Origin of the sequence: Acidovorax sp. 59 (assembly GCF_002754175.1) — a bacterium.
Lineage (GTDB): Bacteria > Pseudomonadota > Gammaproteobacteria > Burkholderiales > Burkholderiaceae_C > Acidovorax > Acidovorax delafieldii.
Map to the genome: position 1 here is coordinate 4,430,772 of NZ_PEET01000001.1, position 110,608 is coordinate 4,541,379.

Annotated in this window: 105 protein-coding genes (2 of these 105 only partly in view); 53 read left to right on the forward strand and 52 right to left on the reverse strand. The window is 66.6% G+C overall.

The window, feature by feature from the left end; genetic code table 11:
* On the forward strand, positions 1–626 hold the 3' portion of the coding sequence (locus tag CLU87_RS20275; RefSeq protein WP_056742365.1) for a tripartite tricarboxylate transporter substrate binding protein. It extends 376 nt beyond the left edge of the window; the window shows 626 of its 1,002 coding nt (coding positions 377–1,002); its start codon lies off the left edge, out of view; its stop codon occupies positions 624–626.
* Between the two features lie 88 nt (positions 627–714).
* Here CLU87_RS20275 and CLU87_RS20280 read toward each other — a convergent pair whose 3' ends face one another.
* Positions 715–2,787: an acetoacetate--CoA ligase gene (locus CLU87_RS20280; protein WP_099731595.1), complete on the reverse strand. Its 2,073-nt coding sequence runs from the start codon at positions 2,785–2,787 to the stop codon at positions 715–717.
* 106 nt (positions 2,788–2,893) lie between these two features.
* Here CLU87_RS20280 and CLU87_RS20285 point away from each other — a divergent pair, with 106 nt between their 5' ends.
* From CLU87_RS20285 to ubiM, 5 genes are all read left to right on the forward strand, one after another.
* A complete protein-coding gene (locus CLU87_RS20285; RefSeq protein WP_099731596.1) occupies positions 2,894–3,505 on the forward strand; it encodes a TetR/AcrR family transcriptional regulator in 612 nt (203 codons plus the stop codon).
* 239 nt (positions 3,506–3,744) lie between these two features.
* The gene (locus CLU87_RS20290; RefSeq protein WP_099731597.1) at positions 3,745–4,641 is read left to right on the forward strand and encodes an alpha/beta fold hydrolase; all 897 of its coding nucleotides are present in this window, start codon (positions 3,745–3,747) and stop codon (positions 4,639–4,641) included.
* A 167-nt stretch (positions 4,642–4,808) separates the two neighbouring features.
* On the forward strand, positions 4,809–5,240 hold the full coding sequence (locus CLU87_RS20295) for a hypothetical protein (protein ID WP_056057054.1): 432 nt from the start codon (positions 4,809–4,811) through the stop codon (positions 5,238–5,240).
* A gap of 113 nt (positions 5,241–5,353) precedes the next feature.
* On the forward strand, positions 5,354–6,322 hold the full coding sequence (locus tag CLU87_RS20300; protein WP_099729449.1) for an IS1595 family transposase: 969 nt from the start codon (positions 5,354–5,356) through the stop codon (positions 6,320–6,322).
* 178 nt (positions 6,323–6,500) lie between these two features.
* Positions 6,501–7,787, forward strand: a complete 1,287-nt coding sequence (gene ubiM, locus CLU87_RS20305) for a 5-demethoxyubiquinol-8 5-hydroxylase UbiM (RefSeq protein ID WP_099731598.1) — start codon at positions 6,501–6,503, stop codon at positions 7,785–7,787.
* A gap of 100 nt (positions 7,788–7,887) precedes the next feature.
* On the opposite strand, the gene CLU87_RS20310 is transcribed toward ubiM, so the two are convergent.
* Both CLU87_RS20310 and CLU87_RS20315 read right to left on the reverse strand, forming a co-directional pair.
* Positions 7,888–8,802: a class I SAM-dependent methyltransferase gene (locus CLU87_RS20310; RefSeq protein ID WP_233193828.1), complete on the reverse strand. Its 915-nt coding sequence runs from the start codon at positions 8,800–8,802 to the stop codon at positions 7,888–7,890.
* Between the two features lie 197 nt (positions 8,803–8,999).
* Positions 9,000–9,746 (reverse strand): zf-TFIIB domain-containing protein, encoded by a 747-nt coding sequence (locus CLU87_RS20315; RefSeq protein WP_099731599.1) that lies wholly within the window; start codon positions 9,744–9,746, stop codon positions 9,000–9,002.
* A gap of 131 nt (positions 9,747–9,877) precedes the next feature.
* Between CLU87_RS20315 and CLU87_RS20320 the strand changes: the two genes are divergently transcribed.
* The 4 genes from CLU87_RS20320 (at position 9,878) to CLU87_RS20335 (ending at position 14,879) form a co-directional block, all read left to right on the forward strand.
* Positions 9,878–11,167: a solute carrier family 23 protein gene (locus CLU87_RS20320; protein WP_056742381.1), complete on the forward strand. Its 1,290-nt coding sequence runs from the start codon at positions 9,878–9,880 to the stop codon at positions 11,165–11,167.
* Between the two features lie 142 nt (positions 11,168–11,309).
* Positions 11,310–12,851, forward strand: a complete 1,542-nt coding sequence (locus CLU87_RS20325) for an acetyl-CoA hydrolase/transferase family protein (RefSeq protein WP_099731600.1) — start codon at positions 11,310–11,312, stop codon at positions 12,849–12,851.
* 202 nt (positions 12,852–13,053) lie between these two features.
* Positions 13,054–14,205 carry an ABC transporter substrate-binding protein gene (locus tag CLU87_RS20330; RefSeq protein ID WP_056057691.1) on the forward strand — a complete coding sequence of 384 codons (1,152 nt, stop codon included), beginning with the start codon at positions 13,054–13,056 and terminating at the stop codon, positions 14,203–14,205.
* Between the two features lie 251 nt (positions 14,206–14,456).
* Positions 14,457–14,879, forward strand: a complete 423-nt coding sequence (locus CLU87_RS20335; RefSeq protein ID WP_099732273.1) for a hotdog fold thioesterase — start codon at positions 14,457–14,459, stop codon at positions 14,877–14,879.
* Between the two features lie 170 nt (positions 14,880–15,049).
* Here CLU87_RS20335 and CLU87_RS20340 read toward each other — a convergent pair whose 3' ends face one another.
* Entirely contained in the window at positions 15,050–15,619 is a 570-nt protein-coding gene (locus tag CLU87_RS20340; RefSeq protein WP_099731601.1) for a cob(I)yrinic acid a,c-diamide adenosyltransferase, read from the reverse strand.
* A gap of 260 nt (positions 15,620–15,879) precedes the next feature.
* On the reverse strand, positions 15,880–16,320 hold the full coding sequence (locus CLU87_RS20345) for a hypothetical protein (RefSeq protein WP_056057040.1): 441 nt from the start codon (positions 16,318–16,320) through the stop codon (positions 15,880–15,882).
* A gap of 316 nt (positions 16,321–16,636) precedes the next feature.
* On the opposite strand from CLU87_RS20345, the gene CLU87_RS20350 reads away from it, so the two are divergent.
* Positions 16,637–17,005: an EF-hand domain-containing protein gene (locus tag CLU87_RS20350; protein WP_099732274.1), complete on the forward strand. Its 369-nt coding sequence runs from the start codon at positions 16,637–16,639 to the stop codon at positions 17,003–17,005.
* Between the two features lie 131 nt (positions 17,006–17,136).
* On the opposite strand, the gene CLU87_RS20355 is transcribed toward CLU87_RS20350, so the two are convergent.
* The 10 genes from CLU87_RS20355 to CLU87_RS20400 form a co-directional block, all read right to left on the reverse strand.
* Positions 17,137–17,940: an amino acid ABC transporter ATP-binding protein gene (locus CLU87_RS20355; RefSeq protein WP_056057037.1), complete on the reverse strand. Its 804-nt coding sequence runs from the start codon at positions 17,938–17,940 to the stop codon at positions 17,137–17,139.
* Positions 17,924–18,577 carry an amino acid ABC transporter permease gene (locus CLU87_RS20360; RefSeq protein WP_056057035.1) on the reverse strand — a complete coding sequence of 218 codons (654 nt, stop codon included), beginning with the start codon at positions 18,575–18,577 and terminating at the stop codon, positions 17,924–17,926. The genes CLU87_RS20355 and CLU87_RS20360 overlap by 17 nt, the downstream gene beginning before the upstream one ends.
* Positions 18,578–18,583: 6 nt before the next feature.
* Positions 18,584–19,258 (reverse strand): amino acid ABC transporter permease, encoded by a 675-nt coding sequence (locus tag CLU87_RS20365; RefSeq protein ID WP_099731602.1) that lies wholly within the window; start codon positions 19,256–19,258, stop codon positions 18,584–18,586.
* Positions 19,259–19,326: 68 nt separating this feature from the next.
* Positions 19,327–20,148 (reverse strand): transporter substrate-binding domain-containing protein, encoded by an 822-nt coding sequence (locus CLU87_RS20370; RefSeq protein WP_099731603.1) that lies wholly within the window; start codon positions 20,146–20,148, stop codon positions 19,327–19,329.
* Positions 20,145–20,939, reverse strand: a complete 795-nt coding sequence (locus tag CLU87_RS20375; protein ID WP_099731604.1) for a GntR family transcriptional regulator — start codon at positions 20,937–20,939, stop codon at positions 20,145–20,147. The genes CLU87_RS20370 and CLU87_RS20375 overlap by 4 nt, the downstream gene beginning before the upstream one ends.
* Before the next feature lie 254 nt (positions 20,940–21,193).
* Positions 21,194–21,658: a DUF2752 domain-containing protein gene (locus CLU87_RS20380; protein WP_099731605.1), complete on the reverse strand. Its 465-nt coding sequence runs from the start codon at positions 21,656–21,658 to the stop codon at positions 21,194–21,196.
* Complete coding sequence (locus tag CLU87_RS20385) at positions 21,630–22,202, reverse strand: hypothetical protein (RefSeq protein WP_099731606.1); 573 nt, start codon at positions 22,200–22,202, stop codon at positions 21,630–21,632. Before CLU87_RS20385 ends, CLU87_RS20380 begins: the two co-directional genes overlap by 29 nt.
* A 108-nt stretch (positions 22,203–22,310) precedes the next feature.
* On the reverse strand, positions 22,311–23,819 hold the full coding sequence (locus CLU87_RS20390) for a carboxylesterase/lipase family protein (protein ID WP_099731607.1): 1,509 nt from the start codon (positions 23,817–23,819) through the stop codon (positions 22,311–22,313).
* A complete protein-coding gene (locus CLU87_RS20395; protein WP_099731608.1) occupies positions 23,816–24,814 on the reverse strand; it encodes a tripartite tricarboxylate transporter substrate binding protein in 999 nt (332 codons plus the stop codon). The genes CLU87_RS20390 and CLU87_RS20395 overlap by 4 nt, the downstream gene beginning before the upstream one ends.
* Positions 24,815–24,910: 96 nt before the next feature.
* Positions 24,911–25,603, reverse strand: coding sequence for a TetR/AcrR family transcriptional regulator (locus CLU87_RS20400; RefSeq protein WP_099731609.1), 693 nt, complete (start codon positions 25,601–25,603; stop codon positions 24,911–24,913).
* Between the two features lie 170 nt (positions 25,604–25,773).
* On the opposite strand from CLU87_RS20400, the gene CLU87_RS20405 reads away from it, so the two are divergent.
* The 3 genes from CLU87_RS20405 to CLU87_RS20415 all read left to right on the forward strand — a co-directional run bounded on the left by CLU87_RS20405 (position 25,774) and on the right by CLU87_RS20415 (position 28,482).
* On the forward strand, positions 25,774–27,198 hold the full coding sequence (locus CLU87_RS20405; protein WP_099731610.1) for an FAD-binding oxidoreductase: 1,425 nt from the start codon (positions 25,774–25,776) through the stop codon (positions 27,196–27,198).
* A 119-nt stretch (positions 27,199–27,317) separates the two neighbouring features.
* Positions 27,318–28,109, forward strand: a complete 792-nt coding sequence (locus CLU87_RS20410; protein ID WP_099731611.1) for a hypothetical protein — start codon at positions 27,318–27,320, stop codon at positions 28,107–28,109.
* Between the two features lie 79 nt (positions 28,110–28,188).
* The gene (locus tag CLU87_RS20415) at positions 28,189–28,482 is read left to right on the forward strand and encodes a hypothetical protein (RefSeq protein WP_101390007.1); all 294 of its coding nucleotides are present in this window, start codon (positions 28,189–28,191) and stop codon (positions 28,480–28,482) included.
* Between the two features lie 142 nt (positions 28,483–28,624).
* Here CLU87_RS20415 and CLU87_RS20420 read toward each other — a convergent pair whose 3' ends face one another.
* Positions 28,625–28,981, reverse strand: a complete 357-nt coding sequence (locus CLU87_RS20420; protein ID WP_099731613.1) for an antibiotic biosynthesis monooxygenase — start codon at positions 28,979–28,981, stop codon at positions 28,625–28,627.
* Positions 28,978–29,322 (reverse strand): NIPSNAP family protein, encoded by a 345-nt coding sequence (locus CLU87_RS20425; RefSeq protein ID WP_099731614.1) that lies wholly within the window; start codon positions 29,320–29,322, stop codon positions 28,978–28,980. The genes CLU87_RS20420 and CLU87_RS20425 overlap by 4 nt, the downstream gene beginning before the upstream one ends.
* Before the next feature lie 79 nt (positions 29,323–29,401).
* On the opposite strand from CLU87_RS20425, the gene CLU87_RS20430 reads away from it, so the two are divergent.
* Positions 29,402–30,130, forward strand: coding sequence for a helix-turn-helix transcriptional regulator (locus CLU87_RS20430; protein ID WP_099731615.1), 729 nt, complete (start codon positions 29,402–29,404; stop codon positions 30,128–30,130).
* Positions 30,124–30,450 (forward strand): YnfA family protein, encoded by a 327-nt coding sequence (locus tag CLU87_RS20435; protein WP_199170854.1) that lies wholly within the window; start codon positions 30,124–30,126, stop codon positions 30,448–30,450. Before CLU87_RS20430 ends, CLU87_RS20435 begins: the two co-directional genes overlap by 7 nt.
* Positions 30,451–30,544: 94 nt before the next feature.
* On the opposite strand, the gene CLU87_RS20440 is transcribed toward CLU87_RS20435, so the two are convergent.
* A complete protein-coding gene (locus CLU87_RS20440) occupies positions 30,545–31,513 on the reverse strand; it encodes a LysR substrate-binding domain-containing protein (protein ID WP_099731616.1) in 969 nt (322 codons plus the stop codon).
* A gap of 94 nt (positions 31,514–31,607) precedes the next feature.
* Here CLU87_RS20440 and CLU87_RS20445 point away from each other — a divergent pair, with 94 nt between their 5' ends.
* Entirely contained in the window at positions 31,608–32,600 is a 993-nt protein-coding gene (locus tag CLU87_RS20445; protein ID WP_158236091.1) for a tripartite tricarboxylate transporter substrate binding protein, read from the forward strand.
* Between the two features lie 2 nt (positions 32,601–32,602).
* Complete coding sequence (locus CLU87_RS20450) at positions 32,603–33,610, forward strand: alpha/beta fold hydrolase (RefSeq protein WP_158237478.1); 1,008 nt, start codon at positions 32,603–32,605, stop codon at positions 33,608–33,610.
* A 342-nt stretch (positions 33,611–33,952) separates the two neighbouring features.
* On the opposite strand, the gene CLU87_RS20455 is transcribed toward CLU87_RS20450, so the two are convergent.
* Positions 33,953–35,428 (reverse strand): ABC transporter substrate-binding protein, encoded by a 1,476-nt coding sequence (locus CLU87_RS20455; protein ID WP_233193883.1) that lies wholly within the window; start codon positions 35,426–35,428, stop codon positions 33,953–33,955.
* A 261-nt stretch (positions 35,429–35,689) separates the two neighbouring features.
* On the opposite strand from CLU87_RS20455, the gene CLU87_RS20460 reads away from it, so the two are divergent.
* Positions 35,690–36,208 carry a hypothetical protein gene (locus CLU87_RS20460; protein WP_099731618.1) on the forward strand — a complete coding sequence of 173 codons (519 nt, stop codon included), beginning with the start codon at positions 35,690–35,692 and terminating at the stop codon, positions 36,206–36,208.
* Between the two features lie 29 nt (positions 36,209–36,237).
* Here the strand turns inward: CLU87_RS20460 and CLU87_RS20465 are convergent, their stop codons facing one another.
* On the reverse strand, positions 36,238–36,768 hold the full coding sequence (locus CLU87_RS20465; RefSeq protein ID WP_056057007.1) for a BON domain-containing protein: 531 nt from the start codon (positions 36,766–36,768) through the stop codon (positions 36,238–36,240).
* 316 nt (positions 36,769–37,084) lie between these two features.
* Between CLU87_RS20465 and CLU87_RS20470 the strand changes: the two genes are divergently transcribed.
* The 5 genes from CLU87_RS20470 (at position 37,085) to CLU87_RS20490 (ending at position 45,782) form a co-directional block, all read left to right on the forward strand.
* Positions 37,085–38,146: a ligase-associated DNA damage response exonuclease gene (locus tag CLU87_RS20470; protein WP_099731619.1), complete on the forward strand. Its 1,062-nt coding sequence runs from the start codon at positions 37,085–37,087 to the stop codon at positions 38,144–38,146.
* Entirely contained in the window at positions 38,143–39,840 is a 1,698-nt protein-coding gene (locus CLU87_RS20475) for an ATP-dependent DNA ligase (protein ID WP_099731620.1), read from the forward strand. Before CLU87_RS20470 ends, CLU87_RS20475 begins: the two co-directional genes overlap by 4 nt.
* The gene (locus tag CLU87_RS20480) at positions 39,837–42,560 is read left to right on the forward strand and encodes a ligase-associated DNA damage response DEXH box helicase (RefSeq protein WP_099731621.1); all 2,724 of its coding nucleotides are present in this window, start codon (positions 39,837–39,839) and stop codon (positions 42,558–42,560) included. The genes CLU87_RS20475 and CLU87_RS20480 overlap by 4 nt, the downstream gene beginning before the upstream one ends.
* A gap of 5 nt (positions 42,561–42,565) precedes the next feature.
* Positions 42,566–43,303, forward strand: coding sequence for a ligase-associated DNA damage response endonuclease PdeM (gene pdeM / locus CLU87_RS20485; RefSeq protein ID WP_099731622.1), 738 nt, complete (start codon positions 42,566–42,568; stop codon positions 43,301–43,303).
* 241 nt (positions 43,304–43,544) lie between these two features.
* A complete protein-coding gene (locus tag CLU87_RS20490) occupies positions 43,545–45,782 on the forward strand; it encodes an NADP-dependent isocitrate dehydrogenase (RefSeq protein WP_099731623.1) in 2,238 nt (745 codons plus the stop codon).
* A gap of 109 nt (positions 45,783–45,891) precedes the next feature.
* On the opposite strand, the gene CLU87_RS20495 is transcribed toward CLU87_RS20490, so the two are convergent.
* The 3 genes from CLU87_RS20495 to CLU87_RS20505 form a co-directional block, all read right to left on the reverse strand.
* A complete protein-coding gene (locus tag CLU87_RS20495; protein WP_099731624.1) occupies positions 45,892–47,283 on the reverse strand; it encodes a hypothetical protein in 1,392 nt (463 codons plus the stop codon).
* A 177-nt stretch (positions 47,284–47,460) separates the two neighbouring features.
* Entirely contained in the window at positions 47,461–47,973 is a 513-nt protein-coding gene (locus CLU87_RS20500; RefSeq protein WP_056742428.1) for a DUF1993 family protein, read from the reverse strand.
* A 144-nt stretch (positions 47,974–48,117) separates the two neighbouring features.
* Positions 48,118–49,395 carry an MFS transporter gene (locus tag CLU87_RS20505; protein ID WP_099732278.1) on the reverse strand — a complete coding sequence of 426 codons (1,278 nt, stop codon included), beginning with the start codon at positions 49,393–49,395 and terminating at the stop codon, positions 48,118–48,120.
* A 65-nt stretch (positions 49,396–49,460) separates the two neighbouring features.
* Here CLU87_RS20505 and CLU87_RS20510 point away from each other — a divergent pair, with 65 nt between their 5' ends.
* Together CLU87_RS20510 and CLU87_RS20515 are read left to right on the forward strand one after the other, a co-directional pair.
* Complete coding sequence (locus CLU87_RS20510) at positions 49,461–50,408, forward strand: helix-turn-helix domain-containing protein (protein ID WP_199170855.1); 948 nt, start codon at positions 49,461–49,463, stop codon at positions 50,406–50,408.
* A 239-nt stretch (positions 50,409–50,647) separates the two neighbouring features.
* Entirely contained in the window at positions 50,648–51,283 is a 636-nt protein-coding gene (locus CLU87_RS20515) for a flavin reductase family protein (protein ID WP_099731626.1), read from the forward strand.
* An 11-nt stretch (positions 51,284–51,294) separates the two neighbouring features.
* Here the strand turns inward: CLU87_RS20515 and CLU87_RS20520 are convergent, their stop codons facing one another.
* The 15 genes from CLU87_RS20520 to mnmG form a co-directional block, all read right to left on the reverse strand.
* Positions 51,295–52,380 (reverse strand): alpha/beta fold hydrolase, encoded by a 1,086-nt coding sequence (locus CLU87_RS20520; protein WP_099731627.1) that lies wholly within the window; start codon positions 52,378–52,380, stop codon positions 51,295–51,297.
* 6 nt (positions 52,381–52,386) lie between these two features.
* Entirely contained in the window at positions 52,387–53,349 is a 963-nt protein-coding gene (locus CLU87_RS20525; RefSeq protein WP_056056992.1) for a hypothetical protein, read from the reverse strand.
* A gap of 20 nt (positions 53,350–53,369) precedes the next feature.
* On the reverse strand, positions 53,370–53,987 hold the full coding sequence (gene lpoB, locus CLU87_RS20530) for a penicillin-binding protein activator LpoB (protein WP_099731628.1): 618 nt from the start codon (positions 53,985–53,987) through the stop codon (positions 53,370–53,372).
* A 42-nt stretch (positions 53,988–54,029) separates the two neighbouring features.
* On the reverse strand, positions 54,030–54,437 hold the full coding sequence (locus tag CLU87_RS20535; protein WP_056056988.1) for a YcfL family protein: 408 nt from the start codon (positions 54,435–54,437) through the stop codon (positions 54,030–54,032).
* A gap of 35 nt (positions 54,438–54,472) precedes the next feature.
* Positions 54,473–56,011 (reverse strand): COG3014 family protein, encoded by a 1,539-nt coding sequence (locus CLU87_RS20540; RefSeq protein ID WP_099731629.1) that lies wholly within the window; start codon positions 56,009–56,011, stop codon positions 54,473–54,475.
* A 337-nt stretch (positions 56,012–56,348) separates the two neighbouring features.
* Entirely contained in the window at positions 56,349–57,092 is a 744-nt protein-coding gene (locus CLU87_RS20545; RefSeq protein ID WP_056056984.1) for a class I SAM-dependent methyltransferase, read from the reverse strand.
* Between the two features lie 12 nt (positions 57,093–57,104).
* Positions 57,105–58,460 (reverse strand): hypothetical protein, encoded by a 1,356-nt coding sequence (locus tag CLU87_RS20550; RefSeq protein WP_099731630.1) that lies wholly within the window; start codon positions 58,458–58,460, stop codon positions 57,105–57,107.
* A gap of 237 nt (positions 58,461–58,697) precedes the next feature.
* Complete coding sequence (locus tag CLU87_RS20555) at positions 58,698–59,615, reverse strand: ParB/RepB/Spo0J family partition protein (RefSeq protein ID WP_099731631.1); 918 nt, start codon at positions 59,613–59,615, stop codon at positions 58,698–58,700.
* A 42-nt stretch (positions 59,616–59,657) separates the two neighbouring features.
* Positions 59,658–59,954 (reverse strand): cupin domain-containing protein, encoded by a 297-nt coding sequence (locus CLU87_RS20560; RefSeq protein ID WP_056056978.1) that lies wholly within the window; start codon positions 59,952–59,954, stop codon positions 59,658–59,660.
* 25 nt (positions 59,955–59,979) lie between these two features.
* The gene (locus tag CLU87_RS20565) at positions 59,980–60,249 is read right to left on the reverse strand and encodes a hypothetical protein (RefSeq protein WP_099731632.1); all 270 of its coding nucleotides are present in this window, start codon (positions 60,247–60,249) and stop codon (positions 59,980–59,982) included.
* On the reverse strand, positions 60,246–60,788 hold the full coding sequence (locus tag CLU87_RS20570) for an alpha/beta hydrolase (RefSeq protein ID WP_099731633.1): 543 nt from the start codon (positions 60,786–60,788) through the stop codon (positions 60,246–60,248). The genes CLU87_RS20565 and CLU87_RS20570 overlap by 4 nt, the downstream gene beginning before the upstream one ends.
* A gap of 34 nt (positions 60,789–60,822) precedes the next feature.
* Entirely contained in the window at positions 60,823–61,635 is an 813-nt protein-coding gene (locus CLU87_RS20575; protein ID WP_099731634.1) for a ParA family protein, read from the reverse strand.
* 24 nt (positions 61,636–61,659) lie between these two features.
* On the reverse strand, positions 61,660–62,274 hold the full coding sequence (locus CLU87_RS20580) for a LysE family transporter (RefSeq protein ID WP_056742455.1): 615 nt from the start codon (positions 62,272–62,274) through the stop codon (positions 61,660–61,662).
* A gap of 117 nt (positions 62,275–62,391) precedes the next feature.
* Positions 62,392–63,069 carry a 16S rRNA (guanine(527)-N(7))-methyltransferase RsmG gene (gene rsmG, locus CLU87_RS20585; protein WP_369804345.1) on the reverse strand — a complete coding sequence of 226 codons (678 nt, stop codon included), beginning with the start codon at positions 63,067–63,069 and terminating at the stop codon, positions 62,392–62,394.
* 2 nt (positions 63,070–63,071) lie between these two features.
* Positions 63,072–65,057, reverse strand: coding sequence for a tRNA uridine-5-carboxymethylaminomethyl(34) synthesis enzyme MnmG (gene mnmG, locus CLU87_RS20590; RefSeq protein WP_099731635.1), 1,986 nt, complete (start codon positions 65,055–65,057; stop codon positions 63,072–63,074).
* Positions 65,058–65,385: 328 nt separating this feature from the next.
* Here mnmG and CLU87_RS20595 point away from each other — a divergent pair, with 328 nt between their 5' ends.
* The 6 genes from CLU87_RS20595 (at position 65,386) to gstA (ending at position 69,746) form a co-directional block, all read left to right on the forward strand.
* Positions 65,386–65,982 carry an NADPH-dependent FMN reductase gene (locus CLU87_RS20595; protein WP_099732280.1) on the forward strand — a complete coding sequence of 199 codons (597 nt, stop codon included), beginning with the start codon at positions 65,386–65,388 and terminating at the stop codon, positions 65,980–65,982.
* 12 nt (positions 65,983–65,994) lie between these two features.
* A complete protein-coding gene (locus CLU87_RS20600; RefSeq protein WP_099731636.1) occupies positions 65,995–66,261 on the forward strand; it encodes a YkgJ family cysteine cluster protein in 267 nt (88 codons plus the stop codon).
* Positions 66,262–66,438: 177 nt separating this feature from the next.
* Positions 66,439–67,314: an RNA polymerase sigma-70 factor gene (locus CLU87_RS20605; RefSeq protein WP_099731637.1), complete on the forward strand. Its 876-nt coding sequence runs from the start codon at positions 66,439–66,441 to the stop codon at positions 67,312–67,314.
* Positions 67,315–67,543: 229 nt separating this feature from the next.
* Complete coding sequence (locus CLU87_RS20610; protein WP_099732281.1) at positions 67,544–67,999, forward strand: carboxymuconolactone decarboxylase family protein; 456 nt, start codon at positions 67,544–67,546, stop codon at positions 67,997–67,999.
* 248 nt (positions 68,000–68,247) lie between these two features.
* Positions 68,248–69,021 carry a class II aldolase/adducin family protein gene (locus CLU87_RS20615; RefSeq protein ID WP_099731638.1) on the forward strand — a complete coding sequence of 258 codons (774 nt, stop codon included), beginning with the start codon at positions 68,248–68,250 and terminating at the stop codon, positions 69,019–69,021.
* 116 nt (positions 69,022–69,137) lie between these two features.
* A complete protein-coding gene (gstA, locus tag CLU87_RS20620; RefSeq protein WP_056056950.1) occupies positions 69,138–69,746 on the forward strand; it encodes a glutathione transferase GstA in 609 nt (202 codons plus the stop codon).
* An 8-nt stretch (positions 69,747–69,754) separates the two neighbouring features.
* On the opposite strand, the gene CLU87_RS20625 is transcribed toward gstA, so the two are convergent.
* On the reverse strand, positions 69,755–70,981 hold the full coding sequence (locus CLU87_RS20625) for a YbfB/YjiJ family MFS transporter (RefSeq protein WP_099731639.1): 1,227 nt from the start codon (positions 70,979–70,981) through the stop codon (positions 69,755–69,757).
* A gap of 169 nt (positions 70,982–71,150) precedes the next feature.
* Between CLU87_RS20625 and CLU87_RS20630 the strand changes: the two genes are divergently transcribed.
* A complete protein-coding gene (locus tag CLU87_RS20630; protein ID WP_099731640.1) occupies positions 71,151–72,254 on the forward strand; it encodes an alkene reductase in 1,104 nt (367 codons plus the stop codon).
* 104 nt (positions 72,255–72,358) lie between these two features.
* Here CLU87_RS20630 and CLU87_RS20635 read toward each other — a convergent pair whose 3' ends face one another.
* The 3 genes from CLU87_RS20635 to CLU87_RS20645 all read right to left on the reverse strand — a co-directional run bounded on the left by CLU87_RS20635 (position 72,359) and on the right by CLU87_RS20645 (position 77,148).
* Positions 72,359–72,946 (reverse strand): hemerythrin domain-containing protein, encoded by a 588-nt coding sequence (locus CLU87_RS20635; protein ID WP_099731641.1) that lies wholly within the window; start codon positions 72,944–72,946, stop codon positions 72,359–72,361.
* Between the two features lie 154 nt (positions 72,947–73,100).
* Positions 73,101–74,768 carry a methyl-accepting chemotaxis protein gene (locus CLU87_RS20640; protein ID WP_099731642.1) on the reverse strand — a complete coding sequence of 556 codons (1,668 nt, stop codon included), beginning with the start codon at positions 74,766–74,768 and terminating at the stop codon, positions 73,101–73,103.
* Between the two features lie 118 nt (positions 74,769–74,886).
* Positions 74,887–77,148, reverse strand: a complete 2,262-nt coding sequence (locus CLU87_RS20645) for a cation-translocating P-type ATPase (protein ID WP_099731643.1) — start codon at positions 77,146–77,148, stop codon at positions 74,887–74,889.
* Positions 77,149–77,315: 167 nt separating this feature from the next.
* Between CLU87_RS20645 and CLU87_RS20650 the strand changes: the two genes are divergently transcribed.
* A complete protein-coding gene (locus tag CLU87_RS20650) occupies positions 77,316–77,522 on the forward strand; it encodes a heavy-metal-associated domain-containing protein (protein WP_056742486.1) in 207 nt (68 codons plus the stop codon).
* Positions 77,523–77,558: 36 nt separating this feature from the next.
* Positions 77,559–78,077 carry a Cu(I)-responsive transcriptional regulator gene (gene cueR, locus CLU87_RS20655; RefSeq protein ID WP_233193830.1) on the forward strand — a complete coding sequence of 173 codons (519 nt, stop codon included), beginning with the start codon at positions 77,559–77,561 and terminating at the stop codon, positions 78,075–78,077.
* Between the two features lie 64 nt (positions 78,078–78,141).
* Here the strand turns inward: cueR and CLU87_RS20660 are convergent, their stop codons facing one another.
* Positions 78,142–78,999, reverse strand: a complete 858-nt coding sequence (locus CLU87_RS20660; RefSeq protein WP_233193831.1) for a TetR/AcrR family transcriptional regulator — start codon at positions 78,997–78,999, stop codon at positions 78,142–78,144.
* Between the two features lie 155 nt (positions 79,000–79,154).
* On the opposite strand from CLU87_RS20660, the gene CLU87_RS20665 reads away from it, so the two are divergent.
* The 10 genes from CLU87_RS20665 to CLU87_RS20710 all read left to right on the forward strand — a co-directional run bounded on the left by CLU87_RS20665 (position 79,155) and on the right by CLU87_RS20710 (position 88,967).
* Positions 79,155–79,997: an ABC transporter ATP-binding protein gene (locus CLU87_RS20665; RefSeq protein WP_099731644.1), complete on the forward strand. Its 843-nt coding sequence runs from the start codon at positions 79,155–79,157 to the stop codon at positions 79,995–79,997.
* On the forward strand, positions 79,994–80,884 hold the full coding sequence (locus CLU87_RS20670; protein WP_056056932.1) for a branched-chain amino acid ABC transporter permease: 891 nt from the start codon (positions 79,994–79,996) through the stop codon (positions 80,882–80,884). The genes CLU87_RS20665 and CLU87_RS20670 overlap by 4 nt, the downstream gene beginning before the upstream one ends.
* Positions 80,884–81,921, forward strand: coding sequence for a branched-chain amino acid ABC transporter permease (locus CLU87_RS20675; RefSeq protein ID WP_015011893.1), 1,038 nt, complete (start codon positions 80,884–80,886; stop codon positions 81,919–81,921). Before CLU87_RS20670 ends, CLU87_RS20675 begins: the two co-directional genes overlap by 1 nt.
* A 17-nt stretch (positions 81,922–81,938) precedes the next feature.
* Positions 81,939–83,117: an ABC transporter substrate-binding protein gene (locus CLU87_RS20680; protein ID WP_099731645.1), complete on the forward strand. Its 1,179-nt coding sequence runs from the start codon at positions 81,939–81,941 to the stop codon at positions 83,115–83,117.
* 13 nt (positions 83,118–83,130) lie between these two features.
* Positions 83,131–83,949, forward strand: coding sequence for an ABC transporter ATP-binding protein (locus CLU87_RS20685; protein WP_099731646.1), 819 nt, complete (start codon positions 83,131–83,133; stop codon positions 83,947–83,949).
* Positions 83,946–85,748: a long-chain fatty acid--CoA ligase gene (locus CLU87_RS20690; protein ID WP_099731647.1), complete on the forward strand. Its 1,803-nt coding sequence runs from the start codon at positions 83,946–83,948 to the stop codon at positions 85,746–85,748. The genes CLU87_RS20685 and CLU87_RS20690 overlap by 4 nt, the downstream gene beginning before the upstream one ends.
* A gap of 86 nt (positions 85,749–85,834) precedes the next feature.
* Positions 85,835–86,668 (forward strand): enoyl-CoA hydratase/isomerase family protein, encoded by an 834-nt coding sequence (locus tag CLU87_RS20695; RefSeq protein ID WP_233193832.1) that lies wholly within the window; start codon positions 85,835–85,837, stop codon positions 86,666–86,668.
* An 86-nt stretch (positions 86,669–86,754) separates the two neighbouring features.
* Complete coding sequence (locus CLU87_RS20700) at positions 86,755–87,162, forward strand: hypothetical protein (protein ID WP_056056921.1); 408 nt, start codon at positions 86,755–86,757, stop codon at positions 87,160–87,162.
* 232 nt (positions 87,163–87,394) lie between these two features.
* A complete protein-coding gene (locus tag CLU87_RS20705) occupies positions 87,395–88,168 on the forward strand; it encodes a pirin family protein (RefSeq protein ID WP_099731648.1) in 774 nt (257 codons plus the stop codon).
* Positions 88,169–88,208: 40 nt separating this feature from the next.
* On the forward strand, positions 88,209–88,967 hold the full coding sequence (locus CLU87_RS20710; RefSeq protein WP_099731649.1) for a gamma-glutamylcyclotransferase: 759 nt from the start codon (positions 88,209–88,211) through the stop codon (positions 88,965–88,967).
* Positions 88,968–88,997: 30 nt separating this feature from the next.
* Here CLU87_RS20710 and CLU87_RS20715 read toward each other — a convergent pair whose 3' ends face one another.
* A complete protein-coding gene (locus CLU87_RS20715) occupies positions 88,998–90,068 on the reverse strand; it encodes a recombination-associated protein RdgC (protein WP_099731650.1) in 1,071 nt (356 codons plus the stop codon).
* Positions 90,069–90,402: 334 nt separating this feature from the next.
* On the opposite strand from CLU87_RS20715, the gene CLU87_RS20720 reads away from it, so the two are divergent.
* The gene (locus tag CLU87_RS20720; protein WP_056742512.1) at positions 90,403–90,975 is read left to right on the forward strand and encodes a Spy/CpxP family protein refolding chaperone; all 573 of its coding nucleotides are present in this window, start codon (positions 90,403–90,405) and stop codon (positions 90,973–90,975) included.
* 1,236 nt (positions 90,976–92,211) lie between these two features.
* Here the strand turns inward: CLU87_RS20720 and CLU87_RS20725 are convergent.
* The gene (locus CLU87_RS20725; RefSeq protein WP_099731651.1) at positions 92,212–97,104 is read right to left on the reverse strand and encodes an EAL domain-containing protein; all 4,893 of its coding nucleotides are present in this window, start codon (positions 97,102–97,104) and stop codon (positions 92,212–92,214) included.
* A 309-nt stretch (positions 97,105–97,413) separates the two neighbouring features.
* Here CLU87_RS20725 and CLU87_RS20730 point away from each other — a divergent pair, with 309 nt between their 5' ends.
* Complete coding sequence (locus CLU87_RS20730) at positions 97,414–97,869, forward strand: MerR family DNA-binding transcriptional regulator (protein WP_099731652.1); 456 nt, start codon at positions 97,414–97,416, stop codon at positions 97,867–97,869.
* Between the two features lie 131 nt (positions 97,870–98,000).
* Positions 98,001–98,402 (forward strand): PaaI family thioesterase, encoded by a 402-nt coding sequence (locus CLU87_RS20735; RefSeq protein ID WP_233193885.1) that lies wholly within the window; start codon positions 98,001–98,003, stop codon positions 98,400–98,402.
* A gap of 53 nt (positions 98,403–98,455) precedes the next feature.
* Here CLU87_RS20735 and CLU87_RS20740 read toward each other — a convergent pair whose 3' ends face one another.
* The 4 genes from CLU87_RS20740 to leuA form a co-directional block, all read right to left on the reverse strand.
* Positions 98,456–99,556: a 3-deoxy-7-phosphoheptulonate synthase gene (locus tag CLU87_RS20740; RefSeq protein WP_099731654.1), complete on the reverse strand. Its 1,101-nt coding sequence runs from the start codon at positions 99,554–99,556 to the stop codon at positions 98,456–98,458.
* Between the two features lie 141 nt (positions 99,557–99,697).
* Positions 99,698–100,204: a C40 family peptidase gene (locus tag CLU87_RS20745; RefSeq protein ID WP_056742526.1), complete on the reverse strand. Its 507-nt coding sequence runs from the start codon at positions 100,202–100,204 to the stop codon at positions 99,698–99,700.
* Between the two features lie 122 nt (positions 100,205–100,326).
* On the reverse strand, positions 100,327–100,830 hold the full coding sequence (locus tag CLU87_RS20750; RefSeq protein WP_099731655.1) for a GNAT family N-acetyltransferase: 504 nt from the start codon (positions 100,828–100,830) through the stop codon (positions 100,327–100,329).
* Positions 100,831–100,841: 11 nt separating this feature from the next.
* Positions 100,842–102,542 carry a 2-isopropylmalate synthase gene (gene leuA / locus CLU87_RS20755; protein ID WP_099731656.1) on the reverse strand — a complete coding sequence of 567 codons (1,701 nt, stop codon included), beginning with the start codon at positions 102,540–102,542 and terminating at the stop codon, positions 100,842–100,844.
* Between the two features lie 441 nt (positions 102,543–102,983).
* Between leuA and CLU87_RS20760 the strand changes: the two genes are divergently transcribed.
* Positions 102,984–103,349 (forward strand): YciI family protein, encoded by a 366-nt coding sequence (locus CLU87_RS20760; protein WP_056056900.1) that lies wholly within the window; start codon positions 102,984–102,986, stop codon positions 103,347–103,349.
* A 1-nt stretch (position 103,350) separates the two neighbouring features.
* Here the strand turns inward: CLU87_RS20760 and CLU87_RS20765 are convergent, their stop codons facing one another.
* The 3 genes from CLU87_RS20765 to CLU87_RS20775 are packed head-to-tail and all read right to left on the reverse strand — an operon-like array spanning position 103,351 to position 107,765.
* Positions 103,351–105,264: a bifunctional diguanylate cyclase/phosphodiesterase gene (locus CLU87_RS20765; RefSeq protein ID WP_056056898.1), complete on the reverse strand. Its 1,914-nt coding sequence runs from the start codon at positions 105,262–105,264 to the stop codon at positions 103,351–103,353.
* Positions 105,261–105,809 carry a YfiR family protein gene (locus CLU87_RS20770; protein WP_099731657.1) on the reverse strand — a complete coding sequence of 183 codons (549 nt, stop codon included), beginning with the start codon at positions 105,807–105,809 and terminating at the stop codon, positions 105,261–105,263. The genes CLU87_RS20765 and CLU87_RS20770 overlap by 4 nt, the downstream gene beginning before the upstream one ends.
* A 3-nt stretch (positions 105,810–105,812) precedes the next feature.
* Positions 105,813–107,765 carry a TonB-dependent siderophore receptor gene (locus tag CLU87_RS20775; RefSeq protein WP_233193833.1) on the reverse strand — a complete coding sequence of 651 codons (1,953 nt, stop codon included), beginning with the start codon at positions 107,763–107,765 and terminating at the stop codon, positions 105,813–105,815.
* 409 nt (positions 107,766–108,174) lie between these two features.
* Between CLU87_RS20775 and CLU87_RS20780 the strand changes: the two genes are divergently transcribed.
* From CLU87_RS20780 to CLU87_RS20795, 4 genes are all read left to right on the forward strand, one after another.
* Complete coding sequence (locus tag CLU87_RS20780) at positions 108,175–108,591, forward strand: YciI family protein (RefSeq protein WP_099731658.1); 417 nt, start codon at positions 108,175–108,177, stop codon at positions 108,589–108,591.
* Positions 108,592–108,617: 26 nt separating this feature from the next.
* The gene (locus CLU87_RS20785) at positions 108,618–109,154 is read left to right on the forward strand and encodes an SRPBCC family protein (protein WP_099732286.1); all 537 of its coding nucleotides are present in this window, start codon (positions 108,618–108,620) and stop codon (positions 109,152–109,154) included.
* Positions 109,155–109,229: 75 nt separating this feature from the next.
* Positions 109,230–109,637 (forward strand): VOC family protein, encoded by a 408-nt coding sequence (locus CLU87_RS20790; RefSeq protein WP_099731659.1) that lies wholly within the window; start codon positions 109,230–109,232, stop codon positions 109,635–109,637.
* Between the two features lie 46 nt (positions 109,638–109,683).
* Positions 109,684–110,608, forward strand: the 5' portion of a protein-coding gene (locus CLU87_RS20795; RefSeq protein WP_199170857.1) for an RNA polymerase sigma factor. The gene runs 368 nt beyond the window's last position; 925 of the gene's 1,293 nt are visible here — the first part of the coding sequence; its start codon is at positions 109,684–109,686; its stop codon lies beyond the right edge, outside the window.

Genomic DNA, 110,608 nt, shown 5'->3' on the forward strand with positions numbered 1-110,608 from the left:
TCTACCAGATCGCCATCGCGCCCCTGGTGCTGGTGGCCCACCCCAGCGTGCCGGTGGCCACGGGGCCTGAGCTGCTGAAATACATCGCCGCCAACAAAGGCAAGGTGGCCTATGGTTCGTACGGCACGGGTGCCTACCCGCACCTGGCCGGCGCGTACATGAGCCAGTCGCAGAACGCCGACATGAGCCATGTGGCCTACCGGGGCGAGGCGCCCATGGTGCAGGACCTGCTGGGTGGGCAGATCCAGATTGCTTTTGCGAGCGCACTGCAGGTCAAGGCACACATCGACGCCGGCAAGCTCAAGGCCATTGGCGTGAGCGGCGAGCGCCGCATGGGCACGCTGCCCAACGTGCCCACGCTTGGCGAACAGGGCCTGAACGACGAGGCCTACCGCGTGGCGGGCTGGCTGGCGTTTGGAGCCCCCGCAGGCACACCGCCCGCCATCCTGGAGCGCGTTGCGGCCGAGGTCCGCAAAGCCACCGAGCATCCCGATGTGGCCCAGCGCATCACAGCCATGGGCTTTGACGTGCAAAAAAGCTCACCGGCTTTGTTCACCACGGCCATGAACAAGGAGCGCCCGGTGTGGGAGCGGCTGATCAAGGCATCGGGGGCAAAGCTGGACTGACCCCCTGGGGCGCAGCCCGCCTCGGTGTCGCACTCAACCTTGTATCCAAACAAGGCGCTAGCGCTTATTGAATAAGCGCTAGCAGCTATTATTTTTGGAGCGCACTCGCCCGCTGCGCCGCAAACGCCACATACCAGTCCAGACACCCCGGGTTGGCCATCGCGTCCTTGTTGACCACCTTTTCGATGGGCTGGCCCAGCAGCAGTTTCTTGATGGGCAGCTCCTGCTTCTTGCCGCTCAGCGTGCGCGGCACCTCGGCCACGGCAAAGATGTCGTCGGGCACAAAACGCGGGCTTAAAGCGATGCGCACCGCGCCGTTGATGCGGGCGCGCAGGGCATCATCGAGCACGCTGCCGGGGCGCAGCACCACAAACAGCGGCATGTAGCTCTCGCGGCCCAGGTACTCCAGGTCCACCACCAGGCTGTCGAGCACTTCGGGCAACGATTCGACCGCGCTGTAGATCTCGCTCGTGCCCATGCGCAGGCCGTGGCGGTTGATGGTGGCGTCAGAGCGGCCATAGATCACGCAACCGCCGTTGGCGCCGATCTTGAGCCAGTCGCCATGTCGCCACACCGCGCCCATGCTCGCGGGGCCATCGCCACCGCCGGGCTGGCGGCCGTGGCCTGCGGGGTACATGTCGAAATAGCTCGACAGGTAGCGGCTGCCGTCCTTGTCGCCCCACAGAAACAAAGGCATCGACGGGATGGGCTGCGCGCAAACCAGCTCGCCCACCGCGTCCTGCACGGGGCGGCCCTCGGCGTCCCAGGACTCCACGGCCGCGCCCAGCATGCGGCATTGCATCTCGCCGGGCACCTGGGGCATCTCGCGGTTGCCGCCGATGAAGGCGCCGCAAAAGTCGGTGCCCCCGGATATGTTGTTCCACCAGATGTCGCGCGTGCCAATGGCCTCGAACTGCGCCGTGCCCCACTGCTGCACCTCGGGCGACAGCGGCGAGCCCGTGGTGCCCAGCGCGCGGACACGCGTGAGGTCGCCGTAGTCGGTGAGCGTGATGCCCGCCTTCATGCAGTTGGCAAAGAACGCCGCGCCCGCGCCGAAGAAGGTCACGCCCGTCTCGGCCGCAAAGCGCCACAGCACGCCCCAGTCCGGGTGCTCCTTGCTGCCGCCCGGGTTGCCGTCGTAGATCACGCAGGTGGTGCCTGACAGCAGGCCGCTGAGCTGCGCATTCCACATCACCCAGCCGGTGGAGCTGTACCAGTGGTAGCGCTCGCCAAAGCTGTTGACCTCGTAGCTGCAGCCGATGTCGTTGTGCAGCACCTTGAGCTGCAGCGCCACCAGCACCGTGCCGCCATGGCCGTGCACGATGGGCTTGGGCAGGCCGGTGGTGCCGCTGGAGTAGACGATCCACAGCGGGTGGTCAAACGGGAGCCACATCGGCTCGAAGGCAGCCGTTTCTGCATCGTTTTGGGCGGTAGCGCTAGTCCAGCTTGCCCAGCCTGCTATCGAAACAGAAGCATCCAGATTGCCCAGCAGCACCGCGTGCTGCACGCTGGACAGGGCCTCGCGCAGCTCGGCCAGCACGGGGCGGCGGTCGTGGTCGCGGCCGCCATAGCTCACGCCGTCCACGCCGATCAGCACCTTGGGCTCGATCTGGCGGAAGCGGTCGAGCACCGCATGCGTGCCCATGTCCGGCGCGCAGATGCTCCACACGCCGCCGATGCTCACCGTGGCCAGGAAGGCAACCATGGCCTCGGGCACGTTGGGCAGGTAGGCAGCCACGCGGTCGCCGGGCTGGATGCCCTGGGCCTTGAGGTGCAGCGCCAGCGACGCGACCTGGCGGCGCAACTCGGGCCAGCTCAGCTCGCGGTGCTGGCCCTTTTCGTTGCGGCTGATGATGGCGGGCAGGCCCGCCGCGTGGGCGGCATCCACATGCCGCAGCGCCTGGCGTGCGTAGTTGACCTGGGCGCCAGGGAACCACAACGCGCCGGGCATGGTGTTCTTTGCCAGCACGGCCGTGTGGGGCGTGGGCGACTGCAGCTGGAAGTAGTCCCAGATGCTTTGCCAGAAGGCGTCGAGGTCGGTGGTGGACCAGCGCCACAGCGCGTCGTAGCTGTCGAACTGCAGACCGCGCTGGTCGCGCAGCCAGTTCTGGTACAGGCGGATCTGGGGAATGTAGGGCGGGGTGTTGTGTGTTGTCTCCATGGCGACGCAGCGTACCAGCGGCGCCCGGCAGAGGCCAGCCACACCCGTCGCCCGGTTGACAGCGTGGTGATTGCCTTATTTCGCACAATCGTGCTAAATTGCACCCATGGACGCCAAAACCCAGAAAGCCGAACTCACCCGCGCCGCCATCGTCGGCGCGGCGCTGGACCTGGCTGCGGCCGAGGGGCTGGAGTCGATCACGCTGCAGGCCGTGGCGGACCGCGTGGGCCTGTCCAAGAGCGGCGTGTTCTCGCGGGCCGGCTCGCGCGAGGCGCTGCAAAAAGCGGTGATCGAGGAGTTTGGCCGCCGCTTTCTGGCCGACGTGTTTGTACCCGCCATGCAGCAGCCCAAGGGCCTGCCGCGCCTGCAGGAGATCCTGCGCCGCTGGATTGCCCGCACGCGCGACGTGGAGGCCTTCACGGGCTGCATCTACACCGCAGGCGCCTTCGAGCTGGACGACCGTGAGGGCGAGCTGCGCGATCTGCTGCACGCTGAAATCACCCGCTGGCGCGCCGCATTGCGCCGCACCGTGATCCAGTCCATCGAGGCCGGGCACCTGGCGGCCGACACATCCCCCGACCAGCTGGTGGGCGAGATCTATGGCCTGATCATGGGCTTGTTGCACGACGTTCGCTTCCTGCGCGATCCGCAGGCAGTGGCACGCACCGAGGCGTCCTGGGCGCGCCTCGTCAAGAGTTACCTCCCCTCCCCCACTTGATACGCGGTGGTGTGCCAGGGAGTGCTCTTGTTTTTTTATGCCCCAATTTCGCACAACCGTGCGAAGAAAGGAACCACCATGTTGATCATCCTGGGCATTGCGGCCGCAGTGGGCGCCATCCGGTCGCTGCGCAGCACCCTCACCAGCCTCCCGCGCAGCAACCGGGACTGGATCTTTTACTGACCGTCCGCCCGGTCCACCTCCCCCATCTACCCACATCTCCCTCCTGGAGTCCCACCATGAGCACCTCCCCATCCGCCGCGCTGCAGGCCACGTCCAGCTTCTACGGCGAGCACTCCGGCATGCGCCTGCTGCGTGTGGCGCTGGGCACGGCCGAACGCCTGTGGCCCACCTTGGCCGTGCGCGCGGCCTACCGCTTGTTTGGCACGCCCCTGCCCCTGCGCAAACCGGGCCGCAGCGCCGTGCCACCGGGCCACTGGCGCACGGAGCGCCTGGCGTTTGAAGACGCCGAGATCACGCTGTACCTGCCCCAGGCCCAGCCGCACGGCCCCACGGTGCTGCTGCTGCACGGCTGGGGCGGGCATGCGCGCCAGATGCTGCCGCTGGCCGACACGCTGGCCGGCCGCGGCCTGCGCCCGGTGCTGGTGGACCTGCCCGCACACGGCGGCAGCCGGGGCCGCGTGAGCAACCTGCCGCAGTTCGCCCGTGCCATCGAATACGCCACCGCCCGCCTGCACGCGCAGGACTCGGCGCCCCACGCCGTGGTGGCCCATTCGCTGGCGGCCAACGCAGCGGCCCATGCGGCCAGCCGGGGCCTGGCCACCGGGCGACTGGTGCTGCTGGCGCCGCCCGCCTCGCCGCACGAATACACGCGCTTGTTCGCGCAGGTGTTTGGCCTGTCCGAGCGCACCCGCGCCGCCATGCAGCGGCGCATCGAGGCGCGCGAGGGCATCCTGATGCGACAGTTCGAGCCCCCCGCCGTGGGCCCGCGCATTGCACTGCCCACGCTGGTAGTGCACGACCGGGGCGACCGCATCAACCGCTTTGCCGACGGCGAGGCCTACCGCGACCACATTCCGGGTGCCGCGCTGCTGGCCACCGAGGGGCTGGGGCACCGCAAGATCCTGCAGCAGGCGGAGGTGCTGCAGGCCGTGGCCGACTTTGTGGCGGCGTAAGCGCCGGCCGGTGGTGGCAGGCGGGTCGCGTGACCCGCCGGAATCAGCCGGAGACAGGCAGCCTCTATCATCCGCACTCGACCGCCTTCCTGGAGGCGCCCTGCCGATGAATCGCTGGTGCCCGCACCAGCGGCCCCTGCTGCCTGTTGCTACCTGCCGTGTCTCCCATGTCCACTCTCCTGTCCGCCTGGCCCGCCCTGGTCCTGTTGTTGCCCGCGCTGTGGCTGGTGTCGGCCATCGTGTTCCTGGCCAAGGGCAACCGGCGGGCGTTTGCACAGCTGATGGCCCTGCTGGCCTGTTTTCTGATCGGCGCGCTGCTGATGGAGTTCTTCACCTTCATGGGCGCCCTCATGGCCCGCTCGGGCAGCCAGCACGCCACGCCCACGCTGGGCACCGGCACGCGCCAGTTGCTGGAGACCATTGCCAACCCGCGCTCCATCACTGCACCACCACTGTCGCTGGCGGCTTTTGCGGCGTACAGCATCCCGGCGGGCTACCTGTGGCTGCTGGTCACCTGGGTGCTGCACCTGCGCGGCAAGAAGGCAGGCCCGGCCAAAAAGAAGTCCAGCAAAACCCCGCGCAAGGCAGCCAGAGACTGAGTTTCGATTGTTTTAGGGCTCTTCTAGCGAATGCTAGTGATGAGTCTTTAACCGTAGCGCTACGCCCCCATCTCCCCAGCATGACGCGCTTGCGTCTGCCCCAGGAGAAGGCCATGCGACAGCAACAGATGACGCGCTTGATCCACAGCCTGCCCCAGCTGACGCACCACCAGCGCCAGCAACTGGCAAGCTGCCTGCAGGCGCTGCTCGATCACAGTCAAGCCATCGCCGTTGTAGAAGCACATGGCAGCGCCCACCGAACCTGTCCGCACTGCGGCAGCCCGCAGCTTGTCAAGAATGGCTCGGCCAACGGGCTGCAACGCTTCAAGTGCCGCCAGTGCGCGCGCACCTTCAACGCCTTGACTGGAACACCGCTGGCACGCCTGCATCTGCGGGATAAGTGGATGGGCCAGGCGCAGGTCTTGAGCGAAGGACTCTCACTCAACCAGGTGGCCCTGCGCCTGGGTGTGGCGCAAAGCACCGCCTTTCGCTGGCGCCACCGCTTCCTGGCCTGCCCCAAGAGCGTGCAGGCACGCCAGCTTGTGGGCATCGCCGAGGCCGATGAGTCTTACTTCCTGGCCTCCTGCAAGGGACACAGAGGCTTGCTGCGTCGTCCTCGCCGACGCGGCGGTAAGGCGCTGGCTGGCTGCAAGGGCTTGGAATACACCCCGGTGCTGATGGCGCGAGACCGGGCCGGAGCAACGGCCAACCTCATCCTGCAGACGAACCAAGCGGTGAGTGTGCAAACTGCACTCAAACCCTTGCTGCCACCAGACACCATCCTATGCACCGACGGCAGCGTCACACTGGCCAGCGCTGCGCGGGCCCTGGGCGTGCAGCACCAGGCGGTGAACGTGAGCCGGGGTAGGCGTGTGAGAGGCCCCTGGCATGTTCAAAACGTCAATGCCTATGTCAGCAGGCTGCGCGGGTGGATGCAGCGCTTCAAGGGCGTTGCAACGAAATACCTTGATTCGTACCTGGGCTGGTTCAGGATGTTGGACCGATCAGGCCCCATGGGGCCGCAGCCCGCACTGGTGCTGGAGGCGGCTATGGGGAGTCAAGGCGTCACTAGCATTCGCTAGAAGAGCCTGTTTTAGCCCCCATTCGCTAGAACCATATGCCTGAGCAGCTATTAATTAGATAGCATCACCACGCCATGGCTTGACGCAGGGCAAAGCGTGCCCAGACCCGCCCGCCCACAATGGCGCGCGGCCTCCCCGACTCGGGGCGGGCACCTTGTCACCCTGTATTCATCCCGCCATGACCACCCACCACAGCGACGTGCTCATCGTCGGCGCAGGCCCGGCGGGCCTGTCGCTGGCCATCTCCCTGGCGCAGGCCGGGTTCACCGCCACCGTGGTGGAGCAGCAGGGCGACCGCGCGCTGGCCCAGCCCGCACCTGACGGCCGCGAAATCGCCCTCACCCACCCCAGCCGGGCAACGTTGCAGCGGCTGGGCAGCTGGGCGCACCTGGCCGACCACGAGGTGGGCCAGATTTCCGAGGCCCAGGTGCACGACGGCCTGCTGGGCCGCCATAGCGCGCTGCAACTGAACGCGGCCAGCGGCACCCACGGCGATGTGTCAGCTCCCGGCGCCCTGGGCTTCATCGTGCCCAACCACGCGCTGCGGCGCACGGCCCACGCGGTGGCTGCGAGCACCCCGGGCGTGCGCCTGCTCACCGGCACCCAGGTCACCCGCGTGGCCACGCTGCCCGGCCATGCCGAGCTGGACTGCGTGCCCTCCCACACGGGCCCTGGCGACCACGCCACGCCCCAGCGCCTCACCGCCCCGTTGCTGGTGGCCGCCGACAGCCGCTTCTCGGCCACGCGCCGCCAACTGGGCCTTGGGGCAGACATGACCGACTTTGGCCGCACCGTCATCGTCTGCCGCATGCGCCACGCCCTGCCCCACGGCAACGTGGCGCACGAATGTTTTGGCTACGACCGCACACTGGCCGTGCTGCCCCTGCCCGATGACCCACAGACGGGACAGGCGCTGTGCTCGGTGGTGGTCACGGCGGGCGCGGCCGACGCCGCCGCGCTGATGGCCCAAAGCCCCGAGGCTTTTGCCACCCAGGTGCAGGCCCAGTTCAACGACCGGCTGGGACCCATGGCGCTGGTGGGCGAACGCCACGCCTACCCGCTGGTGGCCGTGTATGCCCAGCGCTTTGCGGGCCACCGCTGCGCGCTGCTGGGCGACGCCGCCGTGGGCATGCACCCGGTCACGGCGCATGGCTACAACCTGGGGCTGGCGGGGGTGGAGCGGCTCACGGCCGCGCTGGTCAGCGCCCGCCAGCGCGGGCAGGACATTGGCAGCGACGACGCCCTGGCCCCCTACGCCCAGGGCCACCACCGCCACGCCTGGCCCATCTACCAGGGCACCAACGCCATCGTGCGCCTGTACACCGACGCCCGCCCGGTGCCCCGCCTGCTGCGGCAACTGGTGCTGCAGGGCGCGCGGCGCCTGCCACCGCTGCAGGCGGCCATCGTGGGGCAGCTGACGGGCAAGGCACCCCAATGGATGCGCGCACTGACGCTCAGGCCGTAGCCAACCTCTGCAACGGGCGCGCCCCACGCCAGCGCCACCGTGGAACTGGCTTTGCCAGGCCACCGGTGGCGTCCCCCTCAGGGGGAAGACGCGAAGCGGCTCAGGATGAGCCGTCCCTTACCCCCAGCGTGGCCAGACCATACAGCGGCGCACCGAGCCAGGGGCGCCACCACATGTCCATGGCAATACCGGCCCAGCCGTAGCCCTCCGCCACGCTTTGCTCGCGCAGCAGGTGCAGGCGCGGGTGCACGGCCGCCAGCTCTGCCATGCGGCCGACCCCCCACCGAAACTCCGCGCCCGTAGGCCCCACGCTGGCGTGGCGGGCCGCGCAACCCACGGCCTGGCGCGTCATCACATCCAGCACCATGTGCGAGCCCGGCGGCGCGTGCTGCGCAAACTCGGCCAGCACGGCGTGCACCTGCGCAGGCGGCAGGTACATCAACACGCCCTCACACACCAGCAGCACCGGGGGGGCGGTGCGCTGAGCGGGCAGCCCGAGCCGCTGCCACCAGCCGGGTTGCGAGAGGTCCAGATCGGCATGGCGCATGCGCGGGCACTGCGGCGGCAACAGGGGCTTGCGCAGCGCCATCACCGCAGGCAGGTCCGCATCAAGCCACTGGTTGGCCCCCGTGTCCAGCCACTGAAAGTGGTGCGTGAGGCCACACCCCAGGTTGACGCCCAGGGCCTGCGGGTGCTCGGCAAAAAAGGCGCGCCCCGCCTCCTTGATGGCGCGGGTGCGCCACAGCACATGCAGCACCGTGGGCAGGTCGTCCAGGGTGCTGTTCACATCGGCACCCAACTGGGTCAGCAAGGCCTGGGCCACGGCATCGTGGCAGTCGAGCCAGGGGAAATAGCGCCCACCGTGGGCACGCGCGGCCAAAGGGATGAGCAAGGTGCTGGGCACGGGGGGCAGCTGTGCGCGCTGCAGCAGGCTGCCGGTGCGGTGGAGCGCACGCGCCGGTGGCGCAGGGCTGCGCGGCGATCGGGCAGGGCGTCTGGTGGGGGACTGCGGCACGGGGCGCTCCTCCAGTGGCTGCGGGCGCCACGGTTGCGTGGGATGCGGTGTGGCCCAGGGCAAGGGCCTTAGAGCCTGTTCAACAGGTTCTTGGGCCATTCTGAACGGTCTGCCCCAGTCTGTCGTGAATGACCGCAGCGCGTGCTGCGGTATGTCAATGCACCGGCGGGGCTTGCGGCCAGCGCGACGCTGAATCCCTAGTCCTTCACCAGCGCCCACACCAGCGCCACCCCGGCGGCCAGCAGGTCCCCGGTGAACGAGCTGTCATTGGCGTCGCTGCTGGCCGTGGTGAACGCCCGCTTCTGGCGCTCCCGCTCGGCCCGGGTACGGTCGCGCTCCAGGGCCACCAGGGCGTCGCCAATGTCCACGGGCGATGCCGGCGCCGCCGGTGCCTTGGCGCTCGCGGCGGCATAGCCCTCCATGGCGCGCAACACGGCCTGGGGGTCGATGAGGGAGAACGCGGCACGGCAATAGGGGCAGGCGTGGTCTTTGCGGATGTCCACTGGCGCGCCGCAGCTGGTGCAATAGATGGCGCCCACGCGCTTGGCCAGGTCGTCGATTTCGGGGCGCGTCATGTGGCGCACAAAGCCTTTTTCGACCATGAAGGACGAGAAGGTGCTGAAGCGCCCATGCTGTCGCCCGCAGCGGTACACCATGTAGCGGCCGCTGCGCACCACGTCGTAACCCTTGGCCAGGCTGGTGTTGCAGCGCGGGCAGGCCATGCTCTCGGCCAGGGCCCGGTGCTGGTCCACACGGTGCTCGTGCAGCAGCCGAAACAGCTCGACCACGGACTGGGGCGTGAGCTTGAGGTTCTCGTGCCGGTCAAACCACAGGCCCTGGCAGGCAAAGCAGATGTCCAGCTCCAGCGAATCGCCCAGGTTGCTGGCAAAGCGGTGTGCCTGCATGGGTTGGCGGCACGAGGGGCAAGTGGGTGCAGGAAACATGGCAGTGAGGGTCTGGGCAGCGGTGCGGGGTGCCTCGCGGGGGCGGGGGCATCGTAACCCGCCCGGGATGCTCGTCCCCCACCCTGGCCGCATCCACTAGCATTCGCGCCTCAACCACAAGGAACAACCACATGGGATTCATGAACTGGCGTGTGAAAAGCGCCGATGTGTTGCAACAAGGCGGCGTGATCGCGCCGGACGAGCGGCTGCCCTGGCCGCAGACGGCGGTGATGGGCGTGCAGCACGTGATTGCGATGTTTGGCGCCACGGTGCTGGCGCCCATTCTGATGGGCTTTGACCCGAACGTGGCCATCCTGATGAGCGGCATCGGTACGCTGATCTTCTTCCTCGTCACCGGCGGCAAGGTGCCCAGCTACCTGGGCTCGAGCTTTGCGTTCATTGGCGTGGTAATTGCGGCCACGGGCTATGCGGGCCAAGGGGCCAATGCCAACATCGGCGTGGCGCTGGGCGGCATCATTGCGTGTGGCCTGGTCTACACGCTCATCGGCGCGCTGGTGCAGGCGATTGGCACGGGCTGGATCGAGCGCTTCATGCCGCCCGTGGTCACGGGCTCGGTGGTGGCGGTGATCGGGCTGAACCTCGCGGGCATTCCCATCAAGAACATGGCGGCCAGCAACTTTGACAGCTGGATGCAGGTGGTGACCTTTGTGAGCGTGGGCCTGGTGGCCGTGCTCACGCGCGGCATGGTGCAGCGCCTCTTGATCCTGGTCGGGCTGATCGTGGCGAGCATCATCTACGCGGTGCTGACCAACGGCCTGGGCCTGGGCAAGCCCATGGACCTGACCGCACTGGCCAACGCTGCGTGGTTTGGCCTGCCGAACTTTGCGGCCCCGCAGTTCAGCGGCAATGCCATGCTGCTGATCGCGCCCGTGGCCATCATCCTGGTGGCCGAGAACCTGGGCCACGTGAAGGCCGTGACGGCCATGACCGGCCAGAACCTGGACCGCTACATGGGCCGCGCGTTCATCGGTGACGGCATTGCCACCATGGTCAGTGGCAGCGCAGGCGGCACGGGCGTGACCACCTATGCCGAGAACATCGGCGTGATGGCGGCGACCAAGATCTATTCCACCGCCGTGTTCCTGCTGGCGGGTGTGTTTGCGCTGGTGCTGGGCTTTTCCCCCAAGTTCGGCGCACTGATCCAGACCATCCCGCTGCCGGTGATGGGTGGTGTGTCCATCGTGGTGTTTGGCCTGATCGCGGTGGCGGGCGCCAAGATCTGGGTGGACAACAAGGTGGACTTTTCGCAGAACAAGAACCTTATCGTGGCGGCCATCACCCTCATCCTGGGCACGGGCGACTTCACGCTCAAGTTCGGCCAGTTCGCGCTGGGCGGCATCGGCACCGCCACGTTCGGGGCGATCCTGCTGTACGCACTGCTCAACCGCAAAGCGGCGTAATCTGTGGATGTGGCTGTGCTGAACTGCATTTGTAAGGGTTAACCCTTAATTTGTAAGGAACGAAGGCTAGCATCCTGGGTTTTGTCCACAGGGCCATCCGCTCACCGGGCGGGTGGCCTTTTTCTTTTTGCGGAGTTTGTTCATGTCCCTGGCCGATCGGGTGCTGTACCCCGACTTTCTCTCCCGCACCATGACCGCCGACGAGGCGGCCGCCCTGATCCCTGCAGGTGCCCATGTGGGCATGAGCGGATTCACCGGCGCGGGCTACCCCAAGGCCGTGCCCGGCGCGCTGGCGCGCCGCATCGAAAGCCTGAACGCCCAGGGCCATGGCTTCAAGATCGGGCTGTGGACCGGAGCCAGCACCGCACCCGAATTGGACGGCGCGCTGGCCCAGGTGGACGGCATCGAGATGCGCCTGCCCTACCAGTCCGACCCCACGGTGCGCCGCCAGATCAATGCGGGGCAGATGCAGTACGTGGACATCCACCTGTCGCACGTGGCGCAGTTCGTGTGGTTCGGCTTTCTGGGCAAGCTGGATGTGGCGGTGGTCGAGGTGGCGGGCGTGTTGCCCGACGGGCGCCTGATCCCCTCGTCCTCGGTGGGCAACAACAAGACCTGGCTGGACCAGGCCGACAAGGTCATCCTGGAAGTGAATGCCTGGCACAACCCGCAGCTGGAGGGCATGCACGACATCTACTACGGCACCGACCAGCCGCCGCACCGCAAGCCCATCCCCATGACGCGGCCCGACGAGCGCATTGGCGAGCCCTACCTGCGCTGCGACCCGAGCAAGGTCATCGCCGTGGTGATGACCAACCAGCCCGACCGCAACAGCGTGTACGCCGCACCCGACGACACCTCCAACCGCATTGCGGGCCACATCATCGACTTCCTGCAGCACGAGGTGAAAAAGGGCCGCCTGCCCAAAGACCTGCTGCCGCTGCAATCGGGCGTGGGCAACATCGCCAACGCAGTGCTGGCAGGGCTGAACAACGGCCCGTTCGACAACCTCACGGCCTACACCGAGGTGCTGCAGGACGGCATGCTGGACATGCTGCGCTCGGGCAAGCTGGCCAGCGCCTCGGCCACGGCGCTGTCGCTGAGCCCGGCGGCCATGCAGGACTTCAACGACCGCATCGACTACTACAAGCAGCGCATCGTGCTGCGCCCGCAGGAGATCAGCAACCACCCCGAGCTGATCCGCCGCATGGGCTTGATCGCGATGAACGGCATGATTGAGGCCGACATCTACGGCAACGTGAACTCCACGCATGTGATGGGCTCGGCCATCATGAACGGCATCGGCGGCTCGGGCGACTTTGCGCGCAATGCCTACCTGTCGATCTTCATGACGCCGTCGCTGGCCAAGAACGGCAGCATCTCGTGCATCGTGCCCATGGCCTCGCATGTGGACCACACCGAGCACGATGTGCAGATCCTCGTCACCGAACAAGGCCTGGCCGACCTGCGCGGCCATTCGCCCACACAGCGCGCCGAAATCATCATCGACCGCTGCGCGCATCCGGACTTCCGCCCCGCCCTGCACGACTATGTGGCCCGCGCCAAACGGGGCGCCGTGGGCCAGCACACGCCGCACCTGCTGAACGAGGCCTTGGCGTGGCACCAGCGGTATGTGGAGACGGGCAGCATGCGCGCGCCAGCGGGCCCGGCCAGCGCGGCATAAGGGCGCAAGGGCCACAAAGGGCAAATTCGGCACAAGGGGACGCGGCGCGCGCCCCAGGCCCTGCCGGAGCCTTTGACAGCCAATTGCCAGCCTGCGCAGATAAAATCAGGGTTAACCCTAGGTCTTTCGACCTCCCCCTGTCCACCCCCACCAGCCCCCATGCGGGGCTGGTGGCATTTTGTCTGCGAGTTTTTTGATGACCATGCAACGCCGTCAGTTCACCCAATCCCTCGTGGCCGCCAGCGCCGGCCTGCTGCTTGCCCCCTCGTCGCGCGCCGTGGGCGTGCAAGACCCCATGGACGCCAAGAGCGTGACCATTGGCTGCTCGCTGGGAACAACCGGCGCCCTGGCCAGCCTGGGCAAGGAACTCAAGCAGGGGCTGGACGCAGGCTTGGCCCAGGCCAACGCCAAGGGCATCCACGGCCGCGAGATCAAGCTGCTGGCCATGGACGACGGCTATGACGCTGCGCGCTCTGAAGACAACGTGCGCAAGCTGATTGCCGATGCCAACGTGGTGTCGCTGATCTCCTGCATGGGCACGGCCAACAACCAGCGCATCCTGCCGCTGGTGGACGAGGCGCAGATCCCGTATGTGGCCCCGCAAAGCGGCGCCACCTCGCTGCGCAAGGCCGAGTACCGCTCGGTGTTCCACGTGCGCGCCAGCTACACCGACGAGGCCCAGCGCCTGGCGCAAAAGCTGGTGTCCATGGGCATCACCGAACTGGCCGTCGTGTACCAGGACACCGCCTTTGGCCGCGAGTTTCTGGCCGATGTGACCAAGGCCATGGCCGCCGCCAAGCAGCCCGCGCCGAAGGCCTTCAAGCTCGATGCACAAGGCGCGCAGGTGGCCGACGTGGTGGGCAAGGCCGTGGCCGCCAAGCCCAATGCGGTGCTGCTGGGCACGGCAGGCGACATCACCGCCACGCTGGTCAACGAGTTCAAGAAAGTGTCGCCCAGCACGCCACTGGCCGCCACCAGCGTGGCGCTGTCGGGCGACAACCTGCGCCAGCTGGGCGGCAAGGCCTCGGGCATTGCGCTGTCGATGGTGCTGCCCGACGCGGCCCGCACCAGCTTTGCCGTGGTGCGCGACTACCAGAAGGCCATGCGCGCACTGGGCTACCAGGAGTTCTCGGCCCGCAGCTTTGAAGGCTATGTGAACGCCCGCGTGCTGGCCGAGGGCCTGGAGCGCGCCGGCCGCGACCTGACCCGTGCGAAGCTGCGCAACGCCCTCGCGGGCATCCGCAGCAACGACCTGGGTGGCCTGTCCATCGACTACGCCAGCGGCGCGCCGTATGTGGGCTCGCGTTTTCTGGACCTGGGGGTGATGGGCGCCAACGGGAAGTTTGTGGGCTGAGGCTAGGAGCCTGTCGGACTTGGAGCGTCGATAGCGAGAATCGGCCCCAGCGAGGACAGTTTTTGCCGGACTTGCAGACCCATAGCCCAGCTATGGGGCAAAAAGACGGTAAAAAATGGACCGCTGCGGCCGATTCGCAGCCGACGACTTCCAAGTCGGACAGGCTCCTAGGCGCCTGCGGCACAGGGCGGGACCACAGGCATTGGCACAATCAGCGGCTTGCACTGACTTGGCCCTGCCCCGTGACCACCATGCCCATCTGGAAAAAACCCATCGACCTGGCCCTGCTGAAGGCCGCCAACCGCAACACCGCCGTAGAGCACCTGGGCATTGAGTTTGTCGAGGTGGGTGACGACTTTCTGCGCGCCCGCGTGCCGGTAGACCAACGCACCATCCAGCCTTTTGGCCTGCTGCACGGCGGTGTCAGCGTGGTGCTGGCCGAGTCCATGGGCTCCACCGGCGCTTACTACGCCCTGCCGGAGGGCTACCGCGCCGTGGGCCTGGACATCAACGCCAACCACCTGCGCTCTGCCACCAGCGGCTGGGTGACCGGCACGGCCAAGCCGGTGCACATCGGCCGCACCACGCACGTGTGGCACATTGATCTGCACAACGAAGCGGGTGAGCTGACCTGTGTGTCGCGGCTGACGATGGCGATCCTCGCACCGAGATAAAGTGCATCCCCCTGAGGCGCTTCGCGCCTTCCCCCTTCTCTCGCACCGCCAGCGCGGCGGGGCGGCCCTTGCGCGGCGGTCTTGGCCTGGGATGGGCCCGTGGCAAAGGCTGGGTGGTGTTTTTGATGAAATCGGCCCCAAGCGCTAGAAAAATATGCGTTGGCAGCTATCTATTCTGTAGCATTTTGCTGCGCCAGGCGCTCGCTTTTCCAGTACACGTCATCACCGCCATCCATGCGGTTGAGCACGCGGGCCAGCACGAACATCAGGTCAGAGAGGCGGTTGAGGTACTGGCGCGGCGCGTCGTTCAGCGCCTCTTCGTTGCCCAGGGCGACCACGGCGCGTTCGGCGCGGCGGGCCACGGTCCGGCACACGTGGGCCTGTGACGCGGCGCGGGTGCCCGCGGGCAGGATGAACTCCTGCAGGCGCGGCAGCGCGGCGTTGTGGTGGGCCAGGGCTTGGTCCAATGCCAGCACTGCTTCCGCCTTGAGCAATTCAAAGCCCGGGATCGACAGCTCGCCTCCCAGGTTGAACAACTGGTGCTGCACCTCGACCAGCAAGGTGCGGACTTCATCGGGCAGCGGCTCGCACAGCAACAGGCCGATGTGCGAGTTGAGTTCATCCACATCCCCCATGGCGTGAATGCGCAAGCTGTTCTTGGAGACACGCTGGTTGTTGCCCAGGCCGGTGGTGCCGGCGTCGCCGGTGCGGGTTGCGATTTCTGTGAGTCGGTTGCCCATGGGGAGCCTTGATGAGGAAACGGGAGGATGGATGCCAGCTTCTGCGCGGCACAAGCCACCGCAGTAAATCTGCCCCGGATTCTCCGCCACCGCCACGCGGGTGCAAGCGTTTCGCCTCCAATCCCCTACGCACTGCGCCCTGAGCACAGACTGCCCACCACCCGCAGCTGCCCGCTACGCGAACCCACGCCCTGTGGCACACAGCATGGTGCGCCACAGGGCGACGGCGCAGCGCTATGAAGGCGCTGCGTACGGCGAGATCAATGCGCAGCGGGGGCGCGGTTGAGCTTGTCGATGTCTGCTGTGGATACGCCAGCGTTGGTGGGCTTCATGGTGTCCCATGCATGTGCGTGGTAGGTGTCCCACTCCTGGCGCGACACCATGCCGTCGCCGTTGGTGTCCATCAGGCGCGCATTGACGCGTGCATCGGCCTTGGCTGCGGCCTTGCCGCCTGAAGCGCTGGGGTTGATCTCGGCCACCGGAGCCGCACGTCCGTCGCCAGCTGCGGGGTTGGCAGGCATGGCGCTGCTGTTGGCGCTGCGCGTGTCCACCTTGTTTTGTGCCTTGGACGCCGCCGCACCACCGGATGCAGAAGGGTTCACCTCGGACGGAGGGCGCGCATTGCTGTTGGCGGGGGCCTGGGCCAGCGCAGCGGTGCATGCCAATGCGGCCAGAGCGGCGAAGACGGTTTGCTTTTGCATGGAGAACTCCTTCAGAAAAACGTGCGATCAAGCGAAATGCTTGGATGCATTGTTTTGCCGCGCCCCGACCCCGCTTGTAGGACGTTCACGGGCTTGCAGGTCAGGCCAAGCGCTTGAGCAGGTGGGGTGTGAATGCGCACCAGGGGACGCTTGCGTCTGGCTACAAACTGTGCGGACATCTACACACAACCGGCGTGCCGCGTTACACCGCGCTGGCAAATGTAGAGTGAGGCAACAGCAGGCAAGAGTGCTGGCGCGGCACGCTTTGCTGCGGTGCAATGCAAGCCTGTTCAACTTCAAAGGAGCCAGGCTCACCATGAAAGCACTGCAACGACGCCACTACTCGTTCGACACACGCAGCGTGATGCTCTTCGCCGCCCTCTCTCTGGGTGGTGTGGGTGCCTTGCAGGCACAGACGTCCTCCTCTTCCTCTCCTCCCCAATTTGGCCCCGCAAGCAAGAGCACCGCACAGTCAGGCTCGCCTTTTTCTGTGGGGCCCAGCAGTGGCGGCGTCTCCACCGCAGCGGCCGTCGCATTTGACAAGGCCGACACCAACAAGGACGGTCAGCTGAGCGCGCAAGAGGCCGCCACGCTGCCAGCCATCAGCCAACGTTTCAAGGAACTCGATACCGACAAGAACGGATCGCTGTCCCGCGCCGAGTTCGACAAGGGGGTGCAGTCCTGACCCTGCCCAACGCTTAACTGCCCTGAGCCAGAGGCCGGGGTAGGCGCAACTACCAAACCGCAAAGCCTGCCCGCGCTGGAACTCCAGGGCGTGGGCAGGCCTTTGTGCGTACAAGCAGCGGCAAATGAATTTCAGTCGTGCAACGATGACAAAAACTGCTGCAGCTCAGGCGTCTGCGGACTTCCAAACAGCTGGGCAGGCGTGCCCTGCTCATGCACCCGCCCCTGGTGCATGAAGATCACACGGTCGCTCACCTTGCGGGCGAACGCCATCTCGTGCGTGACCATCATCAGCGTCATGCCTTCTTGCGCCAGCGATTCGACCACGCGCAGCACCTCACCCACCAGTTCAGGGTCCAGCGCCGAGGTGATCTCGTCGCACAGGAGCACCTGCGGCTCCATGGCCAGTGCGCGAGCAATGGCCACGCGCTGTTGCTGCCCGCCCGAGAGCTGGTCGGGCATGGCGTCAAACTTTTCGGCCAACCCCACGCGCGCCAAAAGCTGACGCGCCTGCGCCTCGGCCGCCTTGGCATCGCGCGCCTTCACCAGCGTGGGCGCCAGCATGATGTTGCGGCCCACAGAGAGGTGCGGAAACAGATTGAAGCTCTGGAAGATCATGCCCACCTGCTGGCGCAGCGCGCGCATGGCGGCAGGGCTGTCGTGCAGCAGCTTCTGGCCGTTGACGCTGAGGGCGCCTTCCTGGAACTCCTCCAGCCCATTCACGCAGCGCAGCAACGTGCTCTTGCCCGAGCCACTCTTGCCGATGATGGCGATGACCTCGCCGCGCTGCACTTTCAGGTCGATGCCCTTGAGCACTTCATTGCTGCCATAGGACTTGCGCAGCGCAGTGATGTCCACAATGGGCGGCTCACCCACCACGATGCCGTCGTGCGCAGGGGTGGGTTTGGTTGCGGAGGCTTCAGCGGCGATGGCCATGGAGTTTCCTTTCAAGGGACTGCGCCACCAGGCTCACCGGGAAGCACAAAACAAAATACAGCAGCGCTACGCAGGCGTAGACGAGGAAGGGCTTGTAGGTGGCGTTGGAGATCATGCTGCCCGCCTTGGTCAGCTCCACAAAGCCGATGACCGAAGCCAGCGCCGTGCCCTTGATCACCTGCACCAGAAAGCCCACCGTGGGCGGCACCGCGATGCGCAGCGCCTGCGGCAGCACCACATGGCGCAGCTGTTCGCCGAAGTTGAGCGCCAGGCTCTGCGCCGCCTCCCACTGCCCCTTGGGGATGGAGGCCACACAGCCGCGCCAGATCTCTGTGAGGTAGGCACTGGTGTAGAGCGTGAGCGCCACCGCAGCGGCCGTCCACGGCGAGGTCTTGATACCGAACAGCGCAATGCCGAAGTAGGCCAGGAACAGCTGCATCAGCAGCGGCGTGCCCTGGAACACCTGCACATAAGCGCCCACCGCGCGGTCCACGCCCCGGACCTTGGACAGGCGCAGTACCAGCAGCACCAGGCCCACCAGGCCACCGCCGATGAAGGCGATGAGGGACAGGGACACCGTCCAGCGCGCTGCCAGCAGCAGGTTGCGCAGGATGTCCCAAAGGGAAAATTCAACCATCTCGATTTACCTCCCCACCAAGAATCGGGTCCCCACCCACATCAGCAGACGACGAGTCAACATCGACAGCACCAGGTACACAGCAGTGGCCAGGATGAAGGCCTCGAAGGCGCGGAAGGTGTTGCTGGAGATCAGGTTGGCGGCGTAGCTCAGCTCGGGCGTGGAGATCTGGCCGCACACGGCCGAGCCCAGCATCACGATGATGATCTGGCTGACCATGGCAGGCCACACCTTTTGCAGCGCGGGCGGCAGCACCACGCGCCGGAAGGTCTGGCCCGGCGTCAGCGCCAGGCTGTGCGCGGCTTCGATCTGGCCGCGTGGCGTGGCCTCGATGCCTGCGCGGATGATTTCGGCGGAATACGCGCCCAGGTTGATCACCATGGCCAAGACCGACGCGAACTCGGGCGAGAGCTTGAGCCCCAGCGCGGGCAGGCCGAAGAACAGGAAGAACAGCTGCACGATGAAAGGCGTGTTGCGCACCAGCTCCACATAGCTGGCCACGGCCCAGCGCAACGCAGTGGGCCGGTGGCCCAGGTTGCGCGCACGCGCCCAGGCGCAGACCGTGCCCAGCAGCAGGCCCAGCACGGTGCCCACGATGGTGAGGGCTATGGTCCAGACCACGCCACGCACCAGCAACGGCCACGACGCGAAGACGGCAGAAAAATCGAGCGCAATCAGCATGCTTGTGCCCTGCGCCGCTTGTCGCGCCGCAGGCCCTTGGGTTTCAGCAATTCATCCTGTGCGCCGCATCACAGGGGCAGGTCACCCGCAGGACGACCCAGCCACTTGTTGGACAGCTTGTCGATGTCGCCCGACTTGCGGGCCTCGGCAATGATTTCGTTCACGCGCAGGCGCAGCTTGTCTTCGCCTTTGGCCACACCGATGAAGTTCGGGCTGTCCTTGAGGAGCAGCTTGTATTCGGTGGCCAGGTTGGGGTTCTTGACCATGATGGTGCCCGCCGTCGATGCGCTGGTCGCAATGGCCTGCGTCTGGCCCGACACAAAGGCCGCAATGCTGGCGGCGTGGTCTTCAAAGCGCTTCACGTCCACGCCGGCAGGCGCGACCTTGGCCAGCTCCTGGTCTTCCATGGCGCCGCGCGTCACGGCCACCGTCTTGCCCGCCAGGTCGGCAAAGCTCTTGATGTTCAGGCTCTTGCTCGCAAACACGGCCTGGAAGAACGGTGCGTAGGCCGCAGTGAAGTCGATCACTTTCTCGCGCTCGGGGTTCTTGCCCAGGGTGGAGATCACGAGGTCGGCCTTCTGCGTTTGCAGGTACGGGATGCGGTTGGCGCTGGTCACGGGAATCAGCTCGACCTTGACGCCCAGCTTGGCGCCGATGTAATTGGCCATCTCCACGTCCAGCCCCTGGGGTTTGAGGTCCGTGCCGACAAAGCCGTAGGGCGGGTAGTCGGTGGGAATGGCGATCTTGATTTCCTTGGCCTTGAGGATGTTGTCCAGCGCGTTCTGCGCGTGGGCGGCAGGTGCGATCAGGGCCGCTGCGAGGCCGGTGGCGGCAAGCACGCCCAGGGTCAGGCGGCGGGTGGACGAAGTGACGGTGCGGACGGTGGTCATAGCAGGGCTCCTAGGTAGGTGGATGCGTCGGCAGGTGCGTCTGGGTCAGACGCTGGGGGGATGGAACTGGTGGCGGCGCGGGGCTTGCGCGCGCGGGCTGGTGCGGTGGTTGGTGCGGGGCTCTTGCGCACCGGTGCCAGCGCGTCGCGCAGCCCGGCCAGCGGGTCGCTGCTGGCCTGCAGGCGCAGGGCCGACTGCACGGTGCCGATGTGCTCGGACATGAGTGCCTCGGCGCCGGCAATATCTCCCGCTTCCAGCGCCTCGACGATGCGCACATGGTCGGCACAGCTCTGAGCCGCATCGTGCGATGACTGGTAGAGCATGGCAATGAGCGTGGTGCGCGCCGTGAAGTCGCGCAGCGTGTCGGCCAGCAGGCTGTTGCCCAGGCATTCAGCCAGGCACACATGGAAGTCTCCCAGCAAGAAGCTACGCATGCCCACATCGGTGCCCGCCAGCGCGGCCTTTTCGCGTTGCAGATGGCTCTTGAGCTGGCGCAGCGCCGTCTTGTCCACCACCTTGAGCTGGTGCAGCAGGCCCAGCTCGATCACGCGGCGCGCCTCAAAGGCCTCGCGCGCTTCGTCCTGAGACGGCTCGATCACATACCAGCCGCGCCGGGCACTGACGGTGACGATGCCCCGTGTGGCCAGCCGCGTGAGCGCCTCGCGCACGATGGTGCGGCTGCAGTCGAACAGCATGGCCAGCTGCTGCTCGCCCAGGCGGGAGCCGGGCGCGAGCTTTTGGGCCATTACGGCTTCGATGATGCGGTTGCTGATCTCGGTGGCGGTGGTCATTGCCTGCGGTATCGCAGGTTCCGTGCCAACTGGTATACAAGCTGAATGCACCAGCCTGGCGCACGGAGGCTGTGCACCATGGGGCTGTCTGCCCCGCAACGATGCGCGGGGCTGCGCTAACCTGACCCGAGGGGATGCTTGTGCATGGATGTGGTGCAGGCGCTGGCGTTGGCGGGCCACCGGCTGCGCAGGGCCCTCAGACGGCCCTAGAAGGCGGTCGCCTCACGAAGAGGTGAGTAGCAACCAACGAGCGGCTACACCAGCCCGGCCAGGCGCGAGAGCCAGGACAGCACCAACCCGCTGCCCAGCACGGCAAACACTGCCGGGTGCCACCAGGGCCAGCGCGCCACGCGGCGGCGGCCCTGAGCGCCTTCGACCACCGCCTGACCCGCCAGCAGCGACAGCCACAGCAGCAACACCAGCGCACCCGGGTTGGCCGCCCAGGCGGCCGCCCAATCGCCCTGGACCAGGGCCGCACACGCGTGCGTGCCGCCGCACAGCGGGCAGGGTATGCCCGTCAGCGCAAGAAACCCGCAACCCAGACCCAGCCCGCCCTGACCCAGCCACCAGGGCGTGGCCGCCATGGCCAGCGGCCAGCCCAGGCCCAACGCCAGTCGCTGCCGCCGATCGCCCCCGCCCAGCGGCTGCCAGGCCGGCGGGCTGCCCACCGGCACCACTGCGGGGCCGGGGTCAGAGGGGAGGAAGGGCCACCGGCTCATCGCCCACCAGCTGGCGTGCCATGTAGTAGGAACCGATGGTGGACAGCGGCAGCGTCAGCAGCGCACCCACCCAGCACAGCAGGAAACCCAGCGAGCCCACGATGCCCAGAACCAGCGAGCAGAAGAACGCCGAGCCCAGGTTTTCTGTCACGATGGTCCAGGCCTGGCTGAAAGCCGCGACGCCATCGCGCTCGCCGCGCGCCACTAGGAACAGTGCCACCGGGGGCAGCGCCATGACCAGCAAGCCGGGGATGAAACACAGCATGAAGCCCAGCGACACCACCAGCGAACTGATGAGCCCCGCCACAAAGGCGGGCACAAAGTCGTCAAAGCCCCGAAAGACGTCGCCGATCTGCACCGCTTCACCGCGCGTCTCGCGCTCGATCATGCGCATGTAGCCCACCATCATGGGCCCGGCCAACAGGCCCGCGCTGATGCCGGCGACCACCATCACCAGCAAGGTGCACACCACATGGGTGAGGACGTTTTTCTTGAAGGTGCCCCAGGCACCCGACAGGCAATCTCCCACACTGGCTGAAGCCATGGCAATCCCTCTCTCTGTAGTTGGTCAGTCGCGCGCAAGCGCTGGCTCAGTGTAGCGAGCCAACGGCCGCTGTGGTACCCCTGACGGGTGAGCCATGAGAGCGGATCGCTACAGCACTCCCTCCCAGAGCGCAAACCGCTCAGGCTGCGGGTGGGGTGCACAAAACAGAGTCTCACCCAAGTGCTGAAACGGCGGCTGTGCACCGGCATACGGCACCCATCCAGGGTTGCCATCCCGCGCAAACGCCACCCAGCGCTGCTGCAGTGCCTCGGCCAGCGCAGCGGGCGGCGTCGGCCCCGTGAGTTCCTGCCCTGAGGGCGTGTGGAGATTGCCGAACACAAACGGCAGCTCCACCCCATGCGCTGCGCCCAAGCGCCCACGCCACTGCGGCGAGGGCCAGGTGAACTCATAACCATGGGCGCTGCGGGCCCAGCGGTGGGCCAGCGCGGCAATGCGCTGCGCGGGCATGCGGTAGTAGTAGTCGGACTGCAGCGCACACAGCCATTCCCCGGGCGTTTGCTGGGCGAGCGGGAGCATGTGGCGCAGGGCCTCGGCGCTACTAGTGCTCAAGCCCACATCTTGCGCAAAGGCATGGACCTGCGCCTCCGTCACCCGGTCAATGGCACCGCCGGGCACATGGTACAGGCGCATCTCCTGCGCGTTGCTGCCCACCAGCACCTGCAGGGCCGGCGGCTGGTCAGCCCACTGCTGCGCCAGCGCCTCCAACGGCGGTGCGGTGAGCACCCGTCCATCGACCACGGGCCGCAAGGGAAAGAAGTTGCGTCCGCCCAGCCCGTGCTGTTGCCGCAGGGCAGGCTCGGAGGCCAGCCGGTGTACGGCGTGCAGCACAGCAGCCTGCTGCGCCGCGCCCAGTGCAGCCAGGGTGGGCTCCACACCCGCCAGCACGGCCACGGCATGGCGCGCCGCAGCGGCCTCCTGCAAGGTCTGGCAGGCGACGCTGGGGCTTTGCAAAATGGCGCGCTGGAACAACCCACGCGAAGCGGGCATGCCCATCAGGCAGGCCAAGGCCCCGGCACCGGCCGACTGGCCGAACACCGTGGCGCGCCCCGCATCTCCGCCCCAGGCGTGGATATGGTCGCGCACCCACTGCAGTGCCATCAGCAGGTCCAGCAGGCCGCGATTGGCGGGCGCAGCGTGCTCCTCGCCTTCGAAGTGCAAAAACCCGTCAATGCCCAAACGGTACTGCACCGACACCACCACCACGCCGCGCCGCGCCAGCGCTGCCCCGTCATACAGCGGCTCGCTGGCCGCGCCGCGAAAGAAGCCTCCGCCATGCACCCAGACCATGATGGGCAGGTGGGCTCCTGGCTCGGCGGTTGGCGCCCACACATTGATCGCCAGGCAGTCGTCGCCCCCCAGCATGGGCGCATCGGCACGCGCGGTGCGGGCCAGCTGCGGTGCCATGGGCGCAAACGCGGTGGCATCGCGCACGCCGGACCACGGCGAAACAGGCAACGGCGCCGCAAACCGCAGCGCGCCGCGTGGCGCTTGCGCGTACGGCATGCCACGGAACACACGCACGCCCTCCTCCCACAGGCCGCGCAGTTGCCCACCGTGGGCCAGCGTGACCTGAGGCTCTGCAGTGCCCACCGTCATTCGGTGGCCAGGCCCAGCTTGTCGATCAGCGGGCGCCACACGGCCGCATCACGCGCCGCCCAGGTGCGCGCATCGGCAGGTGCGGTGGCAGTGAGCGTGACGTTCATGGCTTCAAGGCGGGTCTTGTACTGCGAATCGCCACCCCGACACTTCTCAGTGACCGCATTGAGCCGGTTCAGCAACTCGGGGGGCGTGCCGGCCTTGGCCACCACGGCAATCCACGCGGGCCGCGCCAGGTCGCTGGCGGCCGGCAAGGCTTCGGCGATGGTGGGCACTTCGGGCAGCAACGGCGAGCGCTGCGCACCAAACAGCGCCAGCGGCACCAGCTTGCCCGCCTTGACCTGTGCTGCTGCCGTGCCAATCACCAGCGTCATCGCGTGGATCTGCTGGCCCATGAGCGCGGTGAGGCCCGCGCCCTCACCCACAAAAGGCACATGGGTGCCGGGCACACCCAGCTTTTCTATCAACGCCGAGGTCAGCAGGTGCGCTGGGCTGCCCTTGCCCGGCGACCCGAAGTTGACCCCGCCCGGCGTGGACCGCGCCAGCTTTTGCAGATCTGACAGGTTGGCAATGCCCTGCCCTGCGGGCACCGCCAGCACCAGCGGCGATGTGCCCAGCACGGCCACGCCTTCAAAGTCGCGCAGCGGATCGTAGGGCTGCTGCTTGTAGACGTAGGGCGTGATGGTCATCTGCGACATGCCGATGCTCAGCAGGTTATAGCCATCTGCAGGCTGGGCCTTGAGGTAGTTGACGGCCAGGATGCCGTTGGCCCCGGGCTTGTTCTGCACCACGACGGGCTGACCCAACTCGCGCGCGGCGCAGTCGGCCCACACCCGCGTCATGGCGTCCGAACCACTGCCGGGCGGCTGCTGGGCGATGAGCTGGATGGGTTTGGCCGGGTAGGCAGCAGGCTGCTGCGCCTGGGCGCCACCGGCCAGGCAGGCGAGTGCGGCCAGCGCGACCATGCTTGGAACGCGCATAAAAGCTGAGGTCATGGGTGTGTCTCCTTGTGATTTTTTCTTCGATGGATGTCCGCGATGCGTGGCTTGCAGGCGGGAGATGCCGCACGACAAGCAGGCAGACAAAAGGGGTCAGCGACGGCGTGTGCGTGCCTTGGTGGACACAACGGCGGCCGTTGATGGCACAGCCGCTTCGCACCGGGTGGCAATCCAGTCGGCCAGGCAAGCCAGTTGTGCCTGCTGGACGGTATCGGGCACGGTGGGCGGTGCAGGCGCAAACAGCTGCAGCAGCCCCAGCCCGCGCAGCGACGACAGCACCAGGCCCAGCAGTCCATCGCGGTCGGGTTCTGCTGCCAGCTCGGGGAAGGCGCTAAAAAAGCCTTCGTGCATGCGCGCCTGCACGCTCTGGCGCAGCTCGGCAATGTGGCCCAGCACCTCGGGCTGGTTGCGGCAGCCCAGGTAGATGTTCCAGGCCACGATGAAACGCGGCTGCGCGTAGACCAGGCGCCACACCGCCTGCACAAACTTCGCCGCCCGCTCGCGCGCGGGCAGTGCCGCGCTGGGCCAGAGTTCGCCCGAGCGCACGGTGGACTCGATCAGCTCGCTCAGCACGTTCATCATCAGCACCGCCTTCGACTCGAAGTGGTGCTGCACCGCGCCCGAGGTCATGCCCGCCGACTTGGCCAGCTCGTGGATGGACATCTCCTCCAGGCTGCGGTGCTGGATCACGTCGATGGCCGTGGCGATAAGGTGCTGGCGGGTGGCGGCGCTGCGCTCGGCATGGGTGCGGCGCACCCCGGCCTTGGGGGAAACACGGTGGTTCATGGTGCTTTCACAATATACATTTCTAACGTAATGTATTTATGCAAACGCCGACCCACAAGCCCGTGAATACCCGCATCCCCACCCGGGCCCAAGGTGGATCACCCAGGGCCCGGCCACGGGGCCGAACCTAGAATGCTTCTCACTGACCGCACCCACCGGAGACACACACCATGAACGCCCCCACCGCTGCCGCCCACCTGCTGCCCGAAATCAAGCTGCGCGACGTGCCCCAGGCCCTCATCGATGCGCTGCAGGCCCGCTTTGCCGCGCAATGCTCGCTGGCCCAGGCCGTGCGCGAACAGCATGGGCGCGACGAAGGTTCGCTGCAGGCCCCACCGCCCAGCGCCGTGGTGTTTGCCGCAAGCACGCAGGACGTGGCCGATGCGGTGAAGCTGGCCAGCCAGTACGAAGTGCCCGTGATCCCCTACGGCGCGGGTTCGTCGCTCGAAGGCCACCTGCTGGCCGTGCAGGGCGGCATCAGCATTGACGTGAGCCGCATGCACCAGGTGCTCAGCATCAACGCCGAAGACCTCACGGTGACTGTGCAACCCGGTATCACACGCAAGGCACTGAACGAAGCCATCAAGGACACCGGCCTGTTCTTCCCCATCGACCCCGGCGCCGACGCCAGCATCGGCGGCATGTGCGCCACGCGCGCCAGCGGCACCAATGCCGTGCGCTACGGCACCATGCGCGAGAACGTGCTGGCGCTGGAGGTGGTGACTGCCAGCGGCGAGGTCATCCACACCGGCACCCGCGCCAAGAAGAGCAGCGCGGGCTACGACCTCACGCGCCTGATGGTGGGCAGCGAAGGCACGCTGGGCATCATGACCGAGATCACAGTGCGCCTGTACCCGCTGCCCGAAGCCGTGAGCGCAGCCATCTGCTCCTTCCCCAGCATCGAAGCGGCCGTGCGCACCACCATCCAGATCATCCAGATCGGTGTGCCGATTGCGCGTGTGGAGCTCATCGACCACCACACGGTGCGCATGGTGAACGCGCACAGCAAGCTGACCCTGCGCGAGGAACCCATGCTGCTAATGGAGTTCCACGGCTCACCCGCCAGCGTGAAAGAACAGGCAGAGATGGTGCAGGACATTGCCAGCGAATTCGGCGGCCAGGCTTTTGAATGGGCCAGCACGCCCGAAGAGCGCACGCGCCTGTGGACCGCGCGGCACAACGCCTACTTCGCCGCCGTGCAAAGCCGCCCCGGCTGCCGCGCCATTAGCACCGACACCTGCGTGCCCATCAGCCGCCTGGCCGACTGCCTGCTCGAATCCGTGGACGAAGTCGAAGCCAGCGGCATCCCCTACTTCCTCGTCGGCCACGTGGGCGACGGCAACTTCCACTTTGGCTACCTCATCGACCCCAACAGCGCCGAAGAACGCACCAAGGCCGAAGCCATGAACCACACCCTGGTTGCCAGGGCACTCTCCATGGGCGGAACGTGTACCGGTGAACATGGCGTGGGCGTCCACAAGATGGGCTTTTTGCTGGACGAGACCGGCACGGGCGCGGTGGACATGATGCGCGCCATCAAGCGGGCGCTGGACCCGAAGAACATCCTGAATCCCGGCAAGATTTTTGCAATGTGAGGGCATGGGGCCGTCCCCCGGGAAGGCGACGCCCCATGGCCGATCAAGCCACAAAGTGATGGCGGGGGCGCCACCGGATGCATCCCCGTACCCATGAATGAACAACAAGAGAGGTCAACGTGGGTGCTTGGGGAGCAGGTCTCTTTTCCAACGACACAAGCTGCGATGTTCGCGACGACTATGTCCGTCACCTGAAGCACGGACTCTCTGCCGAGGAAGCTTGCCAGAAGATCCTGGCCCGCTACGGCGACCTGCTCGCAAACCCGGAAATCGCCTGCCTTGTATACCTTGCCCTGGCCGACACCGCATGGCGCTATGGGCGACTAGATCAGGCACTGAAAGACAAAGCCCTTTCGCTGCTGCAGTCGGGTGGGGATGTCGATGTGTGGGAGCGGGATGCACCTGGCGACGTCGCGTCGCGCCGCAAAACCCTTCAGGCACTGGAGGCCCGCCTCCACACGCCCCAACCGCCTGAAAAGCCGATCCAGGTTTCACCACCAAAACCAAAGAAGATCCGGACCTCATCCCCTGTGGGAACGGTTTTCTCCTTGGACCTGCCCCTGGGAGGCTCGGCCTTGCTGGTGCTGGTGGGGTTTGCGGAGCTGGAGAACAGCGTGGACCCCGTCTTTTCGGTCCTCGGCCAGCGCTTTGCCTCGCCATCAGAGATGCCCGCTCAGATCACCGAGAGCGATACAACGTTGGTGCTTTCAAAGACCTCTTATCAGCCCTATCAACACGTCGCCATTCTTCCCAAGGACGAAAGAAAGAACATACTTTCAGGGCTGGTGCACACCAGTATTCCGGTGGCCGCCGCCATGCCTTACCAACGCGACCGTACGGTGTGGTTGACCCTGGGGCGCATTGCCAAAGAAATCAACGCGCACATGGCTACCGAGCCTGCGCGTGCATAGCACCAAAACCCTCACCTGACGGTTGTTGCGCCCCTCCGAGAGCGTTTTCACAGTGCACAAAAAGCCTATGCCATTTGACATGTACGCCAACGGCCAGCACGAAGCCATCCAGCACCAGGAAGAGTTCATCTTTGCACTGGCCCAGGCCAACGCTCCTCAGTTCCCGGCACTTTCAGCGCTATGGGAGGCGTACTACGACGATCCCCGTATCTCATCCGCACATGCCAGCGCACTGTTGCATGAACTGATCGCGCTGCTGGCTATCAACGGCGGTAGCGCCAACAAGTCCCTGGTGAACATCGTCGTTCGTTTGTTGCCCTTTTTCAGCATGGCGAGCCAAGGCGGTCATGAGATCAGAACGCAGAGTGACTGAGAAGATGTGCCCGCGCATCTAGAAAGCGCAGAAACGGGCATGGAGTTGCACCGACCACCCGGCCTGCCGCTGCTGGATGAGTGCGGGGCGCTAACGTGAAGATCACGAGGCGAGTCGCGTACTCTCGGCCGAATGCAACGAACTACGGCATGCCAGTTTCCAGCGTGGCGCGCGAATCCGGCGGCGCTTCTTCCCGGTCGTACATGCCGTAGTCCCGTACCACAGCGGCCACACGCAAACGGTAGTCACGGAAGATGCTGGCGCGGCCCAGCCGCTGGGTGTGACGGTGGGCTTCCATCTGCCGCCAACAGGCCACGGCCTCCTCGTCGCGCCAAAAGGACAGCGACAGCAGACGGCCAGGCTCAGTCAGGCTCTGAAAGCGCTCAATGGAAATGAAGCCATCCACTTGCTCCAGCAGCGGACGCAGCGTTGCAGCCGCTTGAAGGTAGGCGTCCTGCTGGCCGGGTGCTGGTTGAACTTCAAAGATCACAGCCATCATGCAGCACGCTCCTGCGGGTGCGCGGGCAAGCCCAATGTGCCTTCCACCCCCTGTGTGAACGTGCGCTCCTCGCGAAGAATGAAGCGCTTATCCTGCGCCATCGCAAAGTTGGCGAGGCCTTCGGGGTCTGCGCGCAGTCGGGCGCGGTAGGCCTCGTAGGCAGCCAGGGACTCAAAGCCGATCAGGCCCCAGGCCTCGTAGTTGCTGCCTTCGTGCGGCAGGAAGTAGCCCAGCAGATGGCCGCCGCAGCGGGGAATGATCTGGCCCCAGCGGCGCGCGTATTCGGCAAACGCCTCGCGCTGAAAGGGATCGATTTCGTAGCGAATGAAGCATGTGATCATGACGTTCAGGAGAGGTTGGTGGACAAGGGCTTCACGATAGGCGGTTGACGGCCATCAATGGTTCGCCCAAGATCGAACCATGAAAGACGGCCCCCACATCGCGCGCATTGCCGCGCTCATCGGCGACAGCGCACGCGCCGAAGTCCTCACCGCCCTGATGGCCGACCGCGCGCTCACGGCCACCGAGCTGGCCGACATTGCAGGCGTGACCAAGCAGACCATCAGCGCCCACCTCGCCAAGCTGCTGGATGCAGGCCTGATCGCCGTGGAGAGCCAGGGTCGGCACCGCTACTTCCGGCTGGCAGACCGCGATGTGGCGCACTTGCTGGAGTCACTGATGAACGTGGCGTTTCGCGCCGGTGCCGTGCGGCTGCGCGCCAGCCCCCGGGAGCCAGCACTGCGCCGCGCGCGCATGTGCTACGACCACCTGGCGGGCGAGGTGGGCGTGCAGTTTTATGAAGCGCTGGTGCGCCAGGGCATGCTGCAGGCCACGCCCCAAGGGGCGGCCATCACACCCGCTGGCGCGCGGTGGTTTGCGCACGTGGGTATCGACACGTCCACGCTTGCGCTGCAGCGGCGCATGGTGTGCCGCCCCTGCCTGGACTGGAGCGAGCGCCGCCACCACCTGGGCGGCGCCCTGGGCGCGGCGCTGCTGCAGCGCCTCTTCGACGGGGGATGGGCCCAACGCGCTCAGGACTCGCGCGTGGTGCACTTCACCCCCAAGGGCGAGCTGGCGCTGCGCCAGTGGATGGCCACCCACCCGGATGCCCCGAACACCAGTGCCGCACAAGGCCCCGCACCATGCTGAACACCCTGCTGCTTTTTATCGCTACGGCCCTCGCCGAAATCGTGGGCTGCTACCTGCCCTGGCTGTGGCTCAAGCAAGGCAAGCCCGCGTGGCTCCTGTTGCCTGCTACCGCGAGCCTGGCACTGTTCGCATGGCTCTTGACGCTGCACGACACCGCAGGCGCAGGCCGCGTGTATGCGGCCTACGGCGGGGTCTATATCGGGGTGGCACTGGTATGGCTGTGGGCGGTGGATGGCATCCGCCCCACGCCATGGGATGTGGCGGGCGTGCTGGTGGCGCTGGCAGGCATGGCGATCATCATGTTTCAGCCTCGCGGCTGAGGGGCCGCACAGACGGCGGCACCAGCGACTTCGTAGCCCCAGGCCCGGGCTGCCGTTCAAGGGCCGCGGTGCAAGGCCCGCCAAGCCACGGCGATCAGGTATTCGGGGTTCTGGGAGTCGGCAAGGAGGCTGGCTCGTTGCTTCTCACCAGGAAAGTCCGCAGCGCTTCAGACGCCTCGGGCAGGTGGCCAAGCGGGTACAGCAGTCCCAGCGGATCGATGGTGCCGCCTTCGCGAGTGGGAAGAGCGACCAGATCGCCTGATTGGAGCAATCCGCAGACGATGCTGAGCGGTAACAGCGAAAGCAGTTGTTCCTGCTGCAAAACGGTACTCAGGGCGGACAACGAGCGCGTGATCAACGGGTAGTAAACCGGCGCATCCTGAAACTGGGTCGCAAGGTTGTCAAAGCGCTCGCGCACGACCGAACCGGCCGGTGTCAGCAGCCAAGCATGCCGCCCCAACTGTGACCACGCTACCCGGCGCGACCGGGCGAGCGGGTGATCCGGCCGGCACACCACCACCAGGGGATCGTCCAGCAGCGGTTGAAATGTCCATCCGGTGGGAACCACTCCAGGGTGCCGGCACGCAACGAGATCCACCTCACCTCGGGCGATGAGCATCAGCAGGTCGTCGCGCTCGGCCTCGCGCAGCAAAACCTCGATGGCGGGGTAGCCTGCATGGAAATCAGGCAAACGCCGCACCAGCAGGCCATTGGCGGCAGCGGCCGAAGCGGCGATGCGTATCGAAGTGCGGCCCTGGCTGGATCGCGCGGCCACGATCTCTGCACCTTCGATCAAGCCCAACATCATCTGGCGCGCCACGGGAAGCAGGTCCATGCAGGCGGGCGTGGGCCTAACGCCCCGCGCGTGCCGATGGAAAAGTTTGGCCTCCATCAGGTTCTCCACGTACGCCAAGGTCTGCGTGATGGAAGACTGCGTCATGCCAAATGCGTCGGCCGTGCGTTGCACGCTCCCCAGCTCGGCAAGCTTGAGCACCACCTGGAGGTGGCGGAATTTGCCACGCGCCAGCAGGCGGTTGAGCAACGGAGTGACAGCCGATTTCATCGTATCGGCAATGCTAATGGATCAGGCCGAATATTCATTTGTCCATGAAACCTCTGACGGTCAAGATGCGGCCCAACAACATTGGAGACAAGACATGATGCCGAACACCAAAACCATGGGTCTGAACCGCCGAGATTGGCTGCTGGGAGCTGCTGCGAGCGTGTGCGGTGCCTCGGCGCGGGCGCAAGCGCCCGGCTGGCCCACGCGCCCTGTCCAACTGATCGTTGCAGCGCCAGCGGGGGGGCCGTCCGACGCGTTGGCGCGGATGCTGGCTGAAGACATGGCGCGGTCGCTGGGCCAGCCCATGGTCATCGACAACCGGCCTGGCGCTGGAGGTGTGCTGGGCGTTGAGGCCTTGATGCGCAGCGCGCCGGACGGCCACACGGTGCTGATGTCGGGCATCGCCAACACGACCGCGCCCGCCCTGCTGCCCAAGGTCGGACACGACTTTGTTCGCGATTTTGTCCACGTCACGCAGCTGGTGGCGGGGTCCAACGTGCTGGTTGCCCACCCGTCCACGGGGTTTAAAACGCTGGCCGATGTGCTGACAGCGGCGAAGGCCAAACCAGGAAAACTGACCTACGCAAGCTCGGGTAACGGGTCCTCAGGGCACTTGGCCATTGAGCTGCTCAAGCAGCGTGCCGGGGTCTCTCTGCTGCACATTCCCTACCGGGGCGGCGCGCCGGCGCTGAACGACCTGCTGGGTGGTCAGGTGGATCTGCTGGTGATCAACCAGGATGCCGTGATTCCCTATGCCAAGGCAGGACGGCTTGTGCCCCTGGCCATCACCAGTCCGGCCCGGATCAAATTGTTTCCTGATTTGCCCACGATGGCGGAAAGCGGGGTTCCGGGCTTTGAGGCAACCGCCTGGGCCGGACTGACGGTGCCACGCGGTACGCCGACGCAGGCGGTGGAACGTTTGCATACGGCGGCAAAAAGCGCGTTAGGTGGTGCCGTGGGTGCCAAGCAGGAAGACATCGGCGCGGTGGTCGTGGGATCCAGTCCCGCGCAGTTTGGCGAGTTCGTGCGCAAGGAGACTGAAAAATGGGCACAGGTGATCAAGACCGCAGGGATCAAACCGGACTGAGCATGGAGCAAGACATTCAAATCGTTTCCATCGGCCCTTACGAACTGGTGAGTGGCGTCGTATTGCCCGATGTGGAGGTCGCCTACGTGGCGCACGGGCATCTGGCCGCAGATGGAGGCAACGGAATCCTGGTCACGCACGGCTACACCAGCGCGCCGTCCATGCTCTCTCAAGGTCACCACACCGCAGAAGGCTCATGGGCGCCCTTGCTGGGACCCGGACAACCACTGGATACCGACCGATATTTCATCGTGTGCAGCAATATGCTGGGGTCATCGTTTGGCACTACGGGCCCATCCAGCATCAACCCCGAGACCGGGCAACCCTGGGGGCAGACGTTTCCGGCGATCACCTTGCAAGACATCGTTGGCGTGCAGCGCCGCCTGCTGCAGCAGCTGGGTGTCACCCATCTGCGAGCCGTGGTAGGGCCTTCGTATGGCGGATGGCAGGCGCTGCAATGGGGGCTGCAGCATCCCGGCATGGTGGATGCGGTCGGCTCCATCGTCTCGGGCCTCACCCACCCGAAAGGACTCAGCGCGGCGGGGCAGCGCGAGCGGTTTGCAGCCAGCCCCGAGTGGCGCGATGGAGACTTTTACGCACACGGAGGAATGGCGCAGACCCTGTTCGAGTTGCGCATTCAGACGCTGCGCAACTACGGCCTCGAAAGACTCTATGAAGAGCGGGTGCCAGACCCGACAGAGCGGCAAGCACTGCTTGAGCGGCAATGCCGGGCCTGGGCCAACCGCTTCGATCCCCACAGCATGATCACGTTGGCCGCAGCGGCCGAAACGTTTGATGTCCGGCAACGGGTCCATGACCTGCAGGCGCGGCTGCTGTTTGTGGTGTGCACGACCGATGCGATTTTTCCGCCGGAGCGCGAGACAGAGGCCATCGTGCGTTCGATGTCGGTGCCGGTTCGCTACGTGGAGCTGGAGAGCCCGTTCGGCCACATGGCCTCGGGTGTCGAGTGGCGCCGCCTTGCGCCCGAACTGCGGTGGCTGCTCAACTAGGGCAACGCTGAACAAGTCCCTCGCACGCCGCGCTTCTTCCCTGCTTTGGGCGGTGTGCCGCGTTGCAAATCCTCGCGATAGCACCAGCTATCGCTGCGGTTTGCGTATTGCATCCCCACCCCAACCAGGGCGGGCGCCATCGCACAGACTCATTCAGCGTCGCCCTGGGGTGCGCCTGTCTCTGTGGCCGGAACCAGCGCATCGCTGCACCCGTCTCAGCCTTTGAACCACTTTGCTCAGCAGAGTCGCTAGTCCGCCAAAAGACGGACCGGCGCATGAGGGGTTCAGCCTTTTACACAGCCCACAGGCTATTGACGTGGCGCGCGCAGCACCCAGTGGGCTTCAGTTCACCTTGATCAGCCGCCAGTCGATCCGGTTGTCTGGCCGCTGCACCAGCTCCACGTTTTTCTTCATGGCCCAGGCTAGCATCTGGTTGTGCAGCGGGATATGGGCCACGGTGTCGTTCTGCAGCTGCAGGCCTTCGGTCAGCAGGCGGTTGCGCACGGGCAGGTCGGTCTCGGTCTTGACGCGGTCCACGATGTAGTCCATGCGCTCGTTGCTGTAGCGGCCCAGGTTGTAGTTGCCATCGCCCCCCGTGGTCTTGGTGCGGGTGAGCGATTGCAGCGTGTACAGCGCATCAAACGTGGGCACGCCCCAGCTCAGCAGCGCGATGCTGGCCTCGTGCCGCTGGGCCATGGGGTAGTAGCTCACAGCGGGCATGGTGCGCAGCTTAGCCTTGACGCCGATGCGCGACCACATGGCAGTGATCGCCTGGCACAGTTGCTCGTCCTGCACGATGGCGCTGTTGCTGCAGGCAAAGTCCACCTCAAAGCCATCGCTGTAGCCGGCTTGTGTCAGCAGCTCTTTGGCGGCATTGGGGTCGTAGGGCAAACGTTTGTCGACCGCCTCGGTCCAGCCGTTGACCAGGGGCGAAACCATCGCGCCCGTGGGTTTGGACATGCCGCGCATGGTCACTCGCTGCAGTGTTGCGCCATCGATGGCCTGGTACAGCGCCTTGCGCACGCGCAGGTCTTTCAGCGGATTCTTGCCCTTGATGTTGCTGCCCGCCAGTTCGTCGCGGAACTGGTCCATGGCCAGGTACACGGTGCGGTTCTCCACCATCTCCATGACCTTGAGATTGGGGTTGGCCTTAATGCGCGCCAAGTCCTGGATGCTGGTGTCGCGCACCATGTCCACCTCGCCCGACAGCAACGCGGCAATGCGCGTGGCCTCGGACTTGATGGGCAGGTAGGTGATCTCGGTCACGTTGCCCTCCACCTTTCCCGCATTCCACCAGCCCGGATTGGCAGCGAACACGATCTTCTGGTCGGGCACCCATTCCTTGAGCACGTACGGGCCTGTCCCCATGGCATTGCGGTGCGAATAGGTTTCGTCCTTGGCCTTGATGTCCTTGGGCTCCACCGCGTTGTTCTTCTCGGCCCAGGCCTTGCTCATCACGCGCAGCTCGGTCAGCTGGTTGAGCAGCACCGGGTTGGGGTTCTTCAGAAAGATGTCGATGGTCTCGCCATCCACCTTGGCAATGCGGTCCATGCCCTGGGTGTAGATGGCGTAGGTAGAGGTCTTGCTCATCGCACGCTGCAGCGAATACACGACGTCGTCCGCTGTCATGGCAGAGCCATCACTGAACTTCACGCCCTGGCGCAGCTTGAAGCGCATTTGCGTGGGGCTGACCTGCTGCCACGACGTGGCCAGCAGCGGCTCCACCCTGAGCGTGCGGCTGTTGAACATGACCAGCGACTCGTACACCGCCGCATGGATGCCGTTGCCCAGAGCGCTGTTCTGCGAATGGATGTCCATGGTCTGGATGTCGCTGGAGCCGGACCACTTGAAGGGTTTGGCCCAGGCATAGTTGGGCAGCAGGCAGGGGAGCAGAGCCACAGCGACGATGGACACGGCTGGCAGGTATCTAGATAAAAGCGGGGAAGACAGCAGCTGCACAGATAACTCCTTGTGAATGAAAGGCAGCACTTTGCAGCACATGAATGGGTCTGGAGACCATGGAAATCCCGGTAGGACACGTTGCTCAGCACCACAATCCGGTGCCCAACGATCTGCCCTATGAGCCGCACCTCCATCCGAACCGTGATCCTTTCCCTGGCGGGTGTAGCCTTCGCCGCCCTGTGTGGCCTGCTCATCACCATCGGCTACATGTTTTCTATGGAGGATTTCGTGGCGCAGCCCGGATCTCCTGTTTACTACGCGGGCATATCGCGATTGATTCGAAGCCTGGGAGTACCGGAGGGTGCAGAGGATCAGGAATACTTCGGATCGGTGGGCGATGGCAACAAGCCGCCGCAATCGCAGCTTGGCTTCACCACGGCAGCTGGCGCAGGCGAACGGGTCTGGAATGCCTTGGATGCTCAACTCTTGGGCCAGGGGCTGCAGCACTCCACAGCATCCCATGACGGCACGGACCCCACACCCGCATACAGCACCAACCTGAGTACGGTGGTGCCTACCCTCCGTGAAGTGCAATACCGGTCGACACGAGGAGACTTGGTTGTATTGGGCATGCATGCACTGCCTAAGAACAACGGCCAGGCGAGTGTGCGTTTCTCAATCACACATTTCGACTGAAGCGCAGCCTGCCCTTGTTCAGAGCGCCGTCAAGGTCTGAGCAAGGGGTACCGCGCCGCCGCTGCATCCGTCCCCACCTGCAGCAGGTTGATCACCCCCATTACATCGTCTACCAGCCACACAGCCTTCTCCAGCGCGTCGGACTGCGCCTGCGACTGGACGCAGCCCTTGAGCGTCACCAGCCGCCGCTCGCCCAGCACCCACACGCTGGTGTCGTCAAAGCGGCCGTCCTGCTGGATGTAGCGCTGCACGCGCGGGATGATCTCGGCGTCGTAGAGGTAGGAGTTGGGCAGGCGACAGCGCCCCACGCGGTGGCAGCTGCCGCCATGCTGAGAGCGCACATGCGCCAGTTCGCGCACCTCGGCCTCGGTGTACAGAGGCCCTTCGGGCACGGGGCATTGCGGGATGGCTTGGGTGACTTGGACGAAGGGGTCGTTGAAGGCGTTGGTGCGCGGCGCGGCGCCCGAAGGGGCCTGGGCGCCGGCTGATGCGGCCACGAGGCCCAAAACCGGGCCGTAGAGCACGACAAAAAGCGACCGATACGACGGATACATGCGCATGGATGAGTCCCTGGCTGCGGGTCTGGGCCGCAGGCGACCGCCATCGTACGGGCGTGGTTTTCTGCCGTAAAGACAGCCGACCATGCGCAGAACGCGGCGCAGTCCTGCAGACGGCGCAACCGATGGCGGGATGATGGGCAGGGACGCGCCTTGAGCGGCACGGCCCAACAGGCCATACGCTTCATTATTGATAGCAAATGAGACATGCAATACCGGCGCTTGTGGCAGATTGGACGTCAAAAGTGCCTGCAACACCCCACCGGGCAAACCCGGGCAGTCCCACCGACTTTGCCTTGCCGCCTACGATGCCACACGCATGTCCCGCATTGAATTGATCGTCCACCGCCCCGAAGGCCTGTACTGCCCGCCTGGCGACTTCTACATCGACCCCTGGCGGCCGGTGGAGCGGGCCGTGATCACGCATGCCCACTCAGACCACGCACGCATGGGCTCGGCCCACTACCTGGCGCACCACGACAGCGCGGGCACGCTGCGCAACCGGCTGGGGGCGGACATCGCGCTGCAGACGCTGGCCTACGGCGAGGTCATCAACCACCATGGCGTGCGCGTTTCGCTGCACCCGGCCGGGCATGTGCTGGGGTCGGCCCAGGTGCGCGTCGAACAAGGCGGCCAGGTGTGGGTGGCCTCGGGCGACTACAAGCTGGAAGACGATGGCACCTGCCCGCCCTTCGAGCCGGTGCGCTGCCACACCTTCATCACCGAGTCCACCTTTGGCCTGCCGATCTACCGCTGGCCGTCGCAGCCCACGCTGTTTGCCGACATCAATGCCTGGTGGGCTGCCAATGCAGCGGCGGGCAAGGCCAGCGTGCTGTATGCCTACGCCTTCGGCAAGGCGCAGCGGCTGCTGCATGGGGTGGATGCCAGCATCGGGCCCATCGTAGTGCATGGGGCGGTGGAGCCGCTCAACGCCGTGTACCGCGCGGCGGGCGTGGACCTGCCGCCCACGCTGCGCGTGACGGACCCTGGCCTCACCAAGGCCGACCTGAAACGCGCGCTGGTGCTGGCGCCGCCCTCGGCAGCGGGAACACCCTGGCTCAAGCGGTTTGGCGAACACTCCGACGCGTTTGCCAGCGGCTGGATGCTGGTGCGCGGCGCACGCCGACGCCGGGGGGTGGACCGGGGCTTTGTGATGAGCGACCACGCCGACTGGCCCAGCTTGCAAAAAGCCATTGGCGCCACGGGCGCGGAGCGCGTCATCGTGACGCACGGCAGCACGGCCGTGATGGTGCGCTGGCTGTGCGAGCAGGGGCTGGACGCCAAGGTGTTTGCGACCGAATACGGCGCCGATGACAACGAGGACGATGCAGGTTCCGCGCCCGAAGCAGGCAGCGAGCCCGCACCCGAGGGGTCGGCATGAAGGCCTTTGCCCAGCTGTTCCAGGCGCTCGACGCCACCACCGCGCAGTCGGCCAAACTCGCAGCGCTGGTGGCGTATCTTCGTGCTGCACCGCCCGCTGATGCGGCCTGGGCCACCTACTTTCTCGCAGGCGGCAAACCCCGCCAGATGGTGCCCACCAAGCGCCTCAAGGTGCTGGCGCAAGAGGCTGCGGGCCTGCCCGAGTGGCTGTTCGAGGAAAGCTACCAGGCCGTGGGCGACCTGGCCGAAACGCTGGCGCTGCTGCTGCCGCTGCCCACCCAGCCCACCGAACTGACACTGGCCGAATGGATGGCTCAGCTGCTGCCCCTGCGCGCCCTGCCGCAGGGTGACGCCGATACCCGTCTGCGCACGCAATGGAACATGCTGGCGCCCGAGCAGCGCTTTGTGTACTTCAAGCTCATCACCGGCAACTTCCGCGTGGGGGTGTCGCGCCTGCAGGTGACGCAGGCGCTGGCCACGGTGAGCGCGCTGGACCCCAAGCGCATCGCACACCGGCTGATGGGCTACACACAGATCGGCCGGCAACCGCAGGCCAGCGATTACCAGGCGCTGATCGCGCCGGTGGACGACGATGCCAGTACGCAGGATGCTGCCGATGCAGGCCAGCCCTACCCGTTCTTCTTGGCCCACCCGTTCAACCAGCCCGTGGCCGAGATGCCTGCACTGCTGGGCACGCCCAGTGACTGGCTGGTGGAATGGAAGTGGGACGGCATCCGCGCGCAGATCGTGCGCCGGGGCGGTGCGGTGTGGATCTGGTCACGCGGCGAAGAGCTGGTGACCGACCGCTTCCCCGAACTGGCCGAGGCCGCGATGGAGCAGCTCCCTGACGGCACAGTGGTCGATGGCGAGATCCTGGTGTGGCTGCCGGGCGAGCCCCAGCCCCGCCCCTTTGCCGACCTGCAAAAGCGCCTGGGTCGCAAGACGCTGACCCCCAAGCTGCTGCGCGAGCTGCCTGTGGTGCTGGTGGTCTACGACCTGCTGGAGCACGCAGGGCAGGATGTACGCACGCAGACCCAGCAGGAACGCCGCGCGCTGCTTGAGGCCATGCTGCAGCAACCCGATGACACCGCCATCGCTCCCCCGCCCCACAAGGCCCTGCGCCTGAGCGAGTTGCTGCATGGCGCCGACTGGCACAACCTGGCACGCCAGCGCGAGGCCGCGCGCAGCATGGGCACCGAGGGTTTCATGCTCAAGCACCGCAGCGCGCAGTACGGTGTGGGCCGCACCAAGGATGTGGGCGTGTGGTGGAAGTGGAAGATCGACCCCATGAGCGTGGATGCGGTGCTCATCTACGCCCAGCGTGGGCATGGCCGCCGCGCAAGCCTCTACACCGACTACACCTTTGCCGTGTGGACCGGGCCGCAGGACGACCCAGACCGGCAGCTGGTGCCTTTTGCCAAGGCCTATTCGGGCCTGACGGATGCCGAGATTGCGCAGGTGGACGCCATCATCCGCAAGACCACGCGCGAGAGCTTCGGGCCCGTGCGCAGCGTGGACGCGACGCTGGTGTTTGAGCTGGGCTTCGAAGGCATTGCGCGCAGCCCGCGCCACAAGAGCGGCATTGCCGTGCGCTTTCCGCGCATGCTGCGCTGGCGGCAAGACAAACCCGTGGCCGAGGCCGATACCTTGCAAACGCTGATGGCACTGCTGCCTGGGCAGGACGCGGCCGCATGAGCACGACGCGCCGCCCGCGCAAGCCCCTGCCCCCGGTGGCACCGAGTGCCGCAGCCGCCTGGATGGCGGCGCGCGGGTGGCAGCCCTTCGGCTTCCAGCAAGACGTGTGGCGCGCGATGGGCGAGGGCCGCTCGGGCCTGCTGCACGCCACCACGGGCGCGGGCAAGACCTATGCGGTGTGGCTGGGCGCGCTGCAGCATCTGGCGCAGGCCGATGCTGCACCACCGCCCGAAGAAGCACCCAAAGTCCCCAGCGCCCGCACCACCCTGCGTACGCGCCGCGCTGCGGCACCGCCCCTCACCGTGCTGTGGATCACGCCCATGCGCGCATTGGCTGCTGATTCGCTGCGCGCCCTGCAGGCACCGCTGCCCGACCTTGCGCCCACCTGGACCAGCGGCCTGCGCACGGGCGACACGGCCAGCGGCGAGCGCGCTGCGCAAGACCGCCGTCTGCCCACGCTGCTGGTGACCACGCCCGAAAGCGTGTCGCTGCTGCTGGCCCGCGCCGATGCGCGTGAGCGCCTGGCCAGCGTACGCCTAGTGGTGGTGGACGAATGGCACGAACTGGTGGGCAACAAGCGCGGCGTGCAGGTGCAGCTGGCGCTGGCGCGCCTGTCGGGCTGGAACCCGGCGCTGCAGGTGTGGGGCATGTCGGCCACGCTGGGCAACCTGGATGAGGCGCTGCACACCTTGCTGCCGCAGCCCGTGCCGGACGGGTCACAGCCACCGCCCGCCGTGCTGGTGCAGGGCCGTATCGACAAGCGGCTGGAGGTGCAGGTGATGCTGCCCGCGCGGGCCGACCGCTTTGCCTGGGCGGGCCACATGGGGCTGAGCCTGCTGCCGCAGGTGGTGCAGTCGATCGAAGCGGCAGCGTCCACCTTGGTGTTCACCAACACCCGGTCTCAGGCGGAGCGCTGGTACCAGGCGCTGCTGGAGGCACGGCCCGACTGGGCCGGCACCATTGCGCTGCACCATGGGTCGCTGGGGCATGAGGTGCGCGACTGGGTGGAGCAAGGCCTCAAAGCCGGGCAGCTCAAGGCCGTGGTGTGCACATCGAGCCTGGACCTGGGCGTGGACTTTTTGCCGGTGGAGCAGGTGCTGCAGATCGGTTCGGCCAAGGGCGTGGCGCGGCTGGTGCAGCGTGCGGGCCGCTCGGGCCATGCGCCGGGGCGCAGCTCCAGCATCACGCTGGTGCCGACGCACAGCCTGGAGCTGGTGGAAGCTGCCGCCGCACACCACGCGCTGGCTCAGGGCCGCATTGAAGACCGGCAAACGCCGCGTGCGCCGCTCGATGTGCTGGTGCAGCACCTGGTCACCGTGGCGCTGGGCGGCGGCTTTGTGCCCGATGCGCTGCTGGCCGAGGTGCGCCGCGCACCGGCCTACGCTGCCTTGGCCGACAACGACTGGCAATGGGCGCTGCAGTTCGTGCGCCAGGGCGGCGCATCGCTGGCCACCTACCCGGACTTTCACCGCGTGGTACCCGACGACGAAGGTATCTGTCGCGTGCCCGATGCCCGCCTGGCGCGCCGCCACCGCAGCAACATCGGCACCATCGTGAGCGACGCCAGCATGCAGGTGCAGTTTGTGAGCGGCGGGCGCCTGGGGTCGGTGGAAGAGAGCTTTATCGCCCGGCTGCGCAAGGGCGATGTGTTCATGTTTGCAGGCCGGCTGCTGGAGCTGGTGCGCACCCAGCAGATGACGGCCTATGTGCGCATCGCCCCCAGGGGCAGCGCCGCACTGCCGCGCTGGAGTGGCGGGCGCATGCCGCTGTCAAACACGCTGGCCGATGCGATGCTGGAACAGCTGGCGCAGGCTGAGCGCGGCCAATTCACCACGCCCGAGATGCGCTGCGTCCGGCCGCTGCTGGAGCTGCAGCAGGCCTGGTCGGCCCTGCCCACCCCGGGCCGCCTGGTGGCCGAAACCCTGCACACGCGCGAGGGCTGGCACCTGTACCTGTACCCGCTGGCGGGGCGCCTGGTGCACCTGGGTCTGGCCGGGCTGCTGGGCTGGCGCGCATCGCAGCAGGTGCCCAACACCTTCTCCATCGCGGTCAACGACTATGGGCTGGAGCTGCTGTCGGCCAAGCCGGTGGACTGGGCCACGCTGCTTCCGCGGCTGATTGGCGAAGGCACTCACACCACCATCGGTCGCGGGCTCGAAGACGAAGTGCTGGCCAGCCTGAACGCCACCGAGATGGCGCGCAGGCGCTTTCGCGAGATCGCGCGCATCGCGGGCCTGATCTTTCAGAGCCACCCGGGCGAGCAGCGCAGCAGCCGCCAGCTGCAGGCCTCGTCGTCGCTGTACTACGACGTGTTTGCGCAGTACGACCCCGACAACCTGCTGCTGGCCCAAGCACGCGCCGAGCTGCTGACGAACGAGCTGGACATGGACCGGCTGGCCCGCACGCTGCGCGGCATGCAGGCGCAGACCCTGTCCATCCACGCCCTGGAGCGCCCCACCCCGTTTGCCCTGCCGCTGATGGTGGAACGCTTTCGCGAGCGCCTGAGCACCGAGACACTGGCCGACCGTCTGGCGCGCATGGTGCAGGCGCTGGAGCAGGCGGCCGACGCGACCACGGGCACCCACCTGGCGCAGCACGCGGTGCAGTCCACAGATATGGCGTGGGACCTGCCCGATAGCTCCGGCGCCCGCACACAACGCGCGCGCCGTGCAGCGGGCGGGGCCCCCCCCCGCCGCACCCGCAGACGCCACGGATTCTGAGCACGATGACCACGCTCCCCCTTCACACAGCAGCCCTCGGAACGCCGGCTGTCCCTACGCCCCCCATCGGTGCGCACGCCATTACCCTGCCCTGCGGCACCGCACTGCAACTGCTGCCCCAGCGCGCCCTGTGGTGGCCCGCCGCGCACATGGTGCTGGTGGCGGATGTGCATTTCGGCAAGGCTGCCACCTTCCGCCGCGCAGGCCAGCCGGTGCCCCACGGCACCACGGCCGACAACCTGGCGCGGCTGGACGCGGTGCTCGCTGCCACCGGCGCCGATCACCTGGTGTTTCTAGGTGACTTCCTGCACGCGCGCAGCGGCGCGGCCGATGCGCTGTGGCATCAGCTGCTGCCCTGGCGCCAGCGCCATGCCCGTGTGGCGATGACCCTGGTGCGCGGCAACCATGACCTGCATGCGGGCGACCCGCCAGCCGCGCTGGCACTGGCGCTGGTCAACGAGCCCTGGTTGCCTGGGGCCGATGCGCCGGTGCTGGCCTGCCACCACCCGCAGGCCGTGGCGGGCCACACGGTGCTCGCCGGGCATCTGCACCCCACACTGCGGCTGCGGGGCCCGGCGCGCGATGCGCTGCGGGCGCCCTGCTTTGGCTGGGGCGACGGACAGTTGGTCCTGCCCGCCTTCGGGGCTTTCACCGGCACGGCGCCCGACACCCTGCCCGCGCACTGGACGCAGTTTGCCGTCCTGCCTGGCAGCGTGGTAGCTGTTCCTGGGGGGAGTTCCTAGGGTCTGCGGGGGGTGGCGCGCGAGCGCTAACGGGTTCAAACTGCAGAAGGCCGCAGGGTGATTACCACCTATTTGGTGAAAAAAAGTGCCCTGGGCTTATGATAATTTTGCATTGTGAGATTCGATTGCAAAAACAGCGGGCAGTGACAGCCCCGAGCAAGGAGAATCAGAGAGCATCCGCGTTTGGCCCCGCTGCGACGCAGCCGGGGGCATCTACCTACTCTGTTTCGTGAGACAAGCCATGACGACCCAGCAACCTTCCATCATCTACACCCTGACCGACGAAGCACCCCGTCTGGCCACGGCTTCCTTCCTGCCCATCATTCGCACGTTCGCGGCACCGGCAGGCATCAACGTGCTGGAGAGCGACATCTCGGTGGCAGCGCGCATCCTGGGTGAGTTCCCCGACTACCTGACCGAAGAACAGCGCGTGCCCAACAACCTGGCCGAGCTGGGCAAGAAGACGCTGCAGCCCGATGCCAACATCATCAAGCTGCCCAACATCTCCGCGTCCGTGTCGCAGCTCAAGGCCGCCATCGCCGAGCTGCAGTCCAAGGGCTACGCCCTGCCCGACTACCCGGACCAGCCCAAGGACGACAAAGAGAAAGAAATCAAGGCCCGCTACAGCAAGTGCACCGGCTCCGCCGTGAACCCCGTGCTGCGCGAAGGCAACTCCGACCGCCGTGCGCCCAAGGCCGTGAAGGAATACGCCCGCAAGAACCCGCACAGCATGGCCGAGTGGAGCCAGGCCTCGCGTTCGCATGTGTCGCACATGCACGCCGGCGACTTCTACCACGGCGAAAAGTCCATGACGCTGGACCGCGCCCGTGACGTGAAGATGGAGCTGATCACCAAGAGCGGCAAGGCCATCGTCTTGAAGCCCAAGGTCAGCCTGCTCGACCGCGAAGTGATCGACAGCATGTTCATGAGCAAGAAGGCGCTGCTGGAGTTCTACGAGAAGGAAATCGAAGACGCACGCAAGACCGGCGTGATGTTCTCGCTGCACGTGAAGGCCACGATGATGAAGGTGTCCCACCCCATCGTGTTCGGCCACTGCGTGCGCATCTTCTACAAGGACGCGTTCGCCAAGCACGCCAAGACCTTTGAAGAGCTGGGCGTGAACGTGAACAACGGCATGGTGGACCTGTACGCCAAGATCGAGACCCTGCCGCAAAGCCAGCGCGACGAGATCAAGCGCGACCTGCACGCCTGCCACGAGCACCGTCCCGAGCTGGCCATGGTCGACTCGGCCAAGGGCATCACCAACTTCCACTCGCCCAACGACATCATCGTGGACGCCTCCATGCCCGCCATGATCCGCAACGGCGGCAAGATGTGGGACGCCAACGGCCGCCTGAAGGACGTGAAGGCCGTGATGCCCGAATCGACCTTCGCCCGCATCTACCAGGAGATCATCAACTTCTGCAAATGGCACGGCGCGTTCGACCCCAAGACCATGGGCACGGTGCCCAACGTGGGCCTGATGGCGCAGCAAGCCGAGGAATACGGCAGCCACGACAAGACCTTCGAGATCCCCGAAGACGGCGTGGCCAACATCACCGACCTGGCCACCGGCGAAGTGCTGCTGAGCCAGAACGTGGAGCAAGGCGACATCTGGCGCATGTGCCAGGTGAAGGACGCCGCGATCCGCGACTGGGTGAAGCTGGCCGTGAACCGCGCCCGCAACTCCGGCATGCCCGTGGTGTTCTGGCTCGACTCGTACCGTCCGCACGAAGCGCAGCTGATCACCAAGGTCAAGATGTACCTGCACGAGCACAACACCACCGGCCTGGACATCCAGATCATGAGCCAGGTGCGTGCGATGCGCTACACGCTGGAGCGCGTGATCCGCGGCCTGGACACCATCAGCGCCACCGGCAACATCCTGCGCGACTACCTGACCGACCTGTTCCCCATCATGGAACTGGGCACCTCGGCCAAGATGCTGTCCATCGTGCCGCTGATGGCCGGTGGCGGCATGTATGAAACCGGTGCAGGCGGCTCGGCCCCCAAGCACGTGCAGCAGCTGGTGGAAGAAAACCACCTGCGCTGGGATTCGCTGGGTGAATTCCTGGCGCTGGCCGTGTCGCTGGAAGACCTGGGCCTGAAGACCGGCAACGGCAAGGCCAAGATCCTGGCCCAGACGCTGGACGCCGCCACAGGCAAGCTGCTGGACAACAACAAGAACCCCTCGCCCAAGACCGGCCAGCTGGACAACCGTGGCAGCCAGTTCTACCTGGCCCTGTACTGGGCGCAAGAGCTGGCCACGCAAACGGCCGATGCCGAACTGGCCCAACTGTTCGCGCCACTGGCCAAGCAACTGGCCGACAACGAGCAGACCATCGTGGCCGAACTGGCTGCCGTGCAGGGTGCACCCGCCGACATCGGTGGCTACTACCTGCCTGACGTGGCCAAGCTGGACGCCGTGATGCGCCCCAGCAAGACGCTGAACGAAGCCCTCAAGGCCGTGGCGGCCTGAGTCCGGCCCCACCGCTGCTGCGGCCCTGTGCTGCAGCGGCAAATGAAAAAGGCCCCGCAGAGCGGGGCCTTTTTTTTATGGCGCGGCGGGAACCGCAAGAGAAAACAATCTACGGCCGCTCGCGATCGGCCACGCGGGTGTTCAGCGCCGCCGGCACATAGCCAGGCAGGAAGGCGCAGCCCTTGCCAAACATGGCCTCCATGCCTGCGCACTGCTGCGCAATGCCCTCGGACGTGGGCTTGTCACCCGCGTCCACCCAACGCAGCAGCGCGGTCATGAGCGTGGGGTAGGTGGGGTCGCTCAGGTAGCTGTGGGTGTTGTGCTGGGTGAAGGTCTGCACCAGGCGCGCCGCGCTGCCGCCTTGCGCCATGGTAGCCCGGAAGGCGGCGTCCAGCTCGACAAAGGCCGTGGGGTCGTCCACGCCTTTCACGGTGAGCACGGGCACGGGGATGCGGCCGGTCAGGTCGGTGTCCTGCGCAAAGCGGGCCACGGCGGCAGGGTCTGCACGGTAGCGCAGCACGGCGGCGTTCAGCGCGGCATCGTCGGGCGAACCTCGGTATTGCACACCCCGGTTGCCAAATGGGCTGGCGCCGCCCGTGCGGTGCTGCACCACGTCGCGGAAGTGGAAGGTGGCCCAGTTCATGTGGCCCTGGATGGAGCTGGCCGGGATGCGGACCACATCCACGATGGTTTTGACTTTGCGCTGCTGCTCGGGCGTGCGCTCGGCCACCGGCTTGTTCAGCGCCAGGCATTCGTTCACGCGTGCGGCCAGGTCCGCCTGGGTCATCGCCGCATCGGCAGGCAGGCCGATGTTCAGCGGGTACTGCACCTCGGTGGGCCGGGGGTGGTTGTTGCACAGGTACTGGTAGACCACGCGCAGGTCGGTGCGAAAGTCGTAAGAGCGCGTTCCGCCCGCCAGCACGCCGCTGGTGAGCAGCACGGCGTCGTAGGGGCGCTTGCCATCGGCCGTGGTCTGGAACATCTCGACCCCCTTGGCCGCCACGCTGGCGCCCCAGGACTGGCCGTGCAGGATGGTGCGCTGCGGCTGGGCGACGTGGCGCACGAAGATCTGGCGCAGCCGCTCGGTGTCCTCGGCCGCGGCACGCACCTCCACACCGCCCTGGCGGAAGGTGCTGCCCGCCCAGGCGTACCCCGCGCGGACCATGATGGCCCAGCGCTCCAGGTCCTCCACCGACCGCTCCATCTTCGGCGCGCCCAGGGCCGGGCCGCCGTGGGCGTGCAGCACTAGGTGGCCGTTCCACTGCTGAGGCACCGCCACCAGGTAATACGCACCGGCCGAGTCCTTGCCCGACAGGCAGCGGGCGATGGGCGCCAGGTCCTTGGGGCACGGGGTGGCCGTGGGCGCGGCCTCGGCCGTGGCACTCACCGGCGCCGAAGCTGGTGGTTGTGTGGGCACCGGCGCGCAGGCAGAAAGCAGGCAGGTCACGCCGGCCAGCGCCAGGGCTGGCAGGGTGCGTGGTGTGGCACGGGGGGTGGGCATGGGTCGGGTCTCCGTTGTCTTTTTTGTCCGCGCTGGGCGTCGTGTTAAATACTACAAAATTGATAGCATCTTAGGCATGATTCACTAGCGCTACGGGCCATTTTGACCCATATCTGCATGCTTGACCCCACACGGCAGCACCCGGGGCACCTTGGCGCCCCAGGACAGGGCCCAGGGTCAGAACTTGCCCATGTAGTCGCGCTTGCCCAGTTCCACGCCGTTGTGGCGGGCGATGGCGTAGGTCGCGTTCACGTGGAAGAAGAACTGGGGCAGGCCGTAGTGCAGCAGGTAGTGCTCGCCCACAAACTGCTTTTCGCGCGGCGTGCCGGGCTGGATGGTGATCTGGCGCGTGGCGGCCTCGGCAAAGGCTGCCTGCGGCAGGCCTTCGATGAACGCCAGCACCGTGCGGATGCGCTCGGTCAGGTCGGAAAAACCGGGGCGCTCGGCGTCGGGCAGCGAAGGCACCTCCACACCGGCCAGGCGCGCGGCCACGCCCTTGGCAAAGTCGCAGGCGATCAGCACCTGGCGGGCCATGGGAAACATGTCAGGGAACAGGCGGGCCAGCAGCAATGCGTCCGGCTCGATCTTGCGGGCCGTGGCATGGGCCTCGGTCTTGGCCAGGATGTCCTGGAGCGAGCCCAGCATCTGGCGAAAGACGGGGATGCTGGCGTTGTACATGGGGTTCGTCATGGGCGGTGTCCTGGAAGTGCGTTGAAAACAAAGGGCGCCGTTGCGAACCCTGCCAAACAGGGCCCCGGCGCCACCGACCGCGATTGCAACACAGGCCCGCGCGGCGTGCTGGGCGCCGTACAGAGCCCCCGCCCCGTGGACCCTTCAGGCCGCTGCAGGCACGGGCCGTGCCGCCCGTGCTGCCACGCCCACCCCCACGAGCGCGGCCGACAGCACGCTCAGGCCCAGCGTCACGGCCGAGCCGTAGAAGATGCCCGCCGTCATGCCGTGGTCCAGCATGGCGCCAAACACCGGTGCCGCCAGGCAAAAGCCCAGGTCCAGCCCCGAATACACCGTGCCATACACGCGGCCCGTGGCACCGGGGGGCGCGGCGCGCTTGATCAGCATGTCGCGCGAGGGGCCCGCCAGGCCCGTGCCCAGCCCCGCCACCGAGGCCACCACCAGCGCCGCCATGCCGGGCAGCAGCCCCGAGGCCACCACCACCAGCAGCGCGGCCGAGCCCAGCAGGCACACGGAGATGATCTTCTCCAGCCGCTGCACACGCCCCACCAGAAAGCCGCCCACCAGCATGCCCGCCGCGCCGCACAGCATGTAGCCGGTGACGACCATGGCCGTCACGCTCAGCGGCAGGCCGTACATGGACTGCAGCGCCGGGCTGGCAAAGCTCTGGATAGCGCTGAGTGCACAGGTGCTCCAGAAAAAGAACGAGAAACACAGCCACACCGAGGGCAGCCTGAGGAAGGCCATGGGGTGCTCGGGCTTCGCCGCCGCTGCGCCGCCTTTGGTCTGGTGTGCCCAGGCGCCCTGCCGGTCGTCAATCGCATCGCGGTTCCACACCATGATGGCCAGCACCGTGAGGGCCAGCAGCGCGCCGCACAGGCAGGCCGTGCGCCACGAGCCCGTGGCGGTAGCAATGCCCGCCATGAACACGGGCGCCGTGGCCCAGCCCAGATTGCCGCTGATGCCGTGCACCGAAAAGCCATGCCCGAGGCGCTGGGGCGACACGCGCTTGTTCAAAATGGTGAAGTCCACCGGGTGGAACGGTGCATTGCCCAGCCCCGCCAAAGCCGCCGCGAGCAGCAGGCCCGTGTAGCCCTGCGCCGTGCCCGCCGCCAGCCCCGCTGCGGCAAAGCTCGACAGCGCAAAAAACATCACCGGCCGCGCGCCCACACGGTCCACCAGGAAACCCGACAGCGCCTGGCCCACGCCCGAGATCACGAAGAACACCGACACCAGCAGGCCCAGCTCGGAATAGCTGAAGCCGAACTCCCCGATCAGCCACGGAAACAGCGGCGGCAGCAGCATGTGAAAGAAGTGCGAGCTGCCGTGGGCCAGACCGATCAGGCCGATGGTGCGGGCGTCCTGCCGCAGGGGGACGGGGTTGGCAGTGGTGGCGGTAGCGCCGGAGGTGGAAGCAGTCATGGGTTGGATCTTAGGCAGCATGCCCTCGGCAGGTTTACGATAGACGGCCAATTTCTATCGCAAACATGCCAAACCCACCCACCAGGCCCCCCACCCCTACCGAACCGGTGGTGGAACACTTCGCCGCCGAGGTCGTGCCTCGCGCCCAGGCCGGCAAGTCGCGCGGGATGTCGTACGTGGACTCGCTCACGCCCGAGCTGTTTGTGCCCACCGCCGCCCGCCCGGTGCGCGCCAAGCTGCGCTGGCTGGCCGCCGACACGCAGGTGATGCCCCACAGCCACCCCTGGGCGCAGGTAGCGATCTCCACCACGGGCGTGATCCGGCTCACGGTGAACCACGGCACCTACATCGTGCCGCCCTCGCGCGCGCTGTGGATTCCGCCCGGTGTGGAACATGCCGTGACCATGGTGGAAGACGCCGACCTGCGCACGCTGTACTTTCACCAGCCCCGGGGGCGCTGCGGCCCCGGCGTGCCGCGCGACCAGGAAGACGCATGGCGCCAGTGCCGCGTGCTGGAGGTGTCCGACCTGCTGCGCGCCCTGGTGCGCGAGATGCCCACCACGCCCGACGGCGGCGCCGCGATCAGCCCCGCCGACCTGCGACGCGAGCAGCACCTGAGCGCCCTGGTGCGCGACGAACTGGCCCGTGCCGCCGCCGTGAAGCTGGGCGTGGACCTGCCCCAGGACAAGCGCCTGCGCCACCTGTGCGAGGCCGTGCTGGCCGACCCCACGCGCCACGACACCCTGGCCGACTGGGCGCAGGACACGGGCGCCAGCCCACGCACCGTGGCACGCCTGTTCCGCTCCGAGCTGGGCAGCACCTTCACCCAATGGCGCCAGCAGGTGATCCTGGCCAAGGCCGTGTCGCTGGCCGCCGGCCGCATGCCCATGGGCCAGATCGCCGCCGAGCTGGGCTACAGCGCGAGCGCCTTCAGCGCCATGGTGCGCAAGTCGGTGGGGCAGCCGCCGGGACGGTTTTTGGGGCAGCAGCAGCCGGCAGCCGTGGTCCCGTAGCCCCGTGCGGTGCGTGCAGCCGAAGCTGCCGGGCGTTATGGCATGACTTCGCCGCACGGGGCCTTGGCCAGGGTGTACGGGAGCTCGGTGAGCCCTATCTGCCTGCTATTGCCCCTGTGCGCTAGAACCATATGCCCAGGCAGCTATGAAAAAGTGAGTATTCAGATACCCCGATGACTGCAGCGCGCCGCGTCTGCCGCTAAGGTGTCCGCTTGTTCGCTCCGACTCTGCCGAGCCCCATGACCACTCCACAGCCCCCACGCACCTTCCACAGCTACGAACCCCGCCTGGGCCACGGCCTGCCGCACGACCCGTTCAATGCCATCGTGGGACCCCGCCCCATCGGCTGGATCTCCACGCAAAGCGCCACGGGCGCGACCAACCTCGCGCCCTACAGCTTTTTCAACGCCTTCAACTACGTGCCCCCCATCGTGGGCTTTGCCAGCATTGGCTACAAGGACACAGTACGCAACGTGCAGGCCACGGGCGAGTTTGTGTGGAACCTGGCCACCCGCGACCTGGCCGAGGTGATGAACCAGAGCTGCGCCGCCGTGCCACCTGAAGTGAGCGAGTTCGACCTGACCGGTCTGACCCCCCTGCCCTCCACCCGCGTGCGCCCCCCGCGCGTGGCCGAAAGCCCGGTCACCTTTGAATGCCGCAGCACGCAGATCCTGCAGCTGCAGGGGGTGGACGGGGCCCAGGTGGACACCTGGCTGGTGCTGGGCGAGGTGGTGGCCGTGCACATCGATCAGGCGCTGCTGAAGGACGGCGTGTACGACACCGCGAACGCGGGGCACATCCTGCGCGGCGGCGGGCCGGCGGACTATTTCACTGTGGGGCCAGAGCAGCTGTTCAGGATGTATCGGCCCCGTTGAGTTCCAGGCGCTCAGCGCTGCAGCGGGGCGCACAGCCCGCCCTGGGGGGGGCGTGCCCATTGTTCCAGCCAGGCCCAGACGCGCTGCACGCCATCTGCCGGGTGCTCGCCGTCTGCTACCCGCTGTTGCAGGCCATGGTCTGCCCCCGGGAGTCGGCGTACGCACCAACCGGCAGGTGAACGCGGCGCCGCCCGTTTCGCAAACAGTTCGTAGGCCTGCGCAGGCACCAGCGCATCTTCAGCCCCCCACACCTGCAACACCGGCCAGGGGCTGTCGATGAGCGGCTGCGCCACTGGCCAGTGCCACAGGTCGCGCCAATAACCCAGGCTGCGCCCTTGCACCACCACGCTGTCGTGGGGCGCCCCTGCCACGAGCTGCCCCAGCGCGGTCCAGTCGCCCTCTGCGTCCATGCGGCGGGCCTGCAGTGTCCCTGCCTCCTGGGGGTCCAGGCCGCTGGCCCCGATGAGCACCAGACCGGCCAGATGGGGCACCTCAGGGGCCAGCGCGGGCAGTAGCTCGGCCCCTTCAGAGATACCCACGAGCAGCTGCGGCACGGCGGGCTGGCCCTGGCGCTGCAATGCATCTGCAAGCAGCGCCGCGCGCGCCTGGGCGAACCAGGTGGAGTGGCGGTCTTGCAGCACAAATGGGTGGGGGCAGTCGGCGGGCTTTGTCTGTGACTGGGGATCGACCCCGGGCTTGTGCAGCACCAGCACCTGCGCGTGCAGCAGGCCGGCAAAGTAGCGGTCCGCGATGGGACCCATGCCCGCGCAGCCCGAGCCAGGGATGACGATCACGCGATAGCGCAGGGGCGCGGTGCGCTCCGCGCGCTGCAGGGTCTGGAGCACGGCGCCGCCCACGCCCGGCATGGCCCGCTGGATGAACCCAGCGCCCTGCGCTGGGCCCTCCTCGACGGCGAGCCCTTGAAGGTCTGCCTGTGCCGCAGCCGCGCCTTCACGTACGCGCGGGGCCGTACAACCCACCAGCGCCATGGCCAGGGCGGCAGACGCAAAAAAGGCCAGCGCAGGGCTGGCCTTGGGGAGGACGGACACCGCACTGGCCGGTGCCCGCAAGGGCTGCGGGTGCACGGTGGGACGCACTGCGGCTTACTTGAGGATCAGCACCTGCTCGGGCTGCTGGGGCTGCGGCACGGGCATGGGCTGGCCGCCTTGTTGGTAAACCACCGGTGGGCGCACGCCGCGCGCCAGGTTGGCGTCGGTGTAGCCCAGTTGCACCGCGAGCTGCTGGTACACGTCCTGCGCCAGCGACAGCGAGGTTTCGCGCATCACCTTGGCCCGGTTGGGGGGCGCAATGTCGCCACGGATCGACAGGATCTTGGTGTCGTTGCCTTCGCCCTGGGCGGAGAACGCGGCCTTGATCTCGTAGGTCTTGGTGTTGATGAGCGAGAAGTCGGCCAGCAACTGCAGGCCGTACTGGCGCGTGGCGCTGGTGGTGCCCTGCAGGGGCGAGAGCGCGTCGGTGAACTCGATGCTGGACACCACGCCGAACAGCACGTAGTCGGCGCCGTTGAACTCACCCTTCTTGATGCGGGTGATCACGTCGTTGACCTGGGGCTGCGCCTGGGGTGTGGCCATCTTACCGCCCTGCACCTGGTTGAGCACCTGCTCGGCCTTGCTGGGCTGGGGCTTGCCGGCGTCAAAGCCCTTGCCCTGCACCAGGCGGAAGTACGTGCCCTGCAAGATGGCGCCCTTGATGTCATTGGTGTAGCCGCCAAGCTCGCGCTGCTCGATGTAGCTGTAGCGCCCGGCCACATAGGTGCCGCTGGCCTGCTCAGACGCCTGCATGGACTGCTGGCCGGAGTACGAGCCCCCACCGCCGTACATGCCATGGCTGTGGCTACCGCCCTGGCTGCCCTGGGCGCTCATCTGGCTGCTGCGCTGGTAGGTGCCGGCCATGAAGTATTCGGACACGCGCTGGGCGTAGGCCAGGTCGGTCACAGCGATCTTGGGCGCGGCGCCGGGTTGCTGCGCCTGCGCGCCCGTGCCCCAGGCCAGCGTGGTGGCCGCGATCACGGCCAGGGCCGTGTGGAGGGTGATTCTGCGTTGCATGGTGTGCTCCTTGGGGCAGATCAGCGCTTGCTGGTCTTTCTGATTTCTTTCTCGTCCTGCCACTCGATCGTGCCTTCCTGCACATCAAACAGCTTCAGCGTGAACTTGTAGTACACGTCCTTGGTGCTGTTGTTCTGCTTGACGATGCTGGTCAGCTCGCCTTCCATGCTGTACTTGGCGGCGGTCATCTGGCCGACCTTGGCGGTGGTGCCCTGCTTGTACAGGCCGCTCTGGTTCTGGCGCTGCAGCTCGTCCACACCGGCCTGCATCTCGTTGATGGAGCGCACAAAACGCACCTTGCCGGACTTGACCAGCGCGGTCTGGATGGAGTTCATCACGTTGGTGGTGTCGATGTACTCGCTGGTCTTGTTCTTCACGGTGGAGATCGTCACCGTGGGGCGGCCCTGGAAGATGCCGGTTTCGAGCAAGCCGCCGGTCATCTTCTCGGCAATCATCTGCAGGTCGGTGGAACCGAACTCGTTGGTCACCAGCTCGACGGCCTTGGCGTCGCCGTAGTTGACCTGGCGGTCAAAACGCACGGTGGGGGACGACAGGTTCTGGCAGGCCGACAGGACCAGGGTGCTGGCCGCAAAGGCCAGGATCAGCGCGCTGCGCTGGATGCGGTTCTTGGTGTTCATGTTGGTTTACTCCTCACTCAAACAGGGATTGGTGCGGCGCGATCAGCGCGGCTCCACATTCATTTCCAGGCGCAGGTCCACGGCAGCGCTGGTGGGCGCGACGCTCTTGACGGTCTGCTGGCCCAGGCCCAGCACGCTCATCTGCTTCCAGGACTCGCCATCGCCCACCTGGTTGCCCACGTTGTCCAGCCACTTGAAGCGGTAGAACACGGTACGGTCGGTGCGGCCCATGTTGGCCATGTCGGCCTGCACCACCAGGATGTCGTTCTTGCGCACGATGCGCATCTCGCGCACAGCGATGCTGTTGGCCTCGCCTCGCAGCGCCACCTTGGCCGCCACGGCCAGCGGCGTGGCGGGGTCATGCAACTGGGCGCTGGCGTTGCCAGCCAGGGTCATCAGGGCCGCGCACAGCACTGCAGGGATCGCGGCGGGGACAAAACGGGTTCTCATGCCAGAGGCTCCTTGAATGGGGTCAGAAACAGGGGTCAGTTCTTGGCAGCCGCTGCAGGCTGGGCGGCCGTGGGCTTGACGGTGGACGAGGGCACGGTGCGTGCACGGTTGTTGTTGGTGGTGCGCACCGGGGCCGCGGGTGCCGCTGCTGCGGCAGGAGCCGGCTGGGGTGCGGCCGCCACCGTGGGCAGCTGGCCCAGCATGGCCACGTCGCCGATCAGCACGCTGTTGTCATACATGCGCAGGGGCACCAGGGCGTACTGGCCGTCGATCTTGATCGGCTGGGGCAGCTGGCGGCCGTTGATGGAGACAGTGTGTTCGCCAGGGGGCAGGTAGCCACGGGCCACATACACGCGGCCGGGCAGCATGCGCCACATGCGGTCGTCGGCCTGCTCGGTGGCCACCGAGGCTGCGGCGCCAATCAGGCCGCCGATAAGACCGCCACGCTTTTGAAGCTCGTTCTGCAGCACGCCCTTGGCCACGGCGCGGGTGAAGCCGCGCAGCACCATGCCAGGCATTTCGTCCTTGAGCACACGGCGGGCCATCACGTTCACGTCCACCACTTTTTCGAGCTTGAGGTCGGTGCCAGCGGCCGACACCACCGTCAGGGGCGCATCCTTGGAAGGCTCGATCACGGGGTACGAAATGCTGGCGGTGACCAGGCCACGGCCGGTGGGAACGGGGATGGTGAAGGCCTTGGGCTTGCGTGCAGGCGCGTCACCGGCCTCGACGATGAAGAGCACGTCGGTCATGCGCTGGCGGCGCTTCCAGGTGAAGCCGGTGCGGTTGTCCAGGCCGCGCAGGCCTTCTTCGAGCACGGGGGTGTCGGGCTTGAGCTCGATGGCTTTGCGGTAGCCGGGTGCCGCCAGGCCGGGCTCGTTGAGCATTTCGTACAGGAAGCCGGCCAGGTAGTGGCTCAGGGCGTTGGAGTAACCGTTCTTGAGCGCCAGCACCTCGGGGTCGTTGAGGGTCTCGACGGGGTAGCCATTCAGCTCCTTGCCACCCGATGTGGCGCCCTTGGACTTGGCTTCTTCTTCAGCGGCCAGGGTTTCCTTGGCACGGAACTCGGCAATGATGGCTTCGCGCTCGTGGGTGCGCTTGATGTCCACGCGGGCGTTTTCAAAATCACCCACGGCCATGCGGTTGAGCGCCAGGCGCGTGGTCAGCCATACCTTTTCGTAATCCTGGCCTTCATAGACCTTCAGGCGCTCGCTCACCAGGGCGGCGCCCACGGTGCCCATCAGCTTGGAGGGGTTGGTCTTGGCGGTTTCTTCCCATTCCTTGACCTTGTTGTCGGCCAGCAGGAAGGCGTTGGTGCTGTCGGGATAGCGGCGGTCCATGCGCAGCAGCTCGCCGCGCTCCATGTTGAAGAGCAGCGCCGTTTTTTCTTCTTCGGTCTTGGCCGTGCTTTCCAGGCTGGCCAGCGCGGCGGGGATGCCGCCACTGCGCCCGGCGGTCTGCATGTCGGTGGCCAGCTTGTCATGGCTCTGCATGGTGGCGCAGCCGGTGAGGGCCGCGCTCAGTGCCAGGGCCCATAGCAGGCGCGGACGGAAACGGGGTGGGTGGGCGGTCATGGATGCTCCTTGCAGATCGGTCGGTTGCTCACCAGAAACACCCCGCGCTTACCACGCGCAGCCGTGCAACAGCCCCGCCAGAGGGAGGGTGCTGTGAATACGGCGTGCGTGCGTGGTGGAAGTCCGGTCAAGGCGGGCGCTGGCAGCCCGTGCGCCCCCTCCCGGCGCGGATACGTGCTGTGTGCGGCCCCCTCTGGCTGTGAGTTTCTTGGTTGTTGTGTATGGGGTTGTAGCCAGCCGCGGAATGTAGCAAAAGCTTGTATCTTTTCTGTAACCGTGTGGGGCCGGTGACACAGACGGACACAGGGGCCAGCACAGTGGGAGCATGGTGTGCATGTCATCCCTCCTGCTGCTGGCGCGGCATGCGGTACAGCCACACCACCCGCCCGCCGGGCGCACGCAGCTGGACGCTGGGCAGCCAGCCGGGCACCGCAAACTCCAGGCTGACCAGCCACGCGCCAGGCGCCAGCTCAGCCTGGGCCTTGGCGGCCGCGCGGGCCATGCTCTCGGGCCGCTGGAACAGGTACACCATCTGGTAGGCGCTCCAGTCGGCCTTCCACATGTCGGCACGCTGCACCCGCGCCCAGGGGCAGCGCAGGGCGCACAGCAGGCGCAGCGGCCAGCTCCACTCCAGCCCGTCGAGCTGGGCGGCAGGGTAGGCATGGCGCAGGGCCTTGAGGCCATCGCCCAGGCCACAGCCTGCGTCGAGCACCCGCGCACCCAAAGGCAGCGGCGCCTGCACGGCCAGAGACTGCAGCGCGTGGCGTGGCGTGGGGAACAGGGGCGCATCGCGCCACGCATTGAGCGGGTAGACCAGCAGCAACAGCGACAGCGGCACCAACCACGCCCAGGTGGGCAGGCTGGCCGCCCCGAGCAGCGCCAGCGACAACGGGAACCCGGCGGCAATCAGCCCGCGCCGCCACCAGCTGTCGCCCAGCACACTGGCAGCCGTGCCCAGCAGGCAGGCCACCAGCAAGGCGGCCACCGGTGGAACGGCGCGCTGCAGCGCCACAAAGATCAGCCACGCGCACGCCCACGCCGCCAGTGCGGGCAGGGGCCAGGGCATGCGCAGGGCCAGCATGGTTCTCCGTTCTCAGCGGCCAAAAATGCCGCGCAGCAGATTGACGGGGTTGACCACGTTGCCCGCGTCCGTGCCGCCGTCACCTGCCGGCGGCTGGCCTGCGGGCGCGCCGCCCATCCCGCTGGAGTAAGCGCCTGTGCCGCCCGACGGTGCGCCGGTTGCCGCGCCCATGCCGCCACGGCGCCCCTGCATTTCTTCACCCAGCATGGCCATGGTGTGCGACTTCACGCGCACGCGCACCGACCATTCAGGCTCCCACGCAGCCTTGGGGTCGGCCGGGCGGGGTGGGTACACGATGTGGCTCTCGCCACCGTAGGCCATCATGCGCAACATGGGCGTGGCATCGCGCCCGCCACCCGCAAAGATGCCCTGCGGGATGGCGCATTGGGTAGTCTCGGGCTGTAGCAGCACGCGCTCCTTGAGCCAGCGGTCGATGGTGGCGGGCGAGAGGTAGTCGAACAGGCCCATGCCAGTGTCCGGCGTCTCGGCGCTGGACCACATGATGAGGTCGTCCCCGCTTTGCGACATGGCGTGCAGGTAGTAGGCACGCGCGTTGCGCACGGGCTGCCAGCTGGTGCCCATGCTGTCCTGCGGCTTGCCGGTGGTGCGCAGGTCGATGGCGGGCATCAGGTCCTGCGCCGCGCCCAGGGTAAATTTCATGGAGGCAGGCACGCCATCGCCACGCACCTGGTGCTCGCCCACCACCGAGCTGTCCCGCGACAGGCTGACCTGGTTGCGTTCGTTGGGGTACAGCGCATAGGCCGGGCCCACGCGCGGGCCCCGGTCCGGCACGGCACGGCCCGCGAAGGCCTGGGCGTAGTCGGAGGGCTTGGCACGTGCCAGATCGATCACGCGGGGCTGGCCCGCACGCACCGCGCTACCGCAGCCCCAGTACAGCAGGATGCGGCCCTTGGGCTGCTGTTGCTGGTACTCACGCGGCACTTCGCCCGGCTCGGTCTGCGTGGGCTGGGCACGCGGCGGGACCAGCGGCAGGGACTCGCCCATGCGCATGCCGGGCGGGATGGACTGGCTGGCCTCGACGCCGGGGCGCAGGCTGTTGTGCAAAGCGATATCGATGACGCGCGGCGGCATGATGGACATGGCGCGGGCGTTGCCATACGACGTGTTGCTGCCGCCCCCCATGCCCGGCGCAGCGCCGCCGCCCATGCCCCCCATGAGGCCGCCGAGCATGCCGCCACCACCGGGCAGGCTGTCCATCTCGGGCATGCCGGCCATGGTGCCGGTGGACAGGTCCATCCACAGCTGCACCTTGGGAGCCTTGGTGTTTTGGGCCTGGGCGCCCAGGCTGGCAATGCACAGGCCAGCGGCCAGGCAGGCGGGGGTCAGGTAGCGCAAAGGGGTTGTCATCAGGTCTGCTCCAGAAGATACATGGATCACCCGGCAAACCATCATGGGCCGCAAAGCAGCGTTGTCGCCGCCCTGTGAAGAGGCCTTGCGGTCAACCCGGGTGTGTTGAACGCAGCGCAGTGTAGGCCCCGCAAGGACGCATTTTGCCCCTGCAAGTTACTTGTGGAAACCGTTTGTGTGCGCTATTTCACGCCATCTTGCGCGGCAACAACCCCGCGCCCCGGAGCGATGAGAGGGTCAGCCGCGCAGGCGGTCGATCAGACCGTTCAAAGCCTCCAGCGACCCGAACTGGATCGCCAGCTCGCCCATGTCCTCCACCCGGCCGTTGCGCTTGACGCGTTTCTTGACGCGCACTTCGACCTCGGCCATGAGCAGGTCCGACAGTTCTTCTTCCACGCGCTTGAGGTCGCGCGACTTTTCCTTCTGGGGCTTTTGCGGCACCAGGCTGAACTCGGCACCAATCTTTTTGACCAGGGCCTCGGCTTCGCGCACCGACAGCTTCTTGGCCGCGATCTGGTTGCCGGCCGTGATCTGCGCGGCGCGGTCCAGCGACAGCAGTGCACGCGCATGGCCCATGTCGATGTCGCCCGCCATCAGCATGGTCTGCACAGGCTCGGCCAGATTCAACAGGCGCAGCAGGTTGCTGGCGGCGCTGCGCGAGCGGCCCACGGCCTGGGCAGCCAGCTCGTGCGTCAGGCCAAACTCCTTGACCAGGCGCTGCAGGCCCTGGGCTTCTTCCAGCGGGTTGAGGTCTTCCCGCTGGATGTTTTCGATGAGCGCCATGGCGGCGGCCGACTCGTCCGGCACATCGCGCACCAGCACCGGCACCTCGGCCAGGCCCGCCAGGCGGGAGGCCCGAAAACGCCGCTCGCCCGCAATGATTTCGTACTTACCTGCGTGTTCACCCCCCGCGAGGCGCCGCACCAGGATGGGCTGCATGACGCCCTGGACCTTGATGGACTCGGCCAGCTCGTACAGCGCGCCCTCGTCCATGCGCGTGCGCGGCTGGTACACACCCGGCACCAGCTCGGAGAGCGGCAGGCTGCTGGGCAGGCCCGCTTCGGCGGCCTGGGCCTGCTCCACTTTGTCTTCGACCTTGGGGCCCAGCAGGGCTTCCAGGCCTCGGCCGAGGCCCTTGGGTTTTTTGGTGACCATGAAATGCGTCTCGCGAAAGGAAAAAGGGAAAGGGGGGAAGAATCAGCGGTCGATGATGACCAGCGTGCCGTGGCTGCCGGGCGCCACGGCGTGGGGCACGCCAGCGGGCACGATGAACACCTCGCCCGCGTTCACCTCGGTGACCTGCCCTTGCAGGGCGAGGCGCATGCAGCCGTCCAGCACCAACAGGGCTTCATCAAAGTCGTGCGATTCGTCGGGATAGGCCGCGTCGTCCATGCGCAGCACCTTGACGTTGGCGCCCGCAGCCTGGCCCACCACCGTGGAGTTCCAGGCGCGGGGCAGTTGGTCGGCAATGGCGGGCAGGCTGATCTTGGTCATGGGTCGGCAACAAGGGTTCAAAACATCAACGCGCAGAGCGGCTCGCCACGCGGCGCCGCTTGCGACTGCGCCACAGGCGCAGCCACACACCGAACCCGATGGCCAGCAGCACCAGGGCCAGCATGACCTGCCCCAGCGCGCCCACCACCACCGCGCTGCTGGGCAGCAGCCAGGCCAGCACCACCTGCAAGGCGTCGCCAAGCCAGTAGAAGTCAGCCGCGACCCGCCGAGGTGGAGGGACAGCGCCGTCCGCCATCACCGGCGAACGCTTGCGCCAAAAGGCCCAGCGGCTCATGCCGGGGTGGCGAGCTGCATCAGCCAGCCGCGCCCCTCGTCCCAGTCACCCAGCCCGGATTCGGCATTGATATGCCCGCGCTCGCCATAGTCCACAAACCGCGCACCCCAGGCCTGGGCCAGACCTTCGGCGCGTTCGAAGCTGCAGTACGGGTCGTTGCGGCTGCCCACCAGCACGGCCGGAAACGGCAGCGGCTGGCGCGCAATGGGCGCCCAGCCGTGGATCTGCGCAGCCAGGTCGGGCCGCTCCACATCGCCCGGCGCCACCAGCAGCGCGCCGCGCACCTTGGCCGCGTGGCGGGTGTGCGCCGCCCACCAGGCGGTGAGGATGCAACCGAGGCTGTGCGCCGCCAGCACCACGGGGCCATCCGCATCGGCCACGGTTTCTTCCAGGCGCGCAGACCAGTCGCCGCGCAGCGGGTGCATCCAGTCGTGCTGCTCCACGCGCTGGTAGCCGTGCGCGGCCTCCCAGCGGCTTTGCCAGTGGTCGGGGCCAGAGTTCTGCCAGCCAGGCAGCAGCAGGATGTTGGAGGCCTTCATTACTATCAAATTAATAGCTGCTACCGCATACTCTTCAAGCGCCTGCGGCCATTTTGGCCATGGAAGAGGCTGCAGGAGGCATGGTTTGCACACGCTCGACCATCTCCTGCGCAAACTCCACAAAGGCCTGGCTGCCCTTGGCGGCCGGGTCAAACACCACACCGGGCAGGCCATAGCTGGGCGCCTCGGCCAGGCGCACGTTGCGCGGAATCACACTGTTGAACACCTTGTCGCCAAAGTGGCCCTTGAGCTGGTCGCTCACCTGCTGCTGCAGCGTGATGCGCGGGTCGAACATCACGCGCAGCAGGCCGATGATCTGCAGGTCGGCATTGAGGTTGGCGTGCACCTGCTTGATGGTGTTGACCAGGTCGGTCAGGCCTTCCAGCGCGAAGTATTCGCACTGCATGGGCACGATCACGCCGTGGGCACTGCACAGGCCGTTGAGGGTGAGCATCGACAGCGACGGAGGGCAGTCGATCAGCACGAAGTCATAGTCACCATCGGCCTCGGCCAGCGCAGTTTTGAGGCGCTTTTCGCGGTGCTCCAAAGTCACCAGCTCCACCTCGGCCCCGGCCAGTTCGCGGTTGGCGCCGAGCACCCAGTAGCCACATTTGTCCGACAGCACGGCCGCCTCTTTCACCGAGGCGGATTCGAGCAGCACGTCGTACACCGTGAGGTCGAGGCTGCGCTTGTCCACGCCCGAGCCCATGGTGGCGTTGCCCTGCGGGTCCAGGTCCACCATCAGCACGCGCTGGCCGATCTTGGCCAGGCCAGCGGCGAGGTTGACGGTGGTGGTGGTCTTGCCCACCCCACCCTTTTGATTGGCAACGCAAAAGATCTTGGCCATGTGGGTGCTGCAGTTCGTGTGGTGTTATTTGGAGATCGCCAGCTTGATGCCAAAGCCGATCAGGAAGACGCCTGCCACTTTCTCCAGCACGCGGCCGATGCGCGGGTTGGCGCGCATGCGCTCGGCCAGGTGGTGCGTGAGCAGCACGGCCGTCAGGCCATAGAGAAACGTCAACGCGGCCACCGTGGCCGCCATCACGCCAAAGGTCAGCATGCCCTGGTGCCGGGCCGGGTCCACGAACAGCGGAAAGAACGCCATGTAGAAAACGATGGCCTTGGGGTTGAGCAAGGTGATGAGCCCGGCCTGCTTGAAATAGTGGCGCGGCTCGATGTTCAGGATGGGCTGGGCGCCCGGCTTGGCCGTGACCATCTTGAAACCCAGCCACGCCAGATAGGCGGCCCCCAGCCACTGCACCGCGTGGAAGGCCGTGGGGTAGGTGGCGAGCAACGCAGCCACACCGGCCACTGCCGCCCACATCAGCACCTGGTCGCCCGCAATCACGCCCATGGTGGCCGCCATGCCGCCGCGAATACCGCCCTTGCTGGTGGAGGTGATGAGCGCCAGATTGCCAGGGCCCGGAATGAGCAGGAACAACACGATGGCGGCGACAAAGGCGCCGTAGTCTGCGATGCCGAACATGGTTTCTCCTGGTGCGCGGGGAGGGTGCGACCGAAAGATGCACCCGGGTGAGGAGCCGAGTTTACGCGAGCCCCCTGCCCCACCCGCCGAAAAGTCGGCGCACTGAGGACAGAGCCATCAGGCGGGCTTCATCCAAATGATGCAGCGCTCCGCGTCCAGACCCGGCACCGTGAGCTGTTCCACGTGAAACACTGCCACATCCCCAGGCAGCGCAGCGATTTCCTCCTGGGGATGTTTGCCCTTCATGGCCAGCCATACGCCGTGGGGCGCGGCCAGTGCGCTGCGCGACCAGGTCACAAAGTCTGGCAACGAGGCAAACGCGCGGCAGCTGATGACATCGAACGGCGTGCTCAGCGTCTCGACCCGTGCGTGCACACCATGCAGGTTGCGCAGCTTGAGTGCCACCGCTACCTGCTGGATGAAGGCCGCCTTCTTGCCCACGGTGTCCACGCAACTCACATCCACATCCGGAAAGCAGATGGCAAACACCACGCCAGGCAAGCCGCCACCCGACCCGACATCCAGCAGCTTCACCGCTGCCACCCCACCCTGCTGCAGGCCCGCCACATGCCGCCGCAGCGGCGCCACGGCGGCCAGGCTGTCCAGAAGGTGGTGCGTCATCATCTCCTGCGGGTCACGCACGGCGGTCAGGTTGTAGACCTTGTTCCACTTTTGCAGCAGCGCCAGGAAATCCATCAACAGGGAAACCTGCGCATCGCTCAGGCCCAGCGCCAGAGTGTCGACCCCGGCTTGTAATTGTTGGCGCAGGCTGTCGTGGTTGTTGTTCACCGCCATCGTCATGCCGCCACTTCGCCTTCTGCCTTGGATGGCATGGCGGGTGCCACGGCGAACTCCTTGAACCCACCCTTCTTCAGATGCACCATCAGCAGCGAGATCGACGCAGGCGTAATGCCCGTGATGCGCGAGGCATGGCCCAGGGTCTCGGGCCGGTGACGGGTGAGCACTTGGCGCGCCTCGATGCTCAGCGCGGTGACCTGCATGTAGTCCAGGTCGGGCGGCAAGCGCAGCTTCTCGAAGTGGGCAGCGCGCTCCACCTCACCCTTCTGGCGGTCGATGTAGCCTGCGTACTTGGCGGCAATCTCCACCTGCTCCAGCACAGGGTCGCTCAGGTCACCCAGGGTTTCACGTGAAACATCGGCCGATGCGTACTTGCCGCCGTCCATCGATACCAGGTTGGCGTAGCTCACATCGGGGCGGCGCAGCAGTTCGAACAGGTTGTACTCGTGCTCGATGCTCTTGCCCAGCACGCGCTCGGATTCCGCCGCGGGCAGGTTGCGCGGGTTTACCCATGTAGCTTTGAGGCGCTCTGTTTCACGTGAAACCGCATCGCGCTTGCGGCTGAAGGCATCCCAGCGCGCATCGTCCACCAGACCCATCTGGCGCCCCACTTCCGTCAGGCGCATGTCCGCATTGTCCTCGCGCAGCTGCAGGCGGAACTCGGCCCGGCTGGTGAACATGCGGTAGGGCTCGGTCACGCCCTTGGTGATCAGGTCGTCCACCAGCACGCCCAGGTAGGCCTCGTCGCGGCCAGGCAGCCAAGGCGCGTCGCCCCGGCACTGCAGGGCGGCGTTGATGCCTGCGAACAGGCCCTGGGCCGCCGCCTCTTCATAACCGGTGGTGCCGTTGATCTGCCCGGCGAAGAACAGGCCCTGGATCTGGCGGGTCTCGAAACTGCTGTTGAGCGAGCGCGGGTCGAAGTAGTCGTATTCGATGGCGTAGCCGGGCCGCAGGATGTGCGCGTTCTCCAGCCCCGGCATGCTGCGCACCAGGTCGTACTGGATGTCGAACGGCAGGCTGGTGCTGATGCCGTTGGGGTAGAACTCGTGCGTGGTCAGGCCTTCGGGCTCCAGGAAGATCTGGTGGCTGTCCTTGTCCGCAAAGCGGTTGATCTTGTCTTCCACGCTGGGGCAGTAGCGCGGGCCCACGCCCTCGATCTTGCCGGTGAACATGGGGCTGCGGTCAAAGCCGCTGCGGATGATCTCGTGCGTGCGTTCGTTGGTGTGGGTGATCCAGCAGGGCACTTGGCGCGGGTGCATCTGTGCATTGCCCATGAAGCTGAACACGGGCACCGTGCCCTCGTTCACGCCACCGGGCATGCCGTCGCCGGGCTGCTCGGTGCACTTCGAGAAGTCGATGCTGCGCCCGTCGATGCGGGGCGGCGTGCCGGTCTTCAGGCGCCCCTGGGGCAGCTTCAGCTCCTTGAGGCGTGCCGACAGCGACACCGCAGGCGGGTCGCCCGCCCTGCCCGCCGCGTAGTTGTTCAGGCCCACATGGATCTTGCCGTCCAGAAAGGTGCCCGCCGTCAGCACCACGGTGCGGCTGCGGAAGCGGATGCCCACCTGCGTCACGGCGCCCACCACGCGGTCGCCCTCCACCATCAGGTCGTCCACAGCCTGCTGGAACAGCCACAGGTTGGGCTGGTTCTCCAGCATGCGGCGGATGGCGGCCTTGTACAGAATGCGGTCGGCCTGCGCCCGCGTGGCGCGCACAGCAGGGCCCTTGGAGCTGTTGAGAATGCGAAACTGGATGCCGCCCTCGTCCGTGGCCAGGGCCATGGCGCCACCCAGCGCATCCACCTCTTTCACCAGGTGGCCCTTGCCGATGCCGCCGATGCTGGGGTTGCAGCTCATCTGCCCCAGCGTCTCGATGTTGTGGGTCAGCAGCAGAGTTCTTTGCCCTAAGCGCGCAGCGGCCAGCGCGGCCTCGGTGCCTGCATGGCCACCGCCGACAACGATCACATCAAATTCCTGGGGATACAACATGGGGGTGCTCCGGGGCCCGGGGGGCCCGACATTCAAAACCGCCCGCCCTCCTGCGACGGCCCAACGAGGACGGGTCGCACTGGGGCGGGATGCATCATTCACCAGCCCATCTGGGCGGCAAGGGTGCAAGGGGAAACCCACGATTTTCCCACCTTTGCATGCTTTTTGTGCAAAGCCCTGGTCACAGCGGTTGCGCCACCCATCCGCAGCGCTACCAGCCCCTGCGGCCTTGCGCGGATGTTCCACGTGAAACAAGCGCCCGCCCCCACACGCCGAAGGGCGGCAGCTTGCAGTATTCCTGCCGTGGCTTTGTGCTCCAATGGCCCGCATGACTACCCAACTTCTCATTTTCGCGGGAAGCACCCGCCAGCAATCCTTCAACCGCAAACTGGCCCACGCCACTGCCGCCATCGCGCGCGATGCGGGGGCCAGCGTCACGCTGATGGAGCTGTCGGACTTCAACATCCCGCTGTACAACGCCGACCTCGAAGCCCAGGGCACGCCCGCCGATGTGATCCGCCTCAAGGAAATCCTCTGGCAACACCCGGCCTGGATCATCTGCTCGCCCGAGTACAACGGCAGCTACACCGCCCTGCTCAAGAACACCATCGACTGGGCCTCCAGCCCCGTCAAGGGCAACCCTGACTGGCAAGACGGCGGCAAGAGCTTTCGCGGCAAGGTCGTGGGCATGCTCAGCGCCTCACCCGGCGCCCTGGGGGGCCTGCGCTCGCAAAGCCACTTGGCCCCCCTGCTGATCAATGCCGAATGCTGGCTGGCGCCCAAGGCGTTTGCCCTGGGCTCGGCAGGCAGCGCATTTGACGACAACGGCAACCTCATCCAGCCAGCCCACCGCGACCGCGTGCGTGCCGTGGTGGACCAGGTGCTGTGGGGCGCCAGCCGCCTGCAGCCCGCTGGCGGTCAATAAGGCTGCCCGCCCGTGGACTGCCGCCCCGGCTGCGGTGCCTGCTGCACTGCCCCCTCCATCAGCTCGCCCATCCCCGGCATGCCGCAGGGCAAGCCGGCGGGGGTGCGCTGCATTCAGCTGGGGGACGATGCGCGCTGCCGCATTTTTGGCCAACCCGGGCGCCCGGCGGTGTGCGCGGGGCTCATGCCCTCGGCCGAGATGTGTGGCAGCAACCAGGCGCAGGCCCTGCACTACCTGTCGCAGCTGGAATCGCTCACGCAGCCGGCCCCGCGCTCATAGCCGGTCTTGCGGGGCCCCGAGAAGCATTGCAGGTGTTTCAAGCCCCAAAGTGACCCCCAGCGCTAGTGCCACATGCGCCAGCAGCTATCAAAATAGTAGTTTGCAAGCGAGGCTGTCACAAACCGCCGGTGTGCGCCGTCTGTGCTTCACTAACAGCACTCCACCGCCGCCATTGCCATGACCACCACTGACCCCTTCACCACCCTGCGCCCTCGCCTCTTCGGCATTGCCTACCGCATGCTGGGCGTGCGGGCCGATGCCGAGGATGTGCTGCAGGACGCTTGGCTGCGCTGGAGCCGCACCGATGCCAGCACCCTGCAGTCGGCCGAGGCCTGGCTGGTGACCATCGTCACGCGGCTGTCCATCGACCGGCTGCGCGCGCTCAAGGCCGAGCGCGAGGCCTATGTGGGCTGGTGGCTGCCTGAGCCGCTGGTGGAGCTGGACGCGCACACCCCCGAGTCGGCGGCGGAACTGGCGGGTGAGCTGTCGGTGGCGTTCATGTATGTGCTGGAGCGGCTGGGGCCCGAGGAGCGCGCGGCCTTTTTGCTGCGCCAGGTGTTCGACTACGACTACCCCGAGATCGCCGCCCAACTGGGCAAGACCGAGGCCAGCTGCCGCCAGATGGTGCACCGCGCCAGCGAGCGCGTGCAGCAGGCGCGCACCCGCTTCGAGGTGCCGCAGGCCGTGCACCACCAGTTGCTGCGGCGCTTCATGAAAGCCGCCCAGAGCGGCGACCGCCAAGCCATCGAGGCGCTGCTGAGCGAAGACGCCCAGCTCATCGGCGATGGCGGTGGCATCGTGCCCTCGTTTCCCAAGCCGCTGGTGGGGCCGTTTCGCATCACCAACCTGTACTGGGCGGTGTTCCGGCGCCTGGGCGCGCAGGTGGTGTACCGCATGGCGCTCATCAACGGCGAGCCGGGCCTGCTGCGCTATGTGGACGGGCGCATAGAGTCGGCCCAGGCGTTTGTGACCGATGGCGAGCGCATCGTGGCCATCTACGCCGTGCGCAACCCGGACAAGCTGGCAGGCATCCCGGCCATGCTGCAGCAGTAAAGACACGGGCATAGCACCGTTCGCGCAGACCACCCCGCGGCCAACTCAGGCCAGTGCGCCAGGGCAGAAAAAACGCAGGCCACCTGTCACAACCCGGCACGGCGCAGCGTCTTGATGGGTATGGAAGACGGCAATGCGGCCACATGGCGACATCGCCACAAGGCCCCGCACCAGCGCCGTCTTTCACCACCGTCATCAACAACCCTTTGCCATCACCCAGGAGATTTCCATGTCGCAACACAGCGCCCGCCTGCCCTACCACCAACTGTCGTCCAAGGCCTTCATGGGCCTGGTCAACGTCTCTGAAACCATCAAGAAAGGTCCGCTGGGCACCCGGCTGGCCGAGCTGGTGTTCCTGCGCATCTCGCAGATCAACGGCTGCGCCTACTGCATGGACATGCACTGGAGCGCGCTCGTCAAAGACGGCGCCGATCCGCGCCACCTCAACGCTGTGGCCGGCTGGCGCGAGGCACCGTTCTTCAGCGAACGCGAACGCGCCGCCTTCCGCTGGGCCGAGATCATCACCGCCACACCCCACAGCGACGCGAGCGATGACGAGTACGCCAAGCTGAAGGTCCTGTTCTCCGACGCCGAGATTTCCGACCTGGGCTTTGCCATCGCCATCATCAACGCCTGGAACCTGCTGAACGCGGGCATGCGCGCACCGATTCCACAGGCCGGCTGAGCGCTGGCCGATGAGGGGTACGGGCCGGTGAAGGGGACATCGGCCCGTAGGGCCCGCTGCGGGCGCCGTGCACCAGAAATTCGCGTCCAAATGGCCGATAGCGCTAGTGAGTCATGCCTCTTTTGCTATCAATAATGAAGCAAAAGGCACCCGACACATGGCCGCGGGTGTAGCCTGCCTGACAGACCCGGCCACCACCCCGCCCTACAGTGGTGTCTTCCCACCCACAACACCGGAGACACCCACCCATGCTCAACATCACCTCGCTGCAAGGCAGCGTCAGCCCTGAAGAATGGCAGCTGCGCTGCGACCTGGCCGCGTGCTACCGGCTCGTCGCGCTGTACGGCTGGAGCGACCTGGTCTTCACCCACATCAGCGCCAAGCTGCCCGAGTCGGTGTCAGGCCCGGGCGAGCACCATTTCCTGATCAACCCCTATGGCCTCATGTTCGACGAGATCACGGCGTCGAGCCTGATCAAGGTGGACATGTTGTGCAACAAGCTGCACGACTCGCCCTTCCCCGTGAACCCTGCCGGGTTCGTGATCCACAGCGCCGTGCACGAGGCCCGGCCCGAGGCGGGCTGCGTGCTGCACACCCACACGCGCGCCGGCGTGGCCGTGAGCGCGCAAAAGGGCGGCGTGCTGCCCATCAGCCAGCAAAGCACGTTTGTGCTGGGCTCGCTGGCGTACCACGAGTACGAAGGCGTGGCCTTCCGCGACGAAGAAAAGCCGCGCCTGCAGGCCGACCTGGGCGAAGCCAACTTCCTCATGCTGCGCAACCACGGGCTGCTCACCGTGGGCAAGACCATTGCCGACGCCTTCCTGTCCATGTACACCTTCGAGAACACCTGCCGCATCCAGATCGACGCGCAAGCCGGCGGCGAACTGACGCAGGTGAACCCGCAGATCGTGAGCGGCGTGGCCCAGGCCATGCGCGTGCAGACCGGCGGCCTGGGCGGCGCTTTTGCCTGGCCCGCGCTGCTGCGCAAGGTGCAGCGCGACCTGCCCGGATTCGACAGCTGACGCGACCCCTCCCCGCTGCACCACGCGGCGGGCGCCGGGGCTGCGCCCCGGCGCCTGCAAGAATCCGGCGCAGCGCATAGGATCGGCGGTTTCCGACCGTTTTCAAGGACCGATCCATGAAGCTTTACTACTCCCCCGGCGCCTGCTCCCTGTCCCCCCACATCGCCTTGCAAGAGGCCGGCTTGGCCTACACCCCCGTGCTGGCCAGCACCAAGAGCCACAAGCTGCAGGACGGCACCGACTACTACACCATCAATGCGCTGGGCTACGTGCCCGTGCTGGAGCTGGACAACGGCGAGCGCCTGCGCGAAGGCCCCGCCATCGTGCAGTACATTGCCGATCAAGTGCCCGACAAGCAGCTCGCGCCCGCCAACGGCACCCTGGCGCGCTACCGCCTGCAAGAGTGGCTGACCTTCATCGGCACCGAGCTGCACAAGGGCTTCAGCCCCCTGTTCAACCCCGCCACCCCCGAGGAATACAAACCCATGGTGCGCGAGCGCCTGCTGCAACGCCTGCAGTGGGTGGATGGCCAGCTCGCCGGCAAGCAGTACCTGATGGGCGACCAGTTCACCGTGGCCGACGGCTACCTGTTCACCGTGACCAACTGGACCCAGCCCACCAAGCTCGATATCTCCGGCCTGGCCAACCTGGCGGCCTACCGTGAACGCGTGGGTGCCCGCCCCGCGGTGCAAGCCGCGATGAAGGCCGAAGGCCTGCTGAAGTAAGGCCAGGGCTACAAGGGGCGCTGCCGCCACGCCACCAGCGCCCCCACCCACAACGCGCAGGCCGAGAACACCAGCCCGCGCGCAAGGCCCCCGGGCCCGTCGGCGATCCAGCCCACCACCGTGGGCCCCACGATCTGCCCGGCCGCAAACACGATGGTGAACGCGCTGATGCCGCTGGCCCACAGCGCCTGCGGCAGGTTGTGCCGCACCAGCGCCGTGGTCGATGCCACCACCGACAAAAACACCCCGCCAAACAGCAGCCCCGAGGCCAACACCACCGGCCACGCGCCCGTGACGGCGGGCAGGATGGTGGCCACGCCCAGCAGCGCATTCAGGCGCGCCAGGGCCTCTCCGCCCCGGCTGCGGTCCAGCAGCCCGGCCCAGATGCGTGAGGACAGCACTACGGCCAGCCCCAGCAAGGCGTAGAACAACGTCACCTCGCCCGCACCCCGGCCCTGCTCGCGCAGCAGCGCCACCACAAAGGTCATGTAGCCGATATAGCCCACGCCAAACAGGCCGTAACCCAGCAGCGCAGGGGCCAGGGCCCGCCAGCGCACGCGGTCGGGCCCTGCAGCCGCCGGTGCGGTCTCGGATGCGGCGGCCACGGGTGCAGCCAGCCCGTTCAACACCCGCGCCGGCCACAGCAATGCCACCGTGGCCGCCACACAGGCCAGCGCCAGCGCCCACCAGGCCCAGGTCCAGCCATGCGGCGCAGGGGCCACTGCCAGCACCGCAGGCACCAGCAAGGCCGACAGGCTGATGCCCCAGCCCGTGCCGCCGTAGTACAGGCCCAGCAGCAAACCGCTGCGCCCCGGCACCTGGGCACCCAGCCGCGCCGCCAGCAGCCCCCCGGCAATGAACACCAGCGCACTGGCCCCACCGGCCAGCAGGCGCTGCGCCAGCAAGGGCGTTGCCTGCGTGAAAAATCCGCTCAGGCCCATGAATACCGTGGCCATCACGGCGCCCACCACCAGCACTGCGCCCGGGGCCGCGCGCCGCAACAGCAAGGGCGTGGCCAGAGCGCCCAGCAGATAGCCCAGCGCGTTCGCCGTGTTCATGCCCCCGGCCAGCGTGTACGACCAGCCCAGGTCTTCGCGCATGGGCGGCAGCAACAAGGCATAGGCAAACCGCGTGATGCCCAGCGAGATGGCGGCGCCCATCGACAAGGCCACGGCCAGCCACAGGCTGCGCAACGGGGAGACGGAAAACGATGCGGAAGGCGGTGGCAAGGGCATGGCGGTCCATTCTCGTGCAACAGCCCCCGCGCCGCTGGCACGACAGCCAGAGGACCGGGCTAACACAAAACCTGTGCCCCTGTTGACGCAAGTGTGCTGCACGTTTTGCGCTGCAGCATTAAGCTGGAAGGCTGCTTTTCTTGCACACAGCCCTCAGGACACCCTCACCATGACCTCATTGTTTGAACCCACCCGCGCAGGCGACCTTCAGCTGGCCAACCGCATTGCCATGGCGCCGCTCACGCGCAACCGCTCGCCCGAGGCCATCCCCACCGACCTGGTCGCCACCTACTACGCGCAGCGCGCCAGTGCCGGTCTCATCATTTCCGAGGCCACAGCCATCAGCCCGCAAGCCCAGGGCTATGCCGATGTGCCCGGCCTGTACGGCACCGAGCAGCTCGACGGCTGGAAGAAGGTGACCCGCGCCGTGCACGACGCCGGCGGCAAGATCGTGGTGCAGCTGTGGCACGTGGGCCGTGTCTCGCACACCGACCTGCAGCCGGGCAACGCCGCACCCGTCGCACCCTCAGCCGTGCAGGCCAACACCAAGACCGTGCTCATCAAAGACGGCGTACCCACCTTCACGCCCACCTCGATGCCCCGCGCACTCGATGCCGAAGAGATCCCCGGCATCGTGCAGGACTACCGCCACGCCGCGCGCAACGCCATTGCGTCGGGTTTTGACGGTGTGGAAATCCACGCGGCCAACGGCTATCTGATCGACCAGTTCCTGAAGACCGGTGCCAACCAGCGCACCGACGACTACGGCGGCAGCATCGCCAACCGCGCGCGCCTGCTGCTGGAAGTGACCCGCGCCATCGTCGAGGAAATCGGCGGCGGCCGCACCGGCATCCGCCTGTCGCCTGTCACCCCCGCCAACGACATCGTGGACGCCGATCCGCAGCCGCTGTTCGACCACGTGGTGCGCCACCTGGGCCCGCTGGGCCTGGCCTACATCCACGTCATCGAAGGCGCCACCGGCGGCCCGCGCGAGGTGGAAGGCCGCCCCTTCGACTACGCCGCGCTCAAGGCCGCCTACCGTGCAGCGGGCGGCAAGGGTGCGTGGATGGTCAACAACGCCTACACCCGCGAACTGGCCGATGCCGCCCTGGCCAAGGGCGCCGACATCGTGGCCTTTGGCCGCCCCTTCATCGCCAACCCCGACCTGGTGGCGCGCCTGAAAGCCAACGCGCCGCTCAACGAGGTGAACCGCGCCACGCTGTACGGCGGCGGGGCCGAGGGGTACACGGACTACCCGGCGCTCAGCGCCTGAGTCTGCACCGCGCCGGAACGGCCCCATGGGGCCGCACCGGTTGCAGCTGGCGCTGCACGAGCCAGCAGTCGCCTGCCGCAGTCAGCACCAAACGGCGCAGTCGCTCAGGAGGGTGAGCCGAGCCCGATCGGACTGGGCGCCCGCATGACGATGCGGGTGAAGAGCCGGTCATAGGCCGCGTCGCGCGGCTTGCCCGGGACCAGCGGGTTGGTGTTGCTGGCAAAGGCCGCGTCGATGGCGGTCCAGTCGCCCGGCTGCAGGGTCTCCTGGGCGGCGGGCAGCACCACGGTTTCTTCCAGGCGCATGTGCTCCAGGTAAAAGCGGATGTAGCGCTCCAGCGCCAGCGCAAACGCCTCGCGGCGCGCGTCGCCCATCAGCTCCCAGCCCAGCAGCAGGTGCTGCAGTTCGCGCACCGCGGCCTCGCCGCCCTCGTGGTCCCGCTCCAGCTGGGCGATGGCCTCGGCCGCCTGGGGTGAGCGCTCGGCCACCCTGGGGAACAGCCACTGCGACTCCTTGGGGTGGTGCTGGCGCTCGGGAAACTCGTCGATGTAGAACAGCATGGCCCGCATCACGTCAAAGAACGCGGCGGGCTCGTCGCCCGGGCCCTGGTCCAGCATCAGGCGCAGCGAGTGCAGCACCGCCGCGAGCGACGCATGCTCTTCGCGAATGGTTCGCAGACTGATCGACGGCATGGCGCACTCCCCAGGTTCAACAAGGCCCCAAGGGTGCCACGCGCGCACGGGTGCGCCCATGACGCAGGTCAATAAACCGCCGGGCAGCTCTGCCCACAAAAAAGCCCCGCAGACCAGGCCTGCGGGGCTCATCGGAAGAATAGGCCTGGTGCGGTCAGTGCGTCAGGCGCGCCTGCGCGGCGCCTGTTGCCAGCGCCTGGGTTTGCTGCCCTGCATAGGGTGCGGCCACTGCACCGCCGTGGCCGTAGCCGGCGGCCGATTCGGCTAGGCGGAACTGCTGCACCACGTGCGACAGGCGCGCGGCCTGCTCGCGCAGCGACTCGGCGGCTGCGGCGGATTCCTCCACCAGCGCCGCGTTCTGCTGCGTCATGCGGTCGATCTCGCCCACCGAACTGTTCACCTGGCCAATGCCGGCCGACTGCTCGGACGCAGCCGCCGTGATCTCGCCAATGATGTCGCCCACGCGCTGCACGCTGCTCACGATGTCCTTCATGGCCGTGCCGGCTTCTTCCACATGGCGCACGCCGCCGTCCACGGCCGTCACGCTGCTCTGGATCAGGCCCTTGATATCGCTGGCCGCCGCTGCGCTGCGCTGCGCCAGGCTGCGCACCTCGCTGGCCACCACGGCAAAGCCCCGGCCCTGCTCGCCCGCACGGGCGGCTTCCACCGCAGCGTTCAGCGCCAGGATGTTGGTCTGGAAGGCAATGGAGTCGATCAGGCCGATGATGTCGCCGATCTTGCGGCTCGATGTCGAAATCTCGTGCATGCTGGCCACGGCCTGCTGCACCACGCCACCACCCTGTGTCGCCATCTGCGAGGCCGACGCGGCCAGCTGGTTCGCCATCTGCGACGACGATGCCGTCTGCTGCACCGTGGACGTGAGCTGCGACAGCGAGGACACGGCCTCCTGCGCGTTGCTGGCCGTCTGCTCGGTGCGCTGCGACAGGTCCTGGTTGCCCGTGGCGATCTCCTGGCTGGCCGTGGCGATGTTGCCGCTGGCATCGCGCACCTGCGCCACCAGCGCACTCAGGCCCTGCTGCATGTCGCGCAGCGCGCGCTGCAAATCGGCCACTTCGTCCTTGCCCTCGGCAGCAATGTGCTGCGACAGGTCGCCGCCCGCAATCGCCTGGGCCATCTTGCGTGCGTCTTCCAGCGGCTTGCAAATGGAGTTCATGTTCATCAGCGTGGTGGGCACCACCACCACCACGGTGATCAGCACCGCCAGCACAAACAGCCACTTGGTCTGGTTGGACACTTCGCTTTGCTGCGCCACCGACTTGGCCACCTCCGCGCGCAGCACCGAGTCCAGCTCGGCCATCAGCTTGTCGGCCTCGGCAAACTCCGCCACGGCCTTGCCGCTCATGCGGTTGGCAATGGTGGCGGTGTCATAGCCACCCGCCTCCAGCTGGCGCGCCACGTGCGCAAACAACTCGCGGTAGCTGTCCAGGCGCTTGACGATGTTGCGCACCACCGGGTTGTCAGAGTCCTCCTCGCCTTCCAGGAACTTGTTGGCAATCTTCTTGGCCTTGTCCTGGCTCTCCACCCACTTGGCATGTGCGGCCTTCACGGCTTCGGGCTTCTCGTAGCCAATGATCATGTCCTTCTCGAACTGGCGGATGGCACCCATTTCGCCCCGCAGCTCGGCCATGTAACCCACCTCGGCGAACGAGTGGTCCATGAAGTCCTGGCTCATGTTGTGGATGCGGAACATGCCCAGCATGCCCGCGCCCCCCAGCAGCCCCAGCAGCCCCAGCACCACGCCAATGGCACCCAGCATGCGCAAACGTATGGTGAACTGCCGCATGAGCGAGAAGAGATTCATGATCTGTCGTCCTTGATATAGCTATGCCAATGCGGTCGCCGCACCTCCCCCGAGGCGACGGATTCGCAACAAATCGTTGCAGTTTGCCAGACATCGATGACCGTGCTGTACGTATTTATCACATGCGCCACCGCTTGAGTAGAAGGGCATTCGCCATCACGCTGACCGAACTCAGCGCCATGGCCGCGCCCGCCACCACCGGGTTCAGGTAACCCAGCGCCGCCAGCGGAATGCCCGCCACGTTGTATGCAAACGCCCAGAACAGGTTCTGGCGGATCTTCATCACCGTGCGGTGCGAAATGTCCAGCGCCGCCGCCACCAGCATCGGGTCGCCGCGCATCAGCGTGATGCCCGCTGCGTGCATGGCCACATCAGTCCCGTTGCCCATGGCCATGCCCACATCGGCCGCCGCCAGCGCGGGGGCATCGTTAACGCCGTCGCCCACCATCGCCACATGATGGTGCTTGCCATCGGTGCCCTGTTGCAACGCAGCCACCTTGGCCGCCTTGTCGCCCGGCAACACCTCGGCCATCACCTCGCCCGCGGCCGGGTCCAGCCCCAGGCGCCGGGCCATGGCCTCGGCCGCGCCCCGGTTGTCGCCCGACACCATCACGGTGCGAACGCCGCGCGCCTTGAGCGCCGCCAAAGCTTCGCGCGCGCCTGGCTTGGGCTCGTCGCCAAAGGCCATCACCGCGCGCAATGCCAATCCCTCCGTCACACGCTGGGCCACGGCGGACACCGTGGCGCCTTCGCGCTGCAACGCCTCTGCGCGGTCTGACAACGGGCCCAGGCCCACCCCCAGCTCCTGCATCCAGCGCAGGCTGCCCACCAGGTAGCTCTGGCCGTCCACCTCGCCCTCGGTGCCGCGCCCGGGCACGGCGCGCACGTCCTGCGCGGTGGCCACGTGGATCTGCCGCTCGCCCGCAGCCGCCACCACCGCGCGCGCCAGGGGGTGTTCGCTACCGCTTTGCACAGCGGCCACCGCCGCCATCACCGCGCTGTCATCCAGGCCCGGCGCCACCTCAAACGCCGTGAGCCGGGGCCGGCCCACGGTCAGCGTGCCGGTCTTGTCAAAGGCCACCGTGTCCACCTTGTGCGCCAGCTCCAGCGCCTGCACGTCCTTGATCAGGATGCCGTGTTTGGCCGCAACGCCCGTGCCCGCCATGATGGCCGCGGGCGTGGCCAGCCCCAGCGCACAGGGGCAGGCAATCACCATCACGGCCACGGCGTGGATCAGCGCCGCCTCCAGCCCCGCACCCATGGCCAGCCAGCCCGCCAGGGTCACCAGCGCCACCACCAGCACCACCGGCACGAAGATGGCCGACACCTGGTCCACCAGCCGCTGGATGGGCGCCTTGGCCGCCTGCGCGTCTTCCACCAGCCGGATGATCTGGGCCAGCACCGTCTCGGCGCCCACGGCCGTCACCGCCATCACGATGCGACCATCGCCGTTGATCGAGCCACCCGTCAGCGCCGCGCCCACATCGCGCGCCACGGGCAACGGCTCGCCCGTCAACATGGATTCATCCACCTGCGTGTGGCCCTCGTGCACCGTGCCGTCCACAGGGATGCGCTCGCCCGGCCGCACCACCAGCTGGTCGCCCACCAGCACTTCCGACACCGGCACATCCACCTCGCCCTGCTTGGTGAGCAAATGCACCACATCGGGCCGCAGCGCATGCAGCGCGCGGATGGCCGCCGTGGTCTGGCGCTTGGCGCGCGCCTCCAGCCACTTGCCCAGCAGCACCAGCGTGACCACCACGGCCGAGGCCTCAAAGTACAGATGCGGCACATGCCCCGGGTGGTCCGTGGGCGCAGTGAGCCACAGCCACATCGACAGGCCCCAACCCGCGCTGGTGCCCAGCGCCACCAGCAAGTCCATGTTGCCGCTCAGCGCCTTGGCCGCATGCCAGCCCGCCTTGTAAAACCGCGCCCCCAGGATGAACTGCACCGGCGTGGCCAGCACAAACTGCACCCAGGCGGGCAGCATCCAGTGCTGGCCGAACAGGTCACCGATCATGGGCAACACCAGCGGCGCCGACAGCAGCAGGCCAATGCCCACGGGTAAAAAGCCGGCCCAGGGCGACAAGTCCTCAGGCACGTCCTCCTGCCCCGCCGCACGCGGCTCGTAGCCCGCATTGCGCACCGCGCGGCGCAGCACCGCCTCCATGGCCGCAGCATCAGCGCCCACCTGCGTGACAAAGGCAATGCGCGCAGACTCGGTCGCCAGATTGACCGAGGCCTCCTGCACGCCCGGCACCTTGCGCAGCGCGCGCTCCACACGGCCCACGCAGCTTGCGCAGGTCATGCCAGAAATGCCCAGGTCCAGCGAGTGCACAGACCCGGGCGCGGTGTTGGAAGGGGTGGTGATGGTGTTCATGGCCGGGATGCTGATCCTTGACGTGATGGCAAGGTCAAGCATTGATATTGATCAACCCTCACATCATGAGTGTCTTGAACGGTGTTTGACTCTGCCACGATGTCAAGCTTCAACATTCGCTTCGGTCGCATCCACGGCCACATTTCCAAACCCAACAAGGACACCCCATGGCAACCACCACCACGACTTTCCAAGTGCAGGGCATGACCTGCGGCCACTGCGAACGCGCCGTCACCCAGGCCGTGCAGCAGGTAGATCCCAACGCCCAGGTGCGCATCGACCGCGCCAGCGGCAAGGTGGACGTGGACAGCACCGCCCCCCGCGAGGCCCTGGCCGCCGCCATTGCCGAAGAAGGCTACACCGTCGCGGCCTGAGCGCCACGCCACCACGCACCCAGCGAGGGCCACACCATGACCACGCCCCATTCCCCCGATGCCGCGCCGACCACGCGCGCCAAGGCCACAGCACCCCGCCCCATCGCCTGGCCCGTGCCCATCGGCGTCGCTGCCAAGCGCGCAGGCATCTCGGCGCGCATGGTGCGGCACTACGAATCGCTGGGCCTTATCAACGGCGTGGCGCGCACCGACAGCGGCTACCGCCAGTACACCGAGGCCGACGTGCACGCCTTGCACTTCATCCGCCGCAGCCGCGACCTCGGCTTTTCGATGGAAGAAATCGCCGAGCTGCTGGGCCTGTGGCACGACCGCAGCCGCGCCAGCAGCCAGGTCAAACGCATCGCGCAGCAGCATATTGACGACCTGAGCGAACGCATCGCCCAGATGCAGGCCATGCAGCGCAGCCTGCAAACGCTGGTGTCCTGCTGCCAAGGCAACGACCGGCCGGACTGCCCCATCCTGGACGATCTGGCAGCGGGGCAGGCAGAACACCACACGCCCAGGATTCCGCGCAAGACGCTACCAAATCAATAGCTACTTGCGCATGTTCCACTAGCGCTTGGAGCGGTTTTCTTTGAAATCTGTATGGGAAGGCCCGTCAGGCACCACCCAAGCGCGCTGGAGCCTTGACCTTGCCAACTGCCGTTTTGCGGCGGGGTGCGGACGCTGGCGCGGCACCCGTGTCCGCGGCTGAAACAGGGGCCTGCGCAGGCCGCCGCAGCACCCCATCACACAGCGTCGCAATGCACTGCCGCGCCACCTGCTCGGGCGTGTATTCGCCATCGGGCTGATACCAGCGGCCGATCCAGCTCAGGGCGCCGGCAATCACAAACGCCGTCATCTTCGGGTCGCAGGGCTGCAGCGATCCTTCAGCCACACCCTCGGCCACGAGGCGGCGAAATTCCTGGTCGATGGCGGACTTGAGGCGGCGCAGCTCCTTACGGCTCTCGGGGGGCAGCTGCTCGTCGCCCACGCGGATCAGGCACATGCCGAAGTCCATGGTGACGATGCGCGCATACACCTGCATGCAGGTCATGAGCTGGTCAATGGCCTTGCCACCCGCAGCGCGCGAGGCGTCAATCCCCTCCAGCATCATCGTGAGCCCCTTGCTCACGCACTGCAGCAGGATCTCGTCCTTGTTTTTCACGTAGTAATACAGCGTGGGCTTGGTCACGTTCAGGCGCGCGGCGATGTCGTCGAGCGAGGTGGCGTGAAAGCCGCGTTCGTTGAACAGCTGGGCCGCCGCCTGAAGCACGGCATTGCGCTTGGCCTCGCGCTGGCGCTCGCGGTGCGACACCGGGGGCCAGGGAGAAGCGGCTGCGGCCTGGGCGGGCGTGGCCTTGGCCTGCTTGGCCGCTTTGACCGGCGTGGCTCGCTTGGCTGCGGGTGGCGAAGACGGGGCTGCGGCGGTGGCGGTGGCGCTGCGGCGGCGGGGTGCCACTTTGGCGTGGGGCATGGATGGCAGTTCCTCGGGAAAGTACGGATGCTGATGAGGGTCGCGGCTTCCAGAATCTACTTGCGAGTAAACAGTTTACGCACAAGTAGGAAATTTGCACTGGGTTCCATCGAAATTTCTGTCAAAAGCTGCAGTCAACCCGTATTAGAAAGCCAATGGAGACAACCCCTTCCGGCCCCACTGCTGCCACGGCCCTGCTGCAGGTGCAGGGCGTGACCCTGGCGTTCGGTGGCGTGAAGGCGCTGACCGGCGTAGGCTTTGACGTGCAGCCCGGCTCCATCACCGCCGTCATTGGCCCCAACGGTGCGGGCAAGACCTCGCTGTTCAACACCATTTCGGGCTTTTACCGGCCCAGCCAGGGCTCGATCCGCTTTCAGGGGCAGGACATCACCCGCGTGCCCGCGCCGCAGCGCGCCAAGCTGGGCCTGGGCCGCAGCTTTCAGAACATCGCGCTGTTTCGCGGCATGACGGTGCTGGACAACATCAAGCTCGGCCGCCACGCGCACCTCAAAACCAACGTGCTCGACGCGCTGCTGTACTTCGGCCGCGCGCGCCGCGAAGAGGCCGAACTGCGCCGCGACATCGAGGAGCGCATCATCGACTTCCTCGAAATCGACCACATCCGCCACGCACCCGTCTCGGCCCTGCCCTACGGCCTGCAAAAGCGCGTAGAGATGGCCCGGGCCCTCGCCATGCAGCCGCAGATCCTGATGCTGGACGAACCCGTGGCCGGCATGAACCGCGAAGAGACCGAAGACATGGCGCGCTTCATCCTCGACGTGCGCGAGGAGTGGGGCGTGACGGTGCTGATGGTGGAGCACGACATGGGCATGGTGATGGACCTGTCGGACCACGTGGTGGTGCTCAACTTCGGCCAGGTCATCGCGCAGGGCACGCCCGCACAGGTGCAGGCGGACCCCGAGGTCATCCGCGCCTACCTGGGCGCAGGCGACGTGGGCGACCTGCGTGCCAAGCTGCAGGGGGTGACCACCGCATGACCGGCAACTTCGACTGGGCCTACCTGTTTGAGATCAGCCTCACCGGCATCGCCGGTGGCGGGCTCTACGCACTGGCCGCACTGGCTTTCGTCATGGTCTACAAGGCCACGCGCGTGGTCAACATTGCCATTGGCGAGCTGCTGATGGTGGGGGCCTACCTGTTCTTCACCTTTGCATCGATGTTTGCGCTGCCGCTGTGGCTGGCCATCCCCGCCGCCGTGCTGGGCACGGGCCTGCTGGGCGCGGTGATCGAGCGCACCATGATCCGCCCGCTGCTGGGCGAGCCGCCGATCTCGGTCTTCATGGTCACCGTGGGCCTGGCCTCGGTGCTCGTGGGCCTGGTCGAGATGATCTGGACCGCCGACCAGCGCCGCCTGCCCGACTTCATGCCCACGCAGCCCATCATGGTGGGGGATGCCTTCCTCGCACCCAAGGTGTTCTGGGGCGCCGTGATCGCCATCGTGTTCATCGCGGCAGTGCTGGTGGTGTTCCGCTTCTGGCGCGGCGGCGTGGCCCTGCGCGCCACGGCCAGCGACCAGGCCGCCGCGTATTCGGTGGGCATCAACGTGCCGCGCGTGTTCTCGCTGGCCTGGGTGGCCTCGGCCATGCTGGCTGCCATCTCCGGGATCATCGTTGGCTCGATTGGCGGCATCTCGTCCAGCATGGGCGTATTCGGACTGTCGGTGCTGGTGGTGGTCATCGTGGGCGGGCTCGACAGCGTGCTGGGCGCGCTCGTCGGCGGCATCCTCATCGGCCTGATCGAGGCGCTGGCCGGGGCCTACCTGGGTGGCGAATACAAGCTGCTGGCCACCTTCATCGTGCTGGTGGCGGTGCTGCTGGTGCGGCCGTACGGCCTGTTCGGCACCCATGAGATAGAGAGACTCTGATGCGCATCGGAACCCTCAAGGAAACCTACATCGCCGACGCGGCGCTGTTCGACTCGCGCACGCAAAAAGTGTGGCTGGCCGTGGGCGCTGCGCTGCTGGTGCTTTTCCCCTTCATGGCCAGCGACTACTGGCTCTACCTGGCCTGCCTGGTCAGCATCAATGTGGCCAGTGCCACGGGGCTCAACATCCTCACAGGCTACACGGGCCTCGTCAGCCTGGGGCAGGCGGCCTTCATGGGCCTGGGGGCTTACACGGTGGCCGTGCTGGAAACCAAGGTGGGCACGCCCTTTGTGCTCAACCTGCTGGCAGGTGGCTTTGTCGCCATGCTGGGCGGCATCGTGGTGGGCATTCCTTCGCTGCGCGTGAAAGGGCTGTACCTGGCGATTGCCACCATTGCCGCATCGTTCATCGCGCACTTCATCTTTGCCAACTGGAAGTTCACCGGCGGCACCGGTGGCCTGAGCGTGCCGCCCGCCAAGCTGTTCGGCATGGCGCTCGACACCTCGTTCCGGCTGTACTGGCTCATCGTGCCAGTCACCCTCCTCATGCTGCTGGGTGCGGCCAACCTGTTTCGCACGCGCGTGGGCCGTGCCTTCATCGCGATTCGCGACCGCGACATCTCGGCCGAGGTGCTGGGCATACCGCTGCTGCGCTACAAGCTGCTGTCGTTTGGGCTGTCGTCGTTCTATGCAGGCGTGGCCGGGGGCCTGTGGGCGTATTTCTTTCGCGTGGTCACGCCCGAGAGCTTTCCTCTGCTCATGTCCATCTTCTTCCTCGCGGCCATCATCGTCGGTGGCATGGGCTCCATCCTGGGCGGCATTCTGGGCGCGGTGTTCATGACCATGGTGCCCGAGCTGCTCAAGCTCGTGGTGGACCTGATGCCTGGCGGCAGCGAACTCACGGTGTTCCTCTCGCCCGTGCGCACGGTCATCTTTGGCCTGCTCATCATCGGTTTTCTCGTCTTCGAGCCCCATGGCCTGGCCGAAGTGTGGCGGCGCGTCCGTCGTTTCTTCCATCTCTGGCCTTTCAGAAACTAACCCCCAAGGAGACACGCATGCAGCCCACCCCCACCTCCCCACGCCGCCGCACCCTGCTGGCAGCTGCCGGCGCCGCCGCCCTCACCAGCCCGCTGTCGGTGCTGGCCCAAGGCGCTGACGAGATCGTGATCGGCGGCTCCATCCCGCTCACCGGCGTGTTCGCGTTTGCGGGCGTGGGCATCAACGCGGGCATGGGCGACTACGTGAAGATGCTCAATGACGCGGGCGGCATCAAGGGCCGCAAGGTCAAGTACGTGCCCGAGGACACCGGCTACAAGGTCGATGTGTCGGTGGCTGCGTTCAAGAAGATCACCAGCCAGAACAAGGTCAACCTGTACTACGGCGACTCCACAGGCTTCTCCAAAACCATCAACCCCGAGCTGGACCGCAACGGCAATATCCTGATGGCGGGCGCGTCGTTTGCCACCGAACTCAACGACCCCAAGAAGTACCCCAACCAGTTCCTCGTGGGCCCCGACTACACCGAGATGTTCGGCATCCTGCTCAAGCACATCGCCAAGGAAAAGCCCGGTGCCAAGGTGGCCTTCGTGTACTCCGATTCGGAATTCGGCCGCGACCCCATCGAGTCCAGCGAAGCCATGGCCAAGCAGCTGGGCCTGTCGGTGCCCATCAAGATCATGACGCCCGCCGGCAGCGTGGATGTGTCCACCGAGGTTATCAAGCTGCGCCGCGCGGCTCCCGACTACACCATCTTTCACGGCTACATCCTCGCGCCCATCCCCGAGTTCATCACCCAGGGCAAGCAGCAGGGCATGACCAGCAAGTGGATGGGCACCTTCTGGACTATGGACAGCTCCACCGTCATGAAGATGGGTGAAGCCGCCGACGGCTTCATGGGTGTGATGCCGTATCGCTACTACTACGACACTGAAAAGGCGCCCATGCTGGAGAAGATCCGCGCCCTGCGGCCCGAGTACCAGAGCACGGCCTACATCCAGGGCTTCCTGGCCGCGATGCTGTTCACCGAGGCAGCCAAGCGCACGCTGGATGTGGGCAAGCCCCTCACAGGCCCCAACCTGAAGGCCGCGCTCAACTCCATCAAGGACTTCGACACGGGCGGGCTGATCGGCGTGCCGATCACCATCAGCGGGAATTCGATCCCCGTGGGCCGTGTGTACCGCGCCGACATGAAGGCGCAAAAAATGGTCGCGGCATCGGACTGGATCAAACTCTGACACTGCCTGCGCCATGACCCAGCCAACCCCGGCCCACGTCCTCGAAGTCAACAACATCGAGGTCATCTACAACAAGGTGGTGCAGGCCCTGCGCGGCCTGTCGCTGGCTGTGCCGCGCGGGCAGATCGTGGCGCTGCTGGGCAGCAACGGGGCGGGCAAGAGCACCACGCTCAAGGCCATCTCGGGCCTGCTGGCGCTGGAGGATGGTGTGGTCGAAAGCGGCAGCATCCACTTCAATGGCCAGCCCACGGCCGCCGCGGCCCCGCAGCAGCTGGTGCGCAACGGTCTGAGCCATGTGATGGAAGGCCGCCGCGTGTTTGAAGACCTCACGGTCGAAGAGAACCTGGTGGCGGCGACATATGCGCTCACAGGGCGCAAGGATGCGACGCCGGATTTCGACCTGGTCTACAGCTACTTTCCGCGTCTGCATGAGCGGCGCAAGGGCCTGGCCGGGTACCTGTCAGGCGGCGAGCAGCAGATGCTGGCGATTGGCCGCGCGCTCATCGCGCAGCCCCAGCTCATCTTGCTCGATGAGCCCTCGCTGGGCCTCAGCCCCAAGCTGGTCGAAGACATCTTCACCATCATCGCGCGCATCAACGCCGAGCGCGGCACCAGCATGCTGCTGGTGGAGCAGAACGCCACCGTGGCGCTGGCCGTGGCGCACCGGGGCTACATCATGGAGAACGGCAAGATCGTGATCGACGGCACGGCAGAGCGCCTGGCCAATGACCCGGACGTGCGCGAGTTCTACCTCGGCATGGGTGGCGGTGGCGAGGCGAAAAGCTTCAAGGACATCAAGCACTACAAGCGTCGCAAACGCTGGCTGTCATGAGCACACTCCCCGACCTCACTCTGCCCCAGATGCTGCGCGAGCGCGCACGCACCGACGCGCAGCGCATCGCCATCCGGCAAAAGGACTTCGGCATCTGGAAGCCTTTTACCTGGGCGCAATACCACCAGCGCGCCAGCCACTTCGGCCTGGGCCTCAAGGCGCTGGGCCTGCCTGCGGGCGGACATGTGGGCGTGATCGCCGAGAACCGCATTGAATGGGTGCTGGCGCAGATGGGCGCGGGCCTGGTGGGTGCGGTGACGGTGGGCGTGTACCCCACCAGTCCCACCAACGAAGTGGCCTATGTGGTGGGCCATGCCGACATCGAGATCATGGTCTGCGAAGACCAGGAGCAAACCGACAAGCTGCTGGCCGCACTGCCCGAGCTTCCGCGCCTGAAAAAGATCGTGGTCATGGAGACCAAGGGCCTGCGCAGCTTTGCGCCCGAGGTGCGGCAGTTCATCACCACGTTTGACGAGGTGGAACAGCTGGGCGCAGCGTCGGGCCAACAAGCCATCATCGACGAAGCCCTCGCACGCCAGCGGCTCGACGATGTGGGCCTGATGATCTACACCTCGGGCTCCACCGGCAAGCCCAAGGGCGCGATGATTTCGTACCGCAACATCCGGGGCGTGGTGCCGGGCATCGTGGACCGGCTGGAGCTGTCGCGCGAGACCACGCACCTGTCGTATCTGCCGCTGTGCCATGTGGCCGAGCAGATGCTGACCAGCTTTGTGCCGGTGTACATCGGCTCGCAGGTGAACTTTGGCGAGTCCATCCGCACGGTGCAGGAAGACCTGCGCGAGGTCGCACCCACCATGTTCCTGGGCGTGCCGCGCATCTGGGAAAAGCTGCACGCCGCCATCCACATCAAGCTGCAAGAGACCGGTGGCCTGCGCCGCGCGCTGTTCCACAAGGCCTACAACGCCTGCAAACCGCTGGCCGAGAAGCCGCACAGCAACTGGAGCGCTGGCGACAAGCTCACTTATGCCGCGAGCTACTGGCTGGTGTTCCGCGCGCTGCAGAACTTCATCGGCCTGCGCAATGCCCATGTGGCGCTCACCGGCGCCGCGCCCATTCCGCCCGATGTGGTGCGCTTCTTCCGCGTGCTGGGCGTGCCGCTCATCGAGGTGTATGGCCTGACCGAATCCACCGGCATGGTCACAGGCCACCGGCTCGGTCACGTGGTGGTGGGCACCGTCGGCGTGCCCACGCTGGGCGTGGAGCACCGCATTGCGGACAACGGCGAGCTGCAATTGCGAGGCGACATGGTGTTTGCGGGCTACTACAAGAACCCCGAGGCCACGGCCAGCAGCATCGTGGATGGCTGGCTGCACACGGGCGACGTGGTACGTGAATCGCAAGGCCAGATCCAGATCGTGGACCGACTCAAGGACATCATGATCACGGCCGGTGGCAAGAACCTCACCCCGTCCGAGATCGAGAACACGATGAAGGGCAGCCCCTTCATCAAGGAATGCATCATCGTGGCCGAGGCGCGCAAGTTTGTCGGCGCACTGGTGATGATCGACTACGAGACCGTGGGCAAGTGGGCCGAGGCGCGGCGCATTCCGTTCACGCACTTTCGCTCGCTGGTGGAGCACCCCGAGGTGCGTGTCCTCATCGACGCCGAAATCAACCAGGGCAACCAGCGCCTCGCGCAGGTCTCGCAAATCCGCAAGTTCCACCTGCTGACCAAGGAGCTGGACCACGACGACGGCGAGGTGACCGCGACGATGAAGGTGCGCCGCGCAAGCATCTACAAGACCTATGCGGCCGAGATCGAGGCGCTGTACCAATAGCCCAGGGCTCGGCGCATTGGAACCCAATTACTATCAAAACAGGAGCTGATAGCGCAATATCCACAAGCGCTTGAAGCGGATTTGACATGAAAAATACCGCCACAGACCCTGCAGCAGCCGCTACCGCACCGTCCGCGCCCGCCCCACAGCCGCCCCTGCTGCTGGAGCGCCAGGGCGCCGTCGCCACGCTGCGCTTCAACCGGCCCGAGGCACTCAACGCCATCGACGTGCCCATGGCCAATGCCTTCCTCGCCGCCGTGCAGTCCATCGCTGCCGACCCCGGTGTGCGGGCCGTGGTGCTGCGTGGCAACGGCCGTGGCTTCATGGCTGGGGGCGACCTGGCCACGCTGCGCGCCGACCCGGTGCAGGGCGCCATCGACATCCTCACGCCGCTCAATGCCGCCCTGCAGTTGCTGGCACAGATGAACGCGCCGGTCATCGCGCAGGTGCACGGCGCGGCCGCCGGTGCGGGCTTGAGCCTGGTGCTGATGGCCGACTACGTGATCGCTGCCGAAGGCACGCGCTTCAACCTGGCGTACATCAACCTCGGCACCAGCTGCGACGTGGGTGCATCGTGGGCGCTGCCGCGCATCGTGGGCGTGCGCCAAGCGCTGGAGATTGCGTTACTGGGCGAGGCCTTCACCGCGGACAATGCGCTGCGCCTGGGCCTCGTCAACCGCGTGGTGCCCGGCGCCGAGCTGGACAGTGCCACCACCGCCCTCGCCCAGCGCCTGGCCAGCGGCCCCACACTGGCCTACGGTGCGATGAAGCGCCTGATGCGCGCGTCGATGGAGCACACGCTGCCAGAGCAACTGGCCGCTGAAAAGGGCGCCTTTGTGCACTGCGCGGGCACCGAAGACTTCCGCGCGGGGGTGGAGGCGTTTCACCAGCGCCAGAGCCCGCAGTTTGTGGGGCGGTAACGCAAGCGCAACTGCATCGCCGGCAGCCTCTTTCTTATCTTCAAGCAGAGCCCTTACACTCCCGCCAAAACGGAGGGAGAGAGGGTATGAAGCCATCACGCCAACAAGGCAAGCTGCTGTTCAAAATCGCGGGCGTCCTCGCCGGCGTCGTGTTCGTTGCTTTTGGAATGCAGGAGCGGTCCGAGCTTTCCAGAACGCTCAAGCTCGGCAAACACGCCGTGGTCGAGCCCATCACGCAGTACACGGAGTTCAAGAAAAGCGGTTCTTCCACCTACACCGCCGAGTTCCACTACAAGACCGACAGCGGCCAGCAGATGGTGGTGAAACACAGTTTCCCGGAAGAGATCCTGGCCGAATTCAAGGCCCATCGCCCGGTCGAAATCGCCTACATGCCCAACGACCCCAGCAGCTTTGTGTTTGTGAAGCAGCAGTCCTCATGGACGCTGGTGGCGGTCGGTACCGCTTTGATGCTGGCAGCCCTGCTGCTGGCCTGATCGACGGTTCGACCTTCCGCACCGTGCGCCCTTGTGCCAGGCGCGGGGCTGGGTGAACGCCTGAACCCACAGCATTGGACTGAATCGCGGAACAGTGAGTTGAGCCACCAGCCATTGATGGCGAACCCATCGGCCCTTAGAGTGAGGCCATGGCGACGACAACCTACGCGGCTCCACGCACTCTCTTGCCCCTGTGGTGCAACATCGGGCCGGATACCCCCGCAACAAAGCCATGATCACCGTCCGCCCCTCCTCCGAACGGGGCCGGTCCTCCACCGGCTGGCTGCACAGCGCCCACAGCTTTTCGTTTGGCGACTACTTCGACCTGCGCCACCAGGGCCATGGCAACCTGCTGGTGCTCAACGATGACACGGTGGCGCCCGGCAAAGGCTTTGGCACGCATGGGCACCGCGACATGGAGATCGTGAGCTATGTGCTCGACGGCGCCCTGGCCCACCAGGACAACCTGCACGAACGCACCGGCCAACAACCTGGCGGCCCGGCGGCCTCGTGGGCACCAGGGGCTGATCCGGCAGAGGCCCCCACTGGCATCCTGCACCCGGGCCACGTACAGCGCATGAGCGCAGGCTGGGGCGTGCGCCACAGCGAATTCAATGCGCTGCCCGACCAGCCCACCCATTTCCTGCAGATCTGGATCAAGCCCCTGTTCACCGGCATACGCCCCAGCTACGCGCAAAAACACTTCCCGCCCGCAGACCGCCGGGGCCGCCTGGTGCGCATTGCCTCGCGCCGGGGAGAGGACGGCTCGGTGACCATGAACGCCGATGCCTCCATTTGGGCAGGCCTGCTGGACGGCAGCGAAACTGCCACCCAAGCGCTGAACCCTGAACGCCTGGCCTATGTGCACGTGGCGCGGGGCGCGCTGCAGGTCAACGGTATCGCACTGTCTGGTGGCGATGGCGCCTTGCTCGACGGCGAAACCACGCTGACCCTGCATGACGGCCACAACGCCGAGGTGCTGGTGTTTGACCTGGCGCGGCGCTAAGACAACTGACGCCCCACCCCAGCGCACGGAACTGCCCCCCATGACCCCCGACAACGCCTTCCTCCACCTGCCCGAACTGCAAGGCCGGCTGACCCCCGCCCATGCCTCGGGCCTGCGCCTTACCGACGAAGTGCTGGCCGAATGGGACGCCCAGGCGCGCTGCCAGGGCCTGCCCGCCCACTGGCGCCTGCCAGACCACAAGGTCGAGCAATCCCGCCGCGAGGTGCTTGCCACCATCACCGCCCAGCAGCAGGATCTGTGGGTGTTTGCCTATGGCTCGCTGATGTGGAACCCGGGCTTTCACTTTGGCGAAGTGCGCCGCGCCTGCCTGCCCGGCTTCGCACGCCGCTTTGCCCTGAGCACCACCATCGGCCGGGGCACCCCTGATTGCCCGGGCCTGGTGCTGACCTTGCAGCGCACGGGCGACGAAGACCCACAGGGCTGCGAGGGCCTGGCATTCCGTATCCCGGCGCCGCTGGTGGAGGACGAGTCCCGCATGCTGTGGCGGCGCGAGATGATCACCGGCGCCTACTGCCCGCAACTGCTGCCCCTGCCAACGCCCCAGGGCGAGGTGCAGGCGCTGGTGCTGGTCGCCAACACGGCCCATACCCATTACCGGGCCGATCTGTCGCTGCAGGCCACGGCCGCGACCATTGCCACCGCCTGCGGACGCATAGGTAGCAACCGGGACTACCTGGAGCAGCTGGTGCAGCAGTGTGGGGTGCTGGGCATTGAAGACGCCTATGTGCGTGAGCTGGCGGCGTTGGTGAACGCCGCCGCCTATAGCAGCGACCGCTGAAGCCGCCATGGCCCCGCTGGGGCCACGATCTCAAAACGGGGCCGACTCCGGGTCGGTATCGACGGGCACTTCCCGAGGACCGGTCACCACCCCACCCCCAGCCACTTTGCGTGCCGGGGCAGAGGGTGCTGCTGCTGGCATGGATGACCGTGATGCTGCCGGAGCAGTTTCAGCCCTGTCACTCGCCACTGCCTGCGCCGCACCCGCCACCCCACTCTCCGACTCCCCCCCCAGCGCCTCGATCAGGTCGGGAATCAGCTTGACCAGCTCGCCCGTGGCAATCGCCACGTCAGTGTCAAACCCGCCCTCGTCCGCCTTGGTGCCTTCAAACACCGTGTCCAGGAACGACACCTTCTTGATCTGCAGGCCTTCGGTGAGCATGAAGCTCACGCGGTCGTCCCAGGTGAGGGCGAGCTTGGTGGGCAGCTTGCCGGCGTCGATGTGGGCCTGCACCTCCTCGATGTCCAATGGGTGGCGGGCGTAGCGCACCACGGCTTTTTCCTCGTTGGCGCTTTTGAGTTCGCACTCGCGGTCCACCGTGAAGCCCACGGGTGGCTCCTGCTCCTTGAGCCAGTGGGCCATGGCGGCCTGAGGGCTGGTCTGGGTGTCGAGCAGCGACACCGACAGACCCGGCAGCGATTCGACCAGCAAGGTCACCACTTCATCGGCACGGCCTTGGGCTGACGTGTCCAGCACCAGCAGGCGCGAGGCTGTATCGATCCAGATCCACATCGAGCCCTGCTTGGTGAAGGCCATGGGCAGCAGGTCCAGCTTGGCCTCGTCTTTCAGCTCCTTGCTCTCCTTCTTGCCGGGCTTGCGGCCGGTTTCCTTTTCGATGCGTTCGGCCTTTTCCTTGACCTTGCGCGCCAGCACGCTGCCGGGCAACACCTTGGTCTCGACCATGAAACGCAGGATCCACTGCCCGCCCACCGATTCGACCAAGGGGCCATGTAGTTCACCCCGGGGGGGCACCCAGCCCAGCGACTTCTCTTGCGTGGCGCCACATTCCTGGAACGGGGCCTTGGCCAGGGCGTCCTCTACTTGCGTCAGCTCGACCTGCCATTGCGGAGCAATGCGGTACACGATCATGTTCTTGAACACGGAAAACCTTTGGTTGGGGTCGCTGCGGACAACGACACGGACACGGAACCCGCCATTGTCGGCGGTCGCCACCCAGGCGCCGGGCCGCTAGGGCACAGGCATCCCTTGAGGGACTAAAAACGCTACACAATCAATAGCAAACAAGGCATATGCCACTGGCGCATCGCCGACTATTTGCTCAAAATTATCTCGGAGGCCACTTTGCAAGCGTTCGCTGCAACTTTACACAGCCTCACCCAACGCGCACCGTGGCGATACGTGGGCGGCAGACACTGGACTCCAATCGCTGAAACGGTCGTTGCAGCGAGCTCACCACCGCGAAAGGACTCCCACCATGGCATCCCGTTTCTCCCACCACATCTCTCACCGCATTGCCGCCACCGCCCTGCTCGCCGCCATGGCGTTGCCTGTGCTGGCCCAGCAGCCCCCAGCTGCGCCTGCGGCATCCCCCACAGCCCCCGCCAAGGCCGCCGAAGGCCGCCATGAACGCCACCATGGCGACATGGCCCAGCGCCATGCCAAGCGGCTGGCAGACCTCAAGGCCCAGCTCAAGCTGACGCCTGCACAGGAATCCGCCTGGACCACCTTCACCACCGCCATGCAACCCGGCGAACGCCCCGCCCGCCTGGACCGCCAGGACATGGACAAGCTGACCACGCCGGAACGCATCGACCGCATGCGGGCCCTGCGCGCTCAGCACGCTGCCGAAGCCGACCGCCGTGGCGAGGCCACCAAGGCCTTCTATGCGACGCTGACGCCCGAGCAGCAAAAGACCTTTGACGCCCAGGCCCACCGGGGCCACCCCATGGGTGGCATGCGGGGTGGCGAGGGCCGCCACGGGCACGGCGACCACCACGGCGGCATGCGCGGGGGCGAAGGCCGTCCGGCCCCCGCTCCGGCCAAATAAGGCCCCCCGGCCAGGCTGACAGGCGCTAAGGCGCACACCCGCCAACCCGGCGTTCTTCACAGAACGCCGGGTTTTTTTGTTGTGGTGGCCAGCCCATGGGGAGCAGCGAATGGCAGCATGCGACGCAGCTGTGGATAACTCTGGGCACAGTTCTGGCACAACCGGGCAGTTATCCACACAAAAATCCGACACCCGAAAGTTGTTGTCGGTGAGCCCCGCACTTTGTGCGAGCCGCCCCACACACTTTGCAGCGACGCAAGTACGCGCCAGCATTGAAGAAAAGACGCTTGTCCACACAAACAGGCGTTCTCTACTACTACTGCTATTTATATATAAAGCTATTAAAGAATAACCAGAACTCCAACTCCGGGGTACCCATCACACGCCTGCGACGTGCGGTTCTGCTTGTGGGGGCCTGTCTGCACGGACATCACCACCAGGCCGTGGTGACGACAGCTCAGCCTGCCCTGCGGATCACTCAGGTCCTCTTGGGAACCCACAGGCGGTCGTTGACTGCACGAAACGGCTTTGCGGCCTGGTACGAGGGATGTGCTGTGCCAAGGTCCTGTGCGCTACATCGACCATCGTCTGGGCAGGTTCTGACCGCCTCACTGGCGCCCCCCAAGCCCCTGCAGCACCGGAAGCGGAGCGTCACATCTGCCTCAATGCTATCAATTAGAGAGCAAAAAAGGCATACGGCCGTAGCGCTACGGGTCGTTTTGATTGAACTTCTTGCTGCCCACGCGCCCGGTGCGTAAAACTGGGGATAGTTTTGGCACAACCGGGGGCTTATCCACAGAAAAGTGCGATGCGCCGCTTTTGTCCCCGCTCGGGCGACAACGGGAGCAGGGCTGGGTGCACAGGGTTGGCAGCGGGCTAAGTGCTTGCCAGCGCTGGCAAAAATACAGTTGTCCACACGCCAGGCCGCCCTCTACTACTACGACTATGTATTTATAAAAGAAATAAGAAGAAGACAGAGAACAACTGGGGCCACGCACACGGCGGGGGTGAATGGAGGGGCACCGACATACCGGGTGTACCCGCCCCAACCGGGATGAACGAGGGGATCTGGAGACGTCCAGAAGGCCGTGGAGGGCCTTAGGCGCAAAAGCAGGCCCAGGGGGCCGAAACGTACCCACAGGTTCCTCACGGAGCTTCTGGGGCCCTCAGGAGGGAGTTAGGAATTAAGGGCGCCTTGGATGTGGACAAGAGCCAGGAACACCTGGCGGGCGCCGCTTATGCCTGCGAGGTGCGCAGGAAGCTGTCCAGAACGTCCACCGACAGCGCCTTGCTGAACAGGTAGCCCTGGTAGAGCTGGCAGCCCGCGCGGGCCAGCAGCGCGCATTGCTCGGGGGTTTCCACGCCTTCGGCGATCACTTCCAGCCCCAGGCTGCGCGACAAGCCGATGATGGTGTCCACGATCGCAGCGTCGTTGGGGTCAGTCAGCAGGTCGCGCACAAAGCTCTGGTCGATCTTGAGCTGATCGAGTGGCATGCGCTTCAAGTAGCTCAGGCTGGAGTAGCCCGTGCCAAAGTCGTCCAGCGAGAAGCCCACCCCGTACGACCGCAGCGCGGTCATGGTGGCGATGGTGGTCTCCATGTCTTCCACCAGCAGGCTTTCGGTCAGCTCCAGCTTGAGCTGGGCCGAGGGCGCGCCGGTGATGGCGAGTACGCGGGCCACGTCGTCCACAAAACTGGCATGGCGGAACTGGCGCGAACTCACGTTGACGGCCATGGTCAGGTGCGACAGGGCCGGGTCGCTCTGCCAGCTGGCCAGCAGCTTGCATGCGGTGTGTAACACCCAGCGGCCCAGCGGCAGGATGAGGCCCGTCTCTTCAGCGAGCGGGATGAACTGCGCGGGCGACACCATGCCGCGCTGCGGGTGGGCCCAGCGCACCAGCGCCTCCACCCCCACACAGCGGCCCGACTGGTGGATTTGCGGCTGAAAGTGCAGCAGGAACTCTTCCTGCATCAGCGCGGAGCGCAGGTCGGTTTCCAGCCCCGCGCGCGCCGTGACCACAGCCTGCATGTCGGGGTCAAAAAAGCGCAAGGTGTTGCGGCCAGCCGTCTTGGCCTGGTACATGGCCAGGTCGGCCTGCTTGAGCAGCTCGCCCACTGTGGTGTGCTCGCCGGTGAACGGTGCAATGCCGATGCTGGGCGTGCTGCGGTACTGGTAGCCCTGCAGCGCATAGGGCACGGCCAGCATGGCCAGGATCTTTTCACCCACGCCCCGGGCGTGCAGCGCGAGCTCGTGCGGCTTGGGGCTGAGTTCTTCCAGCATGACCACAAATTCGTCACCCCCCAGCCGGGCCACCGTGTCCACGCTGCGCACACAGGTGTTCAGGCGCTGCGCCACCTGTTGCAGCAGCAGGTCGCCCTGGTCGTGGCCCAGGGTGTCGTTCAGGGTCTTGAAGTTGTCGAGGTCGATGAACAGCAGCGCCCCGCCCTGCTGGCGCCGCTGCGCGGTGGCCAGGGCCTGGTGCATGCGGTCCATGAGCAGCATGCGATTGGGCAGGCCGGTGAGCGCATCGTAGAACGCCAGGCGCTGGATCTCGCGCTCGCTGGCCTTGCGCTGGCGGATATCGGTGTTGATGGCCAGGATGGACTGTGGCTGGCCGTCATCGCCACGCACCAGCGTCCAGCGGCCTTCCACCTCGATGGTGCTGCCATCACGGTGGCACTGCACGATCTCGCCGGTCCACTCGCCCTGCTCCAGCACTGTCTGCGTGGCGTGCCGGAAGTGCGTGGGGTCTTCGTAGAGCAGCGTCTCGATGGACTGCCCCAGCGCCTGCAGCTGCGACCAGCCGTACAGGCGCTCTGCGCTCTTGTTCCAGAAGATGATGCGGTGGTCCAGGTCCCGCACCAGGATGGCGTCCTGGGCCTTGTCCAGCAGCGAGGCCTGGTGGCGGATGCGGATATCGGCCAGCTGCCGCTCGATCTCGGCCGACGCACGCGAGGCAAAGATCTGCAGCGTGGAGGTGATGAAGTCCGTGTCGGCAATCGCGTGGCGGAACAGCACAAAGACGATGCCCACCACCTCGCCGTCGGCATTGCACAGCTGCTGGCCCACATAGGCCTGGGCACCCACCGCGCGCAGCACGGGGGCTTCGGGGTACAGCTGTTGCACCTTGTCGGTCACCACATGGGTACGCTGCGACATCAGCAACAGGCTGGGCGTGCCGGTCAGGCTGTATTCGTCGTTGGGTAGCATCTGGCCGTCAAGCACAGCCGCCAGCGTGACCACCCGGGGCGCCTGGTCTTGCGAATGCGGCAGCAGCCGCACCACGCAGCCGCCCTGGGCATCCAGCGCATCGGCCATGTTGCGCACCAGCTGCACAAAAAATTCGGTGCCGGTGCTGGCCGACACGGCCGCCGCCACCTTGAGCACCGAAGCCTGCAGCCGCTGCTGCGCCTTGTGCGCGCGCAGGCTGGTGATGCCGATGGCCAGGTCGTTGGACAGCTCCTGCAGCAGCGCGGCTTCTTCGGGGCTGATCTGCAACACGTCGGGTGCGTACAGGTACAACAGGCCAAAACTGCGGTCCTGCGCGTGGTCGCGCGCATGCTCGCGCAGCGGCAGGCAGATCACCCCGTGAAAGCCATGCTCCAGCATGCGCTCGGTCCAGTCGGCAAAGTCGCCCTCGGTGCGGATGTCCTGCACGATCACCGGCTGGCCGGTGCGCACCGCAATGCCCGCCGGGCCCCGGCCGTAGGGGTCGTCGGCCGACCAGCTCAGTTGCAGGTTTTCCAGATAGTTCTGGTTGTAGCCCGCATGGGCCACCGGGCGGATGGATTTGCGCTCGTCGTCCAGCGCAAACCCCACCCAGCCCATGCGGTAGCCACCGATGTCCACCGCAATCTGGCAGATGGCCTGCAGCAGTGCGGCCTCGGACGTGGCGCGCACCAGGGTTTCGTTGCATGCGCTCAGCAGGCGCTGGGCACGGCCCATGCGCGCCAGCTCGCGCTCGGTGCGCAGGCGTTCGGTCACGTCGGTGGCCAGCACCTGGCGGGCCGGGCGCCCGTTGAAGCTGATGCTGCCCGCCGTGATCTCCACATCCATGAAGCTGCCGTCTTTCTTGATGTGGCGGCTGATGACCGGCGCGTTGCGCTGTTCCATCGGAACGGCGCGGATGTTGGCCTCGACATTGGGGCGCCGGTCGGCGGGCCACAGGTCCAGCATCGACATGGACAGCAGCTCGGACTCGGTGTAGCCATAGTGGCGTTCCATCGACCGGTTCACTGCCTGCAGCTGCAGGGTTTCGCGGTCGTACACCCACATGGGGTGCGGGTGCTCGTCAAACAGCATGCGGTATTGCTGCTCGGACGCATGCAGTTGCCCCGCCACATGCCGCAACTGCACCATGGCACCCAGCGACTCTGTCAGGATCTCCAGGTGCGCCACATCGCGGCGTGAAAACGCATTGACCTTGTCCGATGTGACCTTGAGCGAGCCGACGATGGCGTCGCCACTGCGCAGCGGCACGGCCATCACCGACCGCACGCCGTGGCGGTGGGGCATCGACGCCATGTCCCAGCCCTCGGCTTCGGTGTCGTTGCAGACCACGGTCTGGCCCTTGCTGAGTGCTGGCCAGAGCAGGCTCTGGTCCACCGCCAGCAGGTTGCCCACCGGGCGCACGTGGTCACCGGCCGATGCTTGTGCCACCAGCTGGCGGCCTTGCAGCAGCTCCACCATGGCGCCACGCGCTTCGGTCTGGCGCAACACGGTGCTGGCCACCAGCTGCAGCACCTCAGGCAGCGGCATGTCCAGCGACGAGATGCGCTGCTGCACCTGCAGCAGCTCGGCATGGTTCTGTGCGTCGCGCTGGGCGTCCAGGTCGGCCAGCTTTTGCGCGCTGATGTCGGTCATGCCGCCCACCATGCGCACGGCCTTGCCCTGCAGGTCGCGGATCAGGAAGCCCCGGTCCAGCACCCAGGCGTAGCTGCCGTCTTGGCGGCGAAAGCGGTACTCATCCGACCAGTGGTTGGCCGTGCCGTCGATGGCTGCATGGATGCCTTCGAGCACTTCTTCGCTGTCATCGGGGTGCAGCCGCAAGGTCCACGAGGTGCTGTCGGGCGGCAACTGGTCGAGTGGCACACCGAACAGGGTCTGCATGCCTTCGTTCCACCACATGGCATCGGTGTGCAGGTTCCAGTCCCACACCGCGTCGGCCGTGGCGCGCGAGACCAGATGAAAGCGCTCTTCGCTCTCACGGCGGGCCTGCCGGGCCTGGTGCTGGGCCGAGATGTCCTGAAACGCCCCCTGTATCCGCACGATGCGGCCCTCGGCGTCGCGCACCGCCTGCCCGGTGGTGCGCACCCAGAAGTGCCGACCCGCCAGTGTGACAAGTTCGGCCTCCAGGTCAAACGGTGTGCCTTGGCGGATGCAGCTCTCAAACGCTGCCAACATGGCCTGCCGGTGCGGGGGCAGGTACAGCTCCATAATCTGTTCCACCGAGCCCATGCGTCCCGCAATGCCGAAGGCGGCGGCGATCTCCTGCGACCAGTTCAGCTGCAGGCTGGGCAGCTCCACGATCCACCCGCCAATGCGGGCCATCTGCCCGGCCACGCGCAGGGTCTCGCTCTGGGCCAGCAGTTCGGCATGCATCTTGTCGCGCTGCTGCACCAGGTCGGCCAGCACCTGCTTTTGGCGGCGCAGCTCCAGCTGCACCATGGCCTGCTCGGCCAGTATGCGCAGGCCCTCCAGCTGCTCAGCCTCGATGTGCCGGGGGATGGAGTCCAGCACCGCCAGCGTGCCCAGCGCCTGCCCCTCGGGGGTGACCAGCGGCACACAGGCGTAAAAGCGCACATGGGGGTCCTGCGTGACCAGCGGGTTGTGGGAAAAAACCGGGTGCTTGTGCGTGTCGTTGACCACCATGGGCTCACGGCTGCCGCTCAGTGCATGCGCGCAGAACGCAATTGCGCGCTCGGTCTCCTTGAACGGTACACCCACTGCGGCCTTGAACCACTGCCGGTCGCTGTCCACGAAGTTGACCACCGCCATGGGGCACTGGCATACACGCGCAGCCAGCGTGGCCAGCTGGTCAAAGCTGTCTTCCGCCGGGGTGTCGAGGATTGCGTAAGACTGCAGTGCCTGGAGCCGGGCGGCCTCTGCGGTGGCTTGCGCTGGTGGCATGGTCAGTCCACCGTGGCGCCGCTGCGCACGCAGCTGCCCAGCCTGGTCAGTGCGACCAAGCCATGGGTGGCGGGGCGGAGTAGCGTCGGCAAGGCAATCGGGCAGTAGAGGGAGCGTGCAATGCGGCCGCACCGCGCGCTCAGGTTCACAGCGCCACAAGCACTGTGGCAAAGAGTGTGAATGCTACACCGCACAGTCCTCGCTGGCGACGTCCGCCCATGGGGGTTTGTCCCAAAAAACACAGTGTTTTGACCTCGGGCAGTCACCCAGGCAACCTTCGCGCAGCACGAGGCTTGCTAACGTGGCCCCATGCAGATTTCCGAACTCGCGCAACAGGCCTCGGTGTCCGTCCACGCGCTGCGCCACTACGAGCGGCTGGGGCTCATCCACCCCGATCGCCGGGCCAACGGCTACCGCGACTATCCGGCCCGCATGCGGCGCGAGGTGGTGTTCATCGCCATGTCCCGCCAGCTGGGCTTCAGCCTGCCGCAGATTGCCCTTCGCCTGGATGAATACCGCGCTGGCACCCTCGGCATTGACGACATGGTGCAGGCCTTGCAGGCGCGTGTGGACGCGATCAACCAGCAGATCGCTGCGCTGCAGTCCCAAAAATCCACCGTGCAGGCGCACCAGGCCTGGTTGCGTGGCCAGTTGCTCAAGAAGCAGCGATCAAAAACCCAGGGTCGGCAAACATCCTCGGGCGCAGCCACTGCATCTACCAAGCCCTGGCCGCGTGTGCGTGCCCCGTCGGCCCGCAAACCCTAGACCTCTCGCAGCACCCAAACACCTCCCTGGAGATCCCCACCATGACAGCCCCACTCACACCCGCGCCCCGCGATGCTTTGTCCAGCGCACCCCGTAGCACCATCGAAACTCTGCAGGCCGTGGTGCTGGCCATGCCGATGGCCCGCACGCTGGGGCTGCGCTTTGTCCATGCCGAGCCCGGCCGGGTGGAGGTGGAGATACCGGTGAGCGAGGCCTTCAGCTTTCGCCCCGGCCAGTTGCAGGCCACGGCCGTGTTTGCGGTGGCCGACTTTGCGGCGGTGGCGGCAGCAGGCAGCGTGTTACCACCTGGCTGGACCAATGCCACGGTGGACACCACCTTGAAAATTGTGGCCCCTGCCCAGGGTGAGTGCCTGCGGGCGCGAGGCCGCGTGGTGGATGCGGGGCGCCTGCTCACCGTCTGTGCCGCCGACGTGTGGGCAGTGGATGCCGCAGGGCAGGAGCGGCTGTGCGCTACGCTGCTGGCCACGGCGCGCAACATCGACATGGGGGCCGCGAGGCCGCCCCAGGGCTGATAGCGCAGCCTGACGCCAGGCGTGCCAGCCGAGCACAAGGTGCGTCGGATGCGTCAGGCCTTCTGGCGCCGCGCCCGCACTGCTGCTGCCAGTCCTTCAAGGACCGGCACGGTTTGCGCCATGCTGATGCAGGCATCCGTCACCGACACGCCATGCGCCAGCGGCTGGCCGGGAACGATGTCCTGGCGGCCTTCCTGCAGGTGGCTCTCGATCATCAGGCCGGTGATGCGTGTGTCGCCCGCGGCAATCTGCTGCGCCACTTCTGCCGCCACCGTGATCTGGCGCTGGTGCTGCTTGCTGCTGTTGGCGTGGCTCACGTCAATCATCACCTGCTCGCGCAGGCCGGCGGCCTTGAGCACGGCGCAGGTCGCATCCACATCGGCGGCGCTGTAGTTGGGCTGCTTGCCGCCGCGCAGGATCACGTGGCAGTCCTGGTTGCCGCGCGTTTCAAAGATCGCGGCCTGGCCCATCTTGGTCATGCCCATGAAGGCGTGCGCGGCACTGGCCGCCAGGATCGCGTCGCTCGCCACCTTCACGCCACCATCGGTGCCGTTCTTGAAACCCACGGGGCACGACAGGCCGCTGGCCAGCTGCCGGTGACTCTGGCTCTCGGTCGTGCGCGCGCCAATCGCGCCCCAGCTCACCAGGTCACTGATGAACTGCGGTGAGAGCAGGTCCAGGAACTCGGTGCCCACCGGCAGCCCCAGCGCCAGCACGTCCAGCAGCAGCTGGCGCGCCAGCTCCAGCCCTACGTTGATGGCAAAGCTGCCATCGAGGTGCGGGTCGTTGATGTAACCCTTCCAGCCCACGGTGGTGCGCGGCTTTTCAAAGTACACCCGCATCACGATGAGCAGGTCGTCCTGCAGTGCATCGGCCTGTGCTTTCAGCTGGCGCGCATAGTCCATGGCCTGGCCATGGTCGTGGATGGAGCAAGGCCCCACCACCACGATGAGCCGGCCGTCCTGTCCGTGCAGGATGCGCGAAATGGCGGCGCGGCTGGATTCGACCAGGGTCTGCGCCGCATCGGGCGTGGGCAGCCATTCCTGCAGCAGCGCCGGTGTGATCAGCGGGCGCACGGCCTTGATGCGCGTGTCATCAATGCGGGTGGTGTCGTGGGTGGAGATGGGGGTGGCGGAGCGGTGTGCGTGGGTCATGGTGGCCCCGATTGTCGCGGAGCCCGATCACAGGCCGAATCGAGGCTCGTTGCTGGATACCGGCGCGGCCCCCGCGAGAGACGCAGAGCAAGGGCCGCCCCGCAGCGAGTGGGAAGGCGCGCAGCGCCTCAGGGGGAGCCTCTACGGCCTGCGGAACGCCGCATTCTGCCGAGCCCAGTGGCGCGACTGCAGGTGGTCCAGCCGCACCGTGCCGCCGGTGGACGGTGCATGCACGAACCGCCCTTCGCCCACATAGATGCCCGCGTGGCTGGGCTGGCGGCCCGTGCCAAACACCACCAGGTCGCCTGCACGCAGTTCGCTGCCGTCGATGGGATAGCCCCAGGTGTTGAGCTGGGCCACCGTGCGCGGCGGTGGTGTACCCACCTGGTTGCGGTACACGTAGCCGATCAGGCCGCTGCAATCAAAGCCCGAGTCCGGGGTGTTGCCGCCGTAGCGATACGGCGTGCCCACCAGGCCCAGCGCGTGGATGGCAATGTCGTGTGCCTGCTCCGGCGTGAGCGGCGGCGCCGTGCGTGTGGAAGCCTGCGGTGGCGACGAGGGGGACGGAGGCCGCGATGTACTGCAACCGGCCAGCACCAGCAGGGCGGCGGTGCAGGCGGCAAGGCTCAGGCTGTGAAAGGCGCGCATGGGCCCGAGGTTACTGGACTTACGCGGCTCCCTGCACTTTACCCAGGCTCCCCAAGGTCTTTGAGCGCCAAGCCTTGCGCAGGCCGTTGGCATTGCCTGAGAAACCCCCCTGTCGATCCCCGTCAGAACGGGGTATTCCCTGCGGCCTGTTTGTACGCCATGCTGGATGCATCGCTGGCGCGCCGCATCGGAATGAATGCAACCCCGCGGGTCTCCACCCTGGGACCCGTTGCCAAAAACCCCATGCGCTCATAGAAGCCCCGGGCATGGGGTGTCGCGTTGACTGTGATGCCCGGTGCAGGGCCGGTAGCGATATGGGACAGGGCGTGTTGCCACAGTTGCTGCCCGTAGCCAAGTCCCTGGAAAGCCTCGGCCACAAACAGATGGAACAGGTGGCTGTCCTCCCGCACCACCACGACGCCCGCCAAGGTTTTATCGCATGTCCACCCCACCCAGGTCTTGAACGATGGACTCTGCAGCCGTAGCGCCACCGCCTCCGGCTGCAGGGTCTGTAAAAACACCTCCGCACCTCGCCCGTTTTTGTCCAGCGTGAAGAAGTGCGCCACCGACAACGCAAGCGCGCTGATGGCGGCCGCGTCCCGGGTCGATGCGGTAAGAATTTCCATGCGGGTTTCGGTCACACGGCCAGGGAAGTTGCTTCTGGATGCAACGCAGGCCGTCGCGCCATCAACCGGTTGGCCACGCTCACAATCGCTTGCACCGAGGCAGTCACGATGTTGTGGCTGGCGCCTGCCCCAAAGGTGGAACCTGCCACGCCGTCCATGGCTGCTTCCACAATCGCCATCGCCTGCGCGTTGGCGCCCGTGCCGGTGGCGCGTTCCTCGTAGTGGTCCACCCGCAGTGGCAGGCCGAGCGCGTCCACCGTAGCGGCAATCGGCCCGTTGCCCTGGCCGCGCAGGGTCTGGCGCGTGCCGTCGATGGTCACGTCCAGCTCGATGCCCTGACCGTCTTCATCGATGCGGTGGCTGTGGCAGGTGATGGCGGCCTGTACTGTGGCGTGTACGGGTGCCTGCAGGTAAGTGGCCTGGAACAGGCTCCACAGCGCATCGCCGGTCATCTCGCCCTCGCTCGCGTCGGTCTGGCGCTGCACCACGGCGCTGAACTCCACCTGCATGCGGCGCGGCATCACCACGCCATGTTCACGTTCCAGCAAGAAGGCGATGCCGCCCTTGCCCGACTGGCTGTTCACGCGGATCACGCTGTCGTAGGTGCGGCCGAGGTCCGCCGGGTCGATGGGCAGGTAGGGCACTTCCCACAAGGCGTTCGGGTCTTGCGCAGCAAAGCCCTTCTTGATCGCGTCCTGGTGCGAGCCCGAGAACGCGGTGAACACCAGGTCGCCCGCATACGGGTGGCGTGGATGCACGGGCAGCGAGGTGCATTCTTCGGCAATGCGCGCGACCGAGGTGATGTCCGAGAAGTCGAGGTTCGGGTGCACGCCCTGCGTGTACATGTTGAGCGCCAAGGTCACGATGTCCACGTTGCCGCAGCGCTCACCGTTGCCAAAAAGGCAGCCTTCCACACGATCGGCACCGGCCATCATGGCCAACTCGGCCGCCGCCACGCCCGTGCCCCGGTCGTTGTGCGGGTGCACCGACAAGACGATGTGCTCGCGTGGCGACAAGTGGCGATCCATCCACTCGATCTGGTCGGCAAACACGTTGGGCGTGGCGTTTTCCACCGTGGTGGGCAGGTTGATGATGATGGGGCGGCCAGGACCCGCATTCCATGCGGCAACCGCCGTCTGGCAGGCCTTGAGGGACACGCTGAGTTCGGTGGCGCTGAAGGTCTCGGGCGAGTACTGCAGGGTCCACTGCGTTTCGGGCTGGGCGTCGGTGAGCTGCTTGAGGTAGCCCACATGGTGCGCGATGAGCTGCATCACCTGCGTCACGTTCATGCCAAAAACGATGCGGCGCCACGCGGGCGCGGTGGCGTTGTACAAGTGGACGATGGCGCGGGGTGCGCCTTTCACGGCCTCCACGGTGCGTGCGATCAGGTCCTCGCGCGACTGGGTCATCACCATGATGGTCACGTCGTCGGGGATGAGGTTTTCGTCGATGAGGCGGCGCACAAAGTCGAAATCGATTTGCGACGCGGCGGGAAAGCCGACTTCGATCTCCTTGAAGCCGATGCGCACCAGCTCGTGAAAGAGCTTCATCTTGCGTTCGCCGTTCATCGGCTCGAACAAGGCCTGGTTGCCATCGCGCAGGTCGGTGGAGAGCCACACGGGCGCCTGGGTGATGCTGCGGTTGGGCCATTGGCGGTCGGCGAGCGCAATGGGGGCGATGGGTTGGTATTTGGTGGCGGGCTTGGCAATCATGAGGGGCTCCACGAACGGTGTGTGCGGTGTGCCAATCAGGCACGGTGCACGGGTCAATCGGAATCGAAAGAAATCAAAACGAATGACATCCCCTGCAGCCCTTTGCGTGTGCAAAGGCTGGTTCGCGGGCCGGGGTCAGGGGGAGATCAGGTGTTGCGCAAAACGGCAACGGTGGCGAACGCAGGCAGACCCCGGCCAGGCACTAGGCCTAGCAATAGGGTGGATAGGAGCATGCTGCGTTGCATAAGGAACCAAAGATAGCACAGCGATGCTGCGGTGCGCAACCATTTGCATGAAATCTGCCTATGGCGCTAGTTGTACATGCCTAATTAGCTATCAAATATCTAGCAAATGAGGCTGGTAGCATGACGCTCTTGAATGTCTCCAGCTCTGCCACTTCCCATGGCGGCTGGCACGATTGGCCCCGATTCAGGAGACCCCATGCCTTACCTGTTGCTCATCATGGAACCCCACGGCCAGCGTGCTGAGCGGGGCCTGGCCGGTGGCCAGGAGGCCTATGCCCGCATGCAGCGTTTTGGTGCCGGTCTGCAGGCCCGGGGCCTGTTGCGCGCCAGCGAGTCGCTGGCCTCGACCGAGCAGGCCGTGCGGCTGCAGGTGCGCGAAGGGCAGACCCGTCTGACCGACGGGCCGTTTGCCGAGACCAAGGAAATGGTGGGCGGCTTCTTTCTGATCGACTGCGCCACGCGCGACGAGGCCGTTGCCATTGCCCGCGAATGCCCGGCCGCCGAGTGGGCCACCGTGGAGGTGCGCGAACTGGCGCCCTGCTACCACGGCGCGGTGGATTGAATCAAGCCGAAGCGCCTGCCTGCAGCGCCAGGAACTGCGGCGCGGGCATGGGGCGTGCAAACACATAGCCCTGCAGCACATCACAGCCTTGCCGCACCAGGTAGTCGGCCTGCTCCTGGGTTTCCACGCCCTCGGCGGTCACCTGCAGCCCCAGGCCATGCGCCAGCGCCACAATGGCGGTGACGATGGCACGGCTGTGCTCCTGCCCCGGCAGGTCTTTGACAAAGCTGCGGTCGATCTTCAGGCGCCGCATGGGCAACTGGCGCAGATATGCCAGTGACGAGTAGCCGGTGCCAAAGTCATCGATGGCCAGGTGAATGCCCAGCTGGCTCAACCGGTGCAGCGTGTGGGCGCCGGCCTCCATGTTTTCCATCAGCACGGTTTCGGTCAGCTCGATTTCCAGCAGGTGCGCGGGCAGGCCCTCTTCGCGCAGGATGTCCATCACGCGTTCCAGAAACTGTGGGTCACCCAGCTGCCGCGCCGAGATGTTCACGGCCACGCGCAGTGGCGGGCCCCCTTTCCACTGTGCGGCGTCGCGGCAGGCGGTACGCATCACCCAGTAGCCCAGCGGGGCAATGAGTCCGCAGTCCTCGGCCACCGACACGGCTTCGAGCGGCGACACGGAACCCAGCTCCGCATGCGTCCACCGCAGCAAGGCCTCGGCGCCGACCAGGGCCCGGTCGCTGGCGGCAAACAGGGGCTGGTAGTGCAGCGCCAAACCGGTGCCCTGCTCCAGCTCGGCACGCAGCGCCTGCTCAATGGCCTGGCGCCGCACCACGGCCAGGTTCATCGACGCATCAAACCGCACGCAGCGGTTCTTGCCCATCTCCTTGGCGCGGTACATGGCGGTGTCGGCGTTGCTCACCAGCGCGTCCATGTCCATCGCATCGTCGGGAAACGTGGCAATGCCTGCGCTGCAGGTCACGTTGACCTGCTGGCCGACCTCGGTGTAAGCGGCCTGGAAGACGCTGACGATGCGCTGCGCGTATTTCTCCAGCGCCGCGTCATCCATGTCCAGCCGCAGGATCAACGCAAACTCGTCGCCCCCCAGGCGCGAGATGGTGTCGGTGCTGCGCACCACGGATTGCAGGCGCCGGGCCACCTGGCGCAACAGGCCGTCCCCCGCCGCATGGCCGAAGGTGTCGTTGAGTGTCTTGAAGTTGTCCAGGTCGATGTACACCAGCGCCACCCGGTAGCCCGCACCGCGTGCGCCCTGCAGCTCGGCGGCCAGCCGCTCGTTGAACGCGTGCCGGTTGCCCGTGCCGGTGACGGCGTCGGTGTGGGCCAGCGCGTGCAAGCGGTTCTCGGCCTCGCGCACAGCAGCGCGGCTGCGCAGCACCATGGCGGTGGCCATGGCCATCACGCAAATGGCGATCAACAAGGCGGTGCCAAACCGGATGCCCAGCCGCATGTACACCGCTGCCATCGACTTGCGGATGTACAGCGTGCCCCAGCTGGTGCCAGACGCCTCGATGGGCCGGGCGATCTCAAGCATGCGCCAGCCTGCGCGCTCTGCGGCGCCGTCCAGTCCCGTCGCACGCAGCGTGGTGGGAAAGTCCGGGTCGCGGTCGCGCGCGTAATGCGCGAACAGCACGCCATCCTTGTCGTACACCGTGGCGCTGATCACCATGGACGACGACCGCAGCGCGCCCAGCATTTCGTTGGCGGTGCTGGTGTCGCGGAACACCACGGCCGCAGAGATGTTGTCGGCCACGATGGCGGCTTCCACCCGGCTGTCTTGCAGCATGGACGCGCGGGTGCTCCAGTAGTCCACGCCGGTGAGCGCCAGCACCACGGTCAGCAGCGCCAGACCTGCGGCCAGGATGCCGGTGACCACCAGGCGCGATGACAGCAGGGCATGTGTCGCCGGACTTGCGGGCGCTGCGGTGTCGGCTTCAGCGGGGCGTGTTTTCACCGGCCTCCCTTGGCCAGCCGCAGCAGCCGTGAGCTGATGATGAGGCCGGCCTTGCTGGCGGCGTCGGGGCTGATGCCGAACACCACGCGCCCTTCCTGCTGGGCCAGGGCGATGACGATGTCTGGATTCACAAAGGTGATTTCATCCGACACGGTGAGGATGCCGTGGGACGGCGGCAGGGTACGCAGCAGCCGCAGAACAGGCTCCACTTCGGCGTTATGGATGATGAGCACGCGGCAGCCACGAATCGCCGGCAGATCCAGCAACCGCACGCGCACGGTGCGGCCCTTGGTGGCCGGTTTGCCATCGAGCGCAGTCAGGGCGCGCTTGAGCGGGCTGAAGGCAGACACGCACACCGTGACCTCATTGCCGGGCGCGCCATCGCTGTCGGGCCAGTCGATGAACTGGATGAAGTTGAAGATGTAGGCGGCCTTGAGGTCCAGGTCAGCCACCGGCTCGTTGGCACGGGCTGCACTGGTGCCCGCGCCACACACCGTCCACAGGCAGATCGCCAGCAGCGTGCGCAATCGCAGGAAATAGGCCATGGCTCAGAAAGCGTACGTCAGCTTGATGCGGTAGGTACGCCCGTCCTGCCGGATCGCATCTTCCCGCACCTCGAACGAAGCGGGGTCCGCGTAGCGGCGGTTGAACAGGTTGTACACCCCCAGCGATACATCCACATCCGCGATGCGCGTGGAATAGGTCAGATGGGTCAGCACATGCCCGGGCAGGCGGGCGTTGAGCACGGTGTTGCGCGGGCCGATGCCGATGGCCTCGATGGCGTAGCGGCCCGGGTTCCAGCCCCAGTTCGCAGGCGTGTGCAGCACGTCGGACCACTGGAGCTTGAGCAGGTGCCGGGGCGAGTTGGTCAGCGCTCCGTCCGTTGACGGGTCCCGCGCCTTTTGCCACCCATAGGCCACGCGCAGGCGCCGCCCGCCCGCCCAGCGTTGTTCGGCCTCGGCCTCCAGGCCGTGCACTTTGACGGTGCGGGTGTTGTTGAAGGTGAGCCGGTCCGAGTGGCCCAGGCTGTCCAGCGAGATCAGGTCGCTCACCCCCGACCGGAACGCCGTCAGCAGCAGGCGCGTGGCCCCGGTCGGGGCGTGCTCCACGGCCAGTTCGGTGGTGCGCACACGCTCGGACCGGATGCTGGTGGTGTCCACCACGCCGCCAGGCAGGTTCACGCGGTAGTCGCGTTCATAGGCATTGGCCGGACGGTAGGCCGTGCCGTGCAGCAGCTTGACAGCGGTGGCAGCGTCCCACCAGTACACCAGCCCCAGGCGGGGGTGCAAGGCGCCCGCGCTGCCCGACTGCTGCCCCCACCGCAAGCCGGTGTGCAGCGTGAGGTCGGAGCGCAGTGCAAACTCATCCTGCACATAGACGCCCAGCACATTGCCGTTGCGGCGTGTGTCAAGGTACTGTGCGGGCGGGTCCAGGTCGTTATTGCGCTGAGCGATGCGGGTGTCGCGCCGGTAGTCCAGCCCCCACGACAGCTTGTGCCGCGCCAAGGCCGTGCTCACCCATTGCCATTCGGTGCCCCACCACTGGCCGGTGCCGACGTCGCGGTTCACCGTCACGGGTGGGTAGTCGTACACGTAGTCGCCCACGTACTGGTAGCGCCCGGCGTGCAGGCGCGCAGTGAAGGCCAGCGTCGGCTGCCATTGCGCGGTGTATTCGGCGGCCACGCGCGTGCTGGTGTCGATGTACCGCGAGCGCGGGTCGTTGAAAACCTGCGAGAACGCTGCGGTCGGGATGCCCTTGGTGCGCTCGCCGTGGGCCAGGGTCAGCGTCAGCCCATCGCGTCGCATGCGGGCGAACAGCTGGGTGCTGCGGTCATAGTCCAGGCCGTGCGCCACGCCCTGGTGGCTGGCGGGCGCATCGAACGCGGGGTAGTACTGGTCGGCCCCGCGTGCGGTGGAGCGCGTAGCCGCGATCAGCCAGTCGCCTCCCTGCGCATCGACGGCGCCTACCGAAAACCGCAGCTTGGCGTAGCCATGGCTGCCGGCCTCGGTGCTCACCTGGAGCCCGCCCAGCTGGCGACCGTCGCGGGTGATGACATTGACCACGCCAAAAAACGCATTGGCCCCATACACCGCCGACCCGGGGCCAGGCACAAATTCCACCCGTTCCACCAGGTCCAGGTCGATGGGAAAGTCCGTGCCGATGCTCGCCTGGTCGTAGAGGTTGTCGTTGAAGCGCACGCCGTTGACCAGCAGCAGCACCCGCGTGTTGTAGTCGCCCGGCGTGGCAAAACCCCGTGTGCCCAGATAGTGGTAGCTGCGGTCGTAGGACACATACAGCCCGCGCATGCTGGCCAGCACATCGGCCAGCGTGCGGTAGCCAAACAGCTGGATGTCATCGGCGGTTACCACGCTCACGGCCGCCGGGGCCTCCAGGGCCGTCTGAGCATACCGGCTGGCCGTGGTGACCTGCATCTGCATGAGCTGCTCCAGCGGCAGGTCGGCCATGGCGGCGATGTCGGACTGCGCGTGGGCTGCCGCCATGCCAGCGCACAGCCCCAATACCACCCATGGGCGGTGTGGCCGCTGTCGATAGGTCGATCCTCGTTTCATGGCAAAGGCACTGCGTGTGGCTGGCGGTTGTCCCCCCGTGGGGACCTCGCTGGCGGGCGGGCGGGAGGATGCGGGGCGAAGTCTCAGGATCGATGAATCAATCTTTACAAATTGTATCGACCAGGGGTTGCAAAACCCAGTGCGGGCGCTCAGTAGTCTCCCTATGGCGGCCCCTCACCCGCCCCGCGCGCTAACCGGCCAGGATAGGTGTTAACCCTGGTTCCGCCCGGGCTTGCGCAGCCAGATGTCGATTTCGGGCGCTCCCATTCGTCGTCACTGTGAAGCACCTGGCAAGGACCGTCGGCGCTTCCGCATTTTTTATTGCCTTGAGGAGAACCCCATGCGCTTCATGATCATCATCCAGGCCACCGCCGAATCCGAGCAGGGCTGCCAGCCGACCGCAGCCCTGATGACCGCGATGGCCCGCTACCACGAAGAACTCGCGCGGGCCGGCGTGCTGCTGGACGCCAGTGGCCTGCAGCCCTCCTCCAAGGGCTGGCGCGTGGGCTACGACGCCAGTGGCACTCGCACCGTCACCGACGGCCCGTTCACCGAGACCAAGGAGCTGATCGCGGGCTACACACTCATCCAGGTGCGCAGCCGCGACGAGGCGCTGGAATGGACCCGCCGCTTTCCCAATCCACGCGGCGAGGGCCTGGATGCCGAGATCGAAGTGCGCCAGCTCTATGAGATGGAGGACTTTGCCGGGGTGGATGGCGTCGAGCAGTTCCGCGACCTCGAAGCCCTGCGCGGCTGATGCCCAGCGTGAAGGACAACATCCCCATGATCAAGACCATCGCCCTCGTGCTGCTGGCGGCCCTGGCGCTGCTGCTGGCGTTTGCCGCCACCCGCCCCGACACCTTCCGCGTGGAGCGCAGCCGCGTGATTGCGGCACCGCCCGAGCGGGTGTACGGGCTCATCCACGACCTGCGCCAGTTCAACACCTGGAACCCGTATGAACGCAAAGACCCGGCCATCCAGGGCCAGTACAGCGCCGCCACCAGCGGCCCCGGCGCTCGCTACGCCTGGCAGAGCGACAAGGTGGGCGTGGGCAGCATGGAGATCGTCGAGGCCACCGCGCCCCGCCGCGTGGGCATGAAGCTCGACTTTGTGAAGCCCTTTGAAGCGCACAACCAGGTGGAATTCACCCTGCAGCCCGAAGGCGCAGAGGCCACCCGCGTCACCTGGGCCATGCAGGGCCCCGTGCCCTACCTGGCCAAGATCGCCCACCTGGTGTTCAACATGGACCGCATGGTGGGGCAGGACTTCGAGGATGGCCTGGCCAACCTGCAGTCCGTGGCGCAAAAGCCCGCAACGTGAATGCCGTCCGCCGCCCCTCGGCCTTTGCCAAACCCTCCGTTTCCCATTACCGTCCTCACCCTTCAGGAGTCCGTCATGCATCAACAGATTTTTGTGAACCTGCCCATCGAGAACATGGCCCGCTCGCAGGCGTTTTTCCGCGCGCTGGGCTACGAGTTCAACCCCCAGTTCACCAACGACCAAGGCGCCTGCCTGGTGGTGGGCGAGAACCTCTTCGTGATGCTGCTGGTCAAGAGCTTCTATCAAACCTTCACCGACAAAACGATTGCCGACGCACGCACCACGTCGGAGGTGCTGGTGTGCTTCTCGTGCAGCAGTCGCGAAGAGGTCGATGCGCTGGTGGACAGGGCCGTGGCTGCAGGCGGCACCACACCGCGCCCGGCGCAAGACCTGGGCTTCATGTACTCGCGCAGCTTTGACGACTTGGACGGCCACACCTGGGAGTTTGTGCACATGGTGGATGCCAGCAAGGCGCTGGGCTGAGAACCTGTGAATGAATGCGCCGGATTCATTCACACCTTTTGATCGCGTGAAACCCTCTGCCCTGCCCGACCGCGATGCCCTGCACCGCAGCATCGACTCGGTGTGGCGCATCGAGGCCGCGCGCATCATTGCCAGCGTGGCGCGCATGACGCGCGACGTGGGCCGGGCCGAGGAGCTGGCGCAGGACGCCCTGGTGGCCGCGCTGGAGCATTGGCCCCAAGACGGCCTGCCCGCCAACCCGGCCGCGTGGCTCATGACGACCGCCAAGCGCCGCGCCATCGACCACCTGCGCCAGCAGGCGCTGCACCAGCGCGAGCACGAGGCCCTAGGCCATGACCTCGAAGCGCTCGAGGCGCAGTACGCGCCCGATGTGGTGGACACCCTGATGCACGCCGAGCAGGACGACATTGGCGACAACCTGCTGCGCCTGATCTTCACCGCCTGCCACCCCGTGCTGCCCACCGAGGCGCGGGTGGCGCTCACGCTGCGGCTGCTGGGCGGCCTCACCACGGCCGAGATCGCGCGCGCCTTCCTGGTGCCCGAGCCCACCGTGGCCCAGCGCATCGTGCGTGCCAAGCGCAGCCTCACGGCCGCGCAGGTGCCGTTTGAAGTGCCCGGCGCGGCCGAGCGCGCGTCGCGCCTGGCCTCGGTGCTGGAGGTGATCTACCTCATCTTCAACGAAGGTTATGCCGCCACAGCGGGCGACGACTGGATGCGCCCCGCGCTGTGTGGCGAGGCCCAACGCCTGGTGCGGGTGCTGGCCAGCCTGGCGCCCGACGAGCCCGAGGTGCAAGGCCTGGTAGCCCTGCTCGAAATCCAGGCCTCGCGCCTGCCCGCACGCACTGATGCACAAGGCCAGCCCGTGCTGCTCATGGACCAGGACCGCGCGCGCTGGGACCACCTCCTGGTGCGCCGGGGCCTGGCCGCCCTGGACAAAGCCGAGCAGCTCGCGCGCACCGGCAAGCCCTGGG

What these genes read in the sequence shown, in the direction of transcription:
- CLU87_RS20280 (WP_099731595.1), bottom strand. Translation starts at nt 2,787, where the DNA reads ATGGAGACAACACACAACACCCCGCCCTACATTCCCCAGATCCGCCTG.
- CLU87_RS20285 (WP_099731596.1), top strand. Translation starts at nt 2,894, where the DNA reads ATGGACGCCAAAACCCAGAAAGCCGAACTCACCCGCGCCGCCATCGTC.
- CLU87_RS20290 (WP_099731597.1), top strand. Translation starts at nt 3,745, where the DNA reads ATGAGCACCTCCCCATCCGCCGCGCTGCAGGCCACGTCCAGCTTCTAC.
- CLU87_RS20295 (WP_056057054.1), top strand. Translation starts at nt 4,809, where the DNA reads ATGTCCACTCTCCTGTCCGCCTGGCCCGCCCTGGTCCTGTTGTTGCCC.
- CLU87_RS20300 (WP_099729449.1), top strand. Translation starts at nt 5,354, where the DNA reads ATGCGACAGCAACAGATGACGCGCTTGATCCACAGCCTGCCCCAGCTG.
- ubiM (WP_099731598.1), top strand. Translation starts at nt 6,501, where the DNA reads ATGACCACCCACCACAGCGACGTGCTCATCGTCGGCGCAGGCCCGGCG.
- CLU87_RS20315 (WP_099731599.1), bottom strand. Translation starts at nt 9,746, where the DNA reads ATGTTTCCTGCACCCACTTGCCCCTCGTGCCGCCAACCCATGCAGGCA.
- CLU87_RS20320 (WP_056742381.1), top strand. Translation starts at nt 9,878, where the DNA reads ATGGGATTCATGAACTGGCGTGTGAAAAGCGCCGATGTGTTGCAACAA.
- CLU87_RS20325 (WP_099731600.1), top strand. Translation starts at nt 11,310, where the DNA reads ATGTCCCTGGCCGATCGGGTGCTGTACCCCGACTTTCTCTCCCGCACC.
- CLU87_RS20330 (WP_056057691.1), top strand. Translation starts at nt 13,054, where the DNA reads ATGCAACGCCGTCAGTTCACCCAATCCCTCGTGGCCGCCAGCGCCGGC.
- CLU87_RS20335 (WP_099732273.1), top strand. Translation starts at nt 14,457, where the DNA reads ATGCCCATCTGGAAAAAACCCATCGACCTGGCCCTGCTGAAGGCCGCC.
- CLU87_RS20340 (WP_099731601.1), bottom strand. Translation starts at nt 15,619, where the DNA reads ATGGGCAACCGACTCACAGAAATCGCAACCCGCACCGGCGACGCCGGC.
- CLU87_RS20345 (WP_056057040.1), bottom strand. Translation starts at nt 16,320, where the DNA reads ATGCAAAAGCAAACCGTCTTCGCCGCTCTGGCCGCATTGGCATGCACC.
- CLU87_RS20350 (WP_099732274.1), top strand. Translation starts at nt 16,637, where the DNA reads ATGAAAGCACTGCAACGACGCCACTACTCGTTCGACACACGCAGCGTG.
- CLU87_RS20355 (WP_056057037.1), bottom strand. Translation starts at nt 17,940, where the DNA reads ATGGCCATCGCCGCTGAAGCCTCCGCAACCAAACCCACCCCTGCGCAC.
- CLU87_RS20360 (WP_056057035.1), bottom strand. Translation starts at nt 18,577, where the DNA reads ATGGTTGAATTTTCCCTTTGGGACATCCTGCGCAACCTGCTGCTGGCA.
- CLU87_RS20365 (WP_099731602.1), bottom strand. Translation starts at nt 19,258, where the DNA reads ATGCTGATTGCGCTCGATTTTTCTGCCGTCTTCGCGTCGTGGCCGTTG.
- CLU87_RS20370 (WP_099731603.1), bottom strand. Translation starts at nt 20,148, where the DNA reads ATGACCACCGTCCGCACCGTCACTTCGTCCACCCGCCGCCTGACCCTG.
- CLU87_RS20375 (WP_099731604.1), bottom strand. Translation starts at nt 20,939, where the DNA reads ATGACCACCGCCACCGAGATCAGCAACCGCATCATCGAAGCCGTAATG.
- CLU87_RS20380 (WP_099731605.1), bottom strand. Translation starts at nt 21,658, where the DNA reads ATGAGCCGGTGGCCCTTCCTCCCCTCTGACCCCGGCCCCGCAGTGGTG.
- CLU87_RS20385 (WP_099731606.1), bottom strand. Translation starts at nt 22,202, where the DNA reads ATGGCTTCAGCCAGTGTGGGAGATTGCCTGTCGGGTGCCTGGGGCACC.
- CLU87_RS20390 (WP_099731607.1), bottom strand. Translation starts at nt 23,819, where the DNA reads ATGACGGTGGGCACTGCAGAGCCTCAGGTCACGCTGGCCCACGGTGGG.
- CLU87_RS20395 (WP_099731608.1), bottom strand. Translation starts at nt 24,814, where the DNA reads ATGACCTCAGCTTTTATGCGCGTTCCAAGCATGGTCGCGCTGGCCGCA.
- CLU87_RS20400 (WP_099731609.1), bottom strand. Translation starts at nt 25,603, where the DNA reads ATGAACCACCGTGTTTCCCCCAAGGCCGGGGTGCGCCGCACCCATGCC.
- CLU87_RS20405 (WP_099731610.1), top strand. Translation starts at nt 25,774, where the DNA reads ATGAACGCCCCCACCGCTGCCGCCCACCTGCTGCCCGAAATCAAGCTG.
- CLU87_RS20415 (WP_101390007.1), top strand. Translation starts at nt 28,189, where the DNA reads ATGTACGCCAACGGCCAGCACGAAGCCATCCAGCACCAGGAAGAGTTC.
- CLU87_RS20420 (WP_099731613.1), bottom strand. Translation starts at nt 28,981, where the DNA reads ATGATGGCTGTGATCTTTGAAGTTCAACCAGCACCCGGCCAGCAGGAC.
- CLU87_RS20425 (WP_099731614.1), bottom strand. Translation starts at nt 29,322, where the DNA reads ATGATCACATGCTTCATTCGCTACGAAATCGATCCCTTTCAGCGCGAG.
- CLU87_RS20430 (WP_099731615.1), top strand. Translation starts at nt 29,402, where the DNA reads ATGAAAGACGGCCCCCACATCGCGCGCATTGCCGCGCTCATCGGCGAC.
- CLU87_RS20435 (WP_199170854.1), top strand. Translation starts at nt 30,124, where the DNA reads ATGCTGAACACCCTGCTGCTTTTTATCGCTACGGCCCTCGCCGAAATC.
- CLU87_RS20440 (WP_099731616.1), bottom strand. Translation starts at nt 31,513, where the DNA reads ATGAAATCGGCTGTCACTCCGTTGCTCAACCGCCTGCTGGCGCGTGGC.
- CLU87_RS20445 (WP_158236091.1), top strand. Translation starts at nt 31,608, where the DNA reads ATGATGCCGAACACCAAAACCATGGGTCTGAACCGCCGAGATTGGCTG.
- CLU87_RS20450 (WP_158237478.1), top strand. Translation starts at nt 32,603, where the DNA reads ATGGAGCAAGACATTCAAATCGTTTCCATCGGCCCTTACGAACTGGTG.
- CLU87_RS20455 (WP_233193883.1), bottom strand. Translation starts at nt 35,428, where the DNA reads ATGGACATCCATTCGCAGAACAGCGCTCTGGGCAACGGCATCCATGCG.
- CLU87_RS20460 (WP_099731618.1), top strand. Translation starts at nt 35,690, where the DNA reads ATGAGCCGCACCTCCATCCGAACCGTGATCCTTTCCCTGGCGGGTGTA.
- CLU87_RS20465 (WP_056057007.1), bottom strand. Translation starts at nt 36,768, where the DNA reads ATGCGCATGTATCCGTCGTATCGGTCGCTTTTTGTCGTGCTCTACGGC.
- CLU87_RS20470 (WP_099731619.1), top strand. Translation starts at nt 37,085, where the DNA reads ATGTCCCGCATTGAATTGATCGTCCACCGCCCCGAAGGCCTGTACTGC.
- CLU87_RS20475 (WP_099731620.1), top strand. Translation starts at nt 38,143, where the DNA reads ATGAAGGCCTTTGCCCAGCTGTTCCAGGCGCTCGACGCCACCACCGCG.
- CLU87_RS20480 (WP_099731621.1), top strand. Translation starts at nt 39,837, where the DNA reads ATGAGCACGACGCGCCGCCCGCGCAAGCCCCTGCCCCCGGTGGCACCG.
- pdeM (WP_099731622.1), top strand. Translation starts at nt 42,566, where the DNA reads ATGACCACGCTCCCCCTTCACACAGCAGCCCTCGGAACGCCGGCTGTC.
- CLU87_RS20490 (WP_099731623.1), top strand. Translation starts at nt 43,545, where the DNA reads ATGACGACCCAGCAACCTTCCATCATCTACACCCTGACCGACGAAGCA.
- CLU87_RS20495 (WP_099731624.1), bottom strand. Translation starts at nt 47,283, where the DNA reads ATGCCCACCCCCCGTGCCACACCACGCACCCTGCCAGCCCTGGCGCTG.
- CLU87_RS20500 (WP_056742428.1), bottom strand. Translation starts at nt 47,973, where the DNA reads ATGACGAACCCCATGTACAACGCCAGCATCCCCGTCTTTCGCCAGATG.
- CLU87_RS20505 (WP_099732278.1), bottom strand. Translation starts at nt 49,395, where the DNA reads ATGACTGCTTCCACCTCCGGCGCTACCGCCACCACTGCCAACCCCGTC.
- CLU87_RS20510 (WP_199170855.1), top strand. Translation starts at nt 49,461, where the DNA reads ATGCCAAACCCACCCACCAGGCCCCCCACCCCTACCGAACCGGTGGTG.
- CLU87_RS20515 (WP_099731626.1), top strand. Translation starts at nt 50,648, where the DNA reads ATGACCACTCCACAGCCCCCACGCACCTTCCACAGCTACGAACCCCGC.
- CLU87_RS20525 (WP_056056992.1), bottom strand. Translation starts at nt 53,349, where the DNA reads ATGCAACGCAGAATCACCCTCCACACGGCCCTGGCCGTGATCGCGGCC.
- lpoB (WP_099731628.1), bottom strand. Translation starts at nt 53,987, where the DNA reads ATGAACACCAAGAACCGCATCCAGCGCAGCGCGCTGATCCTGGCCTTT.
- CLU87_RS20535 (WP_056056988.1), bottom strand. Translation starts at nt 54,437, where the DNA reads ATGAGAACCCGTTTTGTCCCCGCCGCGATCCCTGCAGTGCTGTGCGCG.
- CLU87_RS20540 (WP_099731629.1), bottom strand. Translation starts at nt 56,011, where the DNA reads ATGACCGCCCACCCACCCCGTTTCCGTCCGCGCCTGCTATGGGCCCTG.
- CLU87_RS20545 (WP_056056984.1), bottom strand. Translation starts at nt 57,092, where the DNA reads ATGCTGGCCCTGCGCATGCCCTGGCCCCTGCCCGCACTGGCGGCGTGG.
- CLU87_RS20550 (WP_099731630.1), bottom strand. Translation starts at nt 58,460, where the DNA reads ATGACAACCCCTTTGCGCTACCTGACCCCCGCCTGCCTGGCCGCTGGC.
- CLU87_RS20555 (WP_099731631.1), bottom strand. Translation starts at nt 59,615, where the DNA reads ATGGTCACCAAAAAACCCAAGGGCCTCGGCCGAGGCCTGGAAGCCCTG.
- CLU87_RS20560 (WP_056056978.1), bottom strand. Translation starts at nt 59,954, where the DNA reads ATGACCAAGATCAGCCTGCCCGCCATTGCCGACCAACTGCCCCGCGCC.
- CLU87_RS20565 (WP_099731632.1), bottom strand. Translation starts at nt 60,249, where the DNA reads ATGAGCCGCTGGGCCTTTTGGCGCAAGCGTTCGCCGGTGATGGCGGAC.
- CLU87_RS20570 (WP_099731633.1), bottom strand. Translation starts at nt 60,788, where the DNA reads ATGAAGGCCTCCAACATCCTGCTGCTGCCTGGCTGGCAGAACTCTGGC.
- CLU87_RS20575 (WP_099731634.1), bottom strand. Translation starts at nt 61,635, where the DNA reads ATGGCCAAGATCTTTTGCGTTGCCAATCAAAAGGGTGGGGTGGGCAAG.
- CLU87_RS20580 (WP_056742455.1), bottom strand. Translation starts at nt 62,274, where the DNA reads ATGTTCGGCATCGCAGACTACGGCGCCTTTGTCGCCGCCATCGTGTTG.
- rsmG (WP_369804345.1), bottom strand. Translation starts at nt 63,069, where the DNA reads ATGGCGGTGAACAACAACCACGACAGCCTGCGCCAACAATTACAAGCC.
- mnmG (WP_099731635.1), bottom strand. Translation starts at nt 65,057, where the DNA reads ATGTTGTATCCCCAGGAATTTGATGTGATCGTTGTCGGCGGTGGCCAT.
- CLU87_RS20595 (WP_099732280.1), top strand. Translation starts at nt 65,386, where the DNA reads ATGACTACCCAACTTCTCATTTTCGCGGGAAGCACCCGCCAGCAATCC.
- CLU87_RS20605 (WP_099731637.1), top strand. Translation starts at nt 66,439, where the DNA reads ATGACCACCACTGACCCCTTCACCACCCTGCGCCCTCGCCTCTTCGGC.
- CLU87_RS20610 (WP_099732281.1), top strand. Translation starts at nt 67,544, where the DNA reads ATGTCGCAACACAGCGCCCGCCTGCCCTACCACCAACTGTCGTCCAAG.
- CLU87_RS20615 (WP_099731638.1), top strand. Translation starts at nt 68,248, where the DNA reads ATGCTCAACATCACCTCGCTGCAAGGCAGCGTCAGCCCTGAAGAATGG.
- gstA (WP_056056950.1), top strand. Translation starts at nt 69,138, where the DNA reads ATGAAGCTTTACTACTCCCCCGGCGCCTGCTCCCTGTCCCCCCACATC.
- CLU87_RS20625 (WP_099731639.1), bottom strand. Translation starts at nt 70,981, where the DNA reads ATGCCCTTGCCACCGCCTTCCGCATCGTTTTCCGTCTCCCCGTTGCGC.
- CLU87_RS20630 (WP_099731640.1), top strand. Translation starts at nt 71,151, where the DNA reads ATGACCTCATTGTTTGAACCCACCCGCGCAGGCGACCTTCAGCTGGCC.
- CLU87_RS20635 (WP_099731641.1), bottom strand. Translation starts at nt 72,946, where the DNA reads ATGCCGTCGATCAGTCTGCGAACCATTCGCGAAGAGCATGCGTCGCTC.
- CLU87_RS20640 (WP_099731642.1), bottom strand. Translation starts at nt 74,768, where the DNA reads ATGAATCTCTTCTCGCTCATGCGGCAGTTCACCATACGTTTGCGCATG.
- CLU87_RS20645 (WP_099731643.1), bottom strand. Translation starts at nt 77,148, where the DNA reads ATGAACACCATCACCACCCCTTCCAACACCGCGCCCGGGTCTGTGCAC.
- CLU87_RS20650 (WP_056742486.1), top strand. Translation starts at nt 77,316, where the DNA reads ATGGCAACCACCACCACGACTTTCCAAGTGCAGGGCATGACCTGCGGC.
- cueR (WP_233193830.1), top strand. Translation starts at nt 77,559, where the DNA reads ATGACCACGCCCCATTCCCCCGATGCCGCGCCGACCACGCGCGCCAAG.
- CLU87_RS20660 (WP_233193831.1), bottom strand. Translation starts at nt 78,999, where the DNA reads ATGCCCCACGCCAAAGTGGCACCCCGCCGCCGCAGCGCCACCGCCACC.
- CLU87_RS20665 (WP_099731644.1), top strand. Translation starts at nt 79,155, where the DNA reads ATGGAGACAACCCCTTCCGGCCCCACTGCTGCCACGGCCCTGCTGCAG.
- CLU87_RS20670 (WP_056056932.1), top strand. Translation starts at nt 79,994, where the DNA reads ATGACCGGCAACTTCGACTGGGCCTACCTGTTTGAGATCAGCCTCACC.
- CLU87_RS20675 (WP_015011893.1), top strand. Translation starts at nt 80,884, where the DNA reads ATGCGCATCGGAACCCTCAAGGAAACCTACATCGCCGACGCGGCGCTG.
- CLU87_RS20680 (WP_099731645.1), top strand. Translation starts at nt 81,939, where the DNA reads ATGCAGCCCACCCCCACCTCCCCACGCCGCCGCACCCTGCTGGCAGCT.
- CLU87_RS20685 (WP_099731646.1), top strand. Translation starts at nt 83,131, where the DNA reads ATGACCCAGCCAACCCCGGCCCACGTCCTCGAAGTCAACAACATCGAG.
- CLU87_RS20690 (WP_099731647.1), top strand. Translation starts at nt 83,946, where the DNA reads ATGAGCACACTCCCCGACCTCACTCTGCCCCAGATGCTGCGCGAGCGC.
- CLU87_RS20695 (WP_233193832.1), top strand. Translation starts at nt 85,835, where the DNA reads ATGAAAAATACCGCCACAGACCCTGCAGCAGCCGCTACCGCACCGTCC.
- CLU87_RS20700 (WP_056056921.1), top strand. Translation starts at nt 86,755, where the DNA reads ATGAAGCCATCACGCCAACAAGGCAAGCTGCTGTTCAAAATCGCGGGC.
- CLU87_RS20705 (WP_099731648.1), top strand. Translation starts at nt 87,395, where the DNA reads ATGATCACCGTCCGCCCCTCCTCCGAACGGGGCCGGTCCTCCACCGGC.
- CLU87_RS20710 (WP_099731649.1), top strand. Translation starts at nt 88,209, where the DNA reads ATGACCCCCGACAACGCCTTCCTCCACCTGCCCGAACTGCAAGGCCGG.
- CLU87_RS20720 (WP_056742512.1), top strand. Translation starts at nt 90,403, where the DNA reads ATGGCATCCCGTTTCTCCCACCACATCTCTCACCGCATTGCCGCCACC.
- CLU87_RS20725 (WP_099731651.1), bottom strand. Translation starts at nt 97,104, where the DNA reads ATGCCACCAGCGCAAGCCACCGCAGAGGCCGCCCGGCTCCAGGCACTG.
- CLU87_RS20730 (WP_099731652.1), top strand. Translation starts at nt 97,414, where the DNA reads ATGCAGATTTCCGAACTCGCGCAACAGGCCTCGGTGTCCGTCCACGCG.
- CLU87_RS20735 (WP_233193885.1), top strand. Translation starts at nt 98,001, where the DNA reads ATGCCGATGGCCCGCACGCTGGGGCTGCGCTTTGTCCATGCCGAGCCC.
- CLU87_RS20740 (WP_099731654.1), bottom strand. Translation starts at nt 99,556, where the DNA reads ATGACCCACGCACACCGCTCCGCCACCCCCATCTCCACCCACGACACC.
- CLU87_RS20745 (WP_056742526.1), bottom strand. Translation starts at nt 100,204, where the DNA reads ATGCGCGCCTTTCACAGCCTGAGCCTTGCCGCCTGCACCGCCGCCCTG.
- CLU87_RS20750 (WP_099731655.1), bottom strand. Translation starts at nt 100,830, where the DNA reads ATGGAAATTCTTACCGCATCGACCCGGGACGCGGCCGCCATCAGCGCG.
- leuA (WP_099731656.1), bottom strand. Translation starts at nt 102,542, where the DNA reads ATGATTGCCAAGCCCGCCACCAAATACCAACCCATCGCCCCCATTGCG.
- CLU87_RS20760 (WP_056056900.1), top strand. Translation starts at nt 102,984, where the DNA reads ATGCCTTACCTGTTGCTCATCATGGAACCCCACGGCCAGCGTGCTGAG.
- CLU87_RS20770 (WP_099731657.1), bottom strand. Translation starts at nt 105,809, where the DNA reads ATGGCCTATTTCCTGCGATTGCGCACGCTGCTGGCGATCTGCCTGTGG.
- CLU87_RS20775 (WP_233193833.1), bottom strand. Translation starts at nt 107,765, where the DNA reads ATGGCGGCAGCCCACGCGCAGTCCGACATCGCCGCCATGGCCGACCTG.
- CLU87_RS20780 (WP_099731658.1), top strand. Translation starts at nt 108,175, where the DNA reads ATGCGCTTCATGATCATCATCCAGGCCACCGCCGAATCCGAGCAGGGC.
- CLU87_RS20785 (WP_099732286.1), top strand. Translation starts at nt 108,618, where the DNA reads ATGATCAAGACCATCGCCCTCGTGCTGCTGGCGGCCCTGGCGCTGCTG.
- CLU87_RS20790 (WP_099731659.1), top strand. Translation starts at nt 109,230, where the DNA reads ATGCATCAACAGATTTTTGTGAACCTGCCCATCGAGAACATGGCCCGC.